Raw genomic sequence first — 115343 nt, forward strand, 5'->3', positions numbered from 1 at the left:
ATTTACGATCAGGAGCAGCCGGATGGCAGATTCCTGAAGCACATAAAGTTCCGTTTTCCGGTGTATTTTGGAGACAGGGAAACACAGGAACTTTGTTGGGACAACGAAAGTACCGTTGAAACTGTCATATTACCATATCTTCCAATGGAGATATTATGGCATGCAGAAGGGTGACAGACAGTAAAGTGGCCAATATTTTTGAAGACCGACTGGCAGACGTCTGGATCTGTCAGATGGAAAAATACAGAGATTATGATAAATTTGTAAAATGCAGCAAATGTGAACTTAAAGCATGGTGCCGGGGATGTCCGGCAGTTGCCAATGGAACAAGCGGTAACTTTTATGGAGCTGATCCGCAGTGCTGGAAGACTAGAAATGAGATTACCGGGGAGATATTGGAGGAGCGATAAGATGGATTTAGCAACATGTCTGAAAAAAATGAAATTGGTGGGAGTGCTTGCATTTGCAACAGTGGACAGTGAAGGAGCACCACAGATACGGAATATCAGCGCGATTCATTATGAGCCGGATGCACTCTATTTTTTCACCGCCAGAGGTAAAAATTTTTGTAAAGAATTAATGGAAGATGGCAGGGTTCAGATTCTTGCTTATACCAAATACAAAGAAATGATTCGGTTGTCTGGAAAGGCTTACGCAGCAGCAGAGAATGAACAGAAAAAATGGATGGACATTATTTTTGAAGAGCAGCCATATCTTGCTAATGTATATCCAGGGGATACAAGAGAAATCGGAATTATTTTCTGTATTGATAAGGCGGAAGTGGAGTATTTTAATCTTGGCGTAAATCCAATTTTCCGGGAGACATATATTCTGGGAGATATAAGTGTAAAAGAAAAGGGATATTACATAACGGAATCCTGTATCGGCTGCGGGAAATGTATGAGACATTGTCCACAGAAATGTATTGAGAAGGGAACACCTTTTGTTATCCGGCAGGAGCACTGTCTGCACTGTGGAAACTGTTATGAAAACTGTCCGGTGAAAGCGGTGATCAGGAAATGAATCAGGATGACAGAAGAAAATATTTAATTAAAGGATTATTGAAAGAGCGACCAGAGTATGAGAACATGCAGATCCCAACAGACACAAGTGAGCAGAAAATGCTGCTCAGATCGCTTATGAATATAAGAATGCCAGGGAAAATGGATCATGCATTTTTGCAGATTCAGGATGCATACCTTTCGGAAGAAAATGAGAAGAAAGGGATTGTTACATTGGCAGATATCAGGGAGGTTCAACCTGATCTTTCTATCTGGAAGGGTGATATTACAAGGCTTAAGGTGGGGGCAATTGTAAATGCGGCAAACAGCGGTATGACAGGATGCTATCATCCCTGTCATAACTGTATTGATAATTGTATACATACTTATGCAGGAATTCAGCTTCGGAATTATTGTAATGATATGATGATGAAACAGGGACACGAAGAACCGACAGGTCAGGCAAAAATTACTCCGGCATTCAATTTGCTCTGTGATCATGTGATTCATACAGTTGGTCCAATCGTACAGGGAAAGCTGACAAAGGAACATGAGCATTTACTGATATCCTGCTATGAATCGTGTCTTAGGATAGCTGATGAGAATGAGGTAAAGAGTATTGCTTTTTGCTGCATTTCAACGGGGGTGTTTATGTTCCCAAATAAAAGAGCTGCTGAGCTTGCAGTGCAGACAGTAAAGCAATATAAAGAAAAGACAAAATCAAAGATAAAGGTGATATTTAATGTTTTTAAAGAGGAAGATGAACGACTCTACAAACAGTTACTCGGATAAGATCTTACAGATAAAAGAAAAAATTGGGGAAGCAGATGCTGTTGTAATAGGGGCTGGTGCGGGATTTTCCACATCAGCCGGCTTTGTGTATAACGGTGAAAGATTTGAAAAATATTTTTCGGATTTCAGAAAGAAATATGGATTTTCCGATATGTATGCAGGAGGCTTCTACCCATATAAAACATTGGAAAAGCACTGGGGATACTGGTGCAGGTATATCTATATCAACCGTTATATGAATGCTCCCAGACCAGTATATCAGAACCTGTATGATCTGGTGAAAGAGAAGGATTATTTTGTTCTGACAACAAATGTGGATCATTGTTTCCAGAAGGCCGGCTTTGATAAAAACAGAATATTTTATACACAGGGCGATTATGGGTTGTTTCAATGTAGTGAGCCTTGCCATAAGGAAACCTATGACAATGAAGACAAGATTAAAAAAATGGTGCTGAGTCAGGGATTTCAGATAAAAGACGGGGAACTGCAAAAACCGGAAGACGGAGAAATAAAGCTTACGGTTCCGGCGGGGCTGATTCCATATTGCCCGCGTTGTGGTAAGCCAATGAGTATGAATCTTAGATCGGATCAGACATTTGTTGAAGATAACGGATGGCACCGGGCAGCAGAAAAGTACGAGAAATTTATACAGGATCATAAAAAGCAGAAAATAGTGTTCCTTGAACTTGGGGTAGGATATAATACTCCTGGTATTATAAAATATCCGTTTTGGCAGATGACAAGCACATTTCAACATGCATTTTATGTGTGTCTGAACCAGGGTGAAGCATATGCGCCGGAAGAAATAAGGAGAAAGTCTGTCTGCATGAATGAAGATATCGGAGTGGTTCTGAAAGAACTGTAGACTTGACAGACAGATTCGATTGGAGTTTTAGTATAGAATTGAATAACGGTAATAGAGAAAAAGTAATTAGAACATAATAATCCATTTTCAAGTAGCATAACTATATAAGGGGCTGTCGGGAAATAGACAGCCCCTTTGCCTGCTATTTCAAAAAATCATCAGCCGGAACCAAAATACATGCGCAAAAATTCTCCACAGGCTGGAAGCACTTGAGAATAAGCTGTTTTTGAAGCCGGGTACTATATGTCTGAAGGTGATAGCTTTTACCGTTTACTGCAACATCGGTATAAGCGGCCAGAAGCTTTTTATCATTTTGGGGAAATACCTGATAGAGAGAATGCCCCAGCACTTCTTCCGGCATTTTCTTTTCCAGAAAGAGCAGTTCTTTGTTACAATACCGGAACACGAAATCAATTCCGGCTCCGTTTTCGTTGAAAATAAGCTCGATCACGCAAAAGGCAAGGGGCATGTTATCCAATACGGAGAAACGTGTACAGATATCGGTGGATGTAATTTTGGAAAGCTCATGACGCAAAGCTTTGTTTAGCTGTTTATGGCTGGCGGCACCACGTTTACGACCTTCCAGACAGGTGCCGTCCAGCATGTGATAGGTACAGTTTTCTATGTATTTAATCTGTTCTTTGGCAACTACAGTTCCCTTATTGATGCAAATATAGTTATAAGGTCTAAGCTCCTTGAACAGGTCCTTCACTGTGATAAAAGTTTTTATTACACGTTCGTCAGTTGTATAGATACAAGTCTTATTATTCTGTCTAAGCAAATATTTGATATCATTAATATGGATATTATATTTCTTGAAAAACTTTAATACTTTCTCATCCATATAAATGCCCCTCCCGATTTTTATTGTAAGTATACCATATCTGTAAAGATTTGTCAGTATAAATTGAAGATATCCGGGTCAAAATATCAGGAACCTAATATAGGAAGGGGAAAATATCTTTAGATTCCAGAATTATTTGAAAAATAAGGCATTATACCGAAAATCGTTTAACCAGATTTGCAGAAACCTCGATTTTGCAGGTGTGCTGTCTTGGCTCTTCAATTTGGGAGAGCAATTCTCTGGCCGCAACCTGTCCCATATAATGCCTGGGGACGCTGATGGTAGTAAGCGCAGGATCAATAATGCGTCCTTCGGAAACATTGTCAAAGCCAACTACTGCAATTTGTTCCGGAATCTTGTAGCCCCGCAGGCGCAGAGCCTTGATGGTGCCGATTGCAATCAGGTCATTATCTGCGAAATAGCAGTCTGCCAGGGCATCGCCGCGGTCGATCACAGCCAGCATGTCTGCCATTGCACCATCAATAGACGGGGAAAGCTGGTGGATAATGCAGCGGGAACGAGACATTCCATTGGCATGGACTGCATGATAAAAGCCCTCAAGTCTTTCAGAAAAGTTACGAAGAGGATATGCAGACTGCAGATATCCAGGCTGTTTCATTCTGCGGCTGATCAGGTAATCTGTGGCCAGGTACGCTCCCTGGCGGTTGTTTGGGACTACATAATTGCAGTTCAGATTTTCAAAGTAAGCATCCAGAATTACTACCGGGAAAGGAAGCTTTAAAAACGGCCGAACCATTTCTTCACGCATTTCTGTACCAAATAAAATGATCCCCACACAATCTGTAGTTCGAAGATCTTCCAGATAATGCTCCAGGTTGTCCCTTTTCTCATAGAAGGTGATGACCTTCAGCTTGTAGTTGCCTTTTTGCACCATGGACTCCATGCCCTCAACCATTGCGTCAAAAATAGGGGAATAGGACATGATGGCATTATGGGAACGGTAGCTGACTGCATAGATGCTTCCGACTTTATTTTTCTTTAAAGAAAGCCTGGTAAAGTCATAGCCGTATTTCTCTGCGGCTTCTACTACCATGCGGCGGGTTTCGGTGCTGACGCCAGGCTTATTGTTCAGTGCCATGGAGACAGCAGTCTGTGAAAGCTTCAGCTTTTTGGCCAGTTCTTTTGCAGTAATGGGCATTTTCGTCACCTCCCGGATAAAGTTTCTTATGTTGTATATATTGTACTTCTTAATTGAAAAATAAACAATATATTTGCCGGAAATAAAGTAAAAATAAAGTTGAAAAAACTTTATTTTTTATTGGAATAAAGTTGAAGGAGACATATACTAGAGCCATAAGGAAAAGCAAATACGATATAAAAAAATAACGAAAGTTGTGAGATAATTTGAAGCTTTCCTGAAATCGGACAAAACAAAATCAGTAAAAAGTATATGTAAAAAATTAAAATTATAAGGAGGAATGCAAAAAATGGCAAAGATTAAAATCGGCTACGCGCCAACCAGAAGAAGCATTTTCAGTGCACCGGACGCAGTTAAGTATCGTGGACTTACTGCAGACAGATTAAGAGAGTTAGGAATTGATTTTGTAGATATCACAGATGTAAATGAAGAAGGTCTTCTTTATGACGAAGCGGGCCGCATCAAAATTGCAGAGAAATTCAAAAAAGAAAAAATCGACGGACTTTTCCTTCCTCATTGCAACTTCGGAACTGAGTTCGAGTGTGCAAGACTTGCAAAGGAATTAAACGTACCGGTTCTTCTGTGGGGACCTCTTGATGAGAGACCAGATGAGAACGGCGTTCGTCTTCGTGACACCCAGTGCGGACTTTTTGCAACAGGTAAAGTACTTAGAAGATTCCGTGTTCCATTTACTTATATGACAAACTGCAGACTGAACGATCCTGTATTCGAGAGAGGCCTTCGCGATTTCATGGCTGTCTGTAACGTAGTAAAAACCTTCCGCAACATGAGAATTCTTCAGATTTCCACAAGACCATATGAGTTTTGGTCAACCATGTGCAATGAGGGTGAGCTTCTTGAAAAATTCAACATTCAGCTGACTCCTATCCCAATGCCTGAGCTTACAGATGAGATGAAGAAAGCGAAAGCAGAGGGAACTGAGGTTGCAAAGGTTGTTGAGTATTGCCGTGCAAACATGGAAATCTGCGTAAAAGACAATGAGCTTGAGAACGTAGCTGCTCTTAAGGTTGCGATGGGAAATCTCATTAAGAAATATGGCTGCCAGGCAGCTGCAATCCAGTGCTGGAACCAGCTGCAGAGTGAAATCGGAATTATGCCATGTGCAGCAAATGCTCTTTTGAACGAAGAGGGAATTCCGGTTGTATGTGAGACTGACATTCACGGAGCAATTACAGCTCTTCTTGTTGAGGCAGCAGCACTTGACGATACCAGAAGCTTCTTTGCAGACTGGACTATCCGTCATCCTGATATTGAGAACGGCGAGCTTCTTCAGCATTGCGGACCATGGCCGATTTCTGTTGCAAGAGAAACACCGAAGCTTACTTATCCGTTGGCATTCAGCCATCCGGGAAGCATTACAGCAGAAGCAAAACATGGAGAAGTTACTCTGGCACGTTTTGATGGTGATAACGGAGAATACTCCATGCTTCTTGGAAAAGCCAAAGGCGTTGACGGACCGAAAGGAATGGGTACTTACCTGTGGGTTGAAGTGGAGAATATCAAACGTCTGGAAGCTAAGATCGTAGAGGGACCATATATCCATCACTGCGTAGGTATCCATAAGGATGTAGTTCCGGTACTTTACGAGGCATGCAAATATATGGGCATCACTCCTGATTTATATGATCCTATTGAAGAAGATGTGAAAGCATATTTAAGAGGTGAATGAGAATGGAAAATTTAAAGGCAAAATCTTTTGACTTAAGAAAAGATACTGTAGACATTATCGTTGCCGGAAAGGGCGGTCATATCGGTGGTGATATGAGCGTGATCGATACTCTGATCAGCCTGTATTTCTGTCAGATGAATGTTTCTCCGGAAAGACTTGATGACCCGGATCGCGACCGCTTTGTACTCAGCAAGGGTCATTCTGTAGAAGCGTATTATGCAGTGCTTGCAGCAAGAGGATTTCTGGATCTGGATGATATCAAAGCAAACTTCTCTAAGTTTGGTTCTAAATATATCGGACATCCGAACAATAAGCTTCCCGGAATCGAAATGAATTCCGGATCTCTCGGACATGGACTTCCGGTTTGTGTGGGCATGGCTCTCGCAGGCAAAAAGGACAACAGAGATTACCGTGTTTATACAGTAATGGGTGACGGTGAGTTAGCTGAAGGCTCTGTATGGGAAGGCTTCATGGCAGGACATCAGTACAAGCTGGACAACCTTTGCGCAGTAATCGACCGTAACCGTCTTCAGATTTCCGGAAATACAGAGGATGTTATGGGACATGACGATCTTCATGAACGTATCCGTTCCTTTGGATGGCATGTAATTGATGTAAAAGACGGAAATGATATTGACCAGTTAAATGCGGCTTTTGAGGAAGCAAAAACAGTAAAAGGAAAACCAACGGCAGTGATCGCCAATACTGTAAAGGGCTGTGGATCTTCTGTAATGGAAAACAAAGCAAACTGGCATCACAAGGTTCCGACCCAGGAAGAATATGATCAGATCATTGCGGATTTTGCAGCAAGAAAGGAGGCCGCTCTTCATGAATAAGATTCCAAACAGACAGGCAATTTGTGAAGTATTGATGGATAAGGCGAAAGACGATAAAGATATTATGGTGCTTTGCAGTGATTCCAGAGGCTCTGCATCTATGACACCATTTGCAGATAATTTCCCGGAACAGTTTGTTGAGACAGGTATTGCAGAGCAGAATCTGGTAAGTATTTCAGCAGGTCTTGCAAAATGCGGCAAGAAACCTTTCGCGTGCTCCCCGGCTTGCTTCTTATCAACAAGAAGCTATGAGCAGGCTAAGATTGATGTTGCATACTCCAACACCAATGTTACCCTGATCGGTATCAGCGGCGGTGTAAGCTATGGTGCGCTTGGAATGAGCCATCATTCTGCACAGGACATTGCTGCTATGGCTGCAATTCCAAACATGCGAGTATATCTTCCGAGTGACCGTCATCAGACAAAACATCTGATTGAGGCCCTGTTAAAGGATGAGAAGCCAGCTTACATCCGTGTTGGCAGAAACCCGGTTGAGGATATTTATACAGAAGATAACTGCCCATTTGAAATGGACAAGGCTACTGTTCTGAAAGAGGGAACAGATGTTGCGATCATCGCATGCGGCGAGATGGTTCGCCCGGCTTTCGAGGCTGCCAAATTACTGGAGACTCAGGGAATTTCCGCAACTGTACTGGATATGTACTGCGTGAAGCCTCTGGATGCTGAGGGCGTTGTGAAGGCTGCCAAGAATGTAAAGGCTGTTATCACAGTTGAGGAGCATGCACCGTTTGGCGGACTTGGCTCTATGGTTGCACAGGTTGTTGGTGCAGAGTGCCCGAGAAAAGTGCTGAACATGGCTCTTCCGGATGCTCCGGTTATCACAGGAACCTCACAGGAAGTATTTGATTATTATGGATTAAATGCTGAAGGAATTGCTAAGAAGGCAGTTGAAGCTCTGAAATAAGAGCCGGGATTTTTCTTGAAAGATTTTACAGATAAATAATGAACAGGCTCAGGCGTGACTGACAGACTGCAGAAATGCAGATCCAGGGGATCCAAAGGCTGTGCATGCATCGTAAGGTGCGAGGACAGCAGGGGTACCTGGTCAGGCACGCCTGTCGTTGTATTTTAGAAAAAAGAGGATAGCAAAAATGGCAAAATATATCATAAGTATTGATCAGAGTACCCAGGGTACCAAGGCGCTTCTTTTCGATGAGATTGGCAGTATTATGCGCCGCACAGACCGTCCGCATAAGCAGATCATCAATGAGAAGGGATGGGTTTCCCATGATCCGGAGGAGATTTACAGCAATGTACTTGAGGTTGTACGGGAACTGCTTGAGGGTGTTGAAAAAGAATGTGTGGTTGGTCTTGGCATCAGCAACCAGCGCGAAACCTCCCTTGCATGGAACCGTATTACAGGTAAGCCTTATGGAAATGCAGTTGTATGGCAGTGTGCCCGTGCGGTGGATGTGTGCGCCCGTGTGGAGGCTGCCGGTGCGGCTGAGGTGATCCGCCAGAAAACAGGAATGAATCTTTCTCCATATTTCCCTGCTTCTAAAATTGCATGGCTTCTGGAAAATGAAGAAGGTGCAAAGGAGGCAGCAGAACGTCACGAAATCTGTCATGGTACTATTGACAGCTGGCTGGTTTACAAGCTGACAAAAGGAAAGGAATACAGAACAGATTATTCCAATGCTTCCAGAACCCAGTTGTTTAATATTTTTGAGCTGAAGTGGGATGATGAGATCTGTAAGCTGTTTGGTATTGATCCGGCAAATATGGCAGAGGTGACAGATTCTGACGCTTGTTTTGGAGAAACTGATTTTGAGGGATTGCTTCCTCATAAAATTCCGATTCACGGTGTACTGGGTGATTCTCATGGAGCTTTATTTGGACAGGGATGTTTGCAGCCTGGCATGATCAAGTCTACCTATGGTACCGGTTCTTCTATCATGATGAACATCGGCGAGAAGCCGCTTCTGAGTACACACGGGGTTGTTACTTCTCTGGCATGGAAAATCGGCGGCAAGGTGAACTATGTGCTTGAGGGCAACCTGAATTATACAGGTGCTGTTATTACCTGGCTGAAGGATGATCTGCAGATTATTGCTTCACCTGGGGAGACTGGTCCATTGGCGAAGGCTGCAATTCAGGAGGATAGCCTGTATCTGGTTCCGGCATTTAGTGGTCTTGGTGCGCCCTACTGGGATAGCGAGGCAAGAGCGTCTGTTGTAGGTATGAGCCGTACTACCCACAAGGCAGAGTTTGTGAGAGCTGCACTTGAGTGTATTGCTTATCAGATTACAGATGTTGTACAGGCAATGGCTGAGGATGCGGGTGTTCCGGTGAAGGAGCTTCGCGTAGATGGCGGTCCCACCAGAAATGATTACCTGATGCAGTTTCAGAGTAATATTGCAGATACAGGAGTACTGGTTCCGGATTCAGAAGAGCTTTCTGCAATCGGACCGGCTTATGCAGCAGGATTGCAGCTTGGTGTCTGGGATGAAAGTATCTTCGGAAAATTGAACCGGGTTTCTTATAAGCCGGACATGGATGCCAAGAAACGAGAACAGAAGTATGCCGGATGGAAGAAGGCTGTGGCTTCGGTGATTACAAATAAATAACAATTGGTATTTAAGATGGTTTAGTCCGTCTCCTATATGCAAGCCCTATGAACAAGCTGGCCTATAAAGGGTCAGGACAGTGCTCATGGGGCTTGTCCTATGTCCATAAAATCCTGGTTTCTGACTACTTGTAAGAGGCGCAGGCAGTTTCATTTATCTGAAAAATTTACATAATGGTCTGAAAAATGAATATACCAATGAAATTGAAAAGACCTTATAATGAAAAATAAGACGAGCATGGAATTTGTGCTTTGGTCAGGTATTAAAGTAAGCAGTGTATGTGTTTAAATAGATTATGCAGCCAGAAAGAGAGGGTAATAAAATGCATGGAATTACGTTAACGAAGGCTCCGGCAGATTGGGAAATTTTGCAGCAGGAGAATGGTAAGGCAACTGTGGCTTTAAAGGGAAACTTTCAGGTTCATCCGGCAGCAATTGAAGTGGGGGTTGAAAGGGTTACTCCGGTTGTGAGGGTTATGAGTGAGGATGACAATATGACGGTAATTCCCTGGACAAATGCAGATCATTTCACATGTAATGAGAAGTTTCAGGGAGAATTTGAGGTGACGCTGGAGATTCCGGCCGGAGGACCTTACAGGATTGATACCAGCCTGGAAACAAAGAGCACTGTTCCGGATCTCACATGGCTCTATCGTGGAGACTGTGTGCTCCATCTGGGAGTAGGAAACCTGTTTATTATTGCAGGTCAATCTAATTCAGCGGGATACAGCAGGGATTTTTGCATTGATCCGCCTAGCATGGATGTGCATTTGTATCGTAACAGAAGCAAGTGGGATATTGCAAGCCATCCTATGAATGAAAGTACTTTTGCCGGATCGCTAGCCAACGAAGAGATGGGTGTGCCGGGGGTATCTCCTTATCTTGCGTTTGGAAAGACTTATGGGAAAATGACAGGAATGCCTGTGGGATTGATTCAGACTTCTCTTGGCGGTTCTCCTATGGAAAGATGGAATCCAAAGGACGGAGATTTGTACTTAAATATGGTGGATAAGATTCATGAGACCGGGGGAAGATATGCAGGAGTGCTCTGGTATCAGGGATGCTCAGACACCAATCCGGGACCGGCAGAAAAATATTTGGAGCATTTTAGGGAGTACGTGGAAGCAACCAGAAAAGAACTGGGATACGAGATCCCGTTTTTTACCATGCAGCTGAACAGACAGATCAATGGAATCAATGACGAGTGCTGGGGAATGGTGCGTGATGCCCAGGCAAGAGCTGCGAAGGAGATTCCGGGAGTTTCTGTTTTGACAACTTCCAATTTAAGCCTTTGCGATGGAATTCATAATACAGCACAGGCTAATGTAGCGCTTGGAGAAAAGCTGGCGAAGCAATGTGCCCATGTGTTAAATGGAAAGGAAGAGTATCAGCCGCCTGAGCTTGTAAAGGTTGAGAGAGCAGACGAAGCGGAAAAAAAGAGCTTTCAGCTGGAGGGAAGCGGAATCTGGCTGAAGCTTACCTGCGATCATGTTAAGAATTGTTTCCTGGTTTACTCAGCAGAGGGAAAAGACAGCGGGTTTACTTTGACAGACAGTCAGGGTGAGGTGGAGATCCTTCACATTCGCGGAAACAGAGAGAACAAAAATCATCTTTATCTGGAATTAGCCCGAGAAGTGGAGGATGAAGCAGAGCTTTCCTTTGTATGGCAGGCAGATCCGATTAAACAGCCACCAGTGGACGAAGTGACCTTTTTGCCGCTTCTGTCTTTCTATAAGAAATCAATAAAATTATAATAAATTCAGCCTGCCCACGGCAGTGCAACGAAAATCGCCTGCGGGCAGAATGGAGTATTGGAAAACATGAGAGAAGTCAATTGGAACAATGTAAAAAGAGAAGCACCAAAGTGGTTTCGAGATGCAAAGTTTGGATTATTTTTTCACTGGGGACCATATAGCGTTCCGGCATATCAAAACGAGTGGTATTCCAGAAATATGTACTGCAAAGGCTTAGAGCAGAACCAGTACCATGAGAAAACCTATGGAAGTCTTCATGACTTTGGCTATAAGGACTTTTATGATATGCTCAAAGGAGAAAAATTTGATCCGGATCAGTGGGCTTCTCTTGTAAAGCGTTCCGGTGCAAAATATGCCGGTGCAGTTAGTGAGCATGCAGATAATTTTTCCATGTGGGACAGCGCAGTTAATCCAATTAATAGTATGAATTATGGTCCTCACCGTGATATTGTGGGAGAATGCACAGAGGCCTTTCGCAAGCAGGGAATTCGTACAGTGGCAACCTTTCACCATCAGTGGCTGTGGGGATGGTTTATGTCAACGGATAATGAGGCGGATGTGTATATTCCGGAAAACGAAAAATATTACGGTCCTGCACTGCCTCTTGAGACAAATCGCTATATTCCTTATCGCTATCCGGACGAAGCATTTTGCAAAAGCTGGCGGGATAAGGTGTTGGAGGTTATCGACAAGTATGAGCCGGATGAGGTGTATTTTGACAGCCGTACCTGCATTATCCAGGAAGATTACCGTTATGATGTAGCCGAATATTATTACAACACCAGAGGAATTAAGGACGGAATCATTACATACAAGCAGGAGGACTATCCTAAGGATATCGGTGTTTATGATATTGAGTGCGGAAGATTTTCTTCCCCAAAGGACTTCCCATGGCAGTCTGACGACCGTCTGGAGGATAATATTACCTGGTGTATGGTACAAAATCCGAAATATAAATCAGCAGAGAGGATCATCCATCAGCTTTGCGATATTGTATCCAAGAATGGAAACCTTCTATTAAATGTAGGCCCATATGCGGATGGTTCCTTCCATCCGGATGCAGTGCGTATTCTGGAAGAAATCGGAGACTGGCTGGCCTTAAACGGTGAAGCAATTTATGAGACAAGGCCATTTAAGGTGGCAGCAGAAGGTCCTACTACAGTAGATGATGCCAATTATGATGTGGGAAAAATTCAGGAGCAGCTTGATAAGGGGGATGCTGTTGATGTGCATAGTGATACTCTTACTGCTCAGGACTTCCGCTTTACCACACATGGCGATGCTCTTTATGCTATTGCATTTGGCTGGCCCGAGGATGGAGAGTTCCGTATCCGTACACTTCGTAAGGGTGGTGCTCTTGACGGTGAGATTAAGAAGGTAACTATGCTGGGAAATGAAGGTGAGCTTGCTTTTTACAGAAAAGAAGACGGGCTTTATGTAAAAGCACCGGAAAAGAAGCCTTGTGATTGTGCTTATGTTTTGAAAATTAATTGATTTTTTCCATACGAAATCCCCACTGAAATGATTGCTGTATAAGCAAAGCTTCAGGTGGGGATTTTTAAATTAATTTTGTGATTCTGCGAAATTTTCATTTTGCCTTTGAATATATTCGTCCAGTCCGTCAGAGCGCATTTGCGTTAACACATTTTCCCACATGTCTACGGCATCGTCATTTCCGATAATACAGCTTATGAATTGTTTAAATGCATTGGAGGTGCTAAATTCCTCTGTTGGTTCTTTTGGATAGCTCATAAATGCATAAGGGCGGCTGACCTGCGTAGTGTGCTCCTTGCAGTAATTAGCGGATTCAGAAGCAAGAATAGTTGCAAATTTTCCATAACGGAGCGTATTCATATCATTGACTTCAAAATCTTTCCAGCTTCCGCCCCAGGTTGCAATATTGGAAAACAAAATAGAAGATGGATATTTTCTGGCAAGAGCTGTGGTAAGGCTTTCTCCTTTTGTATCCAGAAGGCAGGAATAATTTCCATCTTTATCCTTTTCATAATCAATTCCCTCTAATCCATAATGACAGAAATCCTGTCCTTCATCAGAAAGAAGAAATTCAAATAGAGCAAGAATGCGCTCTGCCTTTGTATCGTCTACATCCGAGGAAATATAAGATTCTGACCAGAAGCTGCTGGAGGAATTACTGTATCGAATCCCGTCCTGTGCGGGAAAAACAGGGAGTACATCCACACAGTCCTCAAAGGACTTGTCATTTAAGACATCCCATCTGTTTTTTAATTCCATAAGTGAAGAAGGGGAGGATTTATATTCCAGGGCACCGAGCCGTCCTGCTGCGAAGTCGTCCATAACAGCGGAGGGAGATTTGGTGTAAAAATCAGGATCCAGCCCACCCTTTTCGTACAGCAGGCGATAATCCTTTACTACTTGCTTAAATGCATCAGTGGACCAGGATGGAACATAGAAACCGTTATTTTCCGTCCAGGAATAAACATTGCATTCGGGAGCGATGCCAAGAATCACCCATTTTCCAAGTGCATTTATGGAATTAACATTGTAACCAAGCGTATCATCAATGCCATTTCCATCCGGATCATTTTTGGCAAAAGCAATAGTCATGTCTGCAAAATCCTGAAAGCTTTCCGGATTGGAAATCCCAAGGCTATCCATCCAGTCCCGGCGAACCAGCATGGCAGCATCTGTAGCACCAAGAACTGGATCCAGAAAGGAAACACGGGGAATGGCATAATACTTGCCATCTGTATATCGGGTATAGGATACAGAATTCAAAATCTCATTCAGGCGCGGATAGTCTGTCAGATCCTCAGGCAGAGCACGGATGACTCCGGTATTGATAAAATCAGAAAAGGTTGCGGAGTCATTATTGTCGTTGGAAGAAAGTGTTAATGTGGCAAAAACATCAGGAAGGCTTCCGGTAGCACTTAAAATCTGATAACGCTCTTTGTAATTTGACCAGGTTACAGCTACCGGTTCCAGCGTAATATTAAATAAATCTTCAATATACTGAGTCATAGCATCTGGTTCGGCTGCTTTTTCCATCTCCTCAATATTCCAGTAGCCAACACTGATATTTAAATGTTCATCAAAGGACAGATTCTGAATGGATTCAGGAAGCGCCTGACGGCTGGTTTTTGTAGTAGTTGAAGAGGAACCACAACCGGTGGTTGTGAAAATCAAAGTGGCTGCAATGGAAATCCCCAATAACTGTTTAGAAATAAGATTACACATGTTCTTCAGAATCCTTTCGATAAGCGGTGGGTGTACATCCTTTTACTTTTTTGAATACCTTTGCAAAATAAAAATAGTCACTGTAGCCAACCTGAGTGGCAATGGCAAATACGGTTTGGTCACTGTGTGCAAGAAGCCATGCAGCATGTTCGATCCGAAGGCTAGTCAGATAGCTGACAAAGGTTCCTCCTGTTTCCTGCCGAAAAATCTGACTGGCATAATTAGGATTGATGCTGCAGTATTCTGCAAGATTTTGTATGGAAATATCTTCCTGATAATGCTTCTCTGTATAATCAATCATCATCTGCACAGACTTGTGGGAAGAAACAAGATGCTGAGGATGAAAAATGTTTGGCTGCTCTTCCAAAGAAGCTTCTTGATTTTCTGCTTTTTGCTCCTGCTCCTGAAGAAGCTGATAGGCCTTTTGCATGGAATCCATAAGCTCACTTCGGGAAAATGGCTTCAAACAGTATCCGATAGCATTGTGAAACATTGCTTTCTGAGCATACGCAAATTCAGCATGTCCACTTATCATAATGAAAAGAGTTGATAAGCCTTCCGCATGAGCTGCCTGCAGAATTTCCAGTCCACCCATGCCAGGAAGTCTTACATCCACAAATGCAAGGGCCGGTTGATGAATACGGATATATTCAAGACCGGAAAGACCGTCATAAAATTCTGTGATGATTTCAAAATAGTCCTGATTTTTGATGGTAGCAATCAGACTTTTTACAACCCATTTTTCGTCGTCAATTACAATTGCCTGATACATATAAATATTCTCCTTTAGATGCCCTGGTGAAGAGGTGAACTGTTACGAGATTTGCAAAGAATCACTTGTCTGATAAGGAACTCGCAGCTGAATATTGGTTCCTACACCTTCCTCGGAGTCAATGATAAGAGTATAGTCAGCTCCATAATAAAGCACCATACGGCTATTGACATTTAGAATTCCGATGCTGTCGTGATTCTGCGCATCCATTTTTGCCAGATCAGCAGAAGCATCTCCGGTTTTATCATGGACGGAAGCCGCAATGGAATGGCGCAGCTCCTGTAATTTTTCCGGAGGCATGCCCACACCGGTATCAAAAATCCAGATGGCCAGATAACCGTGCCGGGGATTTCGTCCGGCACCGATCAGAATAGAGCCTGGTTTCAGACTTTTTTCCAGTCCATGGACAATTGCATTTTCTACCAGTGGCTGGATGACCATTTTGGGTATCAGGCAGTCATAGGCATCATCAGAAAAATTATATTCAATGGTGAAGCGATCTGCGAAGCGTTCCTTTTGGATCATCAGATAAGATTTTACGATTTCCAGCTCTTCCCGCAGAGAAACCATGTCGTTCCCTTTAATGCTGTATCGAAAAATCTGGGAAAGTGCACCTGTAACCAGAATAATCTTATCAGTCATGCCTTCTGCAGCCATACCGCAGATCATGGTAAGCGTATTGTAAAGAAAGTGCGGATTAATCTGGCTTCGCAGAAATGCAATTTCTGTTTTGCGGTTGTTGGCTTCCAATTCATACATTCTGGTATAGGAATCAAAAATGGTATGATTCAGTTCTTCGGTTTTGATCAGCATTTCGTTAAATGCGTTAAAAATATCGTTGATTTCAGTAGATCCAATTAAGCCCTGATGAATCTGAGCCCCTTTTTTGATTGCTTTTCTGTTTCCGGCAGAAATACTTTTCATAAAATCAATCAGCTGCTTCAGCGAATCCAAAAATGGCTTGTAAAGGAAGGTTACAAAGAGGAAAACCAGCAGAAGTATAGCACCTGTAGCGAGAAACTGACGCAGGGAAATAGTCTGGATCTGGCTGGTTAGCTGACTTTTGTCTACAAGCACATAAAGGGAAAGCCCAAGCTTGCGAAAGGAATAGCATTTTGCGATATAGGTTATCGGAGAGCTGTTTGCTTTTACTTCGTAGGTGTCTGTTTCAGACTGAGGTGCGGGGGTGCTAAGAACAGTACGGTAAAGGCTTCTTGTTCCATAAATCAGCTCTTGCTGTGCATTTGCAAACAGGATTTCCGGTTCATAAAGCTTCTGGCTATTCATATTGGTCATAGAGTTGCTAAGCAGATGATTAATGTCAATGGCCAGAAAAAGGATGCCAAGGCGCTGGCTCTGCCCGGTACCTAAGGTACAGATCGGCATGGCAAGGATATGGCAGTTGGTTCCGTTTATTAAGGTGGTGCCAACGGTGCAGTAGGGAAACGAGGTTTCGTCAAGCTTATCGGCAAAGGGCTTGTAGCTGAATGCAGATCCTCCAAGGGAGGCAAAGGTTCCGTCCTGTCCGTAAACTGCAATATCAGAAATATATGGATTCAGAAGGAAGGTATTTTCCAGCTGTGTTCGCAGTTCCTGATAAGCTTCATAGGAACTCTGCCTGTTCTTACTGCTGAGAAAATCCTGAACTACAGAGCTGTATGCCGCGCTATAGCATATATTTTCGTAGCTATCGTAGGCTTCCTGGGTATTTTTGGCAAGCTGCGAGGAGTAAGAGTCCAGACTGCTGCTAAGAAAGTCAGTCTGTACCCGAACGTAATCCTGAGTGTTGTATAGTGTAATGCCTGCCGTGCAGACAATAAATAATACTAAGATAATAGAAAACTGCCGTCCAAGGGGAAGCAGGATTGTTTTGTGCTTTTTCATATATAATGCCTGTCCTTTCTTAATCCTATTTTACAATAAATCCTTTACAGGGTGTCATGGAAAATTATTGGACAAACCTGAGAATATTCCATATTTAGCGGGAAAACTCTGAAAAAAATGTAAAATATACATGAAAAAATTATGAATCTTCCATTCAAACACTGCGATTTATACAATACAATAATTACATCAGAAAAACAAGACCGGAAGGAGAGAGAAATATGGCGAAAAGGTCAAATACCACGTCTATTCCATATGCGGCAAAGAAAAAAACATTCTGGCAACTGCTATGGAAACAGAAAGCCCTTTGCATTATGGCACTGGCACCGCTGATCATGCTGATCATTTTCAAATATGTTCCAATGTACGGAATTCTGATCGCATTTAAGAATTATAAAGCATCAAAAGGTGTCTGGGGCAGCAACTGGCTGGAGCCTGTGCTGAAAAATTTTATTAAATTTTTTAAAAATGTAAACAGTGGACAGATTATATGGAACACACTGAAAATCGGAGTTCTGAATCTGCTATTTACGTTCCCGGCGGCAATTATTTTTGCCATTCTGCTGAATGAGTTAAGAGGAAAGGTATTCAAAAGTGCGGTACAGACAATTTCTTATATTCCTCATTTCCTTTCTGTAGTAGTTATCTGTTCCATGCTAAATGGATTTGGCTCTACTACCGGACTTTTCAACGATGTGAGAGACTTTTTGGGAATGGCGAGAGTGGACATGAATAATGGAAGCCAGTATTTCCTTCCTTTATATCTCGGTTCACAGGTATGGCAGACAGTAGGATGGAGTTCCATCATGTATTTGTCTGCACTATCCAATGTAGACGTAACCTTATATGATGTAGCAAATATTGACGGTGCAAACCGCTGGCAGAAGATCAAAAATATTATCTGGCCGACTATTAAGCCAACCACTACGATTCTTCTGATCATGAATCTTGGAAACGTGCTTGGAAACGCGCTGAACAGTGATTATACCAAGATCCTTCTGATGCAGAACGACACAAACAGAAGTCAGCTGGAAGTAATCGGAACCTTTGTTTACCAGAAAGGTATCGTGGAAGGTAAATTCTCGTATGCAACAGCCGTAAACCTGTTTATTTCAGTCATTGGTTTTGCTCTTGTATTTGGAGCAAACATGATTACCAGGAAAATCAACCCGGAAAACAGTTTGTGGTAGGAGGAAAAATTCATGTCATTTGGAAAAGCAAAAAAACAGAATAACAAAATACATATTGGCAGCAGAGCATTTGACGTGTTCCTCATTGCATTCATGATCATTGTATCGATTATATTTCTGTATCCGTTCCTGAATGTAATTGCCACTTCACTGTCTAGCAACCGCATGATCACAACCGGTCAGGTTACTTTCTTTCCAAAGGAATTTCATTTGGACGGATACAAAGCTTTATTCAAGGATGAGAATATCCTGGGAGCTTACTGGAACACGATTGTAATCGCCGTGGGAACTATGATCGTCAGCCTGGTGCTGAATTCCCTTATGGCTTACGTTATGATGGCACCGGAATTCGTACTGAGAAAACCATTGTCCATTATCCTGCTGATCACTATGTTTTTCAGTGGTGGTACAGTTCCTACTTACCTGCTGATCCAGAATCTGGGTCTGTATGACAGCTGGTGGTCACTGATTTTGCCAAATGCGGTAAGTGCTTACAATATTTTCATTTATCGTTCGTTCTATCAGGGAATTTCCCCGGAAATCAGGGAAGCCGCCCGAATTGACGGAGCCAGTGAGTTCCAGATTCTTACAAAGATTTATGTGCCCCTTTCAAAAGCATTGTACGCAACCTTCGGTCTGTTTTCCGTTGTTGGCGCATGGAACAGCTACTATGAAGCACTTCTTTACATTAAGGATCCTGCAAAACAGCCGATTCAGATGCTTCTTAGAAAAATTGTATTTACATCTGGTACTGCAAACATGAGTGATGCACAGCAGATGATCAGTAACGGTAACCTAAACAGTCTGAATGTACAGTATGCCTGCGTAATCGCAACCATAGGACCAATCCTTCTGGTATATCCGTTCATCCAGAAATACTTTGCACAGGGCGTACAGGTAGGAGCTGTTAAGGGCTGATATTCAGATTATACGGAAGCTGGGGGACAGCTTTCCTTATAAATAAAAGACACACGTTTACTATTCAACAATGTCTAAAAAAGAAAATGGAGGAAATTATGAAGAGAGAAACCACCAAAAGACTTACCGCTATGGGAATGTCAGTAGCAATGGCTGCAGGACTTTTCACAACCATGGGAACAACTGCTGTATGGGCAGAGGATTCAGCACCAAAAGCAACAGCTGCAGATAACGGCATTGAGCTTCCGGAGCTTGAGGATGGAACTTTACATCTGGAAGTAAGCATCGCAGATTATCAGCAGTCTTCTGACGGAACACTGGTTCAGGAAAAATGGCAGGAGGCTATGGAGAATTACCTTGGTTGCAAGCTTGACATTACATGGACAAGAACACCTGCGAAGGACTATTCGGAAAATGAGCTGGTTGTACTTCAGTCCGGTTCAGTTCCGGATATTGCTACTGTAACAAAGGGATCAGCGGTCAATGAGTACGGTGAGGACGGCACCTTATTAAATCTTGCTGATTATTCCGATTATATGGTTTACTATCCGGAATATATGAAAGAGACAAACGGCGGCGAGAATTTCGCAAAGAATGAGGACGGATCCATGTATTACTTTATGGACGGCTTCTATAACCCGGATGACATCCAGGGAGCACAGTCCTTCACAGCATTTGCATATCGTTTTGATCTTCTCAAAGAAAACGGCTGGCAGCCGGCTGCCACACTGGATGAGTTTACACAGCTTTGCTCTGACATGCAGGCAAAGATTGACGATGGATCACTTGATCTTGATTATGTTATTATCAACAACACAAAAGATTACACCCTGTACCGTGGATTTGTTGGAATTTTCCACACATGGGACTGCCTGTACTACAACGGTGAGGAATGGGTATTCGGACCGATTGAGGATAATTTCCGTGAGTGCCTGAAATATCTGAATAGCTTATATGAGGCTGGATATATTGATCCCGAGTTTTCAACAGCAGACTTCAATCAGGGTCAGACAAAAGCTACAACAAATGTTGGCGGTATTTGCCCGACACTTTGGTCAGGATCTGTAGCAAGCTGGAATGCTGCTAAGACAGATGACAACATGGAATGGGGCCTTGCATATCTTCCGGAGAATACAGAGTATGGTACTGCCTGGAAGTGGGGTTCCAGACAGGCTGCCAAATCTCTGAATGCAAATATGGGTATTTATATCAGTGCAGAAACCGAGCATCCGGAATATGCAGTAGCAATGATCGACTATCAGTATTCTGATGAGATGGTAAACCTTATGAACTGGGGTGTTGAAGGCGAAACCTATACAGAAGCTGATGGAACTAAGACTTTCGTAGATGATATTCTGAACGATGCAACACCTGCAACAAAATCCGCTGAGTATGGACTTACCTCTTCTAGCGTTTGCAGAACCGGTATTCCATTTAACCCGATTGATTTCAACGCAATGCTTGAGGTTGCTTCTAATCCGGAGCCATGGTGGAATGCTGAAAAAGGTTACTATGAAGGAAAATACTGGGTTGAGTCTGATGCCAACGGCGGAGAGGATTCTGTTTCCCCATACGACAGAGCACCGGTTACCTATCTGACTGCCGAAGAGTCTTCTGCAAAAGCAGAGCTTGGATATGGCGGAACCTGCGAGACACGAGTAAAAGAGCTTGCGCTTCAGTTTATCACAGGTGAGAACGATATTAATGATGACGATGCATGGGAAGATTACATTGATGACATCAAGAGCCAGACAGATGAAGACTTTGATGAAATCATTGAAACTCTGAATGAGAAAACTGTTAAATAAGATAAACAATAAGGCTTTAAAAATTCTGCTTTCATAAAGAGAAGCCCTCTCCAGCGGAAAGGCACAGGTTATGTGCTTTCGCTGGGGAGGGCTTTTTAATGTGGGGGATATGAAAAATCTACATAGGAGATATACGTTTTTTCCATTCAAAATATATCAGGTAAATTTTATAATGAATTATCTATAAAGAGGGAGGAATATGCAATGAAACTGTACGATCTGATGACAGATAATCGCCGAGAAAATATTCTGGCAGGAAGTAAAAAACCTGTATTTAGCTGGAGAGTTGAGACAGAAAAAAGGAATGTGTGCCAGGAAAGCTATAGGGTGCAGGTCTGGGATGAGCAGGGAAATTCTGTTTGGGACAGCGGAACTGTAGAATCTTCCCGGATGGCTGGAATTCAGTATGAAGGAAAGGAACTTCAGTCAGGAAAAAGAATGACCTGGCATGTAAGCTGTACATTTTCCAGCGATGAAGGCGCGATGACCGCAGAAGAAGAGAGTTCCTTTGAGACTGCTTATTATAATCGCAAGGACTGGAAAGGAAGGTTTATTGGCGAGACAACGGACTATGAATATCACCTGTATCGGAAGAAGTTTAGCTGCAAAAAGGCAGTGAAGCTGGCCAAGCTTTATGTGTGTGGAATGGGGGCTTTTGAGTGCTGGATTAATGGAGAAAGAGTGTCTGATCATGTAATGGAACCTGGCTGGACAGACTTTCGAAAGACTTGCTTTTATACGGCATATGATGTGACGGAATATTTTGCAGAAGGGGAAAATTTGGAGAATATAATTCTGGTAAAGCTGGGGGATTGTATGTTCAATGTTCCGGGAGGTCGCTATGTGTATTTCCAGCGTTCTTACGGAAAGGCTAAGTTTTTGTGCCAGCTGGAGCTGGTTTATGAGGACGATAGCCGGGAATATGTGGTGACGGATGAATCCTGGAAAAGAGCAAAAAGTCCGATTGAATTTTGCTGTATTTACGGTGGAGAAGATTTCGATGGAAGAAGATGGACAAAGGAATATTTGAACTCAGATACATCGGAAATTTGGGAAGCTGCCGTGTGTGTGGAACCACCTTTAGGGGAACTGAAACCGGCACCAATGGAACCATTAAAGATAAAAGAAATCTATCAACCTGTTAGTGTGAGAGAAGTAGAAACAGGGGTATGGCAGTATGATCTGGGAAAAAATTTTTCCGGATGGGCAAGGATTTTCCTGAAAACAGATGGCAGAAAAGCAGGACAGAAGGTGGTTCTGAAAACTGCAGAAAAGTTAGATGAAAACGGACGGATTGATCAGTCTGTAACAGGAAAAGATTACGCCTGGACATACATATTAAATGAGGAAAGAGAACAGGAATTTGCACCGGATTTTACGTATACAGGGTTTCGTTATGTGGAGATGACAGGGGCTGTTCCAGAAAAAGAAATCACTTTACAGGGGGAATTTATTTATCCGGATATCGACCAGGCGGGAGATTTTTTCTGCTCGAATACTCTGTTTAATCAGATACATGAAATTGTTTTACAGGCAATTAAAAGCAATACAAAAAGTTATTTCACAGACTGTCCACATAGGGAAAAGCTGGGCTGGCTGGAGCAGACACATCTGATCGGACCTTCCATTATGTATAATCTGGATGTGCATAATCTGTATACAAAAATTGAAGGAGACATGGCCGATTCTCAACGGGAAAATGGTCTGATACCGGATATTTGTCCGGAATATGTGACTGGATTTGATAAGTGGCATAAGGGATTTCTGGATTCACCTGAGTGGGGAAGTGCCTGTGTGCTGGCTCCCTGGTATGCATACAAACGTTACGGAGATCTTGCATTGCTGGAAAAATATTTCCCGGTAATGAAGAAATATGTGGAGTACCTTTCTTCCAAAACGCACCATGAAGTGCTTCATCACGGACTTGGAGACTGGCTGGATATCGGTCCTTGCACCCCGCATTCCCAGAACACTCCGGTTCCCGTTGTGGCGACTTGTATTTATTATTATGACCTTCAGATTATGGTAAAAATAGCACAGCTTCTCGGGAAAAAAGAGGTTGCAGAAGCGTATCAGAAGAAAATGAAACTGGTATTTGAGGAATACAATCTGCAGTTTCTGGATGACCAGACCGGACGTTATGCAAACGGCAGTCAGGCGGCACAGGCCATGAGCCTGATCGTGGGACTGGTGCCGGAGGAGTATCAGGATAAAGTGGTTTCGCAGCTGAAGGATGATGTGGTAAAAAGAGGCTATGCCATCACAGCTGGTGATGTGGGACATCCGTTTTTGATTGCTGCACTGATGAAATATGGCATGTCAGATGTACTCAATGAGATGACGAATATTACAGATAAACCAGGATACGGCTATCAGGTCGTAAATGGAGCAACAACCCTTACTGAGGAATGGGACGGACCAGAGCCTGGAAACATTCACGGTTCCCAGAATCACCTGATGCTGGGAAGTATTGAAGAGTGGTTTTATGGATCTCTTGGAGGGATGGAACTGGTTCGCGACGGGCTTTCATTTGAAGAAATCCGAATTCAGCCGCACCCGGAAAAAGGCGTGGACTGGGTAAATGCCTGGACCATGCATTCTTATGGAAAAATCAGTGTAAAGTGGAAACGGGAAAATGAGAAAACCAGGGTTTTCTGCCAGATTCCGCCGGGACTTACAGCGCATTTGGAATCACCGGATGGGAAAGAAATCATGATTGTGGGAAGCGGATATTATGAGTATGAGATATAAATAAGAAAACAGTAAGGATAGATCATCGGGGGAATAATCAATGAAAAAACAGAAGCTGATATGGCTGGATACGGTAGAAAATCCAGAGGGACAGATGGAATTAATCATAAAATACAGAGGGAGCACAAATGAAGAAAATGCTGCAGTCCTTCTGGAAATCAGAGATAAAAATAATGTCCTTTTGAAAGAAAAAGGTGAGCTCAGACAAGACACTGCCAGGGTAAAAACAGCTGTATTTAAATGCCAGGGAGTACAGTGCTGGACACCTGAAAATCCGGCTTTGTACCAGGTGAATATAGTGCTTGAGTTATCAGATAAGAATAATGAGAAAACCTATATAAGGCATGGACAAAAGCTTGGATTTCGTTCTTTGAAGCGGCAAAATCAGCAGGTTTTTTGGAATCATAAGCCTGTAAAGCTGCTTGGAATCTGCTACCGTGAACCAGATTCTAAGATGGAAAATTGGGAGACGGTTTTGCGCCGTGATCTGGAATTATTTAAGGCAGCACACATTAATTTTATCCGCAGTATTTACTATCCATTCAGTGAAAAAATGTTGGAGCTGTGTGATGAAATGGGTTTTTGGGTGGAAAATACAGCTCCTTTCTATGAACTGGGACAGACCAAAAAGAACATCAGTGAGCTGCCACATATGCAAAAAGAATTTGAAACAGCAGCAGAAGAATTGCTTGTAAATGGAAGCCATACCAGTGTGCTTCTCTGGTCACTGGGACATGATTGCGCATGGGGAGTAAATTTTGGAATCATTCGTGACCGCATCAGGGAACTGGATGATATTCGCCTGATGACCTTTCACTTGCCAATGTCCATTCCAGAAGAAGAACCACAGATGGATGTGTGGCCAGTTCATGACATTGACTGGCGTCTTCCTTTTGACAAGACGTATGATCAGATGGTGATTTTCCACACGCCAGGGGCTGAAAATGAGATTGGATATATGGTTGCAGATGCAGATTATCCAGCGCCTGTACTTCACGAGGTCTGGTCACCGATAGTATGCCATAACCGGGATGAAATTCAAAGAGATCCTGGAATCCGTGATTTCTGGGGAAAAAGCATTCGTACTTTTGTAGAAAAATCAGCTCGGACTTCAGGGTGCCTCGGTGGAGCAGTGCTGGCTGGCGTGGATGAGGACGGCAGCTTTGAAGGGCTGATGGATTATGAATGGGGAATTCTGGACGTGAATCATAATCCGAAGCCAGAATATTATCACTTGAAAAATGCATATGGAGCAGCTTCAAAAGAAGCATACGCGGAGTTGGAAAATGAGAATTCTGTGGTGGAAACAAAGATAAATTGTTTCAGAAGGCAGAATGAAATCCGTAATACAAACTGGAAAATTCAGTGGACGGAAGATGCTCTTTACATAGAAAATGACAATACTTTTTATGTTTTTTCCAGAAAAAAATGTCTGCTAAAGGAAGCTGGGCTTATACAAAAACAAGGAAAAAAAGTACTGATAAAAGGTGGCCCATTTTTGAATACAGCAGGATTTTTACTTGGAAAATGGATAGGAAGAAGCCTTGAAATTTGTTCTGTAGATGGGGCGGAAAATGTACAGATAAAGATAAGCGGAACTTATGAAAATACCCTTGATCTTTGTTTTTATCTTACTATTTTTCAGAATGGAATACTGGAAACTGCATATGAAGTTCAGAAGTTATTCCGTCATATGCCACACCGTGTGAAAGCAGAAATCGGCATCTCAAGTGGTGGCTTAGGAGAGAAGGGCGGAGCTTATTATGTAACAGAACCGGATAGAATACGAATAGTTTCTCAGGGGTGTAAGGTTCGGCTGGAACCGGCAGCTGAATTAACAGAAGGGGCTATTGTAGATAATTTGGATCCGCGAATAAATTATGTGGGTAATTGGATAAAAATGGAAGATTACTGTGGAAATCTTAACGGATCTGAGACATTAAGCAATACAGCAGGAGATTATGCGGAACTGAGGTTTACAGGGACAGGAATCACTGTTTATGGACCATGGGATATTTTATATGGGATGTGTAACGTATATTTGGACGGAGAACTCTGGAAGAAAGATATGAGTCAGTACCCACCGAAAGTGGATTTTCCGGGAATGAGCAGAGGCTATGAAAAACGCTATAGACAGATACTGGCAGAGGTGCATGGACTGGAAGAAAAAAAACATACACTTCGCATAGAGGTAACCGGAACAAAAGAAGCAAAAGCGCAGAATACATACACTTCGATTGATTATGCAGTATTGGAAGGAAGCAGTTATACAGGTGGATTCAAAATGAATATTGCAGTAGACTTTAATTATCCCAGAATGGTACGAGGCTGCGTTCGAAGACCTGATGTAAAGCTGATTCCAGGCGTGCGGGAGTCTTTCAGAATACAAATGCTGTTGGAGGAAGACAAATGAATATGACTATAGATGAATTAAAAAATTATCCTATGCCAAGAGTGATTCCCCTTCCAAAATGGAGTAAAGCGGCAGAAAATTCAGTAATCTGCCTGGATGGAAGCTGGAAAGTAACAGACAAAAAAGATGGTGCAATACAACAGGTTCAGGTGCCCTTTGACATGGGAATTCTTCACAAAAAGGGATTATCACAGCACTACAGATATGAGAGGGAGATACAGCTTCCAAAGAGAGAAAAAAATAGTCGTATTGTGCTGAAATTCCAGGGGATTAATGGTTTTGCCACAGTCTATGTGGATGGAAAACAGGTAGCATATCATGAAAATGGATTTATAACATGGAATGTGGACATTACGGAGGAAGTATGTGGAAAAGATGCCATTTCACTCATTATCGATGTGGATGAAGAAGCAGATATTGTCAGTGCCTATAGCCATGGTGGGATGCTTCACAGCAGTTGGCTGTATGTATTACCGGAAGCTTATGTGAATGCACTTTATCTGTCACCGTTATTTGACGAGGATATGGAAACCTGCAGCCTGCGGGTGGATATGGACCTGGCAGATATGCCTGGAAGCATAGACAGGAGGGGGAAAATACAGTCTGTAGAAATGGCTGCCGGGAAGGAAAAAGGTCGGCTTGCTAGTGCTGCTGTATATAAAGCTGAGTTTGTTTTGTACGATCCAAACGGTATAAAAACAAAGGAGAAATCCCTGGTTTTAGACAATAAAATTAAAGGCTATTACACCGATCAGCTGTATGTAGCCAACCCGGTTCTCTGGGATGCAGAGCACCCAAGACTATACAGATTTGAACTTATATTATATAAATTAGATTCTATCTCTGGTACCTGGGAACTACTGGAAAAGGCAGAAAAAAAGGTGGGTCTCAGAAAGCTGGAACGCAAGGGTAATCGTCTATTTGTAAACCATAATGAGGTGAAATTACGTGGTGTGTGCCGCCATGAAATCAGTCCAAGAAACGGACGTGCATTGACCAATGAGCTGATTGAACAGGATGTAGCATTGTTTAAAGAAGCAAACTGCAACTATATCCGAACCTCCCATTATCCGCCAAGCGAATATTTTCTTGACCAGTGTGATGAGCATGGAATTTACGTGGAAGACGAGCTGGCATTAGCATTTATTGCAAGGACATTGCCCTATACACAGCGTGATCCTAAGGAAACAAACCGTTATCTCAGTCATTTTGCAGAAACAATGGCAAGGGATTACAATCATCCTTGCGTAATTATCTGGTCTCTTTGTAATGAGTCCTTTGGAGGCCATAACTTTGATCTTCTTAATCGCTTTGCGCATTTGAAGGATCCTACCAGAATGACAAAATTCAGCTATCCAATGACTATTCGGGAAGAGCATGAAATGCCAGATATCTGGAGCATTCATTACTCTGAATATAATGCTGACCTGGCAGGAAAAAAGGACAATTTAAGTGTGGGAGGCGCACCTGGAAAAGATATGCCTGTGCTTCATGACGAATATGTACATGTGGCCTGCTACAACCGTGAGGAGATGCGAAGAGATCCAAACATCAGAAGCTACTGGGGCGAAAGCATCCGTATTTTCTGGGATAATATCTGGAATACCCAGGGTGCTCTTGGCGGTGCAATCTGGGCTGGAATCGATGAAACGGATCTTTATGATGGTGGAAACGGACAGATGGAATGGGGAATCATTGATGTCTGGAGAAGAAAGAAACCGGAGTTTTACATGACCAGAAAAGCCTATTCTCCAATTAAAGTTATTCATAGCGAAGTAAAGGCTCAGGAGAAAAAGGTTCTGTTGATTATAGAAAATCGTTTCTGTCACACCAATTTAAATGAAGTCAAAGTGCAGTGGAAATGCGGTGACGAAAACGGTATCTGGAAGCTTCCGGAATGTGCGCCGGGAAAGGTGATTAAGGTTTTACTGCCGCTGGAAAATGCAGAGGATCAGTCTCCGGTTACACTGGAATTCCTGGATGGAAATGACTGCCAGATAGATGAAATGAAGGTGTTTTCCCGAGATTATGTGGAAGCTCCGCTGTTTGAGTTAAGTGCAGATGAAACAGAAAATATAAAAGCTTTAAAGATTCATAAAGAAAACCAGGAAGTTTTCATAACGGGAAATGATTTTAAGTTTTCTTTCAATGTTAAGACCGGCCTTTTGACCGGCGGCTGGGCAAAGCAGAATAATAAAATTCTGGTTGGCGGTCCAATATTAAATGTCCCATACCTGAAGCTAGGAGCCTGGTATATGACCTCTTTTGCAGTGAAAGAAAACCAGAATTTTGTAGAAGTTCGAATTCAAGGCGGATATGAAAAAACGCTATCTATAGAGTGGATAATAGAGATTCAAAATGACGGAACCTTCTACACAACATATCAGATCCTTCACCTGGAAAAACATCTTCCCAAGCAGATAAAGCTTCGTGTAGGTGTAGATTGCGGCGGGCTGGATGAGCTTGGAATAGCATACATTCTGGATCCATCTGTGGACACCTTATCCTGGAGAAGAAATATGGATCCGGATCAGGAGGGACGAATTTCTCTCTATCCAAAGGACCATATTTCCCGAAATCAGGGAACTGCAAAGCGCTTTACCAGATCCAATATCTGGGGTGAAATGCCAGTGACTTCCTGGGGGGAAGACATGCGTGACGATATTCTTTTTGGGCGTTATGATGGAGAATATCATGGAAGTAATGATTTCAAAAGTACCAAAGAGGATGTTGCAGAAGCGTATGTTTATAATGAGGACCGAACTAAAATACAGAATGCATTTAATGGCGAAAAAGATGCTGGTAAAATCGGAATGCTGAAAATATTCGGTGCCCAAAAGGAGTCCGATCAGAACAGAAGGCGGGAAGTCTCCAAAGCTAATATCCGTTTGGAAGTGCTTGATCCGAAAGAAGAAAAAATTCTGGAATCTGACTCACAAATTGCCTATACCGGAACCTGGTATCAGGTAATGGATAAGAAGGAAAGCGACCACGGAACGGAGATGTGGAGCAGGGAAAAAGGTGCTGCACTTACTTGTAAATTTCAGGGCACCGGAATCCTATGGTACGGTCCTCAGGATCCTGCGTTTGGCATGGCAGACGTATATGTAGACGGGGAAAAGAAAGCATCCCATATCAGCCAGAGAAGTGCCGGAGTTGATTTCTCCTGCTGCTCTGCAGGTTACGATAAGTGCTATCATTTGCCGATTTTTTCTATTAAAAATCTGCCTTATGGAGAGCATACGATTCGCATTGAAGTGTGCGGAGAAAAAGCAGAAGACGCCACAGATTGTTACATAGTTCTGGACTATTTGCGAGTACTTGGAACAAATCATACAGAGCCTGTTAAGCTGATGATAAACCAGGATTTTTCCTACCCGCATATATCCTGGGGAAATGTGAGAAAGCCTCCAATTATTATAAGAGACGGCACCTGCGGCACTGTTAAGATGAAGCTGTGCACAGTCACTAAAACATGCCAGGTTGATAAATAATAGATTATAAAACAGGAGAATACATAAAATGATCGAATTAACAGACCCGAAAATACAGAAGTATCTGACTCCTTACCGTTATGAAAAACCAGTACTTCATGGATCCGGAATTCTTGGTGCATTTGATGAAAAAGCAGTAGATATTCCATTTGTTTTCTGGCATCAGAACAAGTATTATATGTTGTATACAGGCTTCGACGGCAAAGGATATCAGTCAGCCTTAGCAACCAGTGATGATCTTCTTCACTGGGAGCATAAAGGCGTAATTCTCAAACGAAATCTGGATTCCGACCGTTGGGATCGCATTGGCGGTGCAGCCACCTGGATGATTAAAGAAAGTGATGATTTTAATCAGATTCCAAAGCTTGGAAAAGTAGAGGGAAAATATTGGCTGGTTTATCATTCTTATCCTTCCACAGGCTATGAAAATGGCCCCGCTGAAATTGGTCTGGCGTGGACAGAAGACGAAGAGCTGCTAGACTGGCATTTTCCTGATAAGCCTTGCTTCTCCTGGAAAGACGGTGCCGACTGGGAAGCTGGCGGACTCTATAAAGCCTGCATTATCCGCAATAATGACATTTGGTACATGTTTTATAATGCAAAAGACAAAGAAGAACGCTGGACGGAACAGACAGGTGTTGCAACCTCAAAGGATCTTCTTCACTGGGAAAGATATGAAGGAAATCCAGTGATGAAGGTAAACCGGGAATCCTGGGATGAGCGCTTTGTATCTGATCCATATATTGTGAAGGATGGGGATATTTGGGTAAATTTTTACTTTGGCTATGGCAAGATTTATGAGGATGGACACAGTCACGCCCAGGAAGGACTGGCCCTGTCTGCTGATCTCCTTCACTGGGAAAAAGTAAGGGAACCAATCCTCTCTTTTGGCCCGGAGGGAACTTATTACAGCGGTCATGTTCATAAGGCATCTATTGTAAAAAAAGATGACACATTGTATCACTTTTACTGTGCAACCTGCCCTTGGAAAGAGGGAGATCCAACTAGTGCATACGGTGAATACAGAACCATATGCGTAGCAGCAAATAAGAAATTTTGACCTGATTCTGACAAAAATAAACGCACATAAACAGAACAATATTATGATACAAAAGAAACAGGAGAGTGTATGAAACATTTACAAGCTTTGCTTCAGGGAAAGTGTACCAGCCACATTTTGCCATTCCTTTGGATGAAAGGGGAAGATAATGAAACTATCAAAAAAGAGCTGGATAAAATAGAGGCATGCGGTATCCGTGAGGTTTGTCTGGAATCCAGACCACATCCGGATTTCTGTGGCCCTAAGTGGTGGGAAAATCTGGATTTTATTTGTGAAGAAGCTGAAAAAAGAGGCCTTCGTCTCTGGATTCTGGATGATAAAAAGTTTCCAACGGGATATGCTAACGGAGGATTTGAAAAGCACCCGGAAAAGTCAAAGCTGTACCTTGGAGAGCGACATATGGACATTATGGGTCCCTGCCGCAACAGTGCAGTTCTGGTGGAAAATTTTATTCCTTCAGATGGAAGACTACTGGGAATTCTGGCAGTACCAAAGCCAGATGGACAGACTTTGGCAATAAAAGGAAGCGGCATTTTGAATCTTACAGATACCATGGAAAACGGTTTTGTGTACTTTGATCTTCCAGAAGGAGCTTATCGCCTTTTTATCTTATTTACCACCAGAACCGGGGGCGGAAGAGATCATTATATGAATCTGATCGATTCCTCATCTGTCAAGGTATTGTTGGATGAAGTTTATGAAAAGCATTACGCTCGCTACAGTAAATATTTCGGAAATGTGATTGCTGGCTTCTTCTCTGATGAGCCAGAGCTTGGCAACGTAAAAGGCTATCCCTTTGACAACATGTTAGGCCAGAAAGATATCAGATTGCCTTGGAGCGATGAGCTGGAAAGAAAACTAACAGAGACCTGGAAAGAGGAATTTCTCACCAATCTTCCTGCATTGTGGTACGATTCCGAAGAAAAAACCGCAAAGGTTCGTACAGAATATATGGATGCAATGACCCATTTGGTACACACCTGCTTCAGCGGTCAGATTGGAAGCTGGTGTCAGGTACATGGTGTAGAATATATCGGACATATTATTGAAGATGACAATGCACATGCACGGATGGGCTGCAGCATCGGACATTATTTCAGGGAAATGGAAGGACAGCATATGGCTGGCATTGATGTTGTTCATCATCAGATTGTACCGGGATTTACACAACCGGTTCATCAATGGATTGCAGGAGACCGCGACGGCGAATTTTTCCATTTCGGACTGGCCAAATTAGGAAGCTCGGCAGCTCATATTCAAAAAAACAAAAAAGACCGTGCGCTGTGTGAAATCTTCGGAAACTATGGATGGGCAGAAGGTAATTCCTTTATGAAATGGCTGACTAACCATATGCTTGTAAGAGGAATCAATGAGTTCACGCCACATGCTTTTTCCATGAAATATCCAGATCCTGATTGTCCGCCGCATTTTTATGCAGGCGGTAATAATCCGGGATTTGAGTGTTTCACCTGGCTCATGCAATACATGAACAGGAGTGCCCATTTTCTCAGCAATGGAACCCATCTGGCAGATGCGGCAATCCTTTATCATGGAGAAAGCGGGTGGTGCGGCGAAGCAATGTATTTCCAGAAACCAGGCCGTGCCCTTATGGAAAAACAGCTGGATTATGATGTGATTCCGGCAGATATTTTTGCAGAAGCTATCGTAGAAAATGGAGTGTTGAAGATTCTGGACAAGACCTACGCAAGTCTGATTCTTCCATATGCGCAGTGCTTGGATGAGCGTGTAGTGCAGTTTATAGAAGCCAATCAGAAAAATAAATTAAAGGTTTACATAATTGATAAATTGCCTGAAAAAACTACCAAAGGAACAGAATTGCCGGAAGCATTTTCCAAGTGGGTAGAGATTGTAACATTAGATAATCTGGCAAAAAAAGCTGCGGCAGAAAGTGAAAAGCACAGGATGCGTAAACTTGCAGTTACAGATAACGGTAAGGGAACAATTTCCGAAAACCTTCAGGACCTTCGCATGATCGTGAACCAGACAGAGGAAGGGCTTTGCGCAATGCTGTTTAACGAAAGCGTGTCCAGAAGAGCTGATTTTTCTTTGCTTGTACAGGACGATAAACTGGATGGACTGACCTTTTATGATCCCTGGTTTAATCGCGCCCAAAGCTTTGATTTGAAGCCTTATCCGGCACAGACAGAAGGCTATGCACATCAGATCCTGGGAAGTCTGGAGCCTGGAGAGAGCTGCTTTTTGTGTCTGGAAATAATAGAGCATATTAAAGAAGAAGGAATAAAAATTGAGTCCGATATACACTTTCCTGAGAAACAGACTACCCTCTATATTCCGTGGAAGGTAACTATCAAAGAGGGAAAAACTCTGCAGCTAAAAGCAGATAAAGAGCTTCCAAACATGAACGGAAGGGGCTATTTCCCTGCTTATACGGGAAGCTACCTATATACAGGAAGCTTCACCTGGAAGAAGAACGAAGGAGAGCATTACAGCCTGAAATTCCCGGAAGCGGCGGATTGCCTGAGAGTGAAATTAAACGGAGAAGATGTGGGCTATTTGGCTGGCTTCCCTGCGAAAGTGGAGGTTACAGATGCACTTCTGGACGGTGAAAATCATCTTGAAATAAAAGTAGATACTACTCTTGTCTGGAAGTTGAAAGATGGTGCATCCACTCATTTGCAGATACCTGCGACCGGAATTACAGAAGCACCGGTGATAGAGACGTATATGCGATATTAATTAGATGAGTTTGAAATGCTGTTAAACTTGAAGTTTGCGGAACCTGAGAATGCTGTAAATTACAGAAACAATATGAGAGGAAAATTAAGATGAAGAAAGCAGACAGAATATATTATGGCGGAGATTATAATCCTGACCAGTGGGATGATCAGACAATAGATGAGGATATGCGCTTGTTTAAAAAAGCTGGAATTAATTTATTAACTCTTCCAGTTTTTTCATGGGCAAAGCTTGAGCCAGACGAGGGTGTTTATAATTTCGAATGGTTGGACCGAATCATTGATAAAATTTGGGAAAACGGTATTCATGTATGCCTTGCTACTCCAACTACTGCACAACCGGCCTGGCTGTCCACCAGATATCCAGAAGTACTTCCTGTTGATATTGCAGGAAGAAAAAGAACTCATGGAATGCGCGTGTTCTTCTGCGTAAACAGCTTGAAATATCGAGAAAGAGCAGCTGCAATTGCAGAGCAAATGGCTATGCGTTACGCCCATCATCCAGCACTTGCGATGTGGCATGTTTCCAATGAATATGGAACCTATTGTTACTGTCCGACCTGTCAGGCAAAGTTTCGTGTATGGTTAAGAAAACGTTATGGAACAGTGGATGAACTGAATAAAAGATGGCACACCACGTTCTGGGGAAGAATTGTCAGTAGCTTTGAAGAAGTAACACTACCTACAGAATTAAATGATGATTATCGGTTTAATCCGGCAATTCAGTTAGACTATATGCGCTTTGTAACAGATTCAACAGCGGAATGTTTCCAGAATGAATATGATATTCTGAAAAAATATAATCCGGAGATTCCTATTCAGACAAATATGTCTGGTTTTATCAAGAAATTAGATCAATTTACCATGACTAAGAAATTGGACATAGTAGGATGGGATAACTATCCGTGGCCAGATGATCCGGCGTATTTCGTGGCAATGAAGCATGATATTATGCGAGGCTTAAAAGGAGGCCAGTCTTTTGTTCTAACAGAGCAGTCTCCAAATCAGCAGAACTGGCAGCCTTATAATCTGCTAAAACGTCCTGGTGAAGTGAGAAGATTATCCTATCAGGCAATGGCGCATGGAGCAGATACCTGCCTGTTTTTCCAGATGAGACAGTCTGTTGCCGGACAGGAAAAATTCCACGGGGCAATTATTAGCCATTCAGGAAGAGAGGATACAAGAGTTTTCAGGGAATCAAGTGTATTGGGAGCTGAGCTAGCGCATATAGGAGATACTTTTTTGAATGGAAGGACACCTGCAAGGGTAGGAATCCTTTTTGACTGGAACAACTGGTGGGCATTGGAACTTTCCAGCGGTCCGTCTAAGGATATGGATTATCTAAAAACAGTTTCTCTTTATTATGAAACCCTGTATCGCCAGAATATCGGAGTAGATTTTCTGCCATTTGAGGCAGAGCTGGAGAAATATGATCTCGTTATAGCACCTATGATTTATATGGAAAAAAATAATATTGGCGAAAAGTTAAATGCATATGTGAAAAATGGCGGAACTCTGGTTACTACAGTTATGTCTGGACTTGCAGATGAAAATGACCGTTGCGTATTCGGTGCTTATCCAGGAAAATTAAAGGACATGCTTGGAATCTGGGTAGAAGAAACGGACGCTCTTCGTCCGTATGAACAGAATCATATGAAAATCGAAAAGGCGGATATGGTTTCAAGAGAAGAATATTCCTGTGACTTTTTGTGTGATATTATTCATCCAGAAGGTGGTGCGGAAGTTCTTGCAACCTATGAAGATGACTTTTATGCAGGAACTCCATGCGTGACCTGCAATACTTTCGGAAAAGGAAAAGCTTACTATATTGGAACTCAGCCAGAACAGAAATTTCTGGAAGAACTGATGGAAAAAATTTGTAAAGACTGCAATATCGAAAGCGTATATTCTGCAGATGAAGGTGTGGAGCTGACAGTCAGAAAATCCGATAAAGGTAGAATTGTTTTTGTGATTAATCATAACAGTAAAGAGGCAGAAGTTGATTTTGGAACAGATAAACTGAAAAGCCTTATTGATGAGCGGAAATTTACCGGGAAGAATACGATTCAGCCAGGAGACGTATTTGTAACCATAGTTGAGGAATAGTTTGGAAGAAAATGGAGAAGTGTTGAAATGGAAAAGAATATTTTATTTCCCAAGTTAAATGGTTTCGTCCATGGTGGAGACTATAATCCGGAACAGTGGCTGGATCGTCCGGACATTCTGGAAGAAGATATCAGAATGATGAAAAAAGCAGGTGTGAACTGTGTTACACTTGGCGTTTTTTCCTGGTCCGTATATGAGCCTAGGGAAGGCGAATTTCACTTAGAGTGGCTGAAAAAAATTATGGACAGTTTATATGAAAATGGCATTTATACGATCCTTGCCACACCTTCCGGTGCAAGACCTGCATGGTTGGACAAAAAGTATCCGGAAGCAATGCGAGTTGGAAAAAACGGCCAGCGAAATCATCATGGAGTGCGTCACAATCACTGCATGTCCTCACCGGAATATCGCAAAAAAACAGCACTTATAGACAATCTGCTGGCTGAAAAATTCGGACAGCATCCTGGCCTTATTATGTGGCATGTTTCCAACGAATTAGGCGGAGAGTGCTATTGCCCTCTGTGCGTAGAGCGCTTCCAGAAATATCTGGCAGATCAGTTTGACCATGACATTGACAAATTAAATCAGGCATGGTGGACAACCTTCTGGAGTCACCGCTACAATGATTTCGACCAGGTGGAACCTCCTTTTGCAAACGGCGAAGGCAGTATTATGGGGCTGAATCTGGAGTGGCGGCGCTTTACTACCTGGAACATGAATGATTTCATGAATTCTGAAATAAAGGTTCTGAAAGAAGTCACCCCGGACATTCCAGTGACCGCAAACTTTATGATGCTTTATAACGGTCTGGATTACCGCAAAATGGCGCCATCCTTGGATGTGATTTCCTGGGACAGTTATCCACGCTATAACAATGATTACGAAAGCTTCTATGAAACTATGACAGAAAATGCATTCCATCATGCAGTGATGCGCGGACTGAAAAAGGACAAGCCCTTTATGCTGATGGAAAGTGCTCCGGGACTTGTAAACTGGCATCCATACAACAAAGTGAAAAGACCTGGCGTCCACAAGCTTGCGTGCATGCAGGCAATTGCCTGTGGTTCCGATACTGCTCAGTATTTTCAGTGGAGAAAAGGCCGCGGCTCCTTTGAGCAGTATCATGGAGCTGTTGTAGATCACCTTGGAAAGGATGATACCAGAATTTTCAGGGAGGTGGCAGAGGTTGGTGCTTTGCTCAAAAAAATTGCCCCTGCAGCAGGAACACTGGTAAAAGCAAAAACAGCTCTGTTATTTGACTGGGACAACCGTTGGGCAATCCAGGATGTAAAAGCATTAAGTGAAAACACAAAAAATTATGAAAAAACCTGCATTGGAATCTGGAAAGAATTTCAGAAGCTGGGAGTAGAAATGGATGTGGTTGGTTCCAGTGATGATCTTAGTGATTATAAAGTAGTTGTAGCGCCTATGCTTTATCTTCTCCAGTCGGGAACCACAGAAAATCTGCAGAAATTTGTGAAAAACGGCGGTCAGCTTCTAGCCACTTATTTTACCGGATATGTGGATAAAGATACCTTGTGCTATCTTGGCGGTTTTCCAGGAGACGGGCTGGCAGAGTTGTTCGGAGTGATTAGTGAGGAAATTGACACCTTATATTCCTCTGATAGAAACAGCTTGTGTTTTCCTGATGGAAAAAAATGGACTGTATATGATTACGCAGAAATCTTACGGGTTCAGGATGCACAGATCCTGGCTTCCTATGGAACTGATTTCTATGAGGGAAGTGCCGCATTAACTGTAAAAGAATGGGAAAGCGATACTCATACCGGAGAAAATGGTCGTGCCTATTACATAGCAGCAAGAGTTGCACCTGAAGAAATGGGAAGTCTGTTTGAAACAATGCTTGCTGATGCCGGAATTGCAGTTAAGGATCTTCCGGGAGAAGTGGAATACCATCAACGTCAGGGAGAAGACACTACCTATGAATTCTATCTGAATCATGGCAAAGAAAAATCGCTGATAAAGAATGTAACAGGTAGGAATTTGCTCACAGGAGAAGATATTAACGAAACATTATCGCTAGCTGCTTATGATGTGGCGGTGATTTGTAAACAGTCATAACAATAATAAATGTGACACTAAATAAAGAAATTGGACTTGACGATGACTGCTTTGTAATCGTAAAATTTTTGTATAGATTACAAAAAAGATGGTATGAATTTATAGGCTTTAATGGGTATAATTCACAAGTGAAAATAGAAAATTCAAAAATCGGAAGGGTTTGAAGACTGTTAAAACAGAAAAAGAAGGAGACATTTGAAATGAAATTAGGAATTGTTTATACTAGCACAACACCAGAACTTATTGAGTGTGTAAACGAAGAAATCAGAAAAAATCTTGGAGATACCCCGGAAATTCTCAACTATCAGGATCCGTCTATTCTTGCAGAGGTAAGAGAGCATGGTTATGTAACTGCAGGTGCAGCAGCTCGCCTTGTGGGAATGTACATGCAGGCTGTTTCTGACGGGGCAGATGCAATTTTAAACTGCTGCTCTTCTGTTGGAGAAGTTGCAGATGCCGCACAGAATATTGGACGCTACACAGGCATCCCGATTGTTCGTATTGATGAGGAAATGTGCCGTGAAGCAGCTCGCCTTGGCAAGAGAGTAGGCGTACTTGCAACTCTTCCTACTACCCTGGAGCCTACCAAGAATACAGTCTCCCGTGTTGCAAGAGAAATGAACAGCCATGTAGAACTGGTTGATGGACTTGTAGATGCATTCGGCGCAGACCAGGATAAATTTAAAGCTCTTCTTTGTGCAAAGGCAGAAGAAATCGCAGATCAGGTAGATGTGATTCTTTTGGCTCAGGGATCTATGGCATATGCAGAAGATGCAATTCATGAGAAAATTGGCAAACCTGTACTTTCCAGCCCACGTTTTGGCGCACAGGCACTTGCAGCTGCATTGAAGGCTAAAGGATTATAAGATTAATCATATAGAGAACAAAACTGCACAATTAAAGGAGAACAACCATGCTGACAGATACAACCAGATCCCCTTACGCGAAGGTACATGCGTTGGACGGGATGAAAGTAAAATGGACAGGCGGTCTTTGGAAGGAACGCTTTGATACCTGCGCGAACAGCACTGTGCCTCAGCTGAAGCACATGTTTGACAGCAAGGATATCAGCCATGTAGTAGAGAACTTCAAAATCTGCGCCGGAGATGCGCAGGGAGATTTTGACGGAACTGTTTTCGGAGACGGAGACTTTTATAAATGGATGGAATCTGCCATTTATACGGCTTATCAGACAGATAACCAGCTTCTGAAGGACGAGATTGAAAAATACATTGATCTCATCGGAAGAGCACAGCAGCCGGACGGCTATCTTTCCACCAAGCAGATCATTGGAGAAAGAAGCGGGAACGGCGTTTCCAGAATGGGAGATATTAACGATTTCGAGGTATACAACTTCGGACATATGTTTACAGCGGCCTGTGTACATAAAAGAATTACAGGTAAGGACAGCTTTCTTGCAATTGCAGCCAGAACGGCAGATTATCTGGAGCATCTGTATGAAGAGGCGGAGCGCACAGGAGAGGTTCAGACTGCAGTTTGCCCTTCCCATTATATGGGACTTGTGGAAATGTATCGTACCACTGGCGAGGAACGTTATCTAAAGCTTGCAAAGCAGGCGATTGCGCTTCGTGACAGCGTAAAGAACGGTTTGGATGACAACCAGGATAAGATTCCGCTGAAGCAGCATGAGAAGATTCTTGGACATGCAGTTCGTGCCAATTATCTCTATGCAGGTGTAGCAGATCTTTGCCTGGAAGAGGAAGATCCGGACTATATCAATGTTCTCCACAAAGTATGGAGAAGCCTTGTGGATAAAAAGCTTTATATTACCGGCGGATGTGGAGCCTTGTATAATGGTGCCTCTCCGTATGGATACTTTTTTGATCATCAGCTTGTTCATCAAGCATATGGCTATGAGTACCAGCTTCCGAATATTACTGCATACAATGAAACCTGTGCATCTCTTGGCGGCGTTTTCTGGGCATACCGCATGTTCCAGCTGGAGCCAAAGGCAGAGTACTTTGATATTCTGGAACGAATGATGCTGAATACCAACCTGGCTGCACTGAGCCTGGACGGAAAAAGATTTTTCTATGAAAATATGTTAAGACGTGCCAGGAAGCTTGACTATAAGCTGATCTGGCCTCTTACAAGAAGCGAATATATTCTCAGCTACTGCTGTCCGCCAAACCTGGCAAGAACCATCGCCCAGTCCAGCGAATATGCATATCTTACATCTGATAACAGCGTATGGACCGGTATGTACGGTGCTAGTGAAGCACAGGTGAAGCTGGAAAATGGCGGAGAATTCACATTGGTACAGTCCACTGATTATCCGTTCGATGGAGCAATCCGCTTCACAGCAAAGAATGTGAAGGTAAATGCTCCTGTTCACTTAAGACTGCGTGTTCCGGGATGGGCAGCTTGTGGTCACATCAAGGGCGCTGGCACAGACCGCGAGCTGACAGCAGCAGATGCAGGCACTTATCTGGATATTCTCGTAGAGGATTTACAGAATATGGATGTACAGCTGAATCTGGATATGAAGATCCGCTATACAGTAGCTAATAACATGGTTGAAGAAACTGTGGGACAGGCTGCAATTGAGAGAGGACCATTGGTATATTGCTGCGAGAGTGTAGATACCCATGCATCGACTCTGGATGACATTTATCTGGATCTGAATGCAGAGTTTGTTCCTGTTGAATTTGAAATCGAGGGAAGAAAAATGACAGCCCTCGAGACTGAGGAATATACCATTGACCGTTCTGAGTTTGACAGAAATGCTCTGTATCAGCCGCTGAAATACCATGGTATGAGCAAAAAGCATGTACGTCTGATTCCATATTATGCATGGGATAACCGTGATTACGGTGAGATGAGAATCTGGTTTCCAATCGCATATACCGTATAAAAATGGGTACTGTGCCCGTAATTGACTGGGCAATAAGACACCAACAGAATGGAGAGTTATAGAAGCTATGGAATGCAAAGTAATTCCTTTCCAGACTGCTGCGGAAAGAGACAAAACAGATGCCGACAAAGCAGAAGCACTTCTTTCCAAGGCAATGGAAGGTTTTCATAAAAAATTAGTAGTACTGGATGATGATCCGACTGGAGTTCAGACCGTTCATGATGTGTCTGTTTATACTGACTGGGAAGAAGAATCCATTCGCAAGGGATTTGAGGAAAAAGAAAACATGTTTTTTATCCTCACCAATTCACGGAGCTTTTCTGTAGAGGAAACTACAAGAGTTCATCTGGATATTGCCGCAAGAGTGGCAAAGGTTGCCAGAGAACTGGGACAGGATTTTATGATTATTTCCCGTGGAGATTCTACTTTAAGAGGTCACTATCCGCTGGAAACACAGCTTCTGGCAGACGGTCTGACAAAAAATGAGGGCGCTGTTGTTGATGGGGAGATTATCTGCCCGTTTTTCCCAGAGGGCGGACGCTATACAATGGATAACATCCATTATGTAAAAGAACAGGACAATCTGGTTCCTGCCGGAATGACAGAGTTTGCAAAAGACAAGACCTTCGGCTACAAATCCTCCGACCTTACGGAATATGTTGAGGAAAAAACAGCCGGAAAATATAAAAAAGAAGACTGCATCACAATTTCTCTGGAAGAGCTGAATGCGTTGGATATACAGGGGATCAAAGCAAAGCTTATATCTGCGAAAGACATGGCGAAGATTATTGTGAATGCAGTTTCCTACGCAGATCTGAAGGTTTTTTGTACAGCACTGGTGCTTGCTATGAAAGAGGGAAAACATTATATGGCAAGAACAGCAGCAGCTTTTACCAAGGTAATGGGACGCATTCTGGACCAGCCTCTTCTTGGAAAAGCACAGCTGGAGGGTGCGACCAAAAACGGTGGAATCGTTCTGATCGGTTCCCACGTGAAGAAGACTACAGACCAGCTGAACTGTCTGAAGGAACTGGACGGACAGGTCGATTTTATGGAATTCCAGGTAAACACCGTTTTCGAAGAAAATGGTCTGGAGAAAGAGGTAGAGAGAACGGTGAAGGCAGCAGAGGAAAAAATCCTTTCAGGCAGAACCGTTGTAATTTATACAAGCAGACAGCTTCTTGCACCGGAGAACATGACTCCGGAGGAGAAACTGCAGATTTCCGTAAAAATTTCCAATGCTGTGACAAGTATTATCGGCAAGCTTCAGGTGAAACCGAAATTTATTATAGCAAAAGGCGGAATCACATCCTCAGATGTGGGAACCAAGGCACTTCATGTAAAGAAAGCCCGGGTTATGGGTCAGGTGAAGAAGGGAATTCCGGTTTGGATGACCGGAGAAGAGAGTAAATTCCCCGGAATGCCTTATATTATTTTCCCAGGCAATGTAGGGGAAGTAAGTACTCTGAAGGAAATCGTGGAAGAATTAATTTGAAAAGCTGTGAAATCATGAAAAGCATGATGTAACCATAAGATCTACTTAAATGGGAGGTAATAAGATGAGAAAAGTAATTATTTCTCTGGCACCTGTACAGGCAGGAACCAGTGTGGATGCAGTAAAACTTGCAGAGGATGTTGAGAAAAGCGTAAAGCTTGGCGCAGCCATGTGCCATCTTCACTGCCGTAAACCGGATGGAAGCCTTACACCGGATATTTCTTACATGTCTGAGTGCTTTGACGAGATTTTGAAACGTACAGATGTAGTTGTTCAGGCTTCTACAGGTGGTGTCTCTGACATGAATATTCAGGATCGCTGTAATCCCTTGGATTATCCCAAGGTAGAGAGTGCATCACTGAACGGTGGAAGCACAAACCTGGGAGAAGCAGTATATATCAATTCCTTTGACGATATCCGCTACTGTGCAGATGCAGTTTATAAAAGAGGGATTCTTCCGGAAACTGAGGTTTTTGATATCGGAATGCTGCACAATATGGCAGTTGTGAAATCTGAGCAGCCATTTGCAGACCCCATGTTATTCAACCTGGTATTCGGTCACAAGGGTGGCATGCAGCCTACACCTGAAATGTTGGCAGCTTTTCGCTCCTTTGTTCCATCCGATGCACTTTGGGGTGTTACTCATTTCGGACGCGATAACTGGACCTTCCTGGCAGCCGCTATCGCTATGGGCGCAACTGTAGTCCGTGTGGGCTTTGAAGACAGCCACTATCTTGAAGATGGCGTGGATGCAAAGTACAACTGGCAGGTTGTTGAGAAGCTGGTGAACCTGATTCGCGCTATGGGTCTGGAGCCTGCAACACCAGATGAAGCAAGACAGATGCTGAAGCTTAGAAAACGCTAAATGAATTCTAGAATACAGGAATCATTTGTATAAAGAAAGGTCAGGGATAAGAAATGCTCGCAATTAAAAAAATTTATATGGATTATGAAACTGCTCCTGTAGGCGTTTCTCATATGCCCCAGTTTGCCTGGGAGCTTGTCAGCGATAAGAAAAATGTAAAACAGAAATCCTATGAGCTTCAGATCGCAAAGGATGCTGATTTTACAGATTTGATTTACAACAGCGGAAAAACAGAGTCCGAGGAGTCTGCTCATGTTTATGTCCAGGGGACATTAGAAAATGCAAAACGCTATTTTGTCCGCGTGAAAGCCGCAGATGGAGAGGAAGAAACTTTGTGGAGCGACACCGCTTCCTTTGTAACTGCACTTGCAGGCGCAAATGGCGAGTGGGAGGAAGGTGCACCTGCATGGAAAGCACCTTTCGTATCTGCCGAGACAGACGATTCCTACAAAAATGCTTCCAAGGGAACCTATGTAAGAGGAAACTTTGAAATTAAAAAAGAAGTAAAGGAAGCCTATGCATTTACCACTGCCCTTGGCCTGTATCAGTTTTATCTGAATGGCAGAAAGGTTGGCGAGGATGAAATGACACCTGGCTGGACTTCTTATAGGAGACATCTTCTTTACCAGACCTATGATGTAACGGAATATCTGCAGAAGGGTATAAACGGTGCCGGCGCTATGCTTGCTCCTGGCTGGTATAAGGGTGTTATGGGACTTACAAAAGCCCGCAACAATTATGGTGATCAGACAGCTTTTACCATGGAGATCGTGGTCCGCTATACAGATGGAACCACAGAATCTATCTGCACAGATACCTCCTGGACCGGCTGTGATTCTCCTGTTGTTTTTGCGGAAATTTATGATGGTGAAACCTATGATGCAAATTTGGAAATTCCAGACTGGTCAAAGGCAGAGACACCGTCCGGAAGCTGGAAGCCGGTACAGCTTGTATTTTTTGATACAGAGGTAATGCGCGCTCAGTATGCAGCTAAGGTTCACGTAATGGACCGCATTCCTGCAAAGCGTATTTTTAAAACTCCTGCAGGAGATACGGTTGTGGATTTTGCACAGAACATGGCAGGCCGCATTGAAGTCACTGCATCCGGAAAACCAGGAGATGTAATTGAGCTTCACTGCTTTGAAGTTCTGGATAAAGACGGAAATGTTTATCTGGACAACCTTCGTGCTGCCAAGGCTACTATGAAATATACATTTGCCAAAGAGGGAACTGTTACCTGGCATCCGACCTTTACATATATGGGATTTCAGTATGCACTGATCGTTTCCTATCCGGGAGAGCCAAAGGCAGAAAACTTTACTGCATGCACATTGCATTCTGATATGGCTTCCACCGGAAAGCTGGAGTGCTCAAACCCGCTTCTGAACCAGCTTCACCATAACTTTCTGTGGGGACTGAAGAGTAATTTCCTGGATGTGCCTACAGACTGTCCGCAGCGTGATGAGCGTCTTGGCTGGACTGGCGATGCGCAGATTTTCTGCCGTACAGCAACCTATCTGATGAATACATATACCTTCTATAAGAAATGGCTTCGTGATCTGGAGGTTGACCAGACACCGGAGGGCGGCGTACCGCACGTAGTTCCGAACATTGAAGAAGGCCGAACAGATGGCAACTGGCTTCTCAGCCAGGGACCTCATTCTGCAGCAGCATGGGCCGATGCGGCAATCATCAACCCGTGGACCATGTATCTGATGTATGGAGACAAGGATATTCTGAAAAGACAGTATAATAGCATGAAGGGATGGATCGATTTCATGCGTGCCCATGCTGTGGATTATATCTGGAATTATAAGCTGCAGTTTGGTGACTGGGTTGCTCTGGATGCAGAAGAGGGAAGCTATTTTGGTGCAACTCCAAATGATCTGACCTGCACTGCATACTATGCATATTCCACCGGACTTTTCGTAAAAATGGCGAAGGCTCTTGGAAAGGATGATGTGGCAGCAGAATATGAGGAGCTTTACAGTAAGATCGTGAAGAAATTCCAGGATACCTTCTTTGACGCAGAGGGTAATATGACAGCTCAGACACAGACCGCACATATTGTGGCACTGTATTTCCAGCTCACTCCTGAGAAATATATTGAAAAAACAGTGGAAGGCTTGAAGAAACTGCTGGCCAAGGAAAACGGACATCTGGTTACCGGATTTGTAGGAACTCCGTATTTCTGCCATGCGCTGAGTCAGAACCATGCTCTGAAGGATGCTTATGACCTGCTTCTGAAGGAGGATTTCCCATCCTGGCTGTATCAGGTAAAGAAAGGTGCTACCACAATCTGGGAACACTGGGATGGACTGAAGGATGACGGAAGTATGTGGAGCGCAGATATGAACTCCTTCAATCATTACGCATACGGCGCCATCGGAGAGTGGATGTACCGCGCAATGGCTGGAATCGAGGCAGATCCGGAGCAGCCGGGCTTCAAGCATGCAGTGCTTTATCCGCGAATCGGAGGTAATCTGAAGTACACAGAAGGAAATTATCATAGCATTTATGGCAATGTTGGTGTAAAATGGGAAGTCCAGGGAACACAGATTCTTTTGACTGTTCAGATTCCGGTAAACACAACTGCCCAGATTCGTCTGGATCAGGCGAAAGCTGTTGTAAAAAGCGATGGGCTTACCTTTACGAAGGCAGCAGATTACATGAGTGCTGAAGCAGGAAGCGGAACTTACCACATTGTGTTTGAACAGTAATTTAAAATATTTTTGCGGCACAATATGAAAGGGTGATGAGAATATGGAAAAGAAAAAACAGGCTTCGGGAATACAAAAAGCATGGAGGCAGCTGAGTATTCAGAACCAGATTTTTCTTTCCATGTTTCTTATCACCCTTTTAGGTGTTGGGGTTTTGATGAATATTGTATATAAAGCCTCTGTTGATGCGATTGAGCAGAATTACCGGGCTTCTTATCAATCTACGCTTAAGAATTCCAGCCGTGTGCTGGATATGAATCTGAAAAATATTGTGGATGTTGGACGAAGCTTTCTTAATGATAAGTCTTTTCAGCAGATTCTGGAAAACGGAAATAAATATGGAGGAAGCAAATTTTCTTCCGGTGACCGGACAAAGCTTCGAAAAGTGGCGAATGAGATGGCCAGTCAGCAGGTTTGGGTGAATTATATTGTATTTACAGATTTGTATGGACATGTTTATCAGCTGAACAATATCAATCAGGGAACCTATGACTTCTATATGTATTATGCAGATAAGGATATCCTGAAAGAGGACTGGGTAAAGGCAGCCAATGAAGCTAAGGGACGAGAAGTGTTTTTTAAGGACAGCATTCTGGCAGTGGGATCTAAAGCAGGCTTTTGCTATGCAAAATATATGATCAATCCTTCTGATGGAGAGGGAATGGGATATATGGTAGTTGGCCTTAGCCAGAAGCTTCTGGGAAAATCCTTTGTCATGGGAAATGAAAGCTTTAATTCCAGCAATTTTATGGTGTTGGATGAGGATGGCGAGCTGATTTATTTTGTTGGAAATGAGGAGAGAGAGACTGCTATTATGGAAGCCTTTTCCAACCCGGAAAAAAACAGTCTGTATCTTTTTTCTTCTGTTACAAACTATACTACAGGATGGAGTATTGTAAATGTAGTAGAAAAAAATGAACTTAGTGAGGAAAGCAAGGGAATTCGGCTGCTTTCATTTCTGGTAGCAGGCTGTGTTCTGGTTGTAGGCTTCATTATGGCGAGAATTATTTCCAGAACTATCAGTCAGCCTCTGAAGCAGCTGGAAAATACTATTGCACAGGTTGGCGAGGGTGAACGTCATATTACAGAAGAGTTTGATTACAGTGAGGTTGGCCGTATTGGTCAGAAGTTTAAGGAAATGGTTAATACGAATCTGGAGCTTTCTGAGCATCTGATGGCTGTAAAGCTGAATGAACGTGAGGCAGAGCTTATGCTTTTGCAGTCCCAGATTAATCCTCATTTTCTTTATAATACCCTGGATTCTCTGTATTTTGTGGCAATTATGCACGGGGATGACCAGATGGCAGAGATGGTGGAAGCACTCTCCGATAATTTCAAGCTGGCACTAAATAACGGAAATAAATATATTAAGGTTGCAGATTCCGTAAAATGGATGCAGGGCTATATGAAGCTGCAGAATATGAGGTACAATAACCGTTTTGAGCTGTTTGTGGATATCAGCAGAGAAATCCTCCAGAGGGAGACGATCACCTTTATTTTTCAGCCGTTTATTGAGAATGCCATGTATCACGGTCTTGAGCCCAAAATCGGTAAAGGTAAAATTTCCTTGCGAGGCTGGCAGGAGCAAAACAATATGATTTTTACCATTGAAGACGATGGCGTGGGAATTGACGATATGTCAAGGCTGGAGAACGGTTACGGTGTGCGAAATGTAATTGAGCGTATAAAGCTGAATTACGGAGAAAAATATGGAGTAACCTTTGAAAGCAGTCCGGGAAAGGGAACGAAGGTGACGATTGTAGTTCCGGTAAAATAAGGAGGAATTTATGTATCGTTTAGTTGTGATTGATGATGAATATATTGTAGTGCAGGGGATCAAGGCTTTGCTTTCCCGTCTGAAGCTGGATTATGAAGTGGTAGGCGCTGCTTATGATGGTATCCAGGGGCTTGAAGTAATCCGAAACGAGAAGCCGGATGTGGTAATTACAGATATCCGTATTCCGGGGCTGGATGGCCTGTCTGTTATCGAAACTGCCAAGGATGAATGTCCGGATACAAATTTTATTGTAATTAGCGGATATTCGGAATTTGCGTATGCGCAGAGGGCATTGACCCTGGGTGTAAAGGATTATATTGATAAGCCGGTTACTGCAGAAAAGCTGAAAAATGCTCTTGCCCGTGTTGAAAGCGGATGGGCCAAAACCAGATATGAAGATGATAAGAAAGCACAGGCGAACAGGGAAAAATTCCAGGAGCTTGATAAGATCTTTGAAGATGGGGTGCGCAGCATTACAAGGGGAGATGCCGGATCATTTCGGGAATATTCCAGACAGGCTATCGCCTGCCTTAAGGAGCTCTATCCGGATGAGCAAGACTTTCGGCGGGAATTTTACAAGCATCTTTGTGTACTTAGTGATGTGCTGATTGAGAGTCAGAAGCAGGTGGAGCGTGGTTCACTGGTTTCATTCCAGGAAATGGAAAAATGTGAGACTATGGAACAGATACAAGCTTACGGTGAAGGTGTACTGTCAGATATCAACAAGCATCTGACAGCAGACCAGACAGGAAGCAGACACAGGGTGATCCTGGAATTGCTCACATATCTGGACGAACACTACAACCTGGACATTGGACTGAGCGAGCTTGCAGACAGAGTGGGAATGAGTACCGCATACTTAAGTGTCCTTTTTAAGACAGAAGTAGGAACCTCTTATGTGAAGTATCTTACAGATCTGCGTATTAAGAAAGCAAAAAAGCTGCTTCAGGATGGCTATAAGGTTCACGAAGTAAGCGAGTTGGTAGGATATAATAATTACAGATATTTCTGTGATATTTTTAAGAAGCATGAAGGCATGACACCCAATGAATACAAAGGAAATGTATGGAATCCAGAAGGATGATATAGGAGAATACACAAAGTGCACATATTCATTAGCTTGAATATGTGCACTTTGTGTATTTAGTATAATAAACTGCCTGAATGCATTACAATTTTTATATAAAACAGTCTAAAAAAACTGTACATTACCAAAAAAATTAGGCACTGGTAAATTAACGGGAAACTGGTATTATATAAGCATAAGATATTTCCCGGGGATACAAAGACAATAAGCGAAAAACATTAAACGAGACCGAAAAAAGTAACTGGCTAACCAAAAATCAAAAATTGAAAATTCTGGAGGAATTATAATGAAAAAGAGAGCATTAGCTATTTTAATGGCAGCATTAACAGCAAGCACCATGCTTGCAGTTCCTACATTTGCAGCAGATTACTCAGGAGAGGATCCACAGCTTGAGAAAAACATCAAAATCCTTACCATCTGGGCAGAAGATAATGACAACGGTGTGCTGTTAAATAAGATTTGTGAAGATTATCAGAAAAACGTAAACCCGAACTTCACATGGGAGTATGAGATGGTTGCTTCTGACAACCTTCAGCAGAAAATTGCTACACTGGCAGCATCCAATGATCTTCCGGATCTGTTCGCTTATGAAGCAGGTGCTCCGCTTAGCGTACTGATCGATTCCGGTAAAGTAAAAGATATTTCCGAAGCAGTTGATGAAATCGGAACAGCTGATTACTTGAACAGTGGTGCTGTTGAGCTTCTGAAAGGATTATCCGGAACAGATGATCTTTATGATCTTCCTCTTGGACTGAACGTAGAAGGCTTCTGGTACAACAAAGCTCTGTTTGAGCAGGCAGGATGTGAGGTTCCTACTACATGGGATGAATTTGAAGAAGTTCTTCAGAAGCTTTCCGATGCTGGTATCCAGCCTCTTACAACCGGCGGATCTGACAAATGGGGTGCAACCCGTCTGATCAACGCTTACGCAGTAAGAACAGCAGGAAACGACATCATGACAAAAGCAGCTGACGGCGAGGTTCCTTACACAGATGAGAAGCTGGTTGCTGCAGCTGATAAACTTGCAGAGTGGGCTGAGAAAGGATACTTCGGAGAAGGTATTACAACAGTTGATATGAACACAGCTGGTTCCATGCTGATGAGCGGAAAAGCTGCTATCTTCTACAATGGTTCCTGGTTTACACAGAACCTGACAGATGATTCCCAGAACCCGGCAGGCGAGGACGGAATCGGATTCTTTAACATTCCGGTTGCAGATGAGTCCGTTAGCTCCGCAACTTCTTACTCTATGAACTGTGGTAACATTCTTGCTCTTGATAACGATAAATATGACGAGGCTACTGGCTGGTTCCTGAAATACTTCATGGAGAACATCGGAAACCTTGCAATGGAAGAGCAGGGAACTGTTAAAGGTTACACATATGATGTTGCAGCAGATGATATGGATGGTTACACCAAGCTTGTTCTTGATGAGATTGACAAATCCACAGAAGGATTTGCATGGTGGGAAGCAAAAATGCCTAGCGAAATCTCCAAGACTGCACAGGAAAATGTACAGCCTCTGCTGAACGGCGAAATGACTGGCGAAGAATATATGCAGTCCATCCAGGACGTATATGACATGCAGTAAGTATCAGCTTTGGCAATATAAGCTTTGAACTTCAAATGGGAGTGTTTGCCAACAGACACTCCCATTTTTATGTCAGAAATCAGAAAGGAAGGAATTTTATGAACAAGGTATTAGGTAATAAGAAAGCGATATCCCTTTTCGTAATTCCGGCGTTAATTGTTTACACTATCATCGTAATGGTACCGGTTATCTGGTCGCTGTACTATTCATTTTTCAGCGGCAGCCCGGGACTTCAGTGGGAATTTGCCGGATTTGACAATTATGCAAGACTTTTTAGAGACAAGAACTTTTTAAATGCATTAACAGTAAACTGTAAATATGTATTAGTAGTAACCATTGGCCAGGTTGGAATGGGACTTTTACTTTCCCTGATGTTTAAATTCTGGTTGAGGAGATGCAAAACTATCGTAAGAACCCTGGTTTTCTTCCCTGTAGTACTTCCTACTGTTGCAGTAGGTCAGCTGTTTGCAAAGATTTATGAGATTCAGCCAAACTATGGTCTGTTAAACTCCTTACTTGACTCTCTTGGTTTTACAAACCTTGTTCAGCCATGGATCGGCCAGTCCAGCACAGCTCTCTGGGCATTGTGTGTAATGGATATCTGGGTAGCCATGGGATTCTATTCCGTAATTTTCTATGGTGCACTCCTTGATATCTCCGATGATATCCTGGAAGCAGCAAGAATCGATGGCTGCGGCGGATGGCAGTTATTTAAGAATATTCTTCTTCCACTGCTTCGTCCGATGGTAATCACCAGCCTTGTATTCAGCTTCTCCGGTACTGTAAAAATGTTTGAGTCCGCTATGGCTCTTACAAAGGGCGGTCCAGGAAGCGCAACCAAATCACTGTCCATGTATATGTATGACGTTGCATTTACATACAATAAGGTGGGTTACGCCAGCGTTATCGCAATCGTGATTTTCCTGATCTGTGTAGTCGGTTCTCTTGTTATTAACAAATTTGATGTGAAAGACTGAAAGGAGGAAATATTATGAAAAAAGTAAAAGCAGCTTTTCGAGGAATTGTAATTTTCCTTCTTTGCATGATTGAAATTTATCCGCTGTTCTGGATGCTTACAGCATCCTTCAAGAAACAGGCTGAGTGGAGTGAGAAACCTGCCTATGCATTAAACGATGGCTTTTATTTCCAGAACTACTCTGATGCATGGACAAGAGGCCACATGTCCACATTCTTTAAGAACAGCTTGATTACCACATTAGTGGCACTGGTATTTATCGTATTCTTCTCTGTGACAGTTGGTTTCGCTGTAACCAAGATGAAATGGAAATTCAGAAATGCAGTTGCACAGTATTTCCGTTTCGGTATTATGATTCCGGTTGCAATCGCATTGATCCCGCTGTTCCAGATTTACAGCAAAACAAATATGCTGAATACCAGAACCTGTCTGATCATTACTTACATAGCTTTCGGTTTGTCACTTTCCATCTATCTGGTTCAGGGATATCTTCGCTCCTTCCCGGATGACATTATGGAAGCTGCCGTTATTGATGGCTGCGGTATCTACAGACTGATGTGGCATATTGTAACACCACTTATGAAGAACTCCATTGTAACCGTACTGGTACTTCAGTTCTTCTTCAAATGGAATGACCTTCTGTTTTCCATGACATTCATCAGCGATTCTGCACTGAAGACAGTTCAGACAGGACTTCTGTATTTCTCTGATGAGTTTGGATCCAAGAACTGGGGTGCAATCTTTGCTTCTGTATCCATGAGTGTATTCCCGCTTTTGATCCTGTACATGGCACTGAATAAGAAACTGATGGAAGGTATGACAGCAGGAGCTGTAAAGGGCTGATATTATGGAAGATAAAAGGACAGAGCAGTACAGACAGGAACTGAAAAAATTTGTAATGTCTCACACGGAGGATGTGCTGAAGAATCCGCGAAGCTTTATCCGTTATCCATTTATTGATCCAGGCTCTGTTTATGATGGAAATGTATGGGACTGGGATACCTACTGGTCCGTATACGGCTTCCTGAATCTGGCGGATTCTTATGAGGATCCGTCTGTGAAGCCAAGAATTATAGAGCATGCACAGGGAAATATCCGCAACTTTTTTGATCATCAGCTTGAAGACGGATACATTCCTATGATGATCGAGGTTGCAGACTGGCCGGAGCCGTATCTGAATATGCGACACAAAGAAGGAAAAATTATGAATATGCATAAGCCCTTCCTTTGCAGCCAGATGTGCCTGATCAGTGATTACACAGGAGATTACAGCTGGACTGAGGAGTTTCTCCCTGGTGCAGCGAAATATTTCGACTGTTATGATCACTATTATTTCCACGAAAACAGTGGGCTGTATGTATGGCAGGATGATATTATGATCGGTATGGACAATGACCCGGCAACTTTTGGACGCCCGCCATTTTCCACTGCAAATATTTATCTGAACAGCTTTATGTGCGTAGAGCTTGAGGCTGGCGCAAAGCTGTACCGCCAGTTTGGAAAAGAGGAAGAGGCAAAGAAGCTTCTTGGGAAACGCGATGCTTTGATTACAGCTATCCAGCAGGAATGCTGGGATAAGCGTGACCGCTTTTTCTATTCCGTCGATGTGGATATTAAGACCAGAAAATACGATTGGTTCCATCAGGGACTTGGAGTTTTCTGGAAAACACTGCCTATCAAGATTCGTGTATGGTCTGGCTTTATCCCCATGTATGCAGGAATTGCTACTAAAGAGCAGGCAGCAGATATGGTGAAGCATATTTTTGATCCCGATACCTTTGGTTCAGACTTTGGCCTGACCACGCTTTCAAAGGATGAGAAAATGTTTGACCTGTCTGTTACCAATAATCCGTCCAACTGGCTTGGCCCGATCTGGCTGGTTGCAAACTATGTGGTATTTCGAGGACTTCTGAACTACGGATACCGCATGGAGGCGGAAATTATGTACAAGCGCACCATGCGCCTTCTTGGAGATGATCTGGAAAAAACAGGCAGTCTTCATGAGTATTACAATCCATTTAACGGGGAACCGGTTATGAATGGAGGTTTTATCAACTGGAATATACTGGCACTGAATATGGCAGATGAGCTGGAAGGAAAGAAACCGATGTGTCTGCAGTCGTCGTATGAGAAATAAAATGATGATGTTGGGGTAAAAAGGTTTTTTGCCACTGGTATCATAAAATGTATATTGAAAAAGATTGTAAGATTGTAGCAAGGTTGCGATTTTACAATCTTTTTTTATAAAGTGGAGGTAAGAAGAGATGATTCAAAATCCAATTCTTCCGGGATTTTGCCCGGACCCCAGTATTATCCGTGTGGGGGAGGATTATTATATTGCCAACTCAAGCTTTGAGTGGTGGCCGGGTGTGAAAATTTACCACTCAAAGGATTTGAAGCATTACGAGCAGCTGCCGTCACCACTGACCAGGATGAGCCAGCTGAACATGGTAGGAGAGCCGGATTCCTGCGGCGTGTGGGCTCCGGATATTTCTTGGGACGGGGAGTATTTCTGGCTGATTTATACAGATGTGAAGACTCGTACTGGAGGACTTTTTAACACCCACAATTATCTGGTGAAATCAAAGGATATACGCGGCTGGTCGGAACCGGTTTATCTGAACAGCTCAGGATTTGACCCATCTGTATTTCATGATACAGATGGAAAAATGTATATTGTGAATATGATCAATAATTTCAAGGGAATTCTGGTACAGGAGTATGACCCTGAGAAGGAATGCCTGGTAGGAGAGGCGAAAAATGTCTTCCCGGGAACCGGACGAGGCTATACAGAAGGTCCCCACATTTACCATATTGGAGAATATTATTATCTGCTGATGGCAGAAGGGGGAACCAGTTACGAGCATATGGCGACCATGGCAAGATCCCGTTCCATCTGGGGACCATACGAGGAAGATCCAGGCAATCCGGTTCTGACTTCTGATGTGGAAAATCCGGAGGAGCTGCAGAAGTGCGGACACGCAGATCTTGTATGCACTCAGAATGGGGAGTGGTACATGGTGCATCTATGCGCAAGACCACCCAAAGGAACCCGCCAGTGCGTCCTTGGCCGCGAGACCGCAATTCAGAAAATGGTGTGGAACGAAGATGGCTGGCTGCGCCTGGCCTGCGGCGGAAGGTTTGGCCAATGGGAGACGGAAGAACCGGAGGGAATTGCAGAATATATTTTCCCGGAGGAAGAGGGGAAGGATTATGGGAGAGATGACTTTGGGAGAGTTTTGGATGTGCGCTACACATCTCTGCGCCAGTCTTATGACAGCTACGCAAGTTTGACCGAGCGTCCGGGCTATCTGCGCCTCTATGGCCAGGAATCCCTGAATTCTTGCTGCAACGTCAGCATGATTGCCAGGCGCCAGCAGGCACGTCATGTTCAAGTAGAAACCAGCATTGATTTTGTGCCAACATGCAGAGAACAGATGGCTGGCTTGGCTTACATGTATGATACGGGAAACTTCTATCTTCTGGTAAAAACCAGAGACGAGGAATATGGTTGTCCGTCACTTGACCTGAAGATTCCAGCGAAGCTTCGTTTAATCCGAAGCAGCCACTTCGCAGTGGATGATGTAATCACTCCGATTGCCATCCCCGAAAACGGCCCCCTGTTCCTGCGCACCGTCACCACCGAGGATGGCCTGCACGCGAAATTCTACTATTCCCTGGACGGACAGAATTTCCTTGAATTGGCCGAAGTCCCCACCAACATCCTCACCGACGAACAAAGTGAGGGCTTCACCGGCGCCCACTTCGGCATGTACTGCCACGACATGACAGGCGGAAGAAAATGGGCAGATTTTGATTATTTTGAGATTTTGAGGAAATAAAAAATTAGTATCATACTAAGACTTCCCATACCTAAAATGGGATTCGCACCTTTGTTAAAATGGTTTTTCGACAACTCCATTATACCAAGAGGAACAGGTTTATGCCTTTTTTATTGGCTGAAATATTGAATTTTCAATGTTCAACACACCGTACTGGTGTGGGAAGTTTTAGTATCATAGCTATAAATGAGCAAGTTCGTGATTTTGCATAAAAGAAATTGCAACAATTAGTAAGGCAGTTGTAAGTATAATTTGCAATTCCTCATAAGTACTTATAATGATTACTCCCTTCTGGTAAGGTGTCCAGATCGAGTGAAAGCACGTCCCCCGGCTACCCGGTTAAGTATATTATATTGTCAAGGTGCTATGATCCTCTTTTTTCTCGTAAATATCATCTCAAAATACGAATAAAGTACGTCTATTAATATATTAAAACCTGTTAAAATGAATTTGTCAAGAATAATATAAAAGCTAAAAGGAGCAGTTAAAGTTTGAAACAAATAATGAAAGGATTGCTCTTTTGGGTTAATAAATTCCTACATTTTCTTAATAAAGTTTCATTGCAAAACCCATGTTTCCTGGCGTATTATGGTAGCAGGAAACATGGGTTTTTATGTTTATGGAAAAAGAAATTTTTTAGTAAAAGGAGTATCTGATTATGGAAATGAACTATGCAAAAACTGTGGAAAAATGGGGAACCCTTGAGGTTGCAGTTAAGGGGCCGAAGGAGGGGAATCCTTTCTGCGACCAGTGGATCAAGGGAACTTTTGAGTGTAAAAATGAGAAGAAAACAGTAGACGGTTTCTATGATGGAGACGGTGTTTATAAAGTAAGATTTATGCCATCTTTTGTGGATACATATACATTTAAAATCGAATCTTCCTTCCAGACAGAAAGCGCAGAAGAAGTCAGCGGCAGTTTTGAAGCTGTAGCCCCTTCCGCAGACAACCACGGTCCAGTCCGCGTAGCCGGAACCTATTACCTGGCTTACGAGGATGGCAAGCCTTATCATTGTATTGGAACTACCTGTTATGTATGGAACCTGCAGAATGAAAAGCTTCAGGAGCAGACCCTGAAAACCCTGGAAGAAAATGCGTTTAACAAAATCCGTTTCTGCATTTTCCCGAAGCACTACGATTACAACCTTCACGAGCCAATCACCTACCCGTATGAGGGAACACCCTGCGACACTTCTGAATTAAATGAGAACAATTTCGCCGAATACAACGGCTGTGCATCTGGAAATGACTGGGACTTTACCAGATTTAATCCAGCACATTTCCAGCACATTGAAGAATGTATTAAGAAGCTGATGGCCCTTGGCATCCAGGCAGATCTGATCGTAATGCATCCATACGATAGATGGGGATTTTCCATGATGAAGGCAGAAGATGACGACCGCTACTGGAAATATGTTCTGGCACGTTTTTCCGCATATCGCAATGTATGGTGGTCACTGGCCAATGAGTACGATTTGATGCATGAGAAAACTCTCGCAGACTGGGAAAGATATGCCGCAATCATCTGCGAAAAAGATCCATATCACCACCTGAGATCCATCCACAACTGCAAAGCTTACTACGACTATAACCTGCCATGGGTAACTCACTGCAGCATCCAGCGAACCGAAACCTACCGTTCCTCCGAGCTGGTAAACGAGTGGCGTGAGAAGTACCACAAGCCAGTCGTTCTGGATGAAATCTGCTATGAAGGAAACATTCAGTTTGGCTGGGGAAACATCAGCGGCGAGGAAATGACCAGAAGATTCTGGGAGGCATTCTGCCGCGGCGGATATCCGGGACACGGTGAAACTTACCTCAGCCCGGACCGCATTCTCTGGTGGTCACACGGCGGAGTTCTGCACGGAACATCCCCGGAGCGCATTAAATTCCTGGCAAAAATTATGGAAGAAATCCCAGGTCTTGGCGTAGAACCAATGCCATGCAAATGGGATGAAGTTGCCTGCCGCGCAGCTGGCTTCCCGGCAAGAAAAGACTATTTCATTTATTACTATACATTTATGCGCCCAAGCTTCCGTGACTTCTATTTCGACGATACCACAGAGTATCAGGTAGAAATCATTGATACCTGGGAAATGACCATCACAGACGGCGGAATCCACAAAGGACAATTCCGCGTCCAGCTTCCAGGTAAGGAATATATTGCGGTGAGAATTAAAGCTGTAAAGTAAAAGGCAGCTGGAATGATGATGCAAATATTTCAGCTCCAATATTAGATTTTGTATGAAATAAGGCCGATCACTTGTGCGATAAAAAGCACATAAATGATCGGCCAACTTACATCGTTTTTACTTAAACGATATTTTTCATAGATCGTGATACATATATTATACGAACTTTTCAGATATGCGTTAGCAATAACTTTCTGCGACAGCGCCTATCCGCGGCAGTTATTTCACTTCTTTCATCCTCACCGCCATATACTGTCTGGCGCCCATCTTAATCCGGATTTTTCCTTCATAAACTTCCGGAAGTTCTTCTGTGGTCATATTCCAGGTGTCGATCAGTTCAATCTTGTACTTCTTTCCAGCTGGCAGCGTGTAGTTGCGGTACAGTGGGCGGAAGAAGCCGTAGTAGTACAGGAAGTAGCTTTCGCCGTCGTGGAGGCATACGGAATCCCAGTTTTCTTCGTGGTTTTCCGGGGTGAGAGTAAGAGGCTGGATGTCATCTGGAAGCTGAGCCATCTGCTCTTTCAGGAAGGCAATTCTGGCTGTGCTTTCCCCGTGAAGGGTGCCGCCGTGAGCCCACCAGATCTGGTCGCCCTGGTCCACATAGGTCTCGCCGTGGGACAGATATCCGCCGCGCATGCAGCCTTCCCAGAAGCGTCTGGTCAGCTCCTGTGCAGTCAGGCAGCCCCATCCGAAATCAATGTTTCCTTCGTATCCAACTTCGTCTACAATCACAGGCTTGCGGTACTGGTTTCTCCAGTCTGTAACCATTTCTGCGGTCTTGTAAACATCTACACGCTGAACGCTTACATGTGTGATCCAGGATCTGTTGTGGTCAAAAAGCGGAACGCAGTTGTGGATGGAACGAAGGTGTCCGTACGGGTCATTTTCCATTACAACTCTTGCGTAAGTATCCCAGTCTTCTACGGTTTTCTGAGGCATCAGATCGTATTCATTTGCCATGGACCACCAGATATTTTTGAAGTGGGAAAGACGTCTTGCAGCATAGGATAAGTAGAAAATATCCTGCTCCTTTGTCATTTTGGAAAAGCCCCAGCGGTCGTATGGATGAAGAAGAATGATGTCTGCTTCGATGCCAAGCTCATCCAGCTGCTGGATTCTTTTTTCCAGATTTTCAAAGAACACATTATCAAATCTGGAGAAATCAAAGCCGTCTTTTGCGTTTCCCTGGAATGCATATCTTTCCGGATCTGTGGTGTTGTAGGTGTAGAATTTTGGGAAAATACACATTCTGATCTTGTTAAAAGGAGCGTTTTTCAGTGTTTCCAAAGTCTGCTCCTGCACCTGTTCGGACTGGTTGACCCATGCGTAGCAGGTGGTTCCAAAAGGCTGGAATCTGGTGCCGTCCTCGTATGCAAAATGGAATTCATCTTCTGTTACATAGAAGTTTACTTCCTTCTTTGGAAGTACATCTTTTTTCAGGCACACACGTCCATGGTTGCCTGCTGCGGCTGGTGTGCAGAGAAATTCACCTGTCTGGCCGTCCAACTGCGGGTCGCTGCTGTGTGTCTCATAAGTCCAGTTACCTTCTGCCTGAGGCATGAAACGGATGCCATATTTTCCCTGATCTTTGTAAAAACCTTTTACGGTAAGCTTCTGGATTCCATTGGAAAAATCAGCGGTAAGCTGTACATCCTGAAATGGATTTCCCTGGGATGTTCCGGAAAGTTCCAGGTCAAATACTTTATATTTTTCTACTGTTTTTGCCATAATTTTTCCCTTCTTTTTGAAAACTTTTATGCTCTCTTAGCACGCTTCTCCAGGTCTTCTACAATATGTCCATACTCTTTGTCCAGCTTGTAGAATAACAGGATGATGAACATGATCGCGAACACAACAAGCGGTACATATAAGAAGATGACGCGGATTCCGCTGATTGCGGAAGCTGGCTGTGCAGCGGAGGAGCTTACGAAACCAAATGCTGCAAGTACCCAGCCGAGAACTGCGGAGCCGATACCGGAACCGATTTTCTGTCCGATGGAGTTTGCGCTGAAAACAAGGCCCTCTGCGCGGATGCCGGATTTCCAGTCGTTGTACTCAACTGTGTCAGCAAGCATTCCGTACATAACACCGGAAAGAGCTGCGTTTCCAACACCTTTGATGATTGCTGCAATGTAAAGAACTGCATAGCTGGTTGGATTTAATAGTACCATTGCATATCCGATGAAGGAAATTGCAACACCGGAGATGGCGATTTTCTGTTTACCAATCTTGCGGATGATACCTGTGCATACTGCAAATGCTGCGAAGGAAGCGATGTTCTGGAAAATGGAAAGGTTTCCAATCAAGCTGTCATCGTTCATAATGTACTGTGCATAGTATACGTTTACACCGATAAAAGCGTTTACTACGCTGTTTAAAAAGAAGATTGCAAGAAGAATCATCCAATATTTGTTTTTAATAAGGCTTTTCAGAGCCTGTGGGATGTTGACTTTTTCTTCAGATCCGGCTTTCTTTGCTTCTTCGGTAACTGCTTCTTTGGTGGTGAAGAATACGATCAGGAAAAAGATGATCGCAACGACACCGTAGATCAGGAATGTTTTCTGCCATGCGGAAGAATCATTTCCGAAATATTTAACAAGTGGAAGAGTTGCTGCGTTTACGACCATACCGCCGCCAAATGCGAATACCATTTTGGAAATATTCAGATAGCCGCGCTCGGTTTGGTTCTTGGTCATAAGAGCTGCAAGGGAACCGAATGGCAGGTTGATCGCTGTGTATACAACAGTTACTGCCAGGTTGTAAGTGAGGAACGCATAGATGATTTTACCTGTGGTTCCAAATCCGGTGCTGTGAACATCAGGACCAGTGATACTGCAAAAGGGATACACCACCACAGGAGCCAGGGTCTTGCTTTGCCGTGTTTGCTGTGGATCTTTTCCATCAGGGAGCCAACGATCAGGTCGCTGACGCCGTCCAGGAGACGGGAGATCAGAAGAATGGTTCAAACCACACCTGCGCCAAGTCCTGCAACATTTGTGAGGAAATAGGTGAAGAAGGAGTTGACTGGTGTGTACATCATGTTGTTTGCGAAATCACCGACGCCGTAGCCGATACGTTCTTTCATATGCAGGGAACGGTTTTCGCCTTCGTATGCATTTTCTGTGCCTTTCATTTTGTTTACCTCCGTACGTTTTCTTAAACTTGTTTTAAACTTTATAACTATATTTTAATCATAATTCAACAAAAATTCAACAGAATAATCACAAAAACAGGGTTTTCTCTGTTTTATATAAAGGAATTCTGTGGAATTTGAACATAATGATGTAAAAATAGGACGGATTTAAACGATTCTGTTTAAATCCGCCCTGGATGAGGGTGTTTGTTTACAGGCTTTGTCTCAGCAGAATATCTGGCTGTGCGTAGATTTTGACCCGGGTAGTCCACTGCTGATGGATTTCTTTGTCCAGCAGGTCCATGGCCATGGCAGCGCGCTCAGCATGAGGGATTCTGACCTGAGTCAGTTTGGCACCGGAAAGGATGTAATCGGGAATTTCGTCAATGCCGATTGCTTTTACACGGTCAGGAAATTTGATTCCCCGCTTGCGAAGAGCGGTAGTGACGCCAATGGAAATCTGGTAGTTTTCAAAAAGAAATCCTTCCGGGAGGGGATTGTGCTCCAGCCAGGTGAGCATATTTTCGGTAATCGTGGGAATGTTGTGGCCAAGCTTTATGATATCGCTTTTGGCGGGCATGTGGTCGTTGCCGATCATGGTGTTGCGGAAAGCATCACGCCGTTTCTGGAAATTGTAGATACTTTTGCCGGTGCACAGGTATTTGATATCGGATGCACCTGCCTGGTACAGAAGGTTCAGGCTGTTTTTCACCGCGCTTTCATTGTCGATGCAGACGCTGTTGTATTTGCCGTCGGGGGCTTCGTAGTCGTAAAGGACAATGGGCTTGTTGATTTTTTCCAGAATGGGATAGTCAGCAGGCTGCATTTCCGTGGCAAAAACAATGACGCCGGCAACAAGCTCGGTGTTGCATTCTTCGATAACCACATTGGTTTCGTATTCCGTTTCATTAATGTAGGAAAGGCCGTAGAGATAGCCGCGGGTTCTTGATTCTGTGTCAAAGGTGCGCAGAACTTCGGTCCACAAATCCAGCTCCGGGTCGCAGACAACCTGTTTGCGGTGGTTGATGATGAGCACCTTGATCAGACGGTGCGGTGCGTCGGGACTCTGGAAGGAGGAGTTTTCCGGGAGCACGCCGCCGTTGTTTTCCAGTTCTTTTATGCATTCCAAAACCTTCTGGCGGGTCTGTTCGTTTACGCCGGGTTTGCCGTTGACTGCGAGGGAGACGGTGGCTTTGGAAATGCCAAGATGTCTGGCGACATCGACCATTTTTATTTTCATAGGGATACCTGCCTTTCCGGGGAAAATGTGGTTGGTGAAAATTGCTTACGGGTGGAGCTGTATGGTTTGCTCATGTTTATATTTAAACATTTTAAACTATTGATTTAAACAAGTCAAGGAGGAAAACAGGCGCATATGAAGTCTAATTCTGGTTGGCGGGCACTTCCTTCTCTACCCACAGCTGAAGTGCTTCAATAGCCCGGGAAACTTTCTCCAGATTCTCCTGTATATTGGAAAAATCAGGAAGTTCGTCCTCGGAGATTTTCCCATCTCTGGATATTTCAATGAGGCGGTTGGTAAGCGGGTAGACCGCATTTAAGGAGGCAACGGTTTCCAGAATGATTGCTGGAAGCTCGGTCATCTCTATAGAAGGAACGTATTTCATACCGATCGGACATTCATGTGAGCAGTAGTAGTTGCAAAGCTCCGGGGCATTGTAAACCTGGGACATGCGGATCACGTCCTCGGGGGCAGGCTGTACCTTCTCATTTTCGATGCGCTCTAAGCGGTCCTCGGAAATAAATGCGAGAAGTTCAGAGGCTTTTTCCCGGGGGAGGTTGTCTTCCTCACGCAATTGCTGGTAAATGGTTTTATTTTCTCTGGTGGATTTTCTTCCCATGGATTTTTCCTTTCCCTGCTGTATTACGAACATTTCGGATGCGTTTGGTTTTTTGTGCTGCGTTGAAATTCATATTACGCAGCGTCTGCGGAATAATTGGGGTTATTCCGCAATAAATGCGGTGTATTTTCCCAGGCAAAAACACTATAATCATCCCATAAAGTTCAATACAACATCTGTTAAAGATTACAGAAAGCTTTTTAAACTGGCTTTCCGGACTGGATTTAGTATAACACGAAAGAAGAGGGAAATGAAATGGAAGGTTACAATTTACAGAAAGAAATGAGTGAAGCGATACAGGCTGGTGAAAACGCATTGTGCAGCCTGAGGACAGCAAGGGAAGAACTTCAGAAAGCTGGGAACTGGGGAATTGTGGATTTGTTTGGAGGCGGATTTATTACAAACCTGATCAAGCATTCCAAAATGGATAACGCTTCCCACCTGATGGAAAATGCCAAGTATGATCTGAAGAAGTTCCAGAAAGAGCTTAGGGACGTGACGATCAATACGGATTTGTCAATTGACTGCGGCGGTTTTCTTACCTTTGCCGATTTTTTCTGGGACGGCGTGGTTGCCGACTGGCTGGTACAGTCGAAAATCAATGATGCAAAGTGTCAGGTCGATGACGCGATTGCACAGGTAGAGCAGATTCTCAGGAGACTGAAGCAGTATTAAAATTTTGAATGGCAAGCTAAATTATTGATTAGATAGAAAAAATGGAGGAAAAATTATGTTAACACTTATTATAATCGTTTTAATTCTCATGGCAATTTGCAGACCGCGTCGCTACAGAGGCTTTGGCCCGTATCACCATCATCACGGCCCGTTCTTTGGACCTCCGATGGGTGACCCGAGAGGCCCTTATGGTCCTATGTGCGGCGGCCCTTTTGATCACGGCCCTGGCGGACACAGAGGTCCTGGCGGCCCATTTGGCCATGGTCCAAGATGGTAAATGATTTACAGAGAAAATATTAGAATTGGAATTTGATGACTGGAAATGTCTCTAACATTCTATGTGGAATGCAGGGACATTTCCGGAGAACAATTCAGATTATAAGGATAAAATCCGGAACTTTAATTCTTTGTCAAAGTTCCGGATTTTTTTATGCGTAAAAAGTAATTTGATTTATTTCTTTCTTTGATTATGGAATAAATTTAGGAATACTGCTTCTTATAATTTTCTCCCCAGGCCCACATTGCATCCATGATGGGCTTCAGGCTGTAGCCAAGCTCGGTCAGGGTGTATTCTACTCTTGGCGGCACTTCGGCGTAAACCTTGCGGGTGAGAAGTCCGGATTCTTCCATCTGGCGAAGCTGTGAGGTGAGAACCTTCTGAGATACCGTGCCGATGGATTTGCGCAGCTCACCGAACCGCTTGGTGCCAGTAAGCAGATCGCGGAGGATGAGCACCTTCCATTTATCGCTGATGAGAGTGAGGGTAGTCTCCACGGGGCAGGCTGGGAGATTGGGAGCTGTGGACTGGGATGTTGATTCATTATGTTTTTCCATTGTGATGATACAAATAGTTCTTCAGGACAAGGTGAAATTCCTGACCGGCAGTATAGTCTGCGCGCCATATGGCTGATACGGCGAAATCCCGTAACCGACGGTAAAGTCCGGATGAAAGGAGATAACAATGAATACAGAAACTGTAAAAATTGAGAATGTAAATAAAGATAATAATTTTAAAGAAAAAAATAAGATAATGCTTCAGGTGAGAATGCTGACAATGACGGCTGTATTGGCTGCAAACTATGTTATTCCGTCTGTCCACAGAAATGTATTGATATTAGTAAAATTCCGGTGGAAATCGATCAGAATCATTGTCTTCACTGTGGAAGATGTGTGGAAACTTGTCCTGCTCAGGCAATTATGAAGAGAGGACAATAATCGGAGAAAGGACTGGATAGTGGCAGGTATGAACCAAAATGAGAGACGAATTTTCCTGATTTAAGAGCTTTTAAATGAGCGGGAGAATGAAAATTATGGAACAATGTCCATTCCAAGAGAGCGGGAAGATCAGAAACTGCTTTTGCGCGGGCTGATGAATGTTCGAGTGCCGAAGAAAATAAATCCCAGATTTTTGCAGATCCAGGACGAATATTTGAGGGCAGAAATGGAAGAAAAGAATATTCTATTTAAAGAAAAAAATCAGTTATTTTACAGAAGAAGGATGGCGAAGATCCAGCAGCTGAAAGAGGCGATTGAAGAAGCGGATGCGGTTGTGATTGGTGCAGGAGCCGGGCTTTCTACTTCAGCTGGGTTTGTATATACAGGGGAACGATTTTCGAAATATTTCGGGGATTTTACAGAAAAATATGGATTTGAGGATATGTACTCAGGCGGATTTTATCCATTTGATTCTTTGGAGGAATATTGGGGGTACTGGAGCAGATATATTTATATTAACCGATATATGAATGCGCCGAAGCCAGTGTACGAGAATCTTTTGAGGCTGGTACAGGAGAAGGACTATTTCGTGCTTACAACCAATGTGGATCACTGTTTCCAGAAAGCTGGTTTTGATAAACATAGAATGTTCTATACACAGGGAGATTATGGCCTCTGGCAGTGCAGCAGACCATGCCATCATGAGACATATGATAACCGGAAAATTGTGGAGAAAATGGTAGAAGCACAGGGCTATACTGTGGCAGCAGACGGCACATTACTTGCTCCGCAACGCGCTGCACTGAAAATGACAGTTCCGTCAGAATTAGTACCTCATTGTCCAAAATGCGGCGCTCCAATGACCATGAATTTACGTGCGGACAGTACCTTTGTGGAAGATGATGGATGGCACAAAGCTGCCTCCAGATATGATGATTTCATCCGCAGACACCAGGGAATGAAGGTCCTTTTCCTCGAGCTTGGAGTGGGTTATAACACTCCCGGCATTATCAAATATCCTTTCTGGCAGATGACCGCAGGCAATCCGAAGGCTGTTTATGCATGTATCAATTACAGAGATGCCGCCTGCCCAACGGAATTACAGAACCAGGCGATTTGTATAGAGGGAGATTTTGAGAGATTGTGACTATGTAGCCGCTAATATATTAGCAAGGGAAGTATGTTTTGCAGGAGTCGCTCATGAAATATTATCAGAAAGCAGTTTCTACTCCGGGAATACCGTACTATACATATGAAGAAATGCAGCAGGATCTTGCCGCTTTGCAGGCGGAGTATCCTGCTTTTTTGCAGCTGCATTCTGCTGGGAAAAGTGTAGAAGGAAGAGACATTACAGAAGTAATTCTGGGAAATATAGAAAGCAGATTTCATATTCTGATACAGGCTTCCATGCATGCTAGGGAATATATGAATACAATTCTGATGATGAACCAAATAAATGATTATTTGCGGCAAAAAACTGGAAAATGTTTGGAAAATCAATCCTGTAAGCGATACGCTTCATTTCAAGATGTATATGGAATTCATACATTTTCCAGAGATAAAAAGTATATTCATAGAGCTCTAAATAACATCCAAGACATATGCTTTCATATCATCCCCATGGCAAACCCCGACGGCGTCACATTATGCCAAAATATGAATGCAGCACTGGCAAATCCTATCGTAAAAAAGTGTGCAGCAAGCAGGCAGGAAGCAAATAATTTTATCCAGAGGTGGAAAGCTAACGCCCGCGGCGTAGACCTAAACCGAAACTTCGATATAGGCTGGGCGTCCTACATAGGCGCACCTGCTCCATGCGGAGAAGGCTATAAAGGCCCATCCCCAGCCAGCGAACCGGAAACCCAGGCCATTCTTCACACTGCCAGCAAATACAAGTTTGCCTGCTGTATTTCCTATCATTCTTCCGGAAATCTCATTTATTGGGACTACGGCTGTCGCGGAAATCTCCGCCAAAAAGAACTGGCTCTTGCCAACTATGCATCCACCATAATTGGCTATCCTCTCCATTCTACCATCCAGGATGCCGCAGCCACCGCAGGCTGCAGCGACTACTTTGTTCTGAAACTGAAAATCCCCGCTATAACCATCGAAACCGGAGCCGGAGAATGCCCGTTAAGCACAGAAGAATATCCCGAAATTTATAAGAAAAATAATAATTTATGGATAAATCTGTATAGAGTAATGCAATATTTGATATAAAAAAGGGGCGCCTGATTTTCAGGTGCCCGATGTCTTATGCAATCAATTCCTCAAATTTCCCCATCTCCATAGGCTTGTAATAATAATACCCCTGCAGTTCATCGCAGCCTTCCTGAATAAGGAAATCCACCATTTCTTTGGTTTCTACACCCTCACAGACGATAAATTTGTTGGTGCGTTTCAGCAGGTGGAAGATTTCCTGAAGTACGATTTTGCCTTTCTCAGTAAGGTCATCAGAGAGGAAACGCTTGTCGATTTTTACCTCGTCAGACGGAATTTCGTATTTCTGGATCAGCTGCAAAACCTTTTTCGTAAAGGTATGGATCTTCCGGAAATAAACCGGAGAGACATTTAAAGACAGCGGCAGCAGTTTCAGTCCTGCGCTTCTTCTGTTTGCAAGCCACTGGAAAGCCGCCTCATAAACATAGTAATCCAGAGCCTCGATTTCCCCTGTTTCTTCCAGAATCGGAAGGAAACTATCCGGGAACCACAGCTCCCCATCTGCACGTTTCCAGCGAATCAGCACCTCGGCACTGGCAATTTTCTGGCTCTTTCCGCTGATCTTTGGCTGGAAATAAATCTGGAATTCTTTTCGTCCAAGCGCTTCCAGATAATGGCGCTGTTTTTCCAGTCCGCATACTTTATTAATGATGTAAAAGTGATTAAAATCTGTTAAGTTTAAAGGCACGAGGAACCCTCCTTTTTTGAATGGTTACAGGAACGGACATACTGTGCAGGCAGGTGTCCGCAGTAAGTTTGATTACAAAGGTTAGTATAGCCTAACGAGTAGTATAACACTCATTCCAGGAATACGGTATAGAAAATACCTTGTTGATAAACTTTTTCAGTATTCAAAACAGGAGGGCGTTTTTTGCAGGGGAAAAATATCTTCAACAGCATTTATTTTGTCAAAGGCCTGTGTTACAATGCTTTAAGTACATATGAATATAGAAAGAACGGTAAAAAAATTTATGAGCAGTTTATCAGAACAGATAAAGAAAAACAATGCGTCTGCATTCACCCACAGTGGAAAATTCCACGCAGACGACGTATTTTCAGCCGCATTGCTGCTGTACCTGAATCCGGAAATCAACATTTCCAGAGGAAATAAGGTTCCGGAAGACTTCGATGGCATTGTTTTTGACATTGGGCGGGGGCAGTATGACCATCACCAGAAGGACAGCCGCGTCCGGGAAAACGGAGTGCCTTATGCGGCATTTGGACTTCTCTGGGAGGCTCTTGGAGAGGAAATTCTTGGTCAGGAACTGGCGGAAAAGTTCGACCAGTCCTTTGTGCAGCCCCTTGATAACAACGACAATACAGGGGAGAAAAATGAGCTTGCCACATTGATCGGCAACTTTAATCCGGCGTGGGACGCACAGGGCGGAAACGATGAAGCCTTCTTCCAGGCCGTAAGTGTAGCCGGGATGATTCTGGAAAATAAGTTCGAGCGGTATCGTGGAAATGAGCGTGCAGATAAGAGGGTGGAGGAACTTCTGGAAGCCCATGAGATGGCAATTCTTTCCGGGAAAAAAGGAAAAGAAGAGTCGAAAATTCTGGTTTTACCTGAGTTTGTTCCCTGCCAGAAACGGCTGTCTGAGACGGAAATTGCTTTTGTGATTTTCCCCTCAAACAGAGGCGGCTACTGCATCCAGCCACAGAAAAAAGAGTATTCCCTGAACTATAAATGCAGTTTTCCAGTGGAATGGCTGGGCCTGGAAAATGAGGAACTGATAGAGAAAACCGGGCTTGAAAGTGCAGGATTCTGTCATAAGGGCGGCTTTCTTATGACTGCCGGAACCCTCGAGGACGCCATAAAAGCCTGTGAAATCAGCTTGGAAGAGTTCCATGAAAAGCCCATTATTGTGAACTTCGGCGGAGATTTTTCCGTTGATGAACTGCTTCTGCAATTGCCCAAACTGCAATCTGCAAAGGTGGTTCACATTGATTTCCCAGAGCTTCCGGAACTGGAAATGCTGGGCATTTACGGGGAAATTCTGATGGAAAGACAGGAGTGGAAAGCAGCTGTGAAGGATCAGGTAAAGATGATTCTGAAGTATAAACCAGAAGCTGTTTTTGTAGGAAATAACACATTTGCGGCGTACCCGGTGGTGCATATGCTGCGGAAAAAACACATTCCAGTTCTGACATTAGCCGAGAAAAATGGGGAGCAGATTCTGGTAAGAATTCCCTCCGGTTCGTAATAAAAACAGAAAATATGTGACATATTTCAGCGGAATTTAATTGTGCTTGGAGTATGCTTGAAAATATGATAAGAAACAGGAGTTAAAAATGACGGAAGAGAGAAGACAGATTACAGGACATATCCTTGCTTGCGGAACCCAGATCATGTGGGGAGCAACGTTTGTATCCACTAAGGTTTTGCTTAACTATTTTTTGCCTGCGGAGGTATTGTTTACCCGTGCAGTGCTTGCATTTCTGGCGCTGCTGATCTTTTATCCCCATCATCTGAAGCTGAAAAATCCCAGACAGGAGCTTGCGTTTGCAGGTGCAGGATTATTCGGGATCGTGCTGTATTTCATGCTGGAAAACACGGCGCTGACCATGACATATGCTTCCAATGTGGGGATTATTGTGGCATGTGCCCCCTTTTTTGTGGCAGCAATGGTGGGGATTTTCTTTAAAAATGAGAAGTCTGGACTTTACTTTTATATTGGATTTGTAATTGCCATAGCAGGTGTAATTCTGATCAGTATGAACGGACAGAAAAGCTTCAATTTGAACCCGCTTGGTGACGGCCTTGCATTCCTGGCCATGATTTCCTGGGGCGCATATTCTGCCCTTGTGAAAAAGATCGGGGAGTGGGATTATCCGACTATCGCAGTGACAAGAAGAATCTATTTCTATGGAATTATTTTCCTGATCCCTGTGTTGATTCAGCAGAAAGCATCCTGGGATCCGGATCTGATCCGCAATCCTCAGGTCGTGGGAAATTTCCTTTTCCTGGGACTGGGGGCAAGTGCACTTGGCTTCCTGCTATGGAACCTGGCAACCAAATGGATCGGCGCTGTGAAAACCAGCGTGTACATTTATGTATCACCGGTGGTGACAGTCGTGCTGTCCGTGTTTGTTCTCCATGAAAAAATGACAGTGGCATCCGTAATCGGCTCCACGCTGATTTTTGCGGGATTGATCGTTTCCCAGAAGAAGACCACGCCGGCTGTGGATGTACAGGAGAGCTAAGTGTTGAGGTAAAATACAGATACCAGTCTTTTTTATTCCAATCCAGTTATTTTATCAGGAAAAATTTAATGGCAGGAATGACTTCCGCATCCATGATCCCCACAATTGTGACCTTCCTCATGATGGTCATGGTGATTGCAATGTACATCCGGATCATATCCCAGATTGCCTGCAAGCAGTGCGTTCACTGCATCATCAGCACTTCCGCTGACACCGCCGAAAAGACGAATGCCTGCCTGCGCAAGTGCATTCTGTGCACCGCCGCCGATACCGCCGCAGATCAGGGTATCCACCCCATGCTGCACCAGAAATCCAGCCAGTGCACCATGTCCGCTTCCGTTGGTATCAACCACTTCTGCGTTCACAACTTTGCCGTCTGCAACCTCATAGATCTTGAATTCTGCTGTGTGTCCAAAGTGCTGGAAAATCTCTCCGTTTTCATAAGTTACTGCAATTTTCATAGTAAAATCTCCTTCTCCATTAATCATACTCCCAGTATACTGCTGAAATACTTTATTTTCAATGATATTTACCTAGAGCGTGTTTCAAACACGTCCTAAAACTTACTAGGAAATGTTGACATCTTTTCCTATAAGGAGTACATTCCAATAAGAAAGTAAAAAACACAAAAGAGGTATAGATATGCTGAAAGTAGAGAACCTGACTTTTGAAGTGAATGAAGAAGGGAAAAAGCGCTGCCTGGTGAACCACATCAGTTTTGATGTTAAGGATGGGGAAATGCTGGTGATCACTGGACCCAACGGCGGAGGAAAATCCACTCTTGCCAAAGTTCTTGCCGGTATTGAGAAGGCAAACAGCGGAGAAATTTATCTGGATGATGAGAACATTACGGAATATGATATTGACCATCGTGCCAATGCGGGAATCGGCTATGCATTCCAGCAACCGCCCCGTTTCAAGGGAATGACAGTCACAAGAATGCTGTCTCTTGCAGCTGGCAAAGAACTGACCGAGGAGGAAAGCTGCAAGCTTCTTTCCGCAGTAGGACTTTGCTCTGAGGATTACCTGAACCGTCAGCTGGATGGAACTCTTTCCGGCGGCGAAATGAAGCGTATTGAGATCGCCACCGTTCTTGCCAAATCTCATAAAGTGAGCATTTTCGATGAGCCGGAAGCCGGAATTGATCTGTGGAGTTTTTCCATGCTGATCAAGCGTTTCGAGGAGATCCATCGTGAGAAAAAAGAGTGCCTGATCCTGATTTCCCATCAGGAAAAAATCATCAATATGGCGGATAAGATCATGGTGATCGAGGATGGAGAAGTGAAGAAATACGGTACCAAAGAGGACGTTTTCCCAACCCTGTTTCAGCAGGAAAAATGTCAGAAGTGCATGACAGAAGGAGGCAAATGCTGATGATTAAAGTAGAAGAAACCACCCAGGGCGTACTGGATAAGATCAGCGAAGGTTTTGAGCAGAAAGGTGCATACAATCTGCGCCAGAATGGCATTTCCGTCTGTCATGGCGACAGTGAGCACATCAAAATCCGGAAAAAAGAAGACAAGCCGGGAATCGATATTTTTATTGATGGAAAGACACAGGGAGAGAAGGTTTTCATCCCTGTTGTAGTGAGCGTATCTGGCATGACAGACCTGGTTTACAATGATTTTTATGTGGAAGACGGTGCAGACGTGAATATTATTGCAGGCTGCGGAATCCACAACAGCGGATGCAATGAAAGCCGTCACGATGGCATTCACACCTTCCATGTTGGAAAAAATGCCAATGTTCATTATGAAGAGAAGCATTACGGCGAAGGAAATGGAACCGGAAGCAGGGTCCTGAATCCGGTAACCAATATTGAACTTGGGGAAAATTCTGTATTCACTTTGGATACTGTGCAGATCAAAGGGGTAGATTCCACGATCCGTACCACCAATGTGGAGATGGACGCAGATTCCAAGCTGTTTGTTCTGGAGCGTCTGATGACAGACGGTGAGCAGAAAGCGGAGTCTGATATTGAGGTTTGTATGAATGGCGCAGGTTCTTCCGCCCAGATTATTTCCCGTTCTGTTGGAAAAGGAAACTCTTCCCAGGTTTTTCATCCTAAGGCAGTTGGAAAAAATAAATGTCATGCTCATATCCAGTGTGATTCCATTATCATGGATCACGCAGAGGTAGGTTCCATCCCTGAGATTCAGGCGAAGCATGTAGATGCCGCCATCATCCATGAAGCCGCCATCGGTCGAATCAACGATGAGCAGCTTTTGAAGCTCCGTACCCTTGGCATGACCGAAGCGGAAGCAGAGAATGTAATTATCGAGAATTTCCTGAGTTAAACAGAAAAATAATAAAATACCTACTATGCAAACGTCCCCAAATAGGGTAAAATAGCTCATATTTACAATTGGGAGCTTTTACAGAGGGACGAAATATGTTTGAAAAAATACGAAACAGGTCAACCGGATGATTGCCCGTATGTTTGCGGCAGGTTCGGTTGTGGCAATCAGTCCAATATTTTCTGGTTAAAAGGGCGAAGCAGATGATGGAGGAGCGCTACAGTGCCCAGGAACAGAACCGGATGAAAACCGAGTTCCTGTCCAACATGTCTCACGAGATCCGTACGCCGATGAATGCCATCACCGGTGTCCGCGAACGCCTCCTGGAATGCGGAATGGACGATTATTTGGTGAAGCCCATAGAGATGAAGGATCTCTGTAAAATCATCCGGAAGTATCTGCCAGAGGACAAAATATTGGATTAAATATCGGATTTTTTTACATGTAAAGAACTGCCAGACGGCGGTATAACAGAGCACTGTCTGGCAGTTTTTGTCTTTCTTGCTTTTCTGTTAGCACTCACATATAGATTAGTGAAACTTATCGATGACCAAAGTATAAAGAATTTATTCAGAAGGCAGAAGGCGGTGATCTTTTTGAGATTGAAACAGCTGCAGATTATTCAAAGATATGTTTGCAAAATGCCTGGCTGGAAGACCTGGAACCGCAGATGAAGTGGCAAATGTAGCAGAACTTCTGATGAGTGACAAAGGTGCATTTACACATCCTGCAAAGGGTATGCTAAAAGGCAAAAAAGAAACACGGAACAGGTATGTTCATTTGGCAAGAGGAATAAATACGGAATGGATATTGACAGCATAATAAAAGCATTAACCAAAGACGCTTTGTACACCTATGAGTTTGACGTTACCACAGGAATTGTGGAAAAAGACCATACAGGAGAAACCACCTATGACGTGACTTACCGACGCCGGAACGATTCCGATCATTGCCATGACCGCCAATGCCTTCGTGGAAGATATCCAGGAATCCAAGGAAGCCGGAATGAACGAGCACATATCCCAACCCCTGGACATCACCAAAGTTCTGTCAGCTATCTGCAAATATATAAAGAAATAACTCCAAAATTCCAAACAGCCGTTCAGCCGGAGCCAATCTCCCACTGAGCGGCTGTTTTACGCCATAGGACAAAGACTAATATTAGAAGTTGTTTTTTCATTTTAAGGCTTCACAAATTCTTCACAAAAAATTAGCACTCACCTCTTGACAGTGCTAACAATACGTGTTATATTACGTACAGAACAAAGGAAGAGGAAAAAGAAAAGTTCCAGTTCCTTTGATGAAAATGATAATTCAACACAAGAGTGTTCACAATATAAGGAGGAATCAGTTATGTTAATGCCTAGTATTTTTGGAGAGAATTTATTTGATGATTGGATGAGATTTCCGACAGAGCGTCAGAGCAACGCAGGTTACAGAAATGCGGAGCTGATGAAGACCGATATTAAGGATGTAGATGGCAATTATGAACTGAGCATGGATCTTCCGGGATTCCGCAAAGAGGATGTGAAGATTCAGCTGAAGGAAGGTTACCTTACCATTCAGGCGTCCAGAACCGAGAATAAAGATGAGAAAGATAATAATGGTAAATATGTTCATAGAGAGCGTTACACCGGACAGTGTTCCAGAAGCTTCTATGTAGGCAAGGATCTGGAGCATGATGACATTCATGCGAAATATGATAACGGCGTCCTGACCGTTACTTTCCCGAAGGAAGCCAAGAAGAAAGAGCCGGAAGAGAAGAAATTTATTTCTATTGAAGGCTAAAAACAGCAGACCACACCATAAATAATGCGCCTTCCGTGAACCAGAAGCGGCGGCTGGCGTAAAGAATTTTGAATGACTGCGAATTAGTATTCGTTGCACATGGCAGTCCTGAACCATTTGATAACAGCTTCTTTCATATAGATTCCTGTAATTTAAAAAAATTTCCTAATTTTCATATAGATAGTTTCATACCCCCATCGCCTGTCGGTACCCGCCGACAGGCTTTTTCATGTGTAAGGACATCCACGGCTGTTGTGGGATTCTCTTTACATCATTTCCGCAGTCTGTTATACTTGTCTGGAATTTACAGCAGGAAACAGAAGGAACTTTATCATGAACTACATTGTATTTGACCTGGAGTGGAATCAGAGTCCGGGAGGGAAAAGGTGGTCCAACAGCCGTCTGCCTTTCGAAATCATAGAAATCGGCGCAGTAAAACTGAATGAAAAGAAAGAAATTGTGGACAGCTTTCAGCGCCTGATCAAGCCCCAGGTGTACAACTGGATTCATGACAGCATCCACGAAGTGATCCACATGAATTATAAGGATCTGCAGAATGGAACGCCCTTTCCGCAGGCTGTGACAGAATTTCTGGAATGGTGCGGTGAGGAATATATATTTTTTACCTGGGGAAATCAGGATGTGATGGAACTGCAGCGGAATATGAAGTATTATGGCAAGCTTTCCATGATTCCGGGCCCCGTAACCTACTATGACGTGCAGAAATTATTTGCCATCCGCTACGAGGAAAATCACGAGCGCCGCGCCCTGGAATTTGCCGCAGACAAGATGGGCATTGCCAAGAAAATGGAGTTTCACCGCGCACTTGGAGATGCTTACTACACCGCGTGCGTTTTGCAGAAAATAGAAGATGAATATATTTTGCCCAACTCATCCCTGGATGTATACCAGAACCCCAAGAGCAAGAGAGAAGAGATCCATGTATCCTATCCAACTTATGATAAGTTTGTCTCAAGGGAATTTTATTCTAGGGAAAAAGCCATGAAGGATCGTGAAGTAACCAGCACCAAATGTCCGCTTTGTCACAATCCAGCCAAGCGCAAGATCCGCTGGTTCATGAATAATTCCAAGGTCTATTACAGCATTTCCCTCTGCCAGGAGCATGGCTTCGTCATGGGAAAGATCAGGCTTCGCAAAACCGAGAATAACATGTATTACGCCATCAAAACACTGACCAATGTGTCCGACGAGGAAGCTGAAGAAATCCGCCAGAAAAGGGAGGCCCATCGAGCAAAGAAGCGAAGCAGGAAAGCGGAGGAATCCGCGAAACAATAAATATCAGAATATTAAAAAGGGGCGTGATCATCACGCCCCTGGAACTGTCAGCAGATTCGCCAGAATCGACCGTTCATACTGCATTCCCCATCCAACCATCTGTCCATTAAAATAATACTTACTCTTCAACCGAAGCGGCCCAACCGCATTGGAAAGAACCCTCTGCTTCCGGGTAAGCGTCTTGACATCCGTTCCAATAGGAACAGTCACATAAATATTCTTCGTATAATAGAATGGATACGTATTCCCACAATTATTTAAAAGATACTGCTCACTTGGAAGGTTCTCCTTCGGAACCGGATTCATGCTCACCTTAATCCTCTGACGTTCGAAATTATCAAATCCATAATCCAGAAGACTCTTGGTATCACTCCATGCACCATTCACCGAATTCATAACAACTGCCACAAGAAGCATATTTCCACGTTTTGCGTAAGTGACAAGGGTTGCGCCAGCAGCATCCGTATAACCGGTTTTTCCGCCAAGGACACCGTCGTAAGCATAATCTCTGCCCGCCATCATCTTATGATGATTCAGCAGATAACGTGTTTCTGTGAAAACATTAGTCGGCGGAATCTCATACAGATCCGTGGTGAAAAACTTCCTGCATGTGGCATTCTGCCAGGCTGCCTTGGCAATCTTCGCCATATCATTGGCAGTGGTCACATGGGTCTCATCCGGAAGTCCGTTTGGGTTATTAAAATGTGTATTGGTACATCCCAGCTGCTGGGCTCTGGCATTCATCAGTTCCACAAATTTCTTCACAGAACCGGAAACCTCTTCTCCAATGGCCAGTGCCATCTCGTTGGCAGATTCCAGCATCAGTCCCATAAGAGCCTGCTCCACGGTGAAAACCTCTCCCGCATCACCATAAATGGTAGAGCTTCCTGCCTCAATTCCATAAGCTGCCTGCTGGGATAAAGTAATCTGTGCGCTTGTATCCAGATTCTCACAGCCAAGAAGACAGGTGAGAAGCTTGGTGATACTTGCCGGGTAAAGCTGGGTATCCGCATTCTTGGAATACAGGATCGCTTCCGAATTCAGGTCCATAAGAACTGCTGACTGCGCTTCAATCTGGGGCCCGGTTGGCCATCCCTCAATAGAATCTGTATCCGCAGCCTGTGCATAATACTCGGTATGGGGATTAGGGGTAGGCGTAGGAGAAGAAACCGCTTCTGCAAGAACAGAACTGGTCTGTCCCAGAAGCATTCCTACAGCCAGAGCGCCGCAGAAAATCCGCTTTATTTTCATATGAAATATTTTTTTACTCATAAAAATCCTTTCTGCTTCTCTAAAGCAATCGTGTCACATACGTTATCATATTATACCACCTTTACCTCTGTAAAACTATTAAAAGACTGTGAAATTTAAATGCCAGCCCCTTCTTTTCCCATAAAATCCCCCTTTTTCAGGACAAATTTGCCTTAAATACTTGACATATAGAATTTTTCACCATTATAATGGACAGGAAAAAACAATAGGCAAAGACTGCGATGGAGACAGTAAGCTGCTTTGAAAGGCACAGCGAGACGGGGACGGTGCGAGCCCGCCGCAAGTAAATTCAGCCGAACATCACTCCGGAGTTTTATTTCTGAAATCACAGTAGGGAATAACGGCGTTCCCCCGTTACCGGGAGCATGTATCGGCCATGAGCCCGTACATTGTGACAGGTGGTATAACGAGTGCTGACAGCCTTCGTCCTTTTGCAGGATGAGGGCTTTTTCTTATTATATCGACTTTTTATAAAAAAAAGGAGGAAAAAACTTTGTACCAGAAAGTAGACACGAATCTGAATTTCGTAGATCGCGAGAAAAAAGTAGAAGAATTCTGGAAAGAAAACCATATCTTTGAAAAAAGTATGGAAAACCGTAAAGAAGGCCCGACTTACACCTTCTATGACGGACCGCCGACAGCAAACGGCAAACCTCATATTGGCCATGTGCTTACACGAGTTATCAAGGATATGATCCCGAGATACCGTGCAATGAAGGGTTATATGGTTCCGCGTAAGGCAGGATGGGATACCCATGGTCTTCCGGTAGAGCTTGAGGTAGAGAAGAAGCTTGGTCTGGATGGCAAGGAACAGATCGAGGAATACGGTATGGAGCCATTTATCCAGCAGTGTAAGGAAAGCGTCTGGAAATACAAAGGAATGTGGGAGGATTTCTCCTCAACAGTTGGTTTCTGGGCTGATATGGAGCATCCATATGTAACTTACGAGGATAATTATATTGAGTCCGAGTGGTGGGCACTGAAAGAAATCTGGGACAAAGGCCTCTTATATAAAGGCTTCAAGATCGTTCCATACTGCCCGCGCTGCGGAACCCCGCTTTCATCCCAGGAGGTTTCCCAGGGATATAAATTAGTAAAAGAACGCTCTGCAATCGCACGTTTCAAGGTTATTGGCGAGGATGCATATTTCCTGGCATGGACCACCACGCCGTGGACACTGCCATCCAACGTTGCACTTTGTGTAAATCCGGATGAGACCTACTGCAAGGTAAAAGCTGCAGACGGATACACCTATTATATGGCAGAAGCCCTTCTTGACAAAGTACTTGGCAAGCTTGCGAAGGATGAGGAGCCTGCATACGAAGTTCTTGAGACTTACAAAGGTAAGGATCTGGAATACAAAGAGTACGAGCCTCTTTTCAAATGCACAGGCGACTATGTAGCATCCAAGGGCAAAAAAGCACACTACGTTGTATGCGATAACTACGTTACCATGAGCGATGGTACCGGTATCGTTCATATTGCTCCTGCATTCGGTGAAGACGATAGCCGTGTGGGCCGTGAGTATGACCTTCCATTCGTACAGTTTGTAGATGGAAAAGGTAACCTGACAGCTGAGACACCATACGCTGGCGTATTTGTTAAGAAAGCAGACCCGATGGTTCTTACCGATCTTGACAAAGAAGGCAAACTGTTCGACGCTCCGAAATTCGAGCATGACTATCCGCACTGCTGGCGCTGCGATACTCCACTGATCTATTATGCAAGAGAATCCTGGTTTATTAAGATGACAGCTGTTAAAGAGGATCTGATCCGCAATAATAACACCATCAACTGGATTCCGGAAAGCATTGGTAAGGGACGTTTCGGTGACTGGCTTGAGAATGTCCAGGACTGGGGAATCAGCCGTAACCGTTACTGGGGAACACCACTGAACATCTGGGAGTGCAGCTGTGGTCACATGGAATCTGTTGGAAGCCGTCAGGATCTCTATGAGAAAACAGGGGACGAGCGCGCCAAGACAGTAGAGCTTCATCGTCCATATATTGACGAGCTTACTATGAAGTGTCCGAAGTGCGGCGGCACTATGCATCGTGTACCGGAGGTTATCGACTGCTGGTTTGACTCCGGAGCAATGCCATTTGCACAGCACCACTATCCATTTGAGAATAAAGAGTTATTCGAGAAACAGTTCCCGGCAAACTTTATTTCCGAGGCTGTTGACCAGACAAGAGGATGGTTCTACTCCCTTCTTGCTGAATCCACTCTTCTGTTTAACCAGGCTCCATATAAGAATGTTATCGTTCTTGGACATGTACAGGATGAGAACGGACAGAAGATGAGTAAGTCCAAAGGAAATGCAGTTGATCCATTTGACGCACTTGAGACTTACGGAGCTGATGCAATCCGCTGGTACTTCTATATCAACAGTGCACCATGGCTGCCGAACCGTTTCCATGGCAAGGCTGTTCAGGAAGGTCAGCGTAAATTCATGGGTACTCTTTGGAATACCTATGCATTCTTTGTACTTTATGCAAACATCGATAACTTCGATGCTACCAAATATACACTTGATTATGATAAGCTTCCGGTTATGGACAAATGGCTTCTCAGCAAGCTGAATACACTTGTAAAGACCGTTGACGAAGATCTGAATGACTACAAGATTCCGGAGACTGCAAGAGCACTTCAGGGATTTGTAGATGAGATGAGTAACTGGTATGTAAGACGTTGCCGTGAGCGTTTCTGGGCAAAGGGAATGGAGCAGGATAAGATCAATGCTTACATGACTCTTTACACAGCACTTGTAACTGTTGCAAAGGCAGCAGCTCCGATGATCCCATTCATGACAGAGGATATCTACCAGAATCTTGTAAGATCTCTGGACAAAAATACTCCTGAGAGTATCCACCTCTGTGACTTCCCGGAAGTAAAGGAAGAGTGGATCAACAAAGATCTGGAAGAAAATATGGAAGAAGTTCTGGATGTTGTTGTTCTTGGCCGTGCATGCCGTAATACAGCAAATATCAAGAACCGTCAGCCAATCGGAACCATGTATGTAAAAGCTCCGAAGGTGATGGATAAATATTTCACAGACATTATTGCAGACGAGCTGAATGTAAAAGAAGTGAAATTTGCAGAGGATGTGGAATCCTTTATTTCCTACAGCTTCAAACCGCAGCTTCGTACAGTTGGACCGAAATATGGCAAGCTTCTTGGCGGAATCCGTACTGCACTTGCCCAGATCAACGGAAGCCAGGCTATGAATGAGCTGAAGACAAACGGTGTTCTTGTACTTGATATCGATGGAAACAAGGTTGAGCTTACAGAGGAAGACCTGCTCATCGAGACTGCACAGACAGAGGGTTATGTAACAGAGACAGAGGGTGAGACTGCTGTTGTTCTGGATACCAACCTGACACCTGAGCTGATTGAAGAGGGATTTGTCCGTGAGATCATCAGTAAGGTACAGACCATGCGTAAAGAGGCTGGCTTTGAGGTTATGGATAAGATCCGCGTTTCTGTAAAAGATAATGACAAGATTATCGAGACTATGAAAGCCAATGAGGCAGAGATTAAGTCTGAGGTTCTTGCTGAGGAAGTTGTCTATGGTGAGACAGACGGTTATGTAAAAGAGTGGAACATTAATAAAGAACATGTAACACTTGGAGTTACCAAATTGTAATAAAAAATGCAGGGGCGAAATTTTGGCCCCCTGCTATCATGATAGTTTGCAGTACAACCGAATAAGATTGAGACTCTGGCAGCTGTGTTTTCATAAGAAAACAGGTTCGCCTGAATCATACATTACAGGAGGAGCAAAATGATTGACAAACAGTTTGATAAAGAAACCTTTAAAAAAAGCGTAAAAGATAATGTTAAATTTCTTTACCGCAGAAAGCTTGAAGAGGCAACACAGGAGCAGCTTTTCCAGGCTGTAAGCTACACAGTGAAGGATGTTATCATTGATAACTGGCTTGATACTCAGAATGCCTACGAGGCACAGGATCCGAAAATCGTATACTATATGTCCATGGAGTTTCTTATGGGACGTGCCCTCGGAAACAACCTTTTAAACCTTGGTGCATATGGTGAGGTGAAGGAAGCTCTTGAAGAGCTGGGAATTGACATCAATGCGCTTGAGGATCAGGAACCGGATCCGGCACTTGGAAACGGTGGTCTGGGAAGACTTGCAGCATGCTTCCTTGATTCCCTTGCAACACTTGGATATAGTGCATACGGCTGTGGAATCCGTTACCGTTATGGTATGTTCAAACAGGAAATCAGAGACGGATATCAGGTTGAGGTTCCGGATGCATGGCTTGAGGAAGGCTATCCATTCGAGCTTCGTCGTCCGGAGTATGCCAAAGAGGTACATTTCGGCGGATATGTAAGAGTCGAATATGACCAGGCTACAGGTCAGAACAAATTCATCCATGAAGGATATCAGGCTGTCAAGGCTATTCCATACGATATGCCGATCGTTGGATACGAGAATAATGTAGTAAATACACTTCGTATCTGGGATGCAGCTGCTATTGAAGAGTTTGGATTTGATTCCTTTGATAAAGGTGATTACAAGAAAGCCGTTGAGCAGGAGAACCTTGCAAAGGATATTGTAAACGTACTTTACCCGAACGATAATAAAATGTCCGGTAAAGAGCTTCGTCTGAAACAGCAGTATTTCTTTGTATCTGCAAGTATTCAGGCTGCAATTGAGAAATACAAAAAGACACACGATGATATCAAGAAGCTTCACGAGAAGGTTGTATTCCAGATGAATGATACTCATCCTACTATGGCTGTTGCTGAGCTTATGAGAATCCTTATGGATCAGGAAGGCCTTGGCTGGGATGATGCATGGGCTGTAACTACCAAGTGTGTTGCTTACACTAACCATACCATTATGGCAGAGGCTCTTGAGAAATGGCCGATCGAGCTGTTCTCCAGACTTCTTCCTCGTGTATATCAGATTATCGAAGAGATCAACCGTCGTTTCATCATCGAAGTACAGAACAGATATCCTGGAAACTATGAGAAGATCAAAAAGATGGCAATCATCTATGACGGACAGGTTAAAATGGCTCACCTTGCAATCGTTGCAGGCTTCTCTGTAAATGGTGTTGCAAGACTTCATACAGAGATTCTGAAAAATCAGGAATTGAAAGACTTCTATGAGATGATGCCTGAGAAGTTTAATAACAAAACTAACGGTATCACTCAGAGACGTTTTCTTCTTCATGGAAACCAGAACCTTGCTGCATGGATCACAGACCATATTGGACCAGACTGGATTACAGATCTTTCTCAGATCAGCAAGCTGAAGGTATACGCTGATGATGAGAAGGCTCTTCAGGAATTTATGAACATTAAATTCCAGAATAAACAGCGTCTTGCAAAATATATTCTGGAGCACAATGGTGTTGAAGTTGATCCTCACTCCATTTTTGACGTACAGGTTAAGAGACTTCATGAGTATAAGAGACAGCTTCTTAATATCCTTCATGTAATTTATCTGTACAACCAGATCAAGTTACATCCGGAGATGGAATTCTATCCAAGAACCTTCATCTTTGGCGCAAAAGCTTCTGCAGCATATGAGCGTGCGAAAAAGATCATCAAATTGATCAACTGTGTAGCAGATGTTGTAAACAACGATTCATCTATCAATGGCAAGATTAAAGTTGTATTTATCGAGAACTACAGAGTATCCAATGCTGAGATGATTTTTGCAGCAGCAGATGTTTCAGAGCAGATTTCTACTGCAAGTAAAGAGGCTTCCGGTACAGGTAATATGAAGTTTATGCTGAACGGTGCTCCTACACTTGGAACTATGGATGGTGCAAACGTAGAGATCGTTGAGGAGGTTGGTCAGGAGAATGCATTTATCTTCGGTATGAGTGCTGACCAGATCATTAATTATGAGAATCATGGTGGATATGATCCAGATTTTATCTACAACACAGATGCTGAGATCCGTCAGGTTCTGATGCAGCTGATCAATGGAACCTTCTCCAGCGATACAGAGCTGTTCAGAGATATCTATGATTCTCTTCTGAACACCAAGAACTGCTCTAGAGCAGATCAGTACTTCATTCTCGGAGATTTCAGATCCTATGCTGAGGCCCAGAAGAGAGTGGAAGCTGCTTACAAGGATGAGAAGAAGTGGGCAAAGATGGCACTTCTGAACACTGCATGCAGTGGTAAATTCTCTTCTGACAGAACTATCCAGGAGTATGTAGATGATATCTGGCATCTGGATAAGGTTACTGTAACTAAGAGCAGTGAGGCTGCAGAGAAATAAATAAGAGAAGTCAGACATCGGATCTGAATGGGTACGGTGGATTAACTGTAAGTGTATAAAAAGCAGAATAAAGGCTGCATACACATTAAGAGTATTACACTCAAATGTGTATGCAGCTTTTTGTTTCATAAATAAATTGTCGCAAAATTATTGTGAATATATAAAAAATACTGTATAATTGATTATAATAATATCAGGGGATTACGAGTGCTTGAGAATTGCGGGAGCAGCTTTGCTGCTGAGCAATTCATAGATATCAAGATAGGAATAACATTATAAAAGGTTAGGAGGGAGCTTATGAAAATAAAGGGACTAAAGAAAATAAGAAAAACAGAAGCTTTGGGGATGTTTTTTATTATGGTAGGCTCAGCATTGAATTTTCCTGTTGCCATTTGGGCAGAAAATATAGAATCTCCTGAAGCCTGTGTTGTGACCACGGAAAGAGAAAATGAGCCTGAAGCGTCAGATAACGTAATGAAAAGCGGTATTTGTGGAGTCGCTGGAGATAATGTAAGATGGACTTTGGATGATAAGGGGATACTGACTATTAGCGGAAGCGGAGATGCTTTAGATTATGCAAGCGTCAGCGACGCACCGTGGGCGTTAAATGATGAAACTGTAGAATGCCCCATAATATCAATAGTAATTGACACGGGAGTAACAAATGTTGGTGCATATAGTTTTTCGGGGCATTCTTGTACTGATGTCAGGATTGCAGACAGTGTTATAAAAATTGGTTCAAATATATTTGAAACTTGGGATTCTATACAAACGATTTACTATCACGGCACACAAAAGCAATGGGAAGATAGTGTTCAGGTAGGTGAGAATAATACAGGATGGATAGAAAAGCTGACTTTCCATACTCATACAGCGGATTCGGCCTGGGAATCTGATAAAACCCATCATTGGCACAATTGTATAGATCCAGATTGTCCAACTACTGATATTCAGTGGAAGGACAGTTATGGACAGCACAAATGGGAGGCAGGAGGCTGTTTGGATTGTGGATTTCAATGCGAGCACGATGAGGGAAATGAAGAGTGGATAAAGACTGCTGTCAGCCATGAAAAGAGATGGAATTGCTGTGGTGCAGTGATCGTGGCTGAAGAGGTACATGAGTGGAACAGTGGAATTTGTGAAGAGTGCGGATATGTGTGTGAGCATACAGGCGGTTTGGCAAGCTGCACAGAACAAGCGATTTGCCAGACTTGTGGTGAGGCATATGGAGAATTAGCTTCACATGACTGGGAGGACGATTTTACAATTGACCAACCAGCAACTTGTACAGAAGATGGTGTCAAATCCATTCACTGTAAAAATTGCACAGCAACCAAGGATAGTGAAGTAATTCAGGCGTTAGACCATAATCTTGAAAAAATCGAGAAAGAAGAAGCAACCTGTACCGAGGGAGGCTACGAAGGATACTGGAGTTGTACGAATTGCCAGAAGCTTTTCGCAGATGAAGGAGGAACAACGGAAATCCTCAGTCCGGTAGAAATTCCAGCATATGGACATGCTTTAGAAAAGGCTGAGAAGAAGGAAGCAACCTGTACCGAGGGAGGCTACGAAAGCTATTGGAAGTGTAAAACCTGCCAGAAGCTTTTTGCAGACGAAGGAGGAACAACAGAAATCATCAGTCCGGTAGAAATCTCGGCACAAGGACATGCCTTAGAAAAGACAGAGAAAAAGGAAGCAACCTGTGTGGAACCCGGTTATGAAAGCTATTGGAAGTGTAAAACCTGCCAGAAGCTCTTTGCAGACGAAGGAGGAACAACGGAAATCCTCAGTCCGGTAGAAATCCCAGCATATGGACATGCCTTAGAAAAGACAGAGAGGAAAGAAGCAACCTGTACAGAGGGAGGCTATGAAAGCTATTGGAAGTGTAAAACCTGCCAGAAGCTCTTTGCAGACGAAGGAGGAACAACAGAAATCATCAGTCCGGTAGAAATTCCAGCACAAGGACATGCCTTAGAAAAGGCTGAGAAGAAGGAAGCGACCTGTACCGAGGGAGGCTGCGAAAGCTATTGGAAGTGTAAAACCTGCCAGAGGCTCTTTGCAGACGAAGGAGGAACAACAGAAATCCTCAGTCCGGTAGAAATTCCAGCACAAGGACATGCTTTAGAAAAGGCTGAGAAGAAGGAAGCGACCTGTACAGAGGGAGGCTACGAAAGCTATTGGAAGTGTAAAACCTGCCAGAAGCTCTTCGCAGACGAAGGAGGAACAACGGAAATCCTCAGTCCGGTAGAAATCCCAGCATATGGACATGCCTTAGAAAAGACAGAGAGGAAAGAAGCAACCTGTACAGAGGGAGGTTACGAAAGCTATTGGAAGTGTAAAACCTGCCAGAAGCTCTTCGCAGACGAAGGAGGAACAACGGAAATCCTCAGTCCGGTAGAAATCCCAGCATATGGACATGCCTTAGAAAAGACAGAGAAAAAGGAAGGAACCTGTGTGAAACCCGGTTATGAAAGCTATTGGAAGTGTAAAACCTGCCAGAAGCTCTTCGCAGATGAAGGAGGAACAACGGAAATCAGCGGAGCGATAGAAATCCCATCACAAGGACATGTTTTAGAAAAAACGGAGAGGAAAGAAGCGACCTGTACCGAGGGAGGCTACGAAAGCTATTGGAAGTGCAAAACCTGTCAGAAGCTCTTTGCAGATGAAGGGGGAATAACGGAAATCAGTGAGCCGATAAAAATTCCATCACAAGGACATGTTTTAGAAAAAACGGAGAGGAAAGAAGCGACCTGTACAGAGGGAGGCTACGAAAGCTATTGGAAGTGCAAAACCTGTCAGAAGCTCTTTGCAGATGAGGGGGGAACAACGGAAATCAGTGAGCCGATAAAAATTCCATCACAAGGACATGTTTTAGAAAAAACGGAGAGGAAAGAAGCGACCTGTACAGAGAGAGGCTACGAAAGCTATTGGAAGTGCAAAACCTGTCAGAAACTCTTTGCAGATGAAGGAGGAACAAAGGAAATCAGCAGTCCGGTAGAAATCTCAGCGCAAGGACATGCCTTAGAAAAGACAGAGAAGAAAGAAGCAACCTGTGTGGAACCCGGCTATGAAGAATACTACACATGTCGTGTATGTGGTAAATTATATCAGGACAAAGAGGGAATAAATGAAATTGGCAGTCTCGATACTATCAAGATTTCGGCAGAAGGTCATAAAGGCGGAGAGAACTGGTTGTTAAATGCTGACAAACACTGGAAAGAATGTGCTGTATGCCAGAAAAGAATAGAAGAAGCAGACCATATTTATGAGAATGAAAAGGATAGTGCTTGCAAAATTTGCGGGTATAAAAGAGCTATAAAATCCGAACCGCCGAGAATAATAGATGGATATAATGAAAAATGGCAAGTAAACTCCGGAAAAACGCTTTCCTTCTGTTCAAGTGCCCCATTTTCAGAGTTTATTAATGTAACAATTGATAACGAAGTTGTTAATGAAAATAATTATGACAAAAAAGAAGGAAGTACAATTATAACTTTGCATTCAGAATTTCTTTCTGCACTATCAGTTGGAGTACATACATTAAGTATTAATTCTGAAAGTGGTTCCGCAACCACCGGATTTGTCATTGAAAAAGCTCCGCTAGAGCCATCACCGACTGTAGAGCCATCACCAACGGATGCGCCTTCTATTGTTGCAGCTTCTTCGGTTGTAACTGCTACACCGACTCCGACTACAGCACCGGAAGAAACAAATACAAAAACAGGGGATGAAAGCAAAATAATAATCTGGATACTTGTATTGTTCTTGTCAGCAGAAGGAATACTAATAATACTTCAGAAATTCAAAAAGAAAACCAGATAAGTAATTCCTTTACCGGGCGGGTGCTCCCAGACGAGCCACCCGCCTATTGCTATGTATTAATTTAAACTTTTTCAGATTGAGTTTACTCTCTAAGTGTGCCATAATGAATACATACATATCGGTTCGGGAAAAATGCGGAGCAGCAGGAACCGGAGCGGTTTTATCATGGCTTTGTACTGGGACTGATGGTCGACCTTGCAGATAAATACAGAATTACCTCCAATCGGGAAAGCGGTCTGGGACGATACGATATCATGCTGGAGCCTTTGGAGGAAAATAAAAGAGCATACGTAATAGAGTTTAAAGTGCATAAAGCAAAGCGTGAAAAGAATCTGGAGGAAACTGCACAGAACGCTTTACAGCAGATTGTGGAAAGAAATTATGATGCGGAGCTTTTAACACGGGGAATTCGAAAAGAAGATATCAGGCATTTGGGATTTGCGTTTTCGGGAAAAACAGTGCTGATTGAGCAGGAATAAATTAGAAACGGGCAGCAGCTCTTAGTTGAGTTGCCTGCCCGTTGGTGTTATACATTATTTTTCTATTGCTATTTCCTGCCAGTATTCATACGGCAGCATATGATACATCTTTCTTACGGTAGTCCGTTGGCTGGCGTAGAGCTTAGCCAGTTTGCGCTTCTGGATGTAAAGGTCTTTAGGCATTTCTGCAAGGTCATAGGGGATCTTGTCATTTACATAATACTTTCCAAAAGAATAGAAAGCAGCACCGCAGTTTGTCTCTTTATAGGCTTTTTCTACAAGCTGGTGAGTCATCTGGTGGTGGTGATGACCGTACTCACCATCTGCATTGTGGGTGGCAACCTGCTTCCAATCTTTATAGTTCAGAACAGTGGCAATATCGGCTTCCATATCCTTTTTCCAGTAACTCCAGCTGCTGCGGTCTTTTCCGATTTTGTCAGGGTAGGAAAGAATCAGATATTTGTCCCCGGTAGCTTCCATTACGGATTTAAATTCTGCACTTCGAACCGGATCATTTCCCCGGGTCATGCACACTACCAGATAATCATCCTCAATCAAATGCCGTCCGCCCCAGAGCAGATCATCGTCCGGGTGCGCCACAAACATCACCTTGTCGTACCCGTCCAGATCAAGGGCATCCAGGTCGGCAGTTGTTACATGGGGCAGATTCAGATAAGGATAAAAAAGATAAAATTCATGTCCGGCAAAGGCAATCGCAGCCAGTATCACAATTGCAGCCAGCAGCCGTTTCCAGTGCCGCGCCAGCCAGGAAAGAATTCTGCCAGCGTTGGAACTGGCGGAAAAATGATTGTTCATGTAAGGTACTCCATTTCTGCTTTTATTAGTATGATATCAGTGTAAAAAGACCTTTTGGCATCTATATCATAACATTTATATAAACGAAATCAGATTTCATTATATTTCAAATAACTATCTTAATTATACTATATTCCCCATAAGTTACAAGGCGATGTTTGAAGTGCTCCAGCCATTTCAAAAAGATTAAGATAGCTTTTCCGAAGAAAGACTGTTATACTTAAGAAAGTACAATTTTTGAGGTAGCAGAATATGAGAAAAACGAATCTTGCATTTATAATTGGTTTTATTGTCTGCTTCGCGGCGGCGTATCGGGGGATGGTGTTTAGTCCGTCTTTTACCATGATGTATGTGGTTGCGGGGATGGGACTTTGCATTCTCGGGGAAATATTGGATATGGCGCAGGCAGGGAAAAGGTTTGGCAGCAGAGAACAGAAGCTGATTGGTTTGTTAAGCAGGATATTATACATATTCGGAATGTTCTGGGCGTTCCCTGCGGTAATTATTTATGCCACAGGCGATGACTGGATGAACGGCTGTATGCGTGCGGCAGCAGTTGGAAGCGTAGTGCTGTGTGGAATTTGGCTGGGATGGATGTGGAAAACCAGAGGAATTCAGGAAGCAGTGTGGGGAAAAGCTCTGGAATTGCTAGTTTCACTGGCAGCAGCACTGTTGGCTGTATTTTGCGGAATCAATAGTGTGGCGTTGATGCCTTATGGAATTGGGCTTTTGATTCTAACAATAGCACGGCTGAAAGAAAATAACGACAGTCTTATAAGAAAAATATTGTTCTGTCTGGGGCTGGTTTTGATAGCTGCATTGCCTGTTCTGCCAGCATTGGGAGGTATATTTTGAAAAAAATAGGTGGTCTATTAGCTGTTTGTATAACAGCGTCTTTAACTTTAAGCGGCTGCGGACTCTATGACATCGCAGACCTGTTTTCCGGTTTGGGGAAGGGGAGTGCGCAGTTGTATGTAAATGAAGAATTACAAATGCCAGTGGATGGGAAAGACACAATTCTCCCTGGTGCCGCGTGGCTTGACACAGACGGTAATTCCATCCAGGCCCACGGCGGCCAGATCCAGCTCATGTCAGTGCCAGACGGCAACGGCGGAAAAACAGAGAAATACGTATGGGTAGGCGAGGATAAGTCCTCCGGCCATTTCGGCAACGATGTGGCAGTCTACACATCCGATGACCTGTACCACTGGGAATTCCAGGGCGATGTCCTTCGGGCAGTGGAATCCCGGAAACAGCTGGAGGAAGATTCCTATTTCCAGGAACTTTACCAGGATTACAGCCAGGAAGAACTGGACGAAGTCTATAACTGCATCAACAAAAATACCGTAATCGAGCGCCCGAAAATGCTGTACAACGAGAAAACCGACAAATACGTAATCTGGTTTCACAGCGATGACAGCACTGAGAAAAATTCCTACAAATATGACGTAGGAATGGCAGGCGTAGCCATCAGCGACTCCCTCGCAGGTCCTTTTCGTTTCCTTGGAAGATACCGTCTCAGTCAGTGTCCAAAAGGCCAGATCGACTGTTTCCCCTCATCCAAAGGCGAAGCTCGAGACATGAACCTTTTCAAGGATGATGACGGAATCGCTTACATTGCCTACACCAGCGAAAACAACAAAACCATGTACATTTCCAAGCTGAATGAGGAATACACATACCTGTCCGCAGACCCGGAGGAGGCAGTTTACAAGGAAGATTTCATCCGCCTTTTCCCAGGCTCCATGCGGGAAGCTCCGGTTCTTTTCAAGGGAGAAAACGGGCGGTACTACTTTATGTCCTCCAGTACCACAGGATGGATGTCCAACCAGGCGCGGGTCTGGTCCGCAGATGAGATTTTCGGCGAATGGAAAAACGACGGAAACCCTTGCCTGGGAAAAGATGGAGACATTACCTTTGACACCCAGAGCACCTGCGTTTTCCAGACGAAATCCGGTCAGTGGATTTACTTCGGAGACCGCTGGAACAGCACGGATCTGGCAGATTCCAGATACATCTGGCTGCCTCTTGCTTTCAACGGCAATAAGGTAGAAATTCAGTGGGAATCAGAATTTATACTCCAATAAAGGTCCGAAGAGCAGATTTTGTTCATAAAGAATATCTTGCGGCATGCGGCCAATGAACAGAAATTATATATGAGAAAAATGATAAATTGCTGAAATATATGATATAAACAGGAACCCAAATTTGTTACAATCAATAATAGCAAACGATGGAAAGATGGAGGATGAACATGAAAGAACTTTTTTACGGAGCAGCATACTACGACGAATATATGCCATATGACCGCCTGGACAAAGATGTGGAAATGATGAAAAAAGCAGGGATCAACACTGTCCGGATTGCGGAGTCTACATGGAGTACCTGTGAGCCCCAGCCTGGAGTGTTTGATTTTTTCCATGTGGAAAGAGTGATGGACGCCATGGAGGCTGCGGGAATCAATGTGATTATCGGTACACCCACTTATGCGGTTCCCACCTGGATGGTGAAGGCGCATCCGGATGTGCTTGCAACCACTGTGAAAGGCCGTGGCATTTATGGCGCGCGCCAGATTATGGACATTACCCATCCGGTGTATCTTTTTTATGCGGAGCGTGTGATCCGTGAACTGATGAAACGCACTGCCCACAGGAAATGCGTCATCGGTTTTCAGCTGGACAATGAGACGAAATACTACGGAACTGCGGGCAAAAATGTGCAGGAGCAGTTTGTGAAATATCTTCGGGAAAAATTCCATGACGATCTGGATGCCCTGAATTACGAATTCGGACTGGATTATTGGAGCAACCGGATCAACGCCTGGGAGGATTTCCCGGATGTGCGCGGAACTATCAACGGAAGCCTTGGCGCGGAATTTGAGAAATTCCAGAGAACCCTGGTGGACAAATTTCTTAGCTGGCAGGCGGATATTGTAAATGAATACCGCAGAGAAGAACAGTTTGTTACCCATAATCTGGATTTTGAGTGGAGAGGATACTCCTATGGAATTCAGCCTTATGTAAATCATCTTCACGCTTCCCAGTGCCTGACCATTGCAGGAACAGATATTTATCATCCCACTCAGGACGAACTGACCGGAGCGGAAATTGCATTCGGCGGAGACCTGATCCGTTCCTTGAAACAGGACAATTACCTGGTGATCGAGACCGAAGCACAGGGTTTTCCGGGCTGGACACCTTATAAAGGTCAGCTGAGACTGCAGGCGTACAGCCATCTGGCATCCGGCGCAAACAGCGTGATGTATTGGCACTGGCATTCCATTCACAACTCTTTTGAGACATATTGGAAGGGGCTGCTCAGCCATGATTTCCAGGAGAATGCGTCATATAAGGAAGCCTGCACGATTGGAAATGAATTTGCCAAACTGGGAAGCCATCTGGTAAATCTGAAAAAGAAAAATGATGTGGCAGTGCTGGTGAGCAACGAAGCGCTTACAGCCCTGAACTGGTTCCGAATCCAGGAACAGGCGCCAGGCGCAGATGCGCAGAGCATTTATTATAATGATGTTATGCGCTGGATGTATGACACTTTGTATCGCATGAATGTAGAATGCGATTTCATATGGCCGGAATCTGAGAATCTGGATCAGTACAAGGCAATTGTGGTACCTGCCCTTTATGCGGCACCTGATGAGCTTCTCATACGGTTGAATCAGTATGTGGAAAATGGAGGAACCCTGATTGCATCCTTTAAAACTGCTTTTACCAACGAAAATGTAAAGGTAAGTCACCAGGTGCAGCCACATATTCTGAAAAACTGTCTCGGGGTACATTATGATCAGTTTACATTCCCCAAGAATGTAGGATTAACCGGGGAAATTATTTCAAAGAAAAACAGTTTGTCAGAAGCAAAGGTATTTATGGAGCTTCTGACTGCAGATGGGGCAGAAGTGCTGGCCTCTTATGAACACTACAACTGGAAAGACTACGCCGCTATTACCCGAAACCATTATGGAAAAGGTCAGGCCGTATACATTGGCTGCATGACAGATGAAGATACACTGAAGGCTGTCTATAAAGCCGTGCTTCCGGAAGCCGATGTGGAAATCCCAGAGTATCATTACCCAATCATTGTGCGAAAAGGTACCAATGATCTGGGAAAAACTATTCGTTATTTCCTGAATTATTCTGCTGTGGAGCTGGAAATGCCCTATGAGTATAAGAACGGCGAAGAACTGTTGGAAAACACATCCGTAGAAAAGGGTGCCGCCCTTCAAATGCCAGCGTGGGGCGTGAAAATTGTGGAAGAAGCATAAAAAGAAATCTTAAAAAAGTTCCGGCAAACGGTGGAAGGACATTGTTTGCCGGAATTTTTTTTCAAACACACTCTAGAGCCTGTTTGAAAAATCATTCCCGCAATCTGCACGCCCCACTTTGCGGTATATTTTGCCCGAATTCAGTTGCCGTAGCCCGCTACGGCGCCCTCATCTGGACAAAATCTCCCACAAATTGTGACGCACATCTTGCAGAAAGCCTTTTTCAAACATGCTCTAGTCTGCTTGTGGCTGATAGGAAAGCGGATAAAGGTTTAAATAATTTAATATACATAAAACGTGATTTTTGTGCTAAAATAGTAATGAAAAACGTGATAAAACTGCGAATAAAAGCTCAAAAAACGTGATTGACTTTTTGAAGGGGTGAGGTTATGTATTTTAAAAGAAAGGTAGACAGTTACTTAAGGCAGTGGAAGGAGAAAGAAAACAGACTTCCGCTAATCATTAAAGGTGCAAGACAGATTGGAAAGACAGAATCTATTATTCACTTTGCAGATGAGAATTATGAGAATGTGGTTTCTATAAATTTTGTGCTGGAGGGGCAGTATAAAACTATATTAAGTGACGGATATAGTGTGGAAAATATTATAAAAAATATATCCCTCATTGATCCTTCTAAAAAATTTATTGCAGGAAAAACTCTGATTGTGTTTGATGAATTGCAGGAATTTCCTGATATTTCCACTTCTTTGAAGTCTTTTAAGATGGATGGAAGATTTGATGTAATCTGCAGCGGCTCTTTGCTGGGAATTAATTATAAAAAAATTCACAGTAACAGTGTGGGATATAAAACAGATTATGAAATGTTCTCTATGGATTTTGAGGAATTTCTCTGGGCAAAAGGCTACTCAGATTTACACATCGAACAAATTCTGGAACATATGTGTTCTGGGAAGGTATTCTCTGAAACGGAATTGTCTGTTTATAAAAAACTGTTTCTTGAATATTGCGTGCTTGGGGGGATGCCCGCAGTTATCAGGCAATATATAGAAACGAACACCTTTTCCGATACATTGGAAATTCAACGTCAAATTCAACTAGATTATGAAGAGGATATTAGAAAATATGCAGAAGGATTAGACCAAACGAAAATTGCCAGTGTATACAGAAGTGTTCCGGTACAGCTGGCAAAAGAAAACAAAAAATTTCAGTTAAGTAAAATTGAGAAAAATGCAAGAAGCAGAGAGTATTCGGGCTGTATTGACTGGCTGAAGGATGCGGGAGTTGTTTCTGTGTGCTATTGTCTGGATTATCCAGAATTACCGTTAAAGGGAAATTATGATGAATTGAAATTTAAGCTGTACTATCCGGATACAGGACTGCTGATTGCGTCTTTGGACGAGGAAGCCCAAGAGGACTTACGGGCAAATAAAAATATGGGTGTTTACAAAGGCGCTTTATATGAAAACTTTGTTGCAGAGGCATTTCTGAAACAAGGTTTAGGACTATATTATTACAAAAAAGAAAATGCAACTTTAGAAGAAGACTTTTTTGTCAGAACGAAAGACGAACTGGTTCCAGTTGAAGTAAAGGCAAATAATAATCGTTCAAAATCTCTAAGAAAGCTGATTGACAATGAAAACTACAGTGATATTAAGTGGGGAATAAAACTGGCTGACAGTAATGTGGGCATAGAAAATGGAATTTATACATTTCCATATTTTTGCTCATTTTTGATTAAAAGATATCTGGCAAAAAGAGGTTAAATATAAGGGGGTACCGCACTGCTTAAAGTAATGCGGTACCCCTTTATTAAAGTTTAAATTCTCTTCAGTTCATAGCTTCTTGAACCAAGTCCAATCTTCTGTCCATGGTCCAGGGTTGCTTCCCATTCTACATTCGGATTAGAATCCATAAAGTGATTGTGGTGGCAATGCCATTCCGGTTTTGCAAGGTTGTCACCAAGCTGACTGTTGCGGATTGGCTCAGCTGCAAGACATGCGTCTACACAGGCCTGGTCAAGGGCAATGGGGTCGAAACTTGCGAACATTCCGATATCCGGAAGGATCGGAGCATCATTTTCACCGTGGCAGTCACAGTTCGGGCTGATGTCCTGAACCAGGGCAATATGGAAGCATGGGCGTCCGTGACAGACTGCCTGTGCATACTCTGTCATCTTGCGGCAAAGAAGCTCATTGGAATTGCTGTGTGGATTGTGGATGGCATCAAAGCTGCAGGCACCGATGCAGCGGCCGCAGCCCTTACATTTATCATAATCGATAACAGCTTTTTTCTCAGGATATGTAATTGCGTCACTTCCGCATTCTTTGGCACAGCGTTTACAGCCACGGCACAGCTCTTCATTGATGACTGGCTTACCGCTGGCGTGCTGAGCCATTTTTCCTGCACGGCTTCCGCAGCCCATTCCGATGTTCTTAATTGCGCCGCCAAAACCGGTTGCCTCATGACCCTTGAAATGGGTAAGACTGATGAATACATCAGCGTCCATAACAGCGCGGCCGATTTTTGCAGTAGGACAATATTCTGCATTTTCTACAGGAACATCCACATCATCAGTTCCTCGAAGTCCATCACCGATAATGATCTGACAGCCTGTGGTAACAGTATTGAACCCATTCAGATTAGCACAGTCCATGTGCTCCAGGGCGTTCTTACGGCTTCCCGGATAGAGGGTGTTACAGTCTGTAAGGAATGGCATTCCTCCAAGCTCTTTACAAAGATCTGCTACTACCTTTGCATAATTGGGGCGCAGGAAAGCAAGGTTTCCAAGTTCTCCGAAATGCATTTTGATGGCAACAAATTTACCATCCATGTCGATATTTTTGATTCCGGCTGCGATACATAATTTTTTCAGCTTGTCCAGCTGGCTTGTGCCAACCTTGCAGCGAAAATCAGTGAAATAAACAGTTGATTTTTCCATAATGTACCTCATTTCTGATTTTTATTTATCTTCATAATATTCTTTTAATTGCTTTAATGTCAAGCTGTTTTGATGCTGCCAGATTTTTTAATATGCTTTAAAAAAATTTCAGAACATCCTCAAGCTCTCTGCGCTTCGGCCGACTTGGCTCTTCATCTGCTTTTCCTACTGCAATAACAGCGACAATAGTCTCAGCTTCCGGGATGGAGAGCATTTCGCGAATCTTATCTGCATTGCGAAGGCCCATGATCAGGGTGGAAAGACCAAGCTCTGCAGCCTTCAGGATCAGATTTTCATTCTGAAGACCAAGATCATAGCAGCCCCAGCCATTACCGATTTCATTATCAGGTGTGCCGTCCTTCTGGAAGCCGGCGCGGTTATGTACGAAGGTAGTGACGATCAAAGCGGCATGCTCAGTTTTTATATGGTTATTAGCGTAACACAGACATTCCTTACGAAGCTTCTGCTTCATATCCTCTGATAAAACACAATAATAACGCCCTGTTTCAGTATTTTTCCATGATGGGGCTTCCAAGGCTGCCTTTATAAGCTGCTGGATCTGTTCTTTGGTAATATCCGTATTGGGACTGTATTTACGCACAGATCTTCTGTTCTCAATAAGTGTCTGAAATTCCATGAGAAAACCTCCTCAATCAAATTTTTTATTATTATGGCATTATTAAGAAGAAAAATCAATCAGTCAATTGAAAAAGTAATTATGAAAAGTATGGGGTTATTTCCATAACCAGAGTATTGACATTACTGACAAATTTGATGATAATAAGATTTGCTTTGTAAAGGTTACAGATGGAAAAGAGACCTTCTATTTAACTGTGAGATATAAGAACGGATACACTTTCTCCCCTGATAAGTATATAGAACCGTAGGAATTGCTTAACCAAATTAAGCAAGGAGGGAAAGGGGCAGAGCGTGATTCACGTAAGGAGTATAGCATGATTTGTGAATTAAAAGAAACAGACAGAGCCAGTGCCCTCTTTGCAGGCTGGCAGGATAGTGTAGTCTGGTCAGCGGTGCAGGGCGTAATGGGAAAAATATATGTGGATTCTCTAAAAAAGCCGGAGAGCGGTGCTGTTATGCTTGGAGATTTTTGTTTCCTGAGTGGAAGACCAAAATCGGAAGTCATTTTTGGAGTGCTGGAAAAAGGTGAATGCACAGAGCTGATTCTGGTGCCGCAAAACAATGACTGGGCACAAATGATCGAGAACTGCTATGGAGAGAAAGCTGAGAAAACTATTCGCTATGCAATTAAAAAAGAACCAGGGATTTTTGATCTTGTCAAGCTTCAAAAGGCGGCAAACAGCTTGTCTGCGGAATACGAAATGAAACTGATCGACAAAGAGCTTTTTGAGGCTTGCAGGATGACCTCCTGGAGTAAAGATCTGGCTGCGAATTATGAAAATTACAGCAAATATGAGAAATTTGGTCTTGGCGTGGTAATTTTAAAAAATGGTGAGATAGTAGCCGGAATTTCTTCCTATTCCGGTTATGGAAGGCGAATTAACGAAAATCTGGGTTATCATGGTGGGATTGAAATTGAAGTGGTAACCAGGGAAGATTACCGCAGAAAAGGACTGGCTTATATTGGGGCCGCACGGCTTCTGCTGGAGTGTGATAAGCGAGGGCTTTATCCAAACTGGGATGCAGCCAATAAAATGTCTGTTGGGCTGGCAGAGAAGCTGGGCTATCATTTCAGCCACGAGTATGTGGTTTATAAAGTGAAAAAGGAGAAACTATGACGGGATTTGAAAAGCTGGAAAACAGTTTAATAGATGTAATAAAGGAAGAACAGGCCAAGCTTGGATTCAAGGAGGAGAAGATTCATTTATATTATCCTCTGTCTTCCCTGAATCATTTCTTTTCTGCCAGGGACAGCGCAGATGAAATGGCTGCCAGATTATCACATATGCCGGAAGCGCTGGTAGAGAAGCTGGGGCAGGTGACTGCTACCCACAGAGGTGACCGCTTTTGCTTTTATATTCCGGAACCAGGCAGCGTGTATGTACATGAGAATATGAAAGAGAATGAGTTTATCAAGGTCCTTATCGAGCTGGTTCAGCAGCACGATTGTACGAAGGAGAAGCTGCTTAATCTGTTTGCGTCTTATTGGGAAAAAACAGAGTATCAGGATATGAATAACGGGGAGTTTGACTTTTATATCCGATTTGTGGATAAAGAGGACGATATGTATTATTATTGCTTTAAGGACGAAGGCTTTCACTTTATTTATCATAGATTTCTGCCGGAGGATTATGAGGAGTTCGGATTCTGACAGAGCAGATTTTCTGCGTATTTTCACAATTACATGTCCAAATGCATAGAAAAGTCTTCCTCACATAAACATATTATAAAATATGCTTGTGTGAGGGATTTTTTTATGATGAATTATCTTTGGGGCGGAATGCTTTTGCTTGGGGTGATTTACGGAGCATTTGCAGGAACCCTGGATGGGGTAACGGAAGCGATAATTAATTCGGCAAAGGAAGCCGTGAATCTGGTGATTGCAATTGCAGGAATCACAGCCTTTTGGACCGGTATTATGAAAATCGCAGAGCAGGCCGGGCTGGTGGAAAAGCTGGCAAGGAGAATCCAACCGCTTCTTCGCTTCCTCTTTCCGGAATTAAAGAATCAGGAGAAAGCCAATTATTATATTTCATTGAATTTTCTTTCTAATTTTCTTGGGCTGAGTCACGCAAGCACCAGCTCTGGATTGCTGGCATTTCAGGAATTGGACAGACTAAATGGTTACAGTACAATTGCCAGTAAATCCATGTGTACATTTCTGATTATCAATGTTTCCTCTCTTCAATTATTACCCATCAATATGATCGCTTATCGCGCTCAGTATGGCAGTCCGAATCCCGCTGCGATCGTAGGACCTGCCATTTTTGCCACCGGAATGAGTACGCTGGCAGCAGTGATATTTTGCAGGATTATGAATGGAAAGAAATAAATGAGCTGAATTTATAATCTTGACAAATAAGAAAACTTGTGCGTATATTGTAAAAAAGCTTTTCGAAAAAACAAATTTATACAAAGGGGAAATGGAAGATGGATTTGAAAAACTATTCAACAGGTGTCCAGCATATCGGAATTCCAACAAACGATATTGATAAAACCGTAGAATTTTATCATAAACTGGGCTTTGAAACTGCTTTTGAAACAGTTAACAAAGAAGCCGACGAGAAGGTTGTATTCCTGAAGCTTGGAACTCTGGTTGTGGAAACCTATGAGAATCACGCAGCAGCTCTTCGTGCAGGAGCAATTGATCATGTTGCACTTGATGTTAAGGACATAGAAGAGATTTATCAGTACATTAACGGGGTTGGCTTGAATACCACACAGGACAGTATTCATTTTTTACCATTCTGGGAAAAGGGAGTAAAGTTTTTCACTATTGAAGGACCGAATAAAGAGAAGGTTGAATTCAGTCAGTACTTATAAAGGATATTTACAACAGGAAGCCGGTACATTGCCTGAAACAATGTATCGGCTTTTATAAGGTGGATGAAAAATGAAACAGTTAAAAAAATGGTATCTGAATCTTTCAATTCAGAGAAAATATCTATATTGTATACTTAGCATTACGCTGGTTGTACTTTTGGCAGCCAGCTTTTTACAGTTTATGTCTGCATCAGAAATTGTAACAGAGCAGACTGTGAAACAGTCAGCAGGAGTGATCAATGAGCTGTCTGTTAACCTTGATCATTATTTTGATATGGTGGAAAATTCATTTGAATATATCGCAAACAGCAGTATTGTACAGGAAGAACTGGAATCTGATAAACCATATAAATCCGATGGGTCCGAGCTTTATTCTTATTATTCAAGGGCCGGCCAGATCAGAAGACTGCTTTTGCAGGGCTATACAAGCATATATATAAATGATATTCAGCTGTATGGTTATAACGGTGCCAACCATCTTCTTTCCAATGACAGAGGGATTAACGAAGAAAGCTCCGAAATTTCCTGCGCAATGGCAGAAAATTCCAACGGACGCTGTGTTTACTATAATGCAGTGGACGAAAATCTGATCTATATGGCAAAACAGATAAAAGATGTATTGACTATGGAGCCTCTTGGAATTTTAAGAGCTTCTATCAAAATCAGTTATTTAAAGAAAATGACACTGACGGCGCAGGAATCCTTGTCGGCTCATATATTTTTGCTGGATCAGGATAACAATATTCTTCTGGAAAGTGCCGGGGAAAATATGGATCTGAAGGATCAGAAATGGGTGGATCAGATTAATGGAAATTCCGGAAATCTGTGGCTTAATCTGGATGGGAAAGCTTACAACCTTGTTTACCAGACAAGCTCAGAAACCGGACTTACAGTTGCCGGGATGATTCCAACCAGCTTTTTACAGAAAACGGCCCGGGAACTGGAAAAAACCACTGTGATGTTGATAGGAATCAGTATTCTTCTGTGCATTCTTCTGGCTAATATTATGGCGCGCGGAATTACAAGACCTATTGAAAAAACAAGTAATGCTATGAAAAAATTTGCAAAAGGAGATTTCTCAGTGCGCCTTCCGGAAGGAAGAGCAGATGAAATCGGAGCCATGAATTTGGTTTTTAACCAGACCATTGAGAAGGTTGAGAAGCTGCTGAAGCAGATTGTAGAGATGGAAATGGTAAATAAAGATATTGAATTTCAAGCATTACAGGCACAGATCAATCCCCATTTCCTTTATAACGTGCTGGATACAATTAACTGGATGGCCAGAAAAAAGGGTGAAGAAAATATCTGCCGGATGGTAACTGCAATCAGTAACCTTATGAGGGCAAGCATCAGCAATAAACGAAGCATGGTACGTGTGAAAGAAGAACTGAAATATATTGAAGACTATCTTTTTATTCAGGAAACAAGATACGGAGATAAATTTACTTCGTATATTGAGGTAGACGAGGAACTGAATGAACTGGAAATTCCTAAGATGGTAATACAGACGCTGGTTGAAAATGCAGTTGTTCACGGAGTCGAAAATGCCACCTGGGATTGTTTCCTCTATATTTCAGGAGAAATCCAGGATGACATGGCAGTATTTAAGGTAAAGGATGACGGTGTGGGAATTTCTGCAGAAAAGCTGGAAGCTCTTTTAAAAATGGAGGAAGAACCGGAGCATAAGGCGGAAAGAACACATACAAATCTGGGTATTTATGCAGTACAAAAACGTCTGGAATATGTATATCACGGAAAAGCCAAAATGACGATCACATCAGAAAAAGAAAAGGGAACTCTGGTTGTGCTGGAAATTCCTCTGAAAAAAGCGAAGGAGATTATGAAAGATGGAACTTCAGGTAATGATATTGGATGATGAGTATATTATTTTAGATGGTTTATGCTCTTTTCCCTGGTCAGATTATGGATATCAGGTGGCTGCTACTGCGAAAAATGGTCTGGAGGGACTGGAAAAGCTGGAACATATAAAGCCGGATCTGATTCTTACAGATGTCCGGATGCCTGGAATGGATGGTCTGGATTTTGCCGAGCGGGCTCACGAGATGTATCCGGATACGGTCATTGTAATCCTGACAGGCTATGACAGCTTTGCCTATGCCCAAAAAGCAATCAGTATTGGTGTGAAGGAATACCTGCTGAAGCCCATTGATTACGATGAATTAAAAAATATGGCAGCCAGGCTTGCTGAAGAAATACGTGCAAAGAAAGAAGAACAGCAGGAGGTTCGGGATTTACAGAAATATTTTAATCAGTCTGTACCGGAGCTAAGGTCTAAATTTGCAGGAAATCTTCTCTATGGAAGGCTTCAGGGAAAAGGAGTGGTGCAGGAGCAGGCGAAATCCCTTAAGCTGACCATCGAAAAATACATTGTATGTGTTGGAAGAAAGGTAGTTGGGGAAAAACGACTTCACGAAGGCGACAAATGGATTGAAGAATTTGCCTGTATCAATATTTTTGAGGAAATTTTCAACAATTACAACATACAGGTGTTGAGTGATTATAATACGGCTACAGCTGAGTATAACTTTATACTTTTGTTTGCAAAAGAGGAAGAAAATCAGAAATGTATGGATCGTGCACTTCAGGCCTGTGACAAAATCCAGGAAGAAGTGGAACGGTATTTGAAAGCATGCATGAATTTTGGAATCAGTGATATTTCGGAAGATGAATATCAGGCGAATGCCCAGTACCGAAAAGCCCAGAAGGCTTGCAGACAGTGCATTTATCTTGGAATGAACATTATTCTGAAATATGAAGACCTGCAATACGAGGAACAGAAGGAGTTTGTGATCACACAAGGCGAAAGAATGCACTTCATGATGACACTGTTTCAGGAAAGCTTCGAAAAGGCGGAAGAGGAATTGCGCCAGCTTTTTGCCCAGGCACCGGAGGATGGGGCAGCTGTTAAATTTGCAGCAATGGATCTGCTGTTTGGGTGTATGAAGTTTCCATACACCTGTGCAGTGGACAGTGAAATACATAATAAAAACTGGAATTTTTCTGTACTTCAGGATGGAGTAAAACGAATTTCCCAATGTGAAACTACAGAAGAAGTCCTGAATTGTATGTTTAATCTGTTTGGAACACTGATCAAGCAGAATACAGAAGGCTCAGATGAGCGGAACTGGAAGCTGGTTCAGAGCATATTATCATACATTGAGAAAAATTATGCCACGGATATTTCAATGGATGATCTTACAGAAAAGTTTCATGTGAGCCGAACCTATATCAGCCGGCTTCTGAAGAAATATGCAGGAAAAAGCTTTCTGGAATATCTGACAGATGTGCGTTTTAAGCATGTGGAGAAGCTGATAGCAGATGATCACTATAAGCAATATGAAATAGCAGAAATGGTAGGATATAAGGATTTCGGATATTACATTAAGGTGTTTAAAAAGCGATACGGCATTACCCCTAATGAGTTCCGTAAACATATCTAAAAGCAATGGGAGATTTGTGCACAAAAGGAAACTGTGTACAAATCTCCCATTTTTACTTTTATTTCCAATTGTTTATAAAAGCACCAGAAGGTAAAATAAAATCATCAAAAGCGAGGAAACCTAAAATAAAAGGAGGAAAATGAAATGAAAAAAATGAGAAAAATGGTATCTCTGGTGCTGACAGCAGCTATGACAGCTGGTCTTATGACAGGAATGGGAGCGTTAACCGCTTCAGCAGACAGCGAGAGAACCAAGATTACTGCACTGTTAAAAGGAACGGAATCAACAGAGCAGTTTCAGACCTTTGACTATCTTCTGAAAAACTTCTGTGACGAGAAAGGCCTGGATTATGAAATTGAACTTGTAAACGATATGCAGGACTATTTCACAAAGCTGCAGATGTACATCAACAGTGATACACTTCCAGACATCTTTGGATGCCCGAATGGAACACTTTCCGCAGCCTGCAAGGACATTGATGCACTGGTTGATGTAGGTGCAGAGCTGGAAAGAAACGGATATGCAGATAAACTGAATGGAGCAATCCGCGATTTCCTTACTGATGCAGATGACGGAAATCTGTACCTGTTTCCACAGGGTCTGTACTGTGAATACTTCATGTACAGAAAAGACATTTTTGAAGATGCAGGAATTACAGATGCACCAACAACCTGGGAAGAGTTTGAAGAGGATTGCCAGAAAATTGCAGATTTAGGTGAGATTCCGGTAATCGTAGGTGGTTCCGATGCATGGCAGCTTATGAGATACCTTTCCTTCTCTCCATGGAGAGTAACAGGTCCTGAATTTATCCAGGGATATCAGGCAGGAACAGATTCCTTTAGTGAAAATGAGTCTGCAAAATATGCAGTAAATCTTCTTTCTGATCTTGGAACAAAAGGATATTTTGAGCCTGGATTTGCAAGTGTAGACTTTACATCCGCATGCAACCTGTTCTTCGGTGGTACAGGAGCAATCTTCTATACCGGCTCCGGACAGATCAGCCTGGCAGAAGAGATGTATGATAACGGAGAACTCGGATTCTTCCCGGTACCGGATACAGAAGGCATGGATAATATGGCTACAAATGTACCGATCCATGCAGGATTTGCAGAAGGCTTTAATAAAGCTACATATGATGATACAATGCAGGAATTCTTTGATTATATGTGCGAGAACTTCTCCGATGCTTGCTACAATCAGGCACATGTATTCTCTCCATTTAACGAGGATTCTCTTCCAGAAGGACTTCCGCAGCTGTACTATGACACTCAGCCAATGTTCGAGGACGCAGAAACAGCATGGACTTCCTGGGATGACAAGCTTGATTCTGATGTAATGACAAAAATTGTTGATGAACAGCAGAAGCTGGCACAGGGAATCACCACACCAGACGAATTTATTGAAACCTGTGATTCTTTTATTAAATAAAGAATTTTAAGTGTGCAGGAATGAGACTGGCGGAAAATTTGCCAGTCTCTTTTAAAGAAAGGAGAGAGTCTTATGCAGAAAGCATTTGGAAAGAAATCAGTAATTTTTATGTTTCTTTTTCCTGCATTCCTTATCTATACTGCATTTGTTATTGTGTCCATTGTATGGGCAGGTTATTACAGCTTTTTTGACTGGAGCGGTGTAGGCGAGAAAATATTTGTAGGATTCAAGAATTATGTGGAGCTTTTAACACAAGATACCGTGTTCCGCTCTACAGTATGGCATACAATTGTTTATACGATTATCAATGTGGCAATTCAGGTATTTGGAGGCTTACTGTTTGCAGTCCTTCTTTCCCGAATCAAAAGAGGCAGAGTTGCTTTACAGACTTTGTATTATATTCCGGTAGTAATTTCATCAGTTGCAATCTGCCAGATTTTTACAAAACTGTTCTCTGTAACACCAATTGGAATCGTGAATCAGATTTTATCCTTCATAAACCCTTCATTCAAGTTCATGGAGTGGATATCAAATCCGCAGATTTCACTGTACGTAACAGCGTTTGTAGAGGCTTATAAATATCTGGGACTGTATATGGTTATTTTCTATGCAGCACTGATCGGTGTACCGGATGAACTTGGTGAAGCAGCATTGATTGACGGAGCAGCAGTATGGCAGGAATATCTGTATGTGAAAATTCCATACATCAAACCGGTTATCATTGCCAACTGTCTTCTGGTATTAAATGGATCCTTAAGATCCTTTGAGTTCTCATACCTGCTGACACATGGCGGACCTGGAAATGCATCAGAGCTTATGACAACCTATATGTACAAACAGGCCTTCAGCAGTATGAAATATGGATACGGAAGTGCCGTAGCCATTATGATCGTAATTATTTGTATGGTAGTAGGATTATTATTCCGTAAATTCTCAGGAGAGGGGGAAGACGAATGAAAAAGAAAAAAGTTTCCATTCCCAGCATTATTAAATGGGTCATTGCGTTATTCCTGGTTATTATGCAGGTGTATCCCTTCTTCTATGTATTTACCTCCAGCTTTAAGTCATTAGATGACTTCAGAAAGCTTCCGGCATATGCGCTTCCATCTAAGTGGATATTAACAAACTTTATTAATGTTTTTACAAAGAGCCATATGCTGACTTATTTTAAGAACAGTATTATTGTTTTGATCGGTGTATTAGTTCCATTACTTTTATTTGCACTGATGGCTGGATTTGCACTTAGCAAAATCAAGTTCAGAGGAAGAAAAATAATCCTGAACTATTTCCTGCTCGGATTAATGCTTCCTATGCAGGTTGCCTTAATTCCACTGTTTAGTATTTTTAACAAAATGGGATTGATCAATACATATCCGGCGATTATTTTACCGCAGATTGCATTTTCATTATCCTATTCCATCCAGCTGTTTTACTCCTTCAATAAATTCTTCCCGGAGGAAATGCTGGAAGCTGCTATTATTGACGGATGCTCTCCGATGGGCTGCTTTTTCAAAATGGTAGTTCCGATGTCTTTGAACTCCATCATTACAGTAGCTACCATGCAGGCTGTTTTCTGCTGGAATGAATATATTAATGCTTATACATTTACAAGATCCACAGATATGAAAACAATTACACTGGGTCTGAATGACTTTGTGGGAAGCATGGGACTGACCGACTGGGGCGCAACCTTTGCTGCGATTACAGTTACAGTACTCCCGGTATTTATTTTCTATTTCTTCAGCAGCAAGAAGATGCTTGCAGGTATGACCGCAGGCGCTGTGAAGGGATGAGTAAAAATTAAACAAAAATGGCGATATATGAACGCCTGTAAAGAAAAGGAGAATATATTATGCAGAAATTATACTATCAGTTTCCAGAAACATGGTTTGGTGATTGCATGCCATTCGGACATGGAGATAAATTTTATTTATATCATCAGAGAGATACCAGAAAACCAGGACCGTTTGGCGAGCCATTTGGCTGGGATTTAGCAACAACCTCGGATTTTGTTCACTACGAAGACTGTGGTGTGGCAATTCCAAGAGGAACCGACGAAGAGCAGGATCAGTTTATTTTCGCAGGAAGTGTTTTTGAAGCAGAGGGACAGTATCATATTTTCTATACCGGCTACAACCGTGATTATCCGGCACTTGGAAAACCGTCTCAGGTACTGATGCATGCATATAGTGATGATCTGGTTACCTGGCACAAAACTCAGGATGCTCTTACCTTTACCCCACAGGAAGGTTATGATCCAGATGACTGGAGAGATCCGTGGGTGATCCGTGATGAAGAAAATGATCAGTACTTACTGATTCTTGGAGCAAGACTGCAGGGACCGAAAACAAGACAGACCGGTAGAACTGTTAAATTTACTTCCAAGGATCTGAAAAACTGGAAGTTTGAAGGCGATTTCTGGGCACCGGACCTTTATACCATGCATGAAATGCCAGACCTGTTTAAAATTGGTGACTGGTGGTATCACATTGTAACAGAATACAGTGACAGAAGCAAAATGGTTTACCGCATGAGCAAGAGTTTGAACGGTCCATGGATCGCACCAAAGGATGATGCATTCGACGGCAGAGCTTATTATGCAGGACGTACCTTTGAACTGAACGGACAGAGAATCCTGTTTGGTTGGGTTGCAACAAAAGACAAAGACGATGACGATGAAAACTTTATCTGGGCAGGAACCTTTATGGCACATGAGGTATACCAGAAAGAGGATGGCACTCTTGGTGTAAGAATTCCGGAAACTGTATGGAATGCTTTTGACAAAGAGGAAAAGAAGGATGATTTCGTTATCGACACACCAACCAAGAGCTCAGAAGTAGTTGTTGGAAGAAATACCGGTGACATTTTCAAATTTGAAGCAGATGTGGAGTTCTCTGAGGGTACAAGAACATTTGGCGTGAGATTTTATGAGGATGAGGACAAAGCAGAATCTTATCAGTTTGTATTTAATGTTACAGAGAACCGTTATGTATTTGAGAAGAAACCGAACTGGCCATGGCCCGCAAATCAGAACATCGGACTGGAAAGACCAATTGATTTGATCCCGGGAAAGAAATATAACATCCGTATGATCGTGGATGACACAATTGCTACCATTTATGTGGACGGTGTGGCTTTGAATGCACGAGCATACAAGAGACCGGGAGAAAGCTTATCCCTGTTTGCTTCTGAGGGAAGCCTGAAGGTTACAAATTGTAAGGTGACTACTGGGTTGAAGTAATTTAGTGCAGCTGAAAAGAGGGAGATGCGAAAAAACTCAATCGAGTTTTTTCACATCCCCTTTTTAATATCTGTTTTATTCCTTTGTTTTTCCCTCCATAGTCTGCTGTTCATGATTATAAATCCAGCTGGGCGTCATACTTTCGCTTCCATCTCCGTATACAGAAACAGCAATGTACTTTCCGTCTTTCACATAATATCCAATTTCCAGTTTCAGATTCGCTGCCAGTGGTCCGCCTTGTTTCCGGCTTTCTCCTATCTGAATATCGGCATTGCTGATATCAAAGGTAGTCTGTGTAAAATTGCCTTCCGAACCATATTCCATCGTTACGCTGTCCTCATCAGATTCTGTAAGGACTCCGTTTATATATATGATTTCCGATTCTGGTTCGTCGGCAGCACTGCTCTCAGAAGAGGAGGTCTCTTTATTATTCGGGGACTGTCCACATCCCGGAAGACCTGCCAGCAATATCCCAAGCATTATGAATCATGCTGTCATTCTTTTGTATCTCATTTTTCTCTTTCCCCTGTTGTAAATGATGATTTTCCTTTGATTCTGCCCTCCCTGTTAATAATCCTCAGAAGTTTCCTCTTCCTCGTCTATATAATCTGCATCCCCGGATTCTTCATACTCCTGCGTATCCTCTTCTGCCTGGGTATTTCTCTGTTCCATATTATACAGCTGACTGGGTGAAAAATATTCTGTCCCATCGCTGTATACATAAGTAGCAATGTTCACTCCATCTTTCACATAATAATTTACATCTACATTAAGGCTTGTTCTAAGACCACTGACTCCGATCACTTCATCTACCTGAATATCCAGCTCTGCACTGCTGATGTCAAAAGTCATTTCATAGAAATCTCCATCAGAGCCTGTCTCTATTGTCATGGTAGAGTCATCGTTATATCTTACATTTCCGCTGACGGACTTCATTTCATAATTATAAACCCAGCTTGGGGTCATACTTTCACTTCCGTCTCCATATACAGAAACAGCAATGTAATCTCCATTCTCCACATAATATCCAATTTTAAGATTCAGATTTGCCGCTAAAGGTCCCCCCTGTTTCTTGTTTTCGCCTATCTGAATATCCGCATTACTGATATCAAAAGTTGTCTGATTAAAATCCCCGTCAGATCCATACTCGATTGTTACACTGTCCTCATCGGAATCTGTTAAAACTCCGTTTATATATGTAATTTCTTTTTCCGCTTCTGAAGATGTGTTTCCTGTATTGCCGGACTGAGACCCTGAGCCTGTCTGCGCAGCTGCTTTCGTAGGTTTTGGTGCTGCTGTGGCCGCCGCCTTGGTCGGTTCCGAAGCAGATGTTCCTCCATTCCCCTCTGTCAGTCCGCATCCGGAAAAACACGTTGCTGCTATTCCCAATGCCATAAATACTGCTGTCAATTTCTTGTAGTTCATTTTCTCTTCCTCCTGACATAATATTTTTCTTTCATTATACGCCTTTAACTTATCCATTTTGCAGAAACTGTCAAAATCACGTCTCTTATTGGAATAATTTCCTTTTTTTCTTTTTTATTTATTTTTATTTTATACCTGCAAATTCATATTTTGTAAAACTTACCTTCCTGATATTCTGCTTTTATAAGCTTGTCCGATATGATAAAATATTGATATGATAAAGAAAAAGGAACTACACATTATGACGCCAAAACAAAAAATCAAACAAATTATCTTATTGGTTTTCGGTCTGTCTGTTGCTCACCTGGGTGTGACTTTTTTTATTCAGGCAAATCTGGGAACTGACCCCTTTAATGTCCTTGTGCAGGGAATCTTCCGCAGTGTCCCATGGCCGGCAGCTCTTAACTGGACCCACGGACGAACTCACATGATGATCTGTTTTCTGATCATTATGGTGCTGCTTTTCATTGACCGAAGCTACATACGAATTGGAACGATCATCTGTATGTTTCTTGGCGGACCTATTATTGATCTTTTTACCGTCCTGCTTGGAGACTGTATCAACAGTTCTCTGCCCATAGCAGTGCGCATCATCGTCCTTGTAGCAGGATGTATCATCCTTGCTCTTGGCATGACCATAGTGATCAAATCGGAAGCGGGAACAGGTCCCAATGATCTGGTTGCCATTGTCATCAGCGACAAAAGTCACAAACCTTTCGGCATCGTGCGCATCCTGACAGACTGCTTCTTTGTGATCGCAGGTTTTCTGCTTGGAGGAACCTTTGGACTGGGAACTATTATCTGTGCCTTTATCGTAGGTCCTGGCGCACAGATCTTTATGCCATATTCCCAACGCTTCTGCAAAAAAATAATCGGAAATTAAACTCATACCCGGCTGCCATGTTGTCACGGCTGCCGGGTACGGGTTTTTAAATAATAACTTCTTTAATTATTGATTCCTGCTTACTACAAAGATAAAAAGCTGGTACAACTGAAATCAGTCAAAACTCCAGTGTACCAACTTTTAATTAGTTATGATCATCTATAAATTATTGTTTTACAAACGACTATATAAAGAATTTATTTTAGCGCGTGTTGCCGGTCCGATGATACCATCCACTGACAGTCCATAAGTTCTTTGGAATCTACAAACCGCATCATAGGTTCCTTGTCCAAAAACACCATCTGCACCGGCCGATCCACAGCTATAACCTAAAGCAATAAGCTTCCTCTGCATATCTCTGACGTCAGTTCCGCTGGATCCCATAGATAAATTACCTCCGGTACTTCCACCATCGCTAGAACCATAAGCAGGTCTGCAAAATGACATTTTTCTCCCACCAATAGATCTCTTCGACGTTCTAACTGCATCTCCAGAATTGCCATCTATAGTAATAATTTCACTGCTGGTTACTGTTTTTACAATTCCTACATGCCCATACGTTCCTCCATTATTTGTACTAACTATAGCAAGATCTCCAACTTTCGGAGTATTATAAACGCGTCCTAATGAATTATAATATCGCCATACTTCATAAACTGAAGCTGTTTTTGCACCGCCACAAAAAAGAGCAGAAGCTCCGGCATGTTTAAAAACCCACCATACAAATACTGCACACCATGGATAATTTTCACCATTTACAGCTCGTCCATAATATTCCGTATTATATTTGACATTGTTCACCCCCGTTTCTTTTACTCCAATCTCTTTACTTGCCATGTTAATAATCGTACTTGCTGTTGCCATATCTTTTTCTCCACTTTATTTTTTTAATAACCGGTTATCTGCCTTATATAAAGATAAAATGAAGAAAAACAGAAACTAAAATTAAAGAAAAATTTCAACTACATCCTCATGTTCTTATAATGATACAATATTGAAAACAAAGGAAAGCGAGGGAGCGATATGAAAGAAAAATTTTTTAAAGGCGCATGTATTGCATATATTCTGTTGGGAAGTGTATTTTTTCCAAAAAGCGCCTGGGCGGAAGAACCTCTGGGAACCATGGTCTACCATGATATCAAGGATTTCGGAGAATATTACGATTCGGAATCAGCTATTACCTATGCATTTATAAAAGGAACACTTTCTTCCTGTTCAGACAGTACTAATATTTGTACCGTAACCTCTGACAACGGTAAAGAGGTCGACATATCAGTCGAAAATCCGGAAGACATTCAGAAATACTGCGGTTCAGAGGTTCATGTCTGGTATTCCAAAAATAAACAGAATATCAATAAGCTTATTTCCTGCTCCCCGGAAACTTTCTGGAAAAAGCTCATTGATATTGAAGACAAACAATATTTAATCGAAACGGGAAAGCTTTCTGCTGACAGCTTAACCGAAGAGGAAAAAGCCTTTAAAGAAAACACAATCCAGATAAACGGCACTCTGACTAAATATGTTTCTTTCGCAATGGTCGACAATTTTGGTATCTGTTCTCTTATATTTGTCGAAACAGCAGACGGTGTCACTGAAATATTTCCTATAGATAATCCCTGCAGTCAGTGTGATTCCGTTGAGCGCTACAGGACTTTTGAAGATTATATAAAATTATATGAAGGAATGCAAATAAATGCTGACGTATTCAAAGGACTGAATGTCGCCTATCATTTCGGGGAAGCATAAACTAACAAGAACATATCCTCCAGCAAAACTCATACCCGGCTGCCATGTTGTCACGGCTGCCGGGTACGGGTTTTTATTTTACTTACTGCGGGACTCCCACAGAAGCAATCTTACGATTTAAATTTTTGGAATTCCATCAAATCCAGCCTGGAGTTCTGCATCTGTGGGAATATAATCACTCATTTCTCCATCATTATATCTTCCATAAGCAAACATATCAAAATATCCTGTTCCGGTAAGTCCAAACACAATAGTCTTTTCTTCTCCAGTCTCTTTACATTTCATTGCTTCATCCAGAGCTGCCCGGATCGCATGAGCGCTTTCAGGCGCCGGAAGAATTCCTTCCACGCGGGAAACATCTGAGCCGCCTCAAAAACAGAAGTCTGTTCAAACATCACAATATTTTTCTGCCGATATCACGGCATTTGCACCGTCAGCAACCGCTGTTACAACCTGACGAAGCTGTTTGGTCCTGATATCTCCTGCTGCAAAAATGCCCGGTGTACTTGTTACACAGTCTTCTCCTGCAATGATATATCCTCCCTCGTCCAGAGCCACCAGATTTTTAAATTTCTCTGTATTCGGGAGAATATGAAAGCAAAAAGAATCAACAAAATAATTGCAATATTTTTCATGTTTTTGTGTTTAATGCTATCAACAACATCTGTATCCGCTGCACCAAAAATCAATAAAAAGACAGCAACAGTATATGTTAACAAAACCATAACCTTAAGAATCAATGGAGCGAAACGTAAAGTAAAATGGAGGTCTTCGAACGCTAAGATTGCTTCTGTCAATAAAAATGGAGTAGTTAGAGGCAAAAGGGCAGGAAAAGCAAAAATTACTGGATATCTTAATGGAAAAAGATATGTGTGTAGAGTTACTGTGAAAAAGAAAAAAAATAATCCAAAATTAAACTATTCAAATATTGCAAGCTCCACTGGAAGGGTAATTCAATTAAAACTATTGCACTGCAAATCAAAGGTATCTTGGAGCAGCAGTAATGCAAAAGTAGCTTCTGTTTCACGAACAGGTAAAGCGAGATTTAAAAATAGTGGTGTAGCTTATATCTATGCAAAAACAGGTAAAAAACGTTACAAGTGCATTATAACAGTTTTTGATAGGCCATTAGGTTTATATTATTCATCTACGCCAACTCCGACTCCAACACCAAAATTAAAATACGATATCAAAAAGGCTGCACCCAAAGCAGAGCAAAAAATACTTGATATATTTAATGCCACAGGATTTAAGTTGAAGTATAGAAATATTGGCAATTGGACTTATGGTTTGACAAGCACATATGACTATGATAAATCAATCACTCTTAGTACAGAACTTTTTGATACATCTAAAAGAATATGGAAAGGCAGTGAGCAGATAACTCTTGAAAATGTCACATATCATGAACTTGGACATTTTGTTGCCTGGATTACTGACCGTTCTGATTTGACAAACAAAATGCAGCAACTCAAAAAAGAAGAGGATAAAAGACATACAGAGAATGCTACAGAATACTTTGCTGACTCTTATATGCGATGGGTATTAAACAGGAACCAACTAAAAAAAGAACAGCCAAGAACTTATCAATATATTAAAGAACAAATTGACTATATTAGCAAAACACCGATAAGTCATTGGATTGGTAAATATTGAAGTTTTTGTCATTTTTTTGCATTTAAAAGGGGCTGTGAAATAAGTCCCTAAAAGAAATAGGACCATTCGTTTATGCGAAAGGTCCTATTTTTGTGGTAAAATTAACTTGCGATGAAAACTTTACACAATAATTATTGTAATTCAAAACAAGGATATTTACCACTGTTTCTTTCAGATTGTTTGGATCTGCTGGATCCTGTTTTAACATTTGACAGATTGATGGGAGGAATCGATTTAAACAAGTATCTGACGGATATTCCGGAGTACACAACCGGACGGCTCAGATATAATCCAGTCAACATGTTAAAAACAGTACTTTTCGGATTTATGACTAGCGGCTACTGCTCTCTGAGAGAACTGGAAGACAACTGCAAAGTTAATATCAGGTTCATGTATCTCATGGATCACCAGACTCCGTCATACAGAACCTTTGGATATTTCATCAATGAAATACTTCAAGATAAGATTGAAAACATTTTTAACGACATCAATCATGCTATCTTTAACGATGAGCATGTAGATCTGCAACATCTCTACATCGACGGCTCCAAGTTTGAAGCAAACGCAAACAAGTATACCTGGGTATGGAAGAAGGCTACCGAAAAGTTCCGTTACAAGCTTTACGAAAAAATCACTGCGGAGATTGAGGAGATTAATGTAGAAATCGCATGGAGCGGGGTGCAGATCACAACAAATCCGGAGTATGTACCGGATTATCTGAATGAAATCGTTGAGCAGCTAGTACTTTTATGGGAACTGGATACAAGTACATTTGTTTACGGAAGTGGAAAGCGAAAATCCAAAGAACAGCGTCATTATGAACACTTGACTACTTTCTGTCAGAAACTTCAAGAATACATACAAAAAATTGAAATCTGTGGTCCTAATCGAAACAGTTACTCTAAAACAGATAACTCAGCTACCTTTATGCGTATCAAAACGGATTACATGGGAAATGATCAGCTTCTGCCAGCATATAATGTACAGATTGGTGTAACAGATGAATATATTGCAGTTGTTGACGTGAACCATTATCGTTCGGATATGGATTGTTTCGTTCCTTTGATGGAGCACTTCAAACAAACTTATGGATTCTATCCCAAATATCCTGTGGCAGATGCTGGATATGGCTCATACAACAATTATATTTTCTGTGAACAGAACGGAATTGAAAAGTATATGAAATTTCCAATGTTTAAAAAGGAAACTAAGGATCAGAAATATCATGAAGATCCATTTCGTGCAGTTAACTTCAGAATTGATGAGCAAGGTGTCATGAGATGTCCTAACGATAAAGCATTCCATTTTTTATACAGAAAAAATGTGAGGGGAAATCAATACGGACGTAAGGAAGAATTGTATGAATGCGAAGACTGTAGTGGATGTCCATATGCAGAGAAATGTAAGAAGACAGATAAGAATCGAACCGTTCGGATCAATCAGGAATTAACTTCCATGCATCAGGAAGTAATCGAAAACCTGGAAAGTATCCACGGTGCGTTATTACGAATGAACCGTTCGATACAAGCAGAAGGCACTTTCGGAATTATGAAAAACGACCGTTGGTACAAGAGAATTGTCCGAAGAGGTATTCATTCAGTCAAACTGGAAGTTTTACTTGTGGCGATAGGCCACAATCTATATAAATATCAGAAAAAAAGATGAGAAACAGAACTGCCGCATAGATTCAAAAAAAGAATTTCTATGGGGTAGGGGAAGTGCGCTTTCTTTGCGCATGATTTCAGTCATTTATACACAACAGGTACAAAAAGGGAGATGCGAAAAAACTCAATCGAGTTTTTTCACATCCCCCTCTGATAAAATTGGTGTCATATAGTTATTCGTTGAATGAGGTCTCACATAGTTGTACCAGTTAATGTATTGCTTTGTCATTTCATCTAACTGCTCAACACTTTCAAAAGTATATCTATAGTAAAAACAATTTTTGAAAGTATTATAAAATCTTTCCATTGGCGCATTATCATAAGGACAGCCAGCCTTGCTCATACTTTGAATTACGCCGTTATCCTTGCAAAAATTGACAAACTCCCAAGATGTATATTGTACTCCCTGATCGCTGTGCAGAAGTATTCCATTGCTTGGTTTTTCTTTTTTTAGGGCTTCCGTAAGTGTTTCTATTGCAAGTTCTGTATTTATGTAATCGCTATTGACTGATGCTATAGCAGATCTGTCAAATAAATCCATAATGGTACAGTTATATCGAAACTTACCATTAGGCTGACGCATATATGTAAAATCAGTGCACCAAATCTTATTTTTTTCATCGACGTTGAAGTTTTGTTTTAAGAGATTATCAAAGATTTTATGTTTTTTACAGCTTTTGTAACCTGGCTTTTTTCTCATAACTATAGCAGACAGATTAAGATCCTTATTCATATATTTATGGATGGTTGTTGTACTCAGATGTATACCATATCTTTGTAGAAAGATTTTCATAGGCCGATATCCAATAGTTCTATTATTGTTGTAATAGATATACTTTATCCTTTCATAAACCATAAATCTTTGCTCGTAATAATCTCTTTTCGTATCTTTCAGATAATTGTAGTAACAATTAAGGCTAATCTTAAAATGTCTGCACAACCATCTTAAGCCAAATTGCTCCTTATTTTTGTCAATGAATCGATATACCACTAATCGATTTCCTTTGCAAAGAATGCCGCTGCTTTTTTTAAAAAATCAATTTCTTTATCCTTCTCATGAAGAAGCTGGTTCAGTCTTCTGATTTCCTTTGCAGATTCGAATTTTTCCTGTGATGTTTTAGTGGTAGTTTTATATTGGCATTCTTCACCATGTTTTTTTACCCACCCGGTGAGGGTGCTTTTTGCAACATTGTAGTCAGCTGCTATCTCACTTATTGAGCGATCACCTGCCATATAGGCTTTGACTACTTCAATTTTAAAATTTTCATTGTAACGTGTGGCCATGATTGGTCCCTCCTTTGGATAATAAATATTATATACTATCCGAACAAGGTGTTACAAATTTAGTTTACCACTACAACAGGACGATACTGACATCAAGGGATATGCAGGTGATCCTTGCCGGATTGCGGAGTCTGGACAGTGTAAGCGGCAGCAGGTATTACAGCCAGCTGATGGAAAAGCTTCAGACAGGATCGTCAGAGTTTATCAGCGGACGCGATT

The 115343-nt window shown here is 42.7% G+C and carries 90 protein-coding genes, 5 pseudogenes and 1 riboswitch; of the genes and pseudogenes, 70 read left to right on the forward strand and 25 right to left on the reverse strand.

Annotated elements, in window-relative coordinates; genetic code table 11:
* Positions 1-155 precede the first annotated feature (155 nt).
* From H8S54_RS01705 to H8S54_RS01720, 4 genes are read left to right on the forward strand one after another with little or no spacing between them, the layout of a single operon-like run.
* Entirely contained in the window at positions 156-410 is a 255-nt protein-coding gene (locus H8S54_RS01705; RefSeq protein ID WP_243176589.1) for a hypothetical protein, read from the forward strand.
* Position 411: 1 nt separating this feature from the next.
* Complete coding sequence (locus tag H8S54_RS01710; RefSeq protein WP_021924889.1) at positions 412-1023, forward strand: 4Fe-4S binding protein; 612 nt, start codon at positions 412-414, stop codon at positions 1021-1023.
* On the forward strand, positions 1020-1793 hold the full coding sequence (locus tag H8S54_RS01715) for a protein-ADP-ribose hydrolase (RefSeq protein ID WP_021924888.1): 774 nt from the start codon (positions 1020-1022) through the stop codon (positions 1791-1793). Before H8S54_RS01710 ends, H8S54_RS01715 begins: the two co-directional genes overlap by 4 nt.
* Complete coding sequence (locus H8S54_RS01720) at positions 1744-2658, forward strand: SIR2 family NAD-dependent protein deacylase (RefSeq protein WP_021924887.1); 915 nt, start codon at positions 1744-1746, stop codon at positions 2656-2658. Before H8S54_RS01715 ends, H8S54_RS01720 begins: the two co-directional genes overlap by 50 nt.
* 142 nt (positions 2659-2800) lie before the next feature.
* Here the strand turns inward: H8S54_RS01720 and H8S54_RS01725 are convergent, their stop codons facing one another.
* Complete coding sequence (locus H8S54_RS01725; protein WP_021924886.1) at positions 2801-3502, reverse strand: LytTR family transcriptional regulator DNA-binding domain-containing protein; 702 nt, start codon at positions 3500-3502, stop codon at positions 2801-2803.
* Between the two features lie 151 nt (positions 3503-3653).
* A complete protein-coding gene (locus H8S54_RS01730) occupies positions 3654-4661 on the reverse strand; it encodes a LacI family DNA-binding transcriptional regulator (protein ID WP_021924885.1) in 1008 nt (335 codons plus the stop codon).
* A 289-nt stretch (positions 4662-4950) separates the two neighbouring features.
* Here H8S54_RS01730 and H8S54_RS01735 point away from each other — a divergent pair, with 289 nt between their 5' ends.
* The 6 genes from H8S54_RS01735 to H8S54_RS01760 all read left to right on the forward strand — a co-directional run bounded on the left by H8S54_RS01735 (position 4951) and on the right by H8S54_RS01760 (position 13022).
* Positions 4951-6351 carry an L-fucose/L-arabinose isomerase family protein gene (locus H8S54_RS01735; protein ID WP_021924884.1) on the forward strand — a complete coding sequence of 467 codons (1401 nt, stop codon included), beginning with the start codon at positions 4951-4953 and terminating at the stop codon, positions 6349-6351.
* 2 nt (positions 6352-6353) lie between these two features.
* Positions 6354-7187 (forward strand): transketolase, encoded by an 834-nt coding sequence (locus tag H8S54_RS01740; RefSeq protein WP_021924883.1) that lies wholly within the window; start codon positions 6354-6356, stop codon positions 7185-7187.
* Positions 7180-8112 carry a transketolase family protein gene (locus tag H8S54_RS01745; RefSeq protein WP_021924882.1) on the forward strand — a complete coding sequence of 311 codons (933 nt, stop codon included), beginning with the start codon at positions 7180-7182 and terminating at the stop codon, positions 8110-8112. The genes H8S54_RS01740 and H8S54_RS01745 overlap by 8 nt, the downstream gene beginning before the upstream one ends.
* A gap of 187 nt (positions 8113-8299) precedes the next feature.
* A complete protein-coding gene (locus H8S54_RS01750; protein WP_186900751.1) occupies positions 8300-9775 on the forward strand; it encodes an FGGY-family carbohydrate kinase in 1476 nt (491 codons plus the stop codon).
* Between the two features lie 322 nt (positions 9776-10097).
* On the forward strand, positions 10098-11528 hold the full coding sequence (locus H8S54_RS01755; RefSeq protein ID WP_181987664.1) for a sialate O-acetylesterase: 1431 nt from the start codon (positions 10098-10100) through the stop codon (positions 11526-11528).
* A 66-nt stretch (positions 11529-11594) separates the two neighbouring features.
* Positions 11595-13022: an alpha-L-fucosidase gene (locus H8S54_RS01760; protein ID WP_117849494.1), complete on the forward strand. Its 1428-nt coding sequence runs from the start codon at positions 11595-11597 to the stop codon at positions 13020-13022.
* Positions 13023-13091: 69 nt separating this feature from the next.
* Here H8S54_RS01760 and H8S54_RS01765 read toward each other — a convergent pair whose 3' ends face one another.
* The 3 genes from H8S54_RS01765 to H8S54_RS01775 are packed head-to-tail and all read right to left on the reverse strand — an operon-like array spanning position 13092 to position 17400.
* Positions 13092-14744 carry a type 2 periplasmic-binding domain-containing protein gene (locus H8S54_RS01765; protein WP_186900752.1) on the reverse strand — a complete coding sequence of 551 codons (1653 nt, stop codon included), beginning with the start codon at positions 14742-14744 and terminating at the stop codon, positions 13092-13094.
* The gene (locus tag H8S54_RS01770) at positions 14737-15516 is read right to left on the reverse strand and encodes a response regulator transcription factor (protein WP_186900753.1); all 780 of its coding nucleotides are present in this window, start codon (positions 15514-15516) and stop codon (positions 14737-14739) included. Before H8S54_RS01770 ends, H8S54_RS01765 begins: the two co-directional genes overlap by 8 nt.
* 42 nt (positions 15517-15558) lie before the next feature.
* Positions 15559-17400, reverse strand: a complete 1842-nt coding sequence (locus tag H8S54_RS01775; RefSeq protein ID WP_186900754.1) for a sensor histidine kinase — start codon at positions 17398-17400, stop codon at positions 15559-15561.
* A gap of 221 nt (positions 17401-17621) precedes the next feature.
* Here H8S54_RS01775 and H8S54_RS01780 point away from each other — a divergent pair, with 221 nt between their 5' ends.
* From H8S54_RS01780 to H8S54_RS01890, 23 genes are all read left to right on the forward strand, one after another.
* Positions 17622-18590 (forward strand): ABC transporter permease, encoded by a 969-nt coding sequence (locus H8S54_RS01780; RefSeq protein WP_186900755.1) that lies wholly within the window; start codon positions 17622-17624, stop codon positions 18588-18590.
* Positions 18591-18602: 12 nt separating this feature from the next.
* The gene (locus H8S54_RS01785) at positions 18603-19508 is read left to right on the forward strand and encodes a carbohydrate ABC transporter permease (RefSeq protein ID WP_186900756.1); all 906 of its coding nucleotides are present in this window, start codon (positions 18603-18605) and stop codon (positions 19506-19508) included.
* Positions 19509-19606: 98 nt separating this feature from the next.
* Positions 19607-21316 carry a type 2 periplasmic-binding domain-containing protein gene (locus H8S54_RS01790; RefSeq protein WP_186900757.1) on the forward strand — a complete coding sequence of 570 codons (1710 nt, stop codon included), beginning with the start codon at positions 19607-19609 and terminating at the stop codon, positions 21314-21316.
* A gap of 204 nt (positions 21317-21520) precedes the next feature.
* Positions 21521-24067 (forward strand): alpha-L-rhamnosidase, encoded by a 2547-nt coding sequence (locus tag H8S54_RS01795; RefSeq protein ID WP_186900758.1) that lies wholly within the window; start codon positions 21521-21523, stop codon positions 24065-24067.
* A 40-nt stretch (positions 24068-24107) separates the two neighbouring features.
* The gene (locus H8S54_RS01800) at positions 24108-26480 is read left to right on the forward strand and encodes a glycoside hydrolase family 2 TIM barrel-domain containing protein (RefSeq protein WP_186900759.1); all 2373 of its coding nucleotides are present in this window, start codon (positions 24108-24110) and stop codon (positions 26478-26480) included.
* The gene (locus tag H8S54_RS01805) at positions 26477-29974 is read left to right on the forward strand and encodes a glycoside hydrolase family 2 protein (protein ID WP_186900760.1); all 3498 of its coding nucleotides are present in this window, start codon (positions 26477-26479) and stop codon (positions 29972-29974) included. Before H8S54_RS01800 ends, H8S54_RS01805 begins: the two co-directional genes overlap by 4 nt.
* 28 nt (positions 29975-30002) lie before the next feature.
* A complete protein-coding gene (locus tag H8S54_RS01810; RefSeq protein WP_186900761.1) occupies positions 30003-31034 on the forward strand; it encodes a glycoside hydrolase family protein in 1032 nt (343 codons plus the stop codon).
* A 69-nt stretch (positions 31035-31103) separates the two neighbouring features.
* Entirely contained in the window at positions 31104-33752 is a 2649-nt protein-coding gene (locus tag H8S54_RS01815; protein ID WP_186900762.1) for a hypothetical protein, read from the forward strand.
* A gap of 89 nt (positions 33753-33841) precedes the next feature.
* Positions 33842-35857: a beta-galactosidase gene (locus H8S54_RS01820; protein ID WP_021925074.1), complete on the forward strand. Its 2016-nt coding sequence runs from the start codon at positions 33842-33844 to the stop codon at positions 35855-35857.
* A 27-nt stretch (positions 35858-35884) separates the two neighbouring features.
* Positions 35885-37939: a beta-galactosidase gene (locus H8S54_RS01825; protein WP_186900763.1), complete on the forward strand. Its 2055-nt coding sequence runs from the start codon at positions 35885-35887 to the stop codon at positions 37937-37939.
* Between the two features lie 200 nt (positions 37940-38139).
* Complete coding sequence (locus tag H8S54_RS01830) at positions 38140-38805, forward strand: aspartate/glutamate racemase family protein (RefSeq protein WP_117849481.1); 666 nt, start codon at positions 38140-38142, stop codon at positions 38803-38805.
* 47 nt (positions 38806-38852) lie between these two features.
* The gene (locus H8S54_RS01835) at positions 38853-40814 is read left to right on the forward strand and encodes a glycoside hydrolase family 127 protein (RefSeq protein ID WP_186900764.1); all 1962 of its coding nucleotides are present in this window, start codon (positions 38853-38855) and stop codon (positions 40812-40814) included.
* Positions 40815-40881: 67 nt separating this feature from the next.
* Complete coding sequence (locus H8S54_RS01840) at positions 40882-42309, forward strand: four-carbon acid sugar kinase family protein (protein WP_186900765.1); 1428 nt, start codon at positions 40882-40884, stop codon at positions 42307-42309.
* 64 nt (positions 42310-42373) lie between these two features.
* Positions 42374-43174, forward strand: a complete 801-nt coding sequence (locus H8S54_RS01845; protein ID WP_021926258.1) for a BKACE family enzyme — start codon at positions 42374-42376, stop codon at positions 43172-43174.
* 53 nt (positions 43175-43227) lie between these two features.
* Complete coding sequence (locus H8S54_RS01850) at positions 43228-45894, forward strand: alpha-L-rhamnosidase (protein ID WP_186900766.1); 2667 nt, start codon at positions 43228-43230, stop codon at positions 45892-45894.
* A 43-nt stretch (positions 45895-45937) separates the two neighbouring features.
* On the forward strand, positions 45938-47671 hold the full coding sequence (locus tag H8S54_RS01855) for a sensor histidine kinase (protein ID WP_186900767.1): 1734 nt from the start codon (positions 45938-45940) through the stop codon (positions 47669-47671).
* 10 nt (positions 47672-47681) lie between these two features.
* Positions 47682-48755, forward strand: coding sequence for a response regulator (locus H8S54_RS01860; protein WP_186900768.1), 1074 nt, complete (start codon positions 47682-47684; stop codon positions 48753-48755).
* A 289-nt stretch (positions 48756-49044) separates the two neighbouring features.
* Positions 49045-50349: an ABC transporter substrate-binding protein gene (locus H8S54_RS01865; RefSeq protein ID WP_021926254.1), complete on the forward strand. Its 1305-nt coding sequence runs from the start codon at positions 49045-49047 to the stop codon at positions 50347-50349.
* Between the two features lie 98 nt (positions 50350-50447).
* Positions 50448-51326, forward strand: coding sequence for a carbohydrate ABC transporter permease (locus H8S54_RS01870; protein WP_117849470.1), 879 nt, complete (start codon positions 50448-50450; stop codon positions 51324-51326).
* A 14-nt stretch (positions 51327-51340) separates the two neighbouring features.
* A complete protein-coding gene (locus tag H8S54_RS01875) occupies positions 51341-52168 on the forward strand; it encodes a carbohydrate ABC transporter permease (RefSeq protein ID WP_186900769.1) in 828 nt (275 codons plus the stop codon).
* A 4-nt stretch (positions 52169-52172) separates the two neighbouring features.
* Positions 52173-53462 carry an MGH1-like glycoside hydrolase domain-containing protein gene (locus H8S54_RS01880; RefSeq protein WP_186900770.1) on the forward strand — a complete coding sequence of 430 codons (1290 nt, stop codon included), beginning with the start codon at positions 52173-52175 and terminating at the stop codon, positions 53460-53462.
* Positions 53463-53589: 127 nt separating this feature from the next.
* On the forward strand, positions 53590-55167 hold the full coding sequence (locus H8S54_RS01885) for a glycoside hydrolase family 43 protein (protein ID WP_186900771.1): 1578 nt from the start codon (positions 53590-53592) through the stop codon (positions 55165-55167).
* 658 nt (positions 55168-55825) lie between these two features.
* Positions 55826-57358, forward strand: coding sequence for a DUF5605 domain-containing protein (locus tag H8S54_RS01890; RefSeq protein ID WP_186900772.1), 1533 nt, complete (start codon positions 55826-55828; stop codon positions 57356-57358).
* Between the two features lie 219 nt (positions 57359-57577).
* Here H8S54_RS01890 and H8S54_RS01895 read toward each other — a convergent pair whose 3' ends face one another.
* The 5 genes from H8S54_RS01895 to H8S54_RS01915 form a co-directional block, all read right to left on the reverse strand.
* Positions 57578-59086: a DUF5605 domain-containing protein gene (locus H8S54_RS01895; protein WP_021924860.1), complete on the reverse strand. Its 1509-nt coding sequence runs from the start codon at positions 59084-59086 to the stop codon at positions 57578-57580.
* A gap of 26 nt (positions 59087-59112) precedes the next feature.
* Positions 59113-60324, reverse strand: coding sequence for an MFS transporter (locus tag H8S54_RS01900; protein WP_186900773.1), 1212 nt, complete (start codon positions 60322-60324; stop codon positions 59113-59115).
* Entirely contained in the window at positions 60321-60491 is a 171-nt protein-coding gene (locus H8S54_RS01905) for a sugar transporter family protein (RefSeq protein ID WP_021924862.1), read from the reverse strand. The genes H8S54_RS01900 and H8S54_RS01905 overlap by 4 nt, the downstream gene beginning before the upstream one ends.
* Before the next feature lie 211 nt (positions 60492-60702).
* A complete protein-coding gene (locus H8S54_RS01910; RefSeq protein ID WP_186900774.1) occupies positions 60703-61731 on the reverse strand; it encodes a LacI family DNA-binding transcriptional regulator in 1029 nt (342 codons plus the stop codon).
* Positions 61732-61873: 142 nt separating this feature from the next.
* On the reverse strand, positions 61874-62350 hold the full coding sequence (locus H8S54_RS01915) for a helix-turn-helix transcriptional regulator (protein WP_186900775.1): 477 nt from the start codon (positions 62348-62350) through the stop codon (positions 61874-61876).
* Positions 62351-62605: 255 nt separating this feature from the next.
* Here H8S54_RS01915 and H8S54_RS01920 point away from each other — a divergent pair, with 255 nt between their 5' ends.
* On the forward strand, positions 62606-63025 hold the full coding sequence (locus H8S54_RS01920; RefSeq protein WP_186900776.1) for a hypothetical protein: 420 nt from the start codon (positions 62606-62608) through the stop codon (positions 63023-63025).
* Between the two features lie 55 nt (positions 63026-63080).
* Entirely contained in the window at positions 63081-63302 is a 222-nt protein-coding gene (locus tag H8S54_RS01925; protein ID WP_186900777.1) for a hypothetical protein, read from the forward strand.
* Positions 63303-63505: 203 nt separating this feature from the next.
* On the opposite strand, the gene H8S54_RS01930 is transcribed toward H8S54_RS01925, so the two are convergent.
* Positions 63506-63859 (reverse strand): winged helix-turn-helix transcriptional regulator, encoded by a 354-nt coding sequence (locus H8S54_RS01930; protein WP_186900778.1) that lies wholly within the window; start codon positions 63857-63859, stop codon positions 63506-63508.
* A gap of 13 nt (positions 63860-63872) precedes the next feature.
* Positions 63873-63986: riboswitch (FMN riboswitch) on the forward strand.
* A gap of 104 nt (positions 63987-64090) precedes the next feature.
* On the opposite strand from H8S54_RS01930, the gene H8S54_RS18730 reads away from it, so the two are divergent.
* From H8S54_RS18730 to H8S54_RS01945, 3 genes are all read left to right on the forward strand, one after another.
* Entirely contained in the window at positions 64091-64240 is a 150-nt protein-coding gene (locus H8S54_RS18730) for a 4Fe-4S binding protein (RefSeq protein ID WP_117849463.1), read from the forward strand.
* Between the two features lie 283 nt (positions 64241-64523).
* Complete coding sequence (locus tag H8S54_RS01940) at positions 64524-65387, forward strand: SIR2 family NAD-dependent protein deacylase (protein ID WP_117849646.1); 864 nt, start codon at positions 64524-64526, stop codon at positions 65385-65387.
* Between the two features lie 53 nt (positions 65388-65440).
* Positions 65441-66460 (forward strand): M14 family zinc carboxypeptidase, encoded by a 1020-nt coding sequence (locus H8S54_RS01945; protein WP_117849462.1) that lies wholly within the window; start codon positions 65441-65443, stop codon positions 66458-66460.
* Positions 66461-66494: 34 nt separating this feature from the next.
* Here the strand turns inward: H8S54_RS01945 and H8S54_RS01950 are convergent, their stop codons facing one another.
* A complete protein-coding gene (locus tag H8S54_RS01950) occupies positions 66495-67148 on the reverse strand; it encodes an EAL domain-containing protein (protein WP_186900779.1) in 654 nt (217 codons plus the stop codon).
* A 283-nt stretch (positions 67149-67431) separates the two neighbouring features.
* Between H8S54_RS01950 and H8S54_RS01955 the strand changes: the two genes are divergently transcribed.
* Both H8S54_RS01955 and H8S54_RS01960 read left to right on the forward strand, forming a co-directional pair.
* Positions 67432-68664: an MYG1 family protein gene (locus tag H8S54_RS01955; protein ID WP_186900780.1), complete on the forward strand. Its 1233-nt coding sequence runs from the start codon at positions 67432-67434 to the stop codon at positions 68662-68664.
* An 88-nt stretch (positions 68665-68752) separates the two neighbouring features.
* The gene (locus H8S54_RS01960) at positions 68753-69664 is read left to right on the forward strand and encodes a DMT family transporter (RefSeq protein ID WP_186900781.1); all 912 of its coding nucleotides are present in this window, start codon (positions 68753-68755) and stop codon (positions 69662-69664) included.
* A gap of 65 nt (positions 69665-69729) precedes the next feature.
* Here the strand turns inward: H8S54_RS01960 and H8S54_RS01965 are convergent, their stop codons facing one another.
* Positions 69730-70125 carry a NifB/NifX family molybdenum-iron cluster-binding protein gene (locus H8S54_RS01965; RefSeq protein ID WP_186900782.1) on the reverse strand — a complete coding sequence of 132 codons (396 nt, stop codon included), beginning with the start codon at positions 70123-70125 and terminating at the stop codon, positions 69730-69732.
* 181 nt (positions 70126-70306) lie between these two features.
* Here H8S54_RS01965 and H8S54_RS01970 point away from each other — a divergent pair, with 181 nt between their 5' ends.
* The 7 genes from H8S54_RS01970 to H8S54_RS02000 all read left to right on the forward strand — a co-directional run bounded on the left by H8S54_RS01970 (position 70307) and on the right by H8S54_RS02000 (position 75045).
* Complete coding sequence (locus H8S54_RS01970; protein ID WP_021924875.1) at positions 70307-71038, forward strand: ABC transporter ATP-binding protein; 732 nt, start codon at positions 70307-70309, stop codon at positions 71036-71038.
* Entirely contained in the window at positions 71038-71961 is a 924-nt protein-coding gene (locus H8S54_RS01975) for a SufB/SufD family protein (RefSeq protein WP_021924876.1), read from the forward strand. The genes H8S54_RS01970 and H8S54_RS01975 overlap by 1 nt, the downstream gene beginning before the upstream one ends.
* 158 nt (positions 71962-72119) lie before the next feature.
* A complete protein-coding gene (locus H8S54_RS01980; RefSeq protein ID WP_147342960.1) occupies positions 72120-72386 on the forward strand; it encodes a sensor histidine kinase in 267 nt (88 codons plus the stop codon).
* Between the two features lie 205 nt (positions 72387-72591).
* A complete protein-coding gene (locus H8S54_RS18520; protein ID WP_330600046.1) occupies positions 72592-72783 on the forward strand; it encodes a hypothetical protein in 192 nt (63 codons plus the stop codon).
* Entirely contained in the window at positions 72765-73088 is a 324-nt protein-coding gene (locus tag H8S54_RS01990; protein ID WP_186900783.1) for a hypothetical protein, read from the forward strand. Before H8S54_RS18520 ends, H8S54_RS01990 begins: the two co-directional genes overlap by 19 nt.
* Before the next feature lie 226 nt (positions 73089-73314).
* Positions 73315-73749, forward strand: a complete 435-nt coding sequence (locus tag H8S54_RS01995) for an Hsp20/alpha crystallin family protein (protein ID WP_186900784.1) — start codon at positions 73315-73317, stop codon at positions 73747-73749.
* A gap of 333 nt (positions 73750-74082) precedes the next feature.
* On the forward strand, positions 74083-75045 hold the full coding sequence (locus tag H8S54_RS02000) for a 3'-5' exonuclease (RefSeq protein ID WP_117849641.1): 963 nt from the start codon (positions 74083-74085) through the stop codon (positions 75043-75045).
* A 30-nt stretch (positions 75046-75075) separates the two neighbouring features.
* Here H8S54_RS02000 and H8S54_RS02005 read toward each other — a convergent pair whose 3' ends face one another.
* Positions 75076-76317: a D-alanyl-D-alanine carboxypeptidase family protein gene (locus H8S54_RS02005; RefSeq protein ID WP_173768499.1), complete on the reverse strand. Its 1242-nt coding sequence runs from the start codon at positions 76315-76317 to the stop codon at positions 75076-75078.
* Between the two features lie 493 nt (positions 76318-76810).
* On the opposite strand from H8S54_RS02005, the gene ileS reads away from it, so the two are divergent.
* The 4 genes from ileS to H8S54_RS02025 all read left to right on the forward strand — a co-directional run bounded on the left by ileS (position 76811) and on the right by H8S54_RS02025 (position 86883).
* A complete protein-coding gene (gene ileS, locus H8S54_RS02010) occupies positions 76811-79963 on the forward strand; it encodes an isoleucine--tRNA ligase (RefSeq protein WP_186900785.1) in 3153 nt (1050 codons plus the stop codon).
* A gap of 138 nt (positions 79964-80101) precedes the next feature.
* Positions 80102-82582 carry a glycogen/starch/alpha-glucan phosphorylase gene (locus H8S54_RS02015; RefSeq protein WP_186900786.1) on the forward strand — a complete coding sequence of 827 codons (2481 nt, stop codon included), beginning with the start codon at positions 80102-80104 and terminating at the stop codon, positions 82580-82582.
* 297 nt (positions 82583-82879) lie between these two features.
* Entirely contained in the window at positions 82880-86404 is a 3525-nt protein-coding gene (locus tag H8S54_RS02020) for a leucine-rich repeat protein (RefSeq protein WP_186900787.1), read from the forward strand.
* Positions 86405-86511: 107 nt separating this feature from the next.
* Positions 86512-86883 carry a PD-(D/E)XK nuclease domain-containing protein gene (locus H8S54_RS02025; protein WP_330600049.1) on the forward strand — a complete coding sequence of 124 codons (372 nt, stop codon included), beginning with the start codon at positions 86512-86514 and terminating at the stop codon, positions 86881-86883.
* Positions 86884-86937: 54 nt separating this feature from the next.
* Here the strand turns inward: H8S54_RS02025 and H8S54_RS02030 are convergent, their stop codons facing one another.
* Positions 86938-87699, reverse strand: a complete 762-nt coding sequence (locus H8S54_RS02030) for a PIG-L family deacetylase (RefSeq protein ID WP_186900788.1) — start codon at positions 87697-87699, stop codon at positions 86938-86940.
* Between the two features lie 252 nt (positions 87700-87951).
* Between H8S54_RS02030 and H8S54_RS02035 the strand changes: the two genes are divergently transcribed.
* From H8S54_RS02035 to H8S54_RS02045, 3 genes are all read left to right on the forward strand, one after another.
* The gene (locus H8S54_RS02035) at positions 87952-88554 is read left to right on the forward strand and encodes a hypothetical protein (RefSeq protein WP_186900789.1); all 603 of its coding nucleotides are present in this window, start codon (positions 87952-87954) and stop codon (positions 88552-88554) included.
* Positions 88551-89786 carry a glycoside hydrolase family 43 protein gene (locus H8S54_RS02040; RefSeq protein WP_186900790.1) on the forward strand — a complete coding sequence of 412 codons (1236 nt, stop codon included), beginning with the start codon at positions 88551-88553 and terminating at the stop codon, positions 89784-89786. Before H8S54_RS02035 ends, H8S54_RS02040 begins: the two co-directional genes overlap by 4 nt.
* Positions 89787-89953: 167 nt before the next feature.
* Positions 89954-91975, forward strand: coding sequence for a beta-galactosidase (locus tag H8S54_RS02045; protein ID WP_186900791.1), 2022 nt, complete (start codon positions 89954-89956; stop codon positions 91973-91975).
* Here the strand turns inward: H8S54_RS02045 and H8S54_RS18735 are convergent.
* Positions 91933-92181, reverse strand: a pseudogene (locus tag H8S54_RS18735) (DUF6783 domain-containing protein). The gene H8S54_RS02045 and the pseudogene H8S54_RS18735 overlap by 43 nt on opposite strands.
* Between H8S54_RS18735 and H8S54_RS18740 the strand changes: the two are divergent.
* Together H8S54_RS18740 and H8S54_RS02050 are read left to right on the forward strand one after the other, a co-directional pair.
* Positions 92119-92340 (forward strand): annotated as a pseudogene (locus H8S54_RS18740) (DUF6783 domain-containing protein); the annotation flags it as partial. The pseudogenes H8S54_RS18735 and H8S54_RS18740 sit on opposite strands and share 63 nt — an antisense overlap.
* Positions 92341-92364: 24 nt before the next feature.
* Positions 92365-93699 (forward strand): ATP-binding protein, encoded by a 1335-nt coding sequence (locus tag H8S54_RS02050; protein ID WP_021924779.1) that lies wholly within the window; start codon positions 92365-92367, stop codon positions 93697-93699.
* Between the two features lie 53 nt (positions 93700-93752).
* On the opposite strand, the gene H8S54_RS02055 is transcribed toward H8S54_RS02050, so the two are convergent.
* Positions 93753-94874 (reverse strand): DUF362 domain-containing protein, encoded by a 1122-nt coding sequence (locus tag H8S54_RS02055; RefSeq protein ID WP_186900792.1) that lies wholly within the window; start codon positions 94872-94874, stop codon positions 93753-93755.
* Between the two features lie 97 nt (positions 94875-94971).
* Positions 94972-95511, reverse strand: coding sequence for a nitroreductase family protein (locus tag H8S54_RS02060; protein ID WP_186900793.1), 540 nt, complete (start codon positions 95509-95511; stop codon positions 94972-94974).
* Between the two features lie 316 nt (positions 95512-95827).
* Here H8S54_RS02060 and H8S54_RS02065 point away from each other — a divergent pair, with 316 nt between their 5' ends.
* The 10 genes from H8S54_RS02065 to H8S54_RS02110 all read left to right on the forward strand — a co-directional run bounded on the left by H8S54_RS02065 (position 95828) and on the right by H8S54_RS02110 (position 106466).
* Positions 95828-96631, forward strand: coding sequence for a GNAT family N-acetyltransferase (locus H8S54_RS02065; RefSeq protein ID WP_186900794.1), 804 nt, complete (start codon positions 95828-95830; stop codon positions 96629-96631).
* Positions 96628-97164 carry a DUF3877 family protein gene (locus H8S54_RS02070; RefSeq protein ID WP_186900795.1) on the forward strand — a complete coding sequence of 179 codons (537 nt, stop codon included), beginning with the start codon at positions 96628-96630 and terminating at the stop codon, positions 97162-97164. The genes H8S54_RS02065 and H8S54_RS02070 overlap by 4 nt, the downstream gene beginning before the upstream one ends.
* 105 nt (positions 97165-97269) lie before the next feature.
* A complete protein-coding gene (locus H8S54_RS02075) occupies positions 97270-97845 on the forward strand; it encodes a nucleoside recognition protein (RefSeq protein ID WP_186900796.1) in 576 nt (191 codons plus the stop codon).
* A 98-nt stretch (positions 97846-97943) separates the two neighbouring features.
* The gene (locus H8S54_RS02080) at positions 97944-98336 is read left to right on the forward strand and encodes a VOC family protein (RefSeq protein ID WP_186900797.1); all 393 of its coding nucleotides are present in this window, start codon (positions 97944-97946) and stop codon (positions 98334-98336) included.
* A gap of 70 nt (positions 98337-98406) precedes the next feature.
* Positions 98407-100212, forward strand: a complete 1806-nt coding sequence (locus tag H8S54_RS02085) for a cache domain-containing sensor histidine kinase (protein ID WP_117849440.1) — start codon at positions 98407-98409, stop codon at positions 100210-100212.
* The gene (locus H8S54_RS02090) at positions 100184-101797 is read left to right on the forward strand and encodes a response regulator transcription factor (RefSeq protein ID WP_186900798.1); all 1614 of its coding nucleotides are present in this window, start codon (positions 100184-100186) and stop codon (positions 101795-101797) included. The genes H8S54_RS02085 and H8S54_RS02090 overlap by 29 nt, the downstream gene beginning before the upstream one ends.
* A gap of 144 nt (positions 101798-101941) precedes the next feature.
* Positions 101942-103225 carry an ABC transporter substrate-binding protein gene (locus H8S54_RS02095; protein ID WP_186900799.1) on the forward strand — a complete coding sequence of 428 codons (1284 nt, stop codon included), beginning with the start codon at positions 101942-101944 and terminating at the stop codon, positions 103223-103225.
* A gap of 72 nt (positions 103226-103297) precedes the next feature.
* On the forward strand, positions 103298-104182 hold the full coding sequence (locus tag H8S54_RS02100; protein ID WP_021924801.1) for a carbohydrate ABC transporter permease: 885 nt from the start codon (positions 103298-103300) through the stop codon (positions 104180-104182).
* Positions 104179-105018 carry a carbohydrate ABC transporter permease gene (locus H8S54_RS02105; RefSeq protein ID WP_021924802.1) on the forward strand — a complete coding sequence of 280 codons (840 nt, stop codon included), beginning with the start codon at positions 104179-104181 and terminating at the stop codon, positions 105016-105018. The genes H8S54_RS02100 and H8S54_RS02105 overlap by 4 nt, the downstream gene beginning before the upstream one ends.
* Positions 105019-105077: 59 nt before the next feature.
* Complete coding sequence (locus H8S54_RS02110; protein ID WP_186900800.1) at positions 105078-106466, forward strand: glycoside hydrolase family 32 protein; 1389 nt, start codon at positions 105078-105080, stop codon at positions 106464-106466.
* Between the two features lie 75 nt (positions 106467-106541).
* On the opposite strand, the gene H8S54_RS02115 is transcribed toward H8S54_RS02110, so the two are convergent.
* Together H8S54_RS02115 and H8S54_RS02120 are read right to left on the reverse strand one after the other, a co-directional pair.
* Positions 106542-106946 (reverse strand): hypothetical protein, encoded by a 405-nt coding sequence (locus H8S54_RS02115; RefSeq protein ID WP_117849435.1) that lies wholly within the window; start codon positions 106944-106946, stop codon positions 106542-106544.
* A gap of 87 nt (positions 106947-107033) precedes the next feature.
* The gene (locus H8S54_RS02120) at positions 107034-107891 is read right to left on the reverse strand and encodes a hypothetical protein (RefSeq protein ID WP_173768263.1); all 858 of its coding nucleotides are present in this window, start codon (positions 107889-107891) and stop codon (positions 107034-107036) included.
* Between the two features lie 241 nt (positions 107892-108132).
* Here H8S54_RS02120 and H8S54_RS02125 point away from each other — a divergent pair, with 241 nt between their 5' ends.
* Entirely contained in the window at positions 108133-108774 is a 642-nt protein-coding gene (locus H8S54_RS02125; protein ID WP_186900801.1) for a YczE/YyaS/YitT family protein, read from the forward strand.
* A gap of 174 nt (positions 108775-108948) precedes the next feature.
* Here the strand turns inward: H8S54_RS02125 and H8S54_RS02130 are convergent, their stop codons facing one another.
* Positions 108949-109638, reverse strand: a complete 690-nt coding sequence (locus tag H8S54_RS02130) for a peptidoglycan-binding protein (RefSeq protein WP_117849432.1) — start codon at positions 109636-109638, stop codon at positions 108949-108951.
* A gap of 159 nt (positions 109639-109797) precedes the next feature.
* On the opposite strand from H8S54_RS02130, the gene H8S54_RS02135 reads away from it, so the two are divergent.
* Positions 109798-110520: a hypothetical protein gene (locus H8S54_RS02135; RefSeq protein WP_117849431.1), complete on the forward strand. Its 723-nt coding sequence runs from the start codon at positions 109798-109800 to the stop codon at positions 110518-110520.
* 117 nt (positions 110521-110637) lie between these two features.
* Here the strand turns inward: H8S54_RS02135 and H8S54_RS02140 are convergent.
* Both H8S54_RS02140 and H8S54_RS02145 read right to left on the reverse strand, forming a co-directional pair.
* Positions 110638-110909, reverse strand: a pseudogene (locus H8S54_RS02140) (TrpB-like pyridoxal phosphate-dependent enzyme); the annotation flags it as partial.
* Positions 110908-111111, reverse strand: a pseudogene (locus H8S54_RS02145) (NAD(P)/FAD-dependent oxidoreductase); the annotation flags it as partial. The pseudogenes H8S54_RS02145 and H8S54_RS02140, both read right to left, overlap by 2 nt.
* On the opposite strand from H8S54_RS02145, the gene H8S54_RS02150 reads away from it, so the two are divergent.
* Together H8S54_RS02150 and H8S54_RS02155 are read left to right on the forward strand one after the other, a co-directional pair.
* Positions 111112-112176, forward strand: coding sequence for an Ig-like domain-containing protein (locus tag H8S54_RS02150; RefSeq protein WP_186900802.1), 1065 nt, complete (start codon positions 111112-111114; stop codon positions 112174-112176).
* Between the two features lie 111 nt (positions 112177-112287).
* Positions 112288-113861 (forward strand): annotated as a pseudogene (locus H8S54_RS02155) (IS1182 family transposase).
* Positions 113862-113964: 103 nt separating this feature from the next.
* Here the strand turns inward: H8S54_RS02155 and H8S54_RS02160 are convergent.
* Positions 113965-114831, reverse strand: coding sequence for an IS3 family transposase (locus H8S54_RS02160; RefSeq protein ID WP_186900804.1), 867 nt, complete (start codon positions 114829-114831; stop codon positions 113965-113967).
* Positions 114831-115124 carry a transposase gene (locus H8S54_RS02165; RefSeq protein ID WP_186900805.1) on the reverse strand — a complete coding sequence of 98 codons (294 nt, stop codon included), beginning with the start codon at positions 115122-115124 and terminating at the stop codon, positions 114831-114833. The genes H8S54_RS02160 and H8S54_RS02165 overlap by 1 nt, the downstream gene beginning before the upstream one ends.
* Between the last annotated feature and the right edge of the window lie 219 nt (positions 115125-115343).

It is taken from the genome of Blautia segnis (assembly GCF_014287535.1).
GTDB classification, from domain to species: domain Bacteria; phylum Bacillota; class Clostridia; order Lachnospirales; family Lachnospiraceae; genus Blautia_A; species Blautia_A acetigignens.

Bases quoted from the DNA above. Each gene is read 5' to 3' on its own strand.
- H8S54_RS01705 (WP_243176589.1), top strand. From the start codon at position 156: ATGGCATGCAGAAGGGTGACAGACAGTAAAGTGGCCAATATTTTTGAA.
- H8S54_RS01710 (WP_021924889.1), top strand. From the start codon at position 412: ATGGATTTAGCAACATGTCTGAAAAAAATGAAATTGGTGGGAGTGCTT.
- H8S54_RS01715 (WP_021924888.1), top strand. From the start codon at position 1,020: ATGAATCAGGATGACAGAAGAAAATATTTAATTAAAGGATTATTGAAA.
- H8S54_RS01720 (WP_021924887.1), top strand. From the start codon at position 1,744: ATGTTTTTAAAGAGGAAGATGAACGACTCTACAAACAGTTACTCGGAT.
- H8S54_RS01725 (WP_021924886.1), bottom strand. From the start codon at position 3,502: ATGGATGAGAAAGTATTAAAGTTTTTCAAGAAATATAATATCCATATT.
- H8S54_RS01730 (WP_021924885.1), bottom strand. From the start codon at position 4,661: ATGCCCATTACTGCAAAAGAACTGGCCAAAAAGCTGAAGCTTTCACAG.
- H8S54_RS01735 (WP_021924884.1), top strand. From the start codon at position 4,951: ATGGCAAAGATTAAAATCGGCTACGCGCCAACCAGAAGAAGCATTTTC.
- H8S54_RS01740 (WP_021924883.1), top strand. From the start codon at position 6,354: ATGGAAAATTTAAAGGCAAAATCTTTTGACTTAAGAAAAGATACTGTA.
- H8S54_RS01745 (WP_021924882.1), top strand. From the start codon at position 7,180: ATGAATAAGATTCCAAACAGACAGGCAATTTGTGAAGTATTGATGGAT.
- H8S54_RS01750 (WP_186900751.1), top strand. From the start codon at position 8,300: ATGGCAAAATATATCATAAGTATTGATCAGAGTACCCAGGGTACCAAG.
- H8S54_RS01755 (WP_181987664.1), top strand. From the start codon at position 10,098: ATGCATGGAATTACGTTAACGAAGGCTCCGGCAGATTGGGAAATTTTG.
- H8S54_RS01760 (WP_117849494.1), top strand. From the start codon at position 11,595: ATGAGAGAAGTCAATTGGAACAATGTAAAAAGAGAAGCACCAAAGTGG.
- H8S54_RS01765 (WP_186900752.1), bottom strand. From the start codon at position 14,744: ATGTGTAATCTTATTTCTAAACAGTTATTGGGGATTTCCATTGCAGCC.
- H8S54_RS01770 (WP_186900753.1), bottom strand. From the start codon at position 15,516: ATGTATCAGGCAATTGTAATTGACGACGAAAAATGGGTTGTAAAAAGT.
- H8S54_RS01775 (WP_186900754.1), bottom strand. From the start codon at position 17,400: ATGAAAAAGCACAAAACAATCCTGCTTCCCCTTGGACGGCAGTTTTCT.
- H8S54_RS01780 (WP_186900755.1), top strand. From the start codon at position 17,622: ATGGCGAAAAGGTCAAATACCACGTCTATTCCATATGCGGCAAAGAAA.
- H8S54_RS01785 (WP_186900756.1), top strand. From the start codon at position 18,603: ATGTCATTTGGAAAAGCAAAAAAACAGAATAACAAAATACATATTGGC.
- H8S54_RS01790 (WP_186900757.1), top strand. From the start codon at position 19,607: ATGAAGAGAGAAACCACCAAAAGACTTACCGCTATGGGAATGTCAGTA.
- H8S54_RS01795 (WP_186900758.1), top strand. From the start codon at position 21,521: ATGAAACTGTACGATCTGATGACAGATAATCGCCGAGAAAATATTCTG.
- H8S54_RS01800 (WP_186900759.1), top strand. From the start codon at position 24,108: ATGAAAAAACAGAAGCTGATATGGCTGGATACGGTAGAAAATCCAGAG.
- H8S54_RS01805 (WP_186900760.1), top strand. From the start codon at position 26,477: ATGAATATGACTATAGATGAATTAAAAAATTATCCTATGCCAAGAGTG.
- H8S54_RS01810 (WP_186900761.1), top strand. From the start codon at position 30,003: ATGATCGAATTAACAGACCCGAAAATACAGAAGTATCTGACTCCTTAC.
- H8S54_RS01815 (WP_186900762.1), top strand. From the start codon at position 31,104: ATGAAACATTTACAAGCTTTGCTTCAGGGAAAGTGTACCAGCCACATT.
- H8S54_RS01820 (WP_021925074.1), top strand. From the start codon at position 33,842: ATGAAGAAAGCAGACAGAATATATTATGGCGGAGATTATAATCCTGAC.
- H8S54_RS01825 (WP_186900763.1), top strand. From the start codon at position 35,885: ATGGAAAAGAATATTTTATTTCCCAAGTTAAATGGTTTCGTCCATGGT.
- H8S54_RS01830 (WP_117849481.1), top strand. From the start codon at position 38,140: ATGAAATTAGGAATTGTTTATACTAGCACAACACCAGAACTTATTGAG.
- H8S54_RS01835 (WP_186900764.1), top strand. From the start codon at position 38,853: ATGCTGACAGATACAACCAGATCCCCTTACGCGAAGGTACATGCGTTG.
- H8S54_RS01840 (WP_186900765.1), top strand. From the start codon at position 40,882: ATGGAATGCAAAGTAATTCCTTTCCAGACTGCTGCGGAAAGAGACAAA.
- H8S54_RS01845 (WP_021926258.1), top strand. From the start codon at position 42,374: ATGAGAAAAGTAATTATTTCTCTGGCACCTGTACAGGCAGGAACCAGT.
- H8S54_RS01850 (WP_186900766.1), top strand. From the start codon at position 43,228: ATGCTCGCAATTAAAAAAATTTATATGGATTATGAAACTGCTCCTGTA.
- H8S54_RS01855 (WP_186900767.1), top strand. From the start codon at position 45,938: ATGGAAAAGAAAAAACAGGCTTCGGGAATACAAAAAGCATGGAGGCAG.
- H8S54_RS01860 (WP_186900768.1), top strand. From the start codon at position 47,682: ATGTATCGTTTAGTTGTGATTGATGATGAATATATTGTAGTGCAGGGG.
- H8S54_RS01865 (WP_021926254.1), top strand. From the start codon at position 49,045: ATGAAAAAGAGAGCATTAGCTATTTTAATGGCAGCATTAACAGCAAGC.
- H8S54_RS01870 (WP_117849470.1), top strand. From the start codon at position 50,448: ATGAACAAGGTATTAGGTAATAAGAAAGCGATATCCCTTTTCGTAATT.
- H8S54_RS01875 (WP_186900769.1), top strand. From the start codon at position 51,341: ATGAAAAAAGTAAAAGCAGCTTTTCGAGGAATTGTAATTTTCCTTCTT.
- H8S54_RS01880 (WP_186900770.1), top strand. From the start codon at position 52,173: ATGGAAGATAAAAGGACAGAGCAGTACAGACAGGAACTGAAAAAATTT.
- H8S54_RS01885 (WP_186900771.1), top strand. From the start codon at position 53,590: ATGATTCAAAATCCAATTCTTCCGGGATTTTGCCCGGACCCCAGTATT.
- H8S54_RS01890 (WP_186900772.1), top strand. From the start codon at position 55,826: ATGGAAATGAACTATGCAAAAACTGTGGAAAAATGGGGAACCCTTGAG.
- H8S54_RS01895 (WP_021924860.1), bottom strand. From the start codon at position 59,086: ATGGCAAAAACAGTAGAAAAATATAAAGTATTTGACCTGGAACTTTCC.
- H8S54_RS01905 (WP_021924862.1), bottom strand. From the start codon at position 60,491: ATGAAAGGCACAGAAAATGCATACGAAGGCGAAAACCGTTCCCTGCAT.
- H8S54_RS01910 (WP_186900774.1), bottom strand. From the start codon at position 61,731: ATGAAAATAAAAATGGTCGATGTCGCCAGACATCTTGGCATTTCCAAA.
- H8S54_RS01915 (WP_186900775.1), bottom strand. From the start codon at position 62,350: ATGGGAAGAAAATCCACCAGAGAAAATAAAACCATTTACCAGCAATTG.
- H8S54_RS01920 (WP_186900776.1), top strand. From the start codon at position 62,606: ATGGAAGGTTACAATTTACAGAAAGAAATGAGTGAAGCGATACAGGCT.
- H8S54_RS01925 (WP_186900777.1), top strand. From the start codon at position 63,081: ATGTTAACACTTATTATAATCGTTTTAATTCTCATGGCAATTTGCAGA.
- H8S54_RS01930 (WP_186900778.1), bottom strand. From the start codon at position 63,859: ATGGAAAAACATAATGAATCAACATCCCAGTCCACAGCTCCCAATCTC.
- H8S54_RS01940 (WP_117849646.1), top strand. From the start codon at position 64,524: ATGGCGAAGATCCAGCAGCTGAAAGAGGCGATTGAAGAAGCGGATGCG.
- H8S54_RS01945 (WP_117849462.1), top strand. From the start codon at position 65,441: ATGAAATATTATCAGAAAGCAGTTTCTACTCCGGGAATACCGTACTAT.
- H8S54_RS01955 (WP_186900780.1), top strand. From the start codon at position 67,432: ATGAGCAGTTTATCAGAACAGATAAAGAAAAACAATGCGTCTGCATTC.
- H8S54_RS01960 (WP_186900781.1), top strand. From the start codon at position 68,753: ATGACGGAAGAGAGAAGACAGATTACAGGACATATCCTTGCTTGCGGA.
- H8S54_RS01965 (WP_186900782.1), bottom strand. From the start codon at position 70,125: ATGAAAATTGCAGTAACTTATGAAAACGGAGAGATTTTCCAGCACTTT.
- H8S54_RS01970 (WP_021924875.1), top strand. From the start codon at position 70,307: ATGCTGAAAGTAGAGAACCTGACTTTTGAAGTGAATGAAGAAGGGAAA.
- H8S54_RS01975 (WP_021924876.1), top strand. From the start codon at position 71,038: ATGATTAAAGTAGAAGAAACCACCCAGGGCGTACTGGATAAGATCAGC.
- H8S54_RS18520 (WP_330600046.1), top strand. From the start codon at position 72,592: ATGTTTGCAAAATGCCTGGCTGGAAGACCTGGAACCGCAGATGAAGTG.
- H8S54_RS01990 (WP_186900783.1), top strand. From the start codon at position 72,765: ATGGATATTGACAGCATAATAAAAGCATTAACCAAAGACGCTTTGTAC.
- H8S54_RS01995 (WP_186900784.1), top strand. From the start codon at position 73,315: ATGTTAATGCCTAGTATTTTTGGAGAGAATTTATTTGATGATTGGATG.
- H8S54_RS02000 (WP_117849641.1), top strand. From the start codon at position 74,083: ATGAACTACATTGTATTTGACCTGGAGTGGAATCAGAGTCCGGGAGGG.
- H8S54_RS02005 (WP_173768499.1), bottom strand. From the start codon at position 76,317: ATGAGTAAAAAAATATTTCATATGAAAATAAAGCGGATTTTCTGCGGC.
- H8S54_RS02015 (WP_186900786.1), top strand. From the start codon at position 80,102: ATGATTGACAAACAGTTTGATAAAGAAACCTTTAAAAAAAGCGTAAAA.
- H8S54_RS02020 (WP_186900787.1), top strand. From the start codon at position 82,880: ATGAAAATAAAGGGACTAAAGAAAATAAGAAAAACAGAAGCTTTGGGG.
- H8S54_RS02030 (WP_186900788.1), bottom strand. From the start codon at position 87,699: ATGAACAATCATTTTTCCGCCAGTTCCAACGCTGGCAGAATTCTTTCC.
- H8S54_RS02035 (WP_186900789.1), top strand. From the start codon at position 87,952: ATGAGAAAAACGAATCTTGCATTTATAATTGGTTTTATTGTCTGCTTC.
- H8S54_RS02045 (WP_186900791.1), top strand. From the start codon at position 89,954: ATGAAAGAACTTTTTTACGGAGCAGCATACTACGACGAATATATGCCA.
- H8S54_RS02050 (WP_021924779.1), top strand. From the start codon at position 92,365: ATGTATTTTAAAAGAAAGGTAGACAGTTACTTAAGGCAGTGGAAGGAG.
- H8S54_RS02055 (WP_186900792.1), bottom strand. From the start codon at position 94,874: ATGGAAAAATCAACTGTTTATTTCACTGATTTTCGCTGCAAGGTTGGC.
- H8S54_RS02060 (WP_186900793.1), bottom strand. From the start codon at position 95,511: ATGGAATTTCAGACACTTATTGAGAACAGAAGATCTGTGCGTAAATAC.
- H8S54_RS02065 (WP_186900794.1), top strand. From the start codon at position 95,828: ATGATTTGTGAATTAAAAGAAACAGACAGAGCCAGTGCCCTCTTTGCA.
- H8S54_RS02070 (WP_186900795.1), top strand. From the start codon at position 96,628: ATGACGGGATTTGAAAAGCTGGAAAACAGTTTAATAGATGTAATAAAG.
- H8S54_RS02075 (WP_186900796.1), top strand. From the start codon at position 97,270: ATGATGAATTATCTTTGGGGCGGAATGCTTTTGCTTGGGGTGATTTAC.
- H8S54_RS02080 (WP_186900797.1), top strand. From the start codon at position 97,944: ATGGATTTGAAAAACTATTCAACAGGTGTCCAGCATATCGGAATTCCA.
- H8S54_RS02085 (WP_117849440.1), top strand. From the start codon at position 98,407: ATGAAACAGTTAAAAAAATGGTATCTGAATCTTTCAATTCAGAGAAAA.
- H8S54_RS02090 (WP_186900798.1), top strand. From the start codon at position 100,184: ATGGAACTTCAGGTAATGATATTGGATGATGAGTATATTATTTTAGAT.
- H8S54_RS02095 (WP_186900799.1), top strand. From the start codon at position 101,942: ATGAAAAAAATGAGAAAAATGGTATCTCTGGTGCTGACAGCAGCTATG.
- H8S54_RS02100 (WP_021924801.1), top strand. From the start codon at position 103,298: ATGCAGAAAGCATTTGGAAAGAAATCAGTAATTTTTATGTTTCTTTTT.
- H8S54_RS02105 (WP_021924802.1), top strand. From the start codon at position 104,179: ATGAAAAAGAAAAAAGTTTCCATTCCCAGCATTATTAAATGGGTCATT.
- H8S54_RS02110 (WP_186900800.1), top strand. From the start codon at position 105,078: ATGCAGAAATTATACTATCAGTTTCCAGAAACATGGTTTGGTGATTGC.
- H8S54_RS02115 (WP_117849435.1), bottom strand. From the start codon at position 106,946: ATGCTTGGGATATTGCTGGCAGGTCTTCCGGGATGTGGACAGTCCCCG.
- H8S54_RS02120 (WP_173768263.1), bottom strand. From the start codon at position 107,891: ATGAACTACAAGAAATTGACAGCAGTATTTATGGCATTGGGAATAGCA.
- H8S54_RS02125 (WP_186900801.1), top strand. From the start codon at position 108,133: ATGACGCCAAAACAAAAAATCAAACAAATTATCTTATTGGTTTTCGGT.
- H8S54_RS02130 (WP_117849432.1), bottom strand. From the start codon at position 109,638: ATGGCAACAGCAAGTACGATTATTAACATGGCAAGTAAAGAGATTGGA.
- H8S54_RS02135 (WP_117849431.1), top strand. From the start codon at position 109,798: ATGAAAGAAAAATTTTTTAAAGGCGCATGTATTGCATATATTCTGTTG.
- H8S54_RS02150 (WP_186900802.1), top strand. From the start codon at position 111,112: ATGAAAGCAAAAAGAATCAACAAAATAATTGCAATATTTTTCATGTTT.
- H8S54_RS02165 (WP_186900805.1), bottom strand. From the start codon at position 115,124: ATGGCCACACGTTACAATGAAAATTTTAAAATTGAAGTAGTCAAAGCC.